Annotated in this window: 105 protein-coding genes and 2 riboswitches (1 of these 107 running past the window's edge); of the genes, 47 read left to right on the top strand and 58 right to left on the bottom strand. The window is 72.0% G+C overall.

Annotated features, from left to right (window positions below):
- Positions 1–850, bottom strand: an 850-nt coding sequence (locus NDW01_RS18775; protein WP_252822284.1) for a helix-turn-helix domain-containing protein, incomplete at its 3' end; no start/stop codon positions are given.
- An 87-nt stretch (positions 851–937) separates the two neighbouring features.
- Between NDW01_RS18775 and NDW01_RS18780 the strand changes: the two genes are divergently transcribed.
- Positions 938–1,474, top strand: coding sequence for a methylated-DNA--[protein]-cysteine S-methyltransferase (locus NDW01_RS18780; RefSeq protein WP_252822286.1), 537 nt, complete (start codon positions 938–940; stop codon positions 1,472–1,474).
- A gap of 12 nt (positions 1,475–1,486) precedes the next feature.
- On the opposite strand, the gene NDW01_RS18785 is transcribed toward NDW01_RS18780, so the two are convergent.
- Positions 1,487–2,416: an oxidoreductase gene (locus NDW01_RS18785; RefSeq protein ID WP_252822288.1), complete on the bottom strand. Its 930-nt coding sequence runs from the start codon at positions 2,414–2,416 to the stop codon at positions 1,487–1,489.
- A gap of 126 nt (positions 2,417–2,542) precedes the next feature.
- On the opposite strand from NDW01_RS18785, the gene NDW01_RS18790 reads away from it, so the two are divergent.
- A complete protein-coding gene (locus tag NDW01_RS18790) occupies positions 2,543–3,130 on the top strand; it encodes a hypothetical protein (RefSeq protein ID WP_252822290.1) in 588 nt (195 codons plus the stop codon).
- A gap of 55 nt (positions 3,131–3,185) precedes the next feature.
- Here the strand turns inward: NDW01_RS18790 and NDW01_RS18795 are convergent, their stop codons facing one another.
- Positions 3,186–3,635, bottom strand: a complete 450-nt coding sequence (locus NDW01_RS18795) for a TIGR00725 family protein (protein WP_252822293.1) — start codon at positions 3,633–3,635, stop codon at positions 3,186–3,188.
- Between the two features lie 11 nt (positions 3,636–3,646).
- Positions 3,647–4,132 carry a glutathione peroxidase gene (locus NDW01_RS18800; RefSeq protein ID WP_252822295.1) on the bottom strand — a complete coding sequence of 162 codons (486 nt, stop codon included), beginning with the start codon at positions 4,130–4,132 and terminating at the stop codon, positions 3,647–3,649.
- Positions 4,133–4,156: 24 nt separating this feature from the next.
- On the opposite strand from NDW01_RS18800, the gene NDW01_RS18805 reads away from it, so the two are divergent.
- Positions 4,157–5,047, top strand: coding sequence for a DUF72 domain-containing protein (locus NDW01_RS18805; RefSeq protein ID WP_252822297.1), 891 nt, complete (start codon positions 4,157–4,159; stop codon positions 5,045–5,047).
- On the opposite strand, the gene NDW01_RS18810 is transcribed toward NDW01_RS18805, so the two are convergent.
- The 4 genes from NDW01_RS18810 to NDW01_RS18825 form a co-directional block, all read right to left on the bottom strand.
- Positions 5,044–5,202, bottom strand: a complete 159-nt coding sequence (locus NDW01_RS18810; RefSeq protein WP_252778318.1) for a hypothetical protein — start codon at positions 5,200–5,202, stop codon at positions 5,044–5,046. The genes NDW01_RS18805 and NDW01_RS18810 overlap by 4 nt on opposite strands.
- A gap of 236 nt (positions 5,203–5,438) precedes the next feature.
- Positions 5,439–7,397 (bottom strand): WD40 repeat domain-containing serine/threonine protein kinase, encoded by a 1,959-nt coding sequence (locus NDW01_RS18815; RefSeq protein WP_252822300.1) that lies wholly within the window; start codon positions 7,395–7,397, stop codon positions 5,439–5,441.
- A 45-nt stretch (positions 7,398–7,442) separates the two neighbouring features.
- Positions 7,443–9,365, bottom strand: coding sequence for a WD40 repeat domain-containing serine/threonine protein kinase (locus NDW01_RS18820; protein WP_252822302.1), 1,923 nt, complete (start codon positions 9,363–9,365; stop codon positions 7,443–7,445).
- Positions 9,366–9,641: 276 nt separating this feature from the next.
- A complete protein-coding gene (locus tag NDW01_RS18825; protein ID WP_252822304.1) occupies positions 9,642–10,682 on the bottom strand; it encodes an LCP family protein in 1,041 nt (346 codons plus the stop codon).
- Positions 10,683–10,841: 159 nt separating this feature from the next.
- On the opposite strand from NDW01_RS18825, the gene NDW01_RS18830 reads away from it, so the two are divergent.
- The 5 genes from NDW01_RS18830 to NDW01_RS18850 all read left to right on the top strand — a co-directional run bounded on the left by NDW01_RS18830 (position 10,842) and on the right by NDW01_RS18850 (position 17,560).
- The gene (locus NDW01_RS18830; protein ID WP_252822306.1) at positions 10,842–11,111 is read left to right on the top strand and encodes a hypothetical protein; all 270 of its coding nucleotides are present in this window, start codon (positions 10,842–10,844) and stop codon (positions 11,109–11,111) included.
- Positions 11,112–11,310: 199 nt separating this feature from the next.
- Positions 11,311–14,451, top strand: a complete 3,141-nt coding sequence (locus NDW01_RS18835) for an amidohydrolase family protein (RefSeq protein WP_252822308.1) — start codon at positions 11,311–11,313, stop codon at positions 14,449–14,451.
- Positions 14,452–14,695: 244 nt separating this feature from the next.
- On the top strand, positions 14,696–16,291 hold the full coding sequence (locus NDW01_RS18840) for a tryptophan halogenase family protein (RefSeq protein WP_252822311.1): 1,596 nt from the start codon (positions 14,696–14,698) through the stop codon (positions 16,289–16,291).
- Positions 16,292–16,360: 69 nt separating this feature from the next.
- Positions 16,361–16,873: a flavin reductase family protein gene (locus NDW01_RS18845; protein WP_252822313.1), complete on the top strand. Its 513-nt coding sequence runs from the start codon at positions 16,361–16,363 to the stop codon at positions 16,871–16,873.
- Between the two features lie 48 nt (positions 16,874–16,921).
- Positions 16,922–17,560 carry a LysE family translocator gene (locus NDW01_RS18850; protein WP_252822315.1) on the top strand — a complete coding sequence of 213 codons (639 nt, stop codon included), beginning with the start codon at positions 16,922–16,924 and terminating at the stop codon, positions 17,558–17,560.
- 78 nt (positions 17,561–17,638) lie between these two features.
- Here the strand turns inward: NDW01_RS18850 and NDW01_RS43870 are convergent, their stop codons facing one another.
- Both NDW01_RS43870 and NDW01_RS18860 read right to left on the bottom strand, forming a co-directional pair.
- Entirely contained in the window at positions 17,639–21,166 is a 3,528-nt protein-coding gene (locus tag NDW01_RS43870) for an AAA family ATPase (RefSeq protein ID WP_252822317.1), read from the bottom strand.
- A gap of 186 nt (positions 21,167–21,352) precedes the next feature.
- A complete protein-coding gene (locus tag NDW01_RS18860) occupies positions 21,353–21,652 on the bottom strand; it encodes a type II toxin-antitoxin system Phd/YefM family antitoxin (RefSeq protein WP_252822319.1) in 300 nt (99 codons plus the stop codon).
- A 122-nt stretch (positions 21,653–21,774) separates the two neighbouring features.
- Between NDW01_RS18860 and NDW01_RS18865 the strand changes: the two genes are divergently transcribed.
- Entirely contained in the window at positions 21,775–22,392 is a 618-nt protein-coding gene (locus NDW01_RS18865; protein ID WP_252822321.1) for a ClpP family protease, read from the top strand.
- Positions 22,389–23,000 (top strand): ATP-dependent Clp protease proteolytic subunit, encoded by a 612-nt coding sequence (locus tag NDW01_RS18870; protein WP_308211733.1) that lies wholly within the window; start codon positions 22,389–22,391, stop codon positions 22,998–23,000. The genes NDW01_RS18865 and NDW01_RS18870 overlap by 4 nt, the downstream gene beginning before the upstream one ends.
- A gap of 124 nt (positions 23,001–23,124) precedes the next feature.
- Here the strand turns inward: NDW01_RS18870 and NDW01_RS18875 are convergent, their stop codons facing one another.
- Positions 23,125–23,754 carry a class I SAM-dependent methyltransferase gene (locus tag NDW01_RS18875; protein WP_252822323.1) on the bottom strand — a complete coding sequence of 210 codons (630 nt, stop codon included), beginning with the start codon at positions 23,752–23,754 and terminating at the stop codon, positions 23,125–23,127.
- 20 nt (positions 23,755–23,774) lie between these two features.
- Positions 23,775–24,806, bottom strand: coding sequence for an NAD(P)/FAD-dependent oxidoreductase (locus tag NDW01_RS18880; RefSeq protein ID WP_406567735.1), 1,032 nt, complete (start codon positions 24,804–24,806; stop codon positions 23,775–23,777).
- Between the two features lie 64 nt (positions 24,807–24,870).
- Between NDW01_RS18880 and NDW01_RS18885 the strand changes: the two genes are divergently transcribed.
- Positions 24,871–25,464, top strand: coding sequence for a helix-turn-helix domain-containing protein (locus NDW01_RS18885; protein ID WP_252822327.1), 594 nt, complete (start codon positions 24,871–24,873; stop codon positions 25,462–25,464).
- On the opposite strand, the gene NDW01_RS18890 is transcribed toward NDW01_RS18885, so the two are convergent.
- Positions 25,461–26,339 (bottom strand): NmrA family NAD(P)-binding protein, encoded by an 879-nt coding sequence (locus NDW01_RS18890; protein WP_252822329.1) that lies wholly within the window; start codon positions 26,337–26,339, stop codon positions 25,461–25,463. The two genes, NDW01_RS18885 and NDW01_RS18890, sit on opposite strands and share 4 nt — an antisense overlap.
- Before the next feature lie 194 nt (positions 26,340–26,533).
- Between NDW01_RS18890 and NDW01_RS18895 the strand changes: the two genes are divergently transcribed.
- The 4 genes from NDW01_RS18895 (at position 26,534) to NDW01_RS18910 (ending at position 35,083) form a co-directional block, all read left to right on the top strand.
- Positions 26,534–27,457: a LysR family transcriptional regulator gene (locus NDW01_RS18895; RefSeq protein ID WP_252822331.1), complete on the top strand. Its 924-nt coding sequence runs from the start codon at positions 26,534–26,536 to the stop codon at positions 27,455–27,457.
- Between the two features lie 294 nt (positions 27,458–27,751).
- The gene (locus tag NDW01_RS18900) at positions 27,752–28,306 is read left to right on the top strand and encodes a GNAT family N-acetyltransferase (protein ID WP_252822333.1); all 555 of its coding nucleotides are present in this window, start codon (positions 27,752–27,754) and stop codon (positions 28,304–28,306) included.
- A 127-nt stretch (positions 28,307–28,433) separates the two neighbouring features.
- Positions 28,434–31,643, top strand: coding sequence for a TIM-barrel domain-containing protein (locus NDW01_RS18905; protein WP_252822335.1), 3,210 nt, complete (start codon positions 28,434–28,436; stop codon positions 31,641–31,643).
- A gap of 269 nt (positions 31,644–31,912) precedes the next feature.
- Entirely contained in the window at positions 31,913–35,083 is a 3,171-nt protein-coding gene (locus NDW01_RS18910) for a TIM-barrel domain-containing protein (protein WP_252822337.1), read from the top strand.
- A 93-nt stretch (positions 35,084–35,176) separates the two neighbouring features.
- Here the strand turns inward: NDW01_RS18910 and NDW01_RS18915 are convergent, their stop codons facing one another.
- The 9 genes from NDW01_RS18915 to NDW01_RS18955 all read right to left on the bottom strand — a co-directional run bounded on the left by NDW01_RS18915 (position 35,177) and on the right by NDW01_RS18955 (position 44,296).
- Positions 35,177–36,139: an ABC transporter substrate-binding protein gene (locus tag NDW01_RS18915; RefSeq protein ID WP_252822339.1), complete on the bottom strand. Its 963-nt coding sequence runs from the start codon at positions 36,137–36,139 to the stop codon at positions 35,177–35,179.
- Between the two features lie 13 nt (positions 36,140–36,152).
- Positions 36,153–37,175, bottom strand: a complete 1,023-nt coding sequence (locus NDW01_RS18920) for an ABC transporter permease (RefSeq protein ID WP_252822341.1) — start codon at positions 37,173–37,175, stop codon at positions 36,153–36,155.
- Positions 37,172–37,927, bottom strand: a complete 756-nt coding sequence (locus NDW01_RS18925) for an ATP-binding cassette domain-containing protein (RefSeq protein WP_252778340.1) — start codon at positions 37,925–37,927, stop codon at positions 37,172–37,174. Before NDW01_RS18925 ends, NDW01_RS18920 begins: the two co-directional genes overlap by 4 nt.
- 19 nt (positions 37,928–37,946) lie before the next feature.
- A complete protein-coding gene (locus NDW01_RS18930; RefSeq protein ID WP_252822343.1) occupies positions 37,947–38,948 on the bottom strand; it encodes a LacI family DNA-binding transcriptional regulator in 1,002 nt (333 codons plus the stop codon).
- A 172-nt stretch (positions 38,949–39,120) separates the two neighbouring features.
- Complete coding sequence (locus tag NDW01_RS18935; RefSeq protein ID WP_406567736.1) at positions 39,121–39,897, bottom strand: SGNH/GDSL hydrolase family protein; 777 nt, start codon at positions 39,895–39,897, stop codon at positions 39,121–39,123.
- A gap of 34 nt (positions 39,898–39,931) precedes the next feature.
- Positions 39,932–40,492 carry a GTP-binding protein gene (locus tag NDW01_RS18940; protein ID WP_252778343.1) on the bottom strand — a complete coding sequence of 187 codons (561 nt, stop codon included), beginning with the start codon at positions 40,490–40,492 and terminating at the stop codon, positions 39,932–39,934.
- Between the two features lie 19 nt (positions 40,493–40,511).
- Entirely contained in the window at positions 40,512–40,964 is a 453-nt protein-coding gene (locus tag NDW01_RS18945; protein WP_252822347.1) for a DUF742 domain-containing protein, read from the bottom strand.
- Between the two features lie 3 nt (positions 40,965–40,967).
- Positions 40,968–41,369, bottom strand: a complete 402-nt coding sequence (locus NDW01_RS18950) for a roadblock/LC7 domain-containing protein (protein ID WP_141959232.1) — start codon at positions 41,367–41,369, stop codon at positions 40,968–40,970.
- Positions 41,366–44,296 carry a sensor histidine kinase gene (locus NDW01_RS18955; RefSeq protein ID WP_252822349.1) on the bottom strand — a complete coding sequence of 977 codons (2,931 nt, stop codon included), beginning with the start codon at positions 44,294–44,296 and terminating at the stop codon, positions 41,366–41,368. Before NDW01_RS18955 ends, NDW01_RS18950 begins: the two co-directional genes overlap by 4 nt.
- Positions 44,297–45,094: 798 nt before the next feature.
- Between NDW01_RS18955 and NDW01_RS18960 the strand changes: the two genes are divergently transcribed.
- The 7 genes from NDW01_RS18960 (at position 45,095) to NDW01_RS18990 (ending at position 53,250) form a co-directional block, all read left to right on the top strand.
- Positions 45,095–46,087 carry an ABC transporter substrate-binding protein gene (locus NDW01_RS18960; protein ID WP_252822351.1) on the top strand — a complete coding sequence of 331 codons (993 nt, stop codon included), beginning with the start codon at positions 45,095–45,097 and terminating at the stop codon, positions 46,085–46,087.
- A gap of 10 nt (positions 46,088–46,097) precedes the next feature.
- Positions 46,098–46,907 (top strand): ABC transporter permease, encoded by an 810-nt coding sequence (locus tag NDW01_RS18965; protein ID WP_252822353.1) that lies wholly within the window; start codon positions 46,098–46,100, stop codon positions 46,905–46,907.
- On the top strand, positions 46,904–47,746 hold the full coding sequence (locus NDW01_RS18970) for an ABC transporter permease (protein WP_252822355.1): 843 nt from the start codon (positions 46,904–46,906) through the stop codon (positions 47,744–47,746). The genes NDW01_RS18965 and NDW01_RS18970 overlap by 4 nt, the downstream gene beginning before the upstream one ends.
- Before the next feature lie 8 nt (positions 47,747–47,754).
- Positions 47,755–49,371, top strand: a complete 1,617-nt coding sequence (gene mdlC / locus NDW01_RS18975; protein WP_252822358.1) for a benzoylformate decarboxylase — start codon at positions 47,755–47,757, stop codon at positions 49,369–49,371.
- 6 nt (positions 49,372–49,377) lie between these two features.
- On the top strand, positions 49,378–50,142 hold the full coding sequence (locus tag NDW01_RS18980; RefSeq protein ID WP_252778349.1) for an ABC transporter ATP-binding protein: 765 nt from the start codon (positions 49,378–49,380) through the stop codon (positions 50,140–50,142).
- Positions 50,143–50,202: 60 nt separating this feature from the next.
- Positions 50,203–51,891 carry a thiamine pyrophosphate-requiring protein gene (locus NDW01_RS18985; RefSeq protein ID WP_252822360.1) on the top strand — a complete coding sequence of 563 codons (1,689 nt, stop codon included), beginning with the start codon at positions 50,203–50,205 and terminating at the stop codon, positions 51,889–51,891.
- Between the two features lie 84 nt (positions 51,892–51,975).
- Positions 51,976–53,250, top strand: a complete 1,275-nt coding sequence (locus NDW01_RS18990; RefSeq protein ID WP_252822362.1) for a flavin-dependent oxidoreductase — start codon at positions 51,976–51,978, stop codon at positions 53,248–53,250.
- Between the two features lie 183 nt (positions 53,251–53,433).
- Here the strand turns inward: NDW01_RS18990 and NDW01_RS18995 are convergent, their stop codons facing one another.
- The 8 genes from NDW01_RS18995 to NDW01_RS19030 all read right to left on the bottom strand — a co-directional run bounded on the left by NDW01_RS18995 (position 53,434) and on the right by NDW01_RS19030 (position 62,293).
- Positions 53,434–55,188 (bottom strand): bifunctional 3'-5' exonuclease/DNA polymerase, encoded by a 1,755-nt coding sequence (locus NDW01_RS18995; protein WP_252822364.1) that lies wholly within the window; start codon positions 55,186–55,188, stop codon positions 53,434–53,436.
- Positions 55,189–55,328: 140 nt separating this feature from the next.
- Positions 55,329–55,862, bottom strand: a complete 534-nt coding sequence (locus NDW01_RS19000) for a DUF4234 domain-containing protein (protein WP_252822366.1) — start codon at positions 55,860–55,862, stop codon at positions 55,329–55,331.
- Positions 55,863–55,963: 101 nt separating this feature from the next.
- Complete coding sequence (locus NDW01_RS19005; protein WP_252822369.1) at positions 55,964–57,388, bottom strand: metallophosphoesterase family protein; 1,425 nt, start codon at positions 57,386–57,388, stop codon at positions 55,964–55,966.
- Positions 57,389–57,608: 220 nt separating this feature from the next.
- Positions 57,609–58,145 (bottom strand): hypothetical protein, encoded by a 537-nt coding sequence (locus tag NDW01_RS19010; protein WP_252822379.1) that lies wholly within the window; start codon positions 58,143–58,145, stop codon positions 57,609–57,611.
- A gap of 128 nt (positions 58,146–58,273) precedes the next feature.
- The gene (locus tag NDW01_RS19015) at positions 58,274–58,666 is read right to left on the bottom strand and encodes a YccF domain-containing protein (protein ID WP_252778356.1); all 393 of its coding nucleotides are present in this window, start codon (positions 58,664–58,666) and stop codon (positions 58,274–58,276) included.
- Between the two features lie 91 nt (positions 58,667–58,757).
- Positions 58,758–59,660, bottom strand: coding sequence for a hypothetical protein (locus NDW01_RS19020; RefSeq protein ID WP_252822382.1), 903 nt, complete (start codon positions 59,658–59,660; stop codon positions 58,758–58,760).
- A gap of 80 nt (positions 59,661–59,740) precedes the next feature.
- Positions 59,741–60,628, bottom strand: a complete 888-nt coding sequence (locus tag NDW01_RS19025; RefSeq protein ID WP_252822384.1) for a diacylglycerol/lipid kinase family protein — start codon at positions 60,626–60,628, stop codon at positions 59,741–59,743.
- A gap of 96 nt (positions 60,629–60,724) precedes the next feature.
- Entirely contained in the window at positions 60,725–62,293 is a 1,569-nt protein-coding gene (locus NDW01_RS19030; RefSeq protein ID WP_252822891.1) for an FAD-binding oxidoreductase, read from the bottom strand.
- A gap of 55 nt (positions 62,294–62,348) precedes the next feature.
- On the opposite strand from NDW01_RS19030, the gene NDW01_RS19035 reads away from it, so the two are divergent.
- From NDW01_RS19035 to NDW01_RS19045, 3 genes are all read left to right on the top strand, one after another.
- On the top strand, positions 62,349–62,933 hold the full coding sequence (locus NDW01_RS19035; RefSeq protein WP_252822386.1) for a TetR/AcrR family transcriptional regulator: 585 nt from the start codon (positions 62,349–62,351) through the stop codon (positions 62,931–62,933).
- On the top strand, positions 62,930–64,477 hold the full coding sequence (locus tag NDW01_RS19040) for a glycerol-3-phosphate dehydrogenase/oxidase (protein WP_252822388.1): 1,548 nt from the start codon (positions 62,930–62,932) through the stop codon (positions 64,475–64,477). The genes NDW01_RS19035 and NDW01_RS19040 overlap by 4 nt, the downstream gene beginning before the upstream one ends.
- A 91-nt stretch (positions 64,478–64,568) precedes the next feature.
- Positions 64,569–65,411: a TauD/TfdA dioxygenase family protein gene (locus tag NDW01_RS19045; RefSeq protein WP_252822390.1), complete on the top strand. Its 843-nt coding sequence runs from the start codon at positions 64,569–64,571 to the stop codon at positions 65,409–65,411.
- Positions 65,412–65,421: 10 nt separating this feature from the next.
- Here NDW01_RS19045 and NDW01_RS19050 read toward each other — a convergent pair whose 3' ends face one another.
- Together NDW01_RS19050 and NDW01_RS19055 are read right to left on the bottom strand one after the other, a co-directional pair.
- A complete protein-coding gene (locus NDW01_RS19050) occupies positions 65,422–65,883 on the bottom strand; it encodes a hypothetical protein (RefSeq protein ID WP_252822392.1) in 462 nt (153 codons plus the stop codon).
- Positions 65,884–65,998: 115 nt separating this feature from the next.
- On the bottom strand, positions 65,999–66,472 hold the full coding sequence (locus NDW01_RS19055; RefSeq protein ID WP_252822394.1) for a hypothetical protein: 474 nt from the start codon (positions 66,470–66,472) through the stop codon (positions 65,999–66,001).
- Between the two features lie 179 nt (positions 66,473–66,651).
- On the opposite strand from NDW01_RS19055, the gene NDW01_RS19060 reads away from it, so the two are divergent.
- Positions 66,652–67,299 (top strand): phosphoribosyltransferase, encoded by a 648-nt coding sequence (locus NDW01_RS19060; protein WP_252822396.1) that lies wholly within the window; start codon positions 66,652–66,654, stop codon positions 67,297–67,299.
- Positions 67,300–67,435: 136 nt separating this feature from the next.
- Positions 67,436–67,612, top strand: coding sequence for a hypothetical protein (locus NDW01_RS19065; protein ID WP_252822398.1), 177 nt, complete (start codon positions 67,436–67,438; stop codon positions 67,610–67,612).
- 84 nt (positions 67,613–67,696) lie between these two features.
- Here the strand turns inward: NDW01_RS19065 and NDW01_RS19070 are convergent, their stop codons facing one another.
- Both NDW01_RS19070 and NDW01_RS19075 read right to left on the bottom strand, forming a co-directional pair.
- Positions 67,697–67,993, bottom strand: coding sequence for a WhiB family transcriptional regulator (locus NDW01_RS19070; RefSeq protein ID WP_252778365.1), 297 nt, complete (start codon positions 67,991–67,993; stop codon positions 67,697–67,699).
- A gap of 156 nt (positions 67,994–68,149) precedes the next feature.
- Entirely contained in the window at positions 68,150–69,061 is a 912-nt protein-coding gene (locus NDW01_RS19075; RefSeq protein ID WP_252822400.1) for a sucrase ferredoxin, read from the bottom strand.
- A 375-nt stretch (positions 69,062–69,436) separates the two neighbouring features.
- Between NDW01_RS19075 and NDW01_RS19080 the strand changes: the two genes are divergently transcribed.
- The 3 genes from NDW01_RS19080 (at position 69,437) to NDW01_RS19090 (ending at position 73,672) form a co-directional block, all read left to right on the top strand.
- The gene (locus NDW01_RS19080) at positions 69,437–70,585 is read left to right on the top strand and encodes an EfeM/EfeO family lipoprotein (RefSeq protein ID WP_252822402.1); all 1,149 of its coding nucleotides are present in this window, start codon (positions 69,437–69,439) and stop codon (positions 70,583–70,585) included.
- A complete protein-coding gene (efeB, locus tag NDW01_RS19085) occupies positions 70,585–71,829 on the top strand; it encodes an iron uptake transporter deferrochelatase/peroxidase subunit (RefSeq protein ID WP_252822404.1) in 1,245 nt (414 codons plus the stop codon). Before NDW01_RS19080 ends, efeB begins: the two co-directional genes overlap by 1 nt.
- 217 nt (positions 71,830–72,046) lie before the next feature.
- Positions 72,047–73,672, top strand: a complete 1,626-nt coding sequence (locus NDW01_RS19090) for a phospholipase C (protein ID WP_252822406.1) — start codon at positions 72,047–72,049, stop codon at positions 73,670–73,672.
- A gap of 182 nt (positions 73,673–73,854) precedes the next feature.
- Here the strand turns inward: NDW01_RS19090 and NDW01_RS19095 are convergent, their stop codons facing one another.
- Together NDW01_RS19095 and NDW01_RS19100 are read right to left on the bottom strand one after the other, a co-directional pair.
- Positions 73,855–74,802, bottom strand: a complete 948-nt coding sequence (locus NDW01_RS19095) for a YihY/virulence factor BrkB family protein (RefSeq protein ID WP_252822409.1) — start codon at positions 74,800–74,802, stop codon at positions 73,855–73,857.
- Positions 74,803–74,996: 194 nt separating this feature from the next.
- Positions 74,997–75,779 carry a TIGR03084 family metal-binding protein gene (locus tag NDW01_RS19100; RefSeq protein ID WP_252822410.1) on the bottom strand — a complete coding sequence of 261 codons (783 nt, stop codon included), beginning with the start codon at positions 75,777–75,779 and terminating at the stop codon, positions 74,997–74,999.
- Between the two features lie 83 nt (positions 75,780–75,862).
- Between NDW01_RS19100 and NDW01_RS19105 the strand changes: the two genes are divergently transcribed.
- From NDW01_RS19105 to NDW01_RS19150, 10 genes are all read left to right on the top strand, one after another.
- Positions 75,863–76,021 carry a hypothetical protein gene (locus NDW01_RS19105; protein ID WP_252822412.1) on the top strand — a complete coding sequence of 53 codons (159 nt, stop codon included), beginning with the start codon at positions 75,863–75,865 and terminating at the stop codon, positions 76,019–76,021.
- A gap of 379 nt (positions 76,022–76,400) precedes the next feature.
- Positions 76,401–78,056 (top strand): nitrite/sulfite reductase, encoded by a 1,656-nt coding sequence (locus NDW01_RS19110; RefSeq protein WP_252822414.1) that lies wholly within the window; start codon positions 76,401–76,403, stop codon positions 78,054–78,056.
- Positions 78,053–78,229, top strand: coding sequence for a PDDEXK family nuclease (locus NDW01_RS19115; RefSeq protein ID WP_252800386.1), 177 nt, complete (start codon positions 78,053–78,055; stop codon positions 78,227–78,229). The genes NDW01_RS19110 and NDW01_RS19115 overlap by 4 nt, the downstream gene beginning before the upstream one ends.
- On the top strand, positions 78,226–78,939 hold the full coding sequence (locus NDW01_RS19120; RefSeq protein WP_252778375.1) for a phosphoadenylyl-sulfate reductase: 714 nt from the start codon (positions 78,226–78,228) through the stop codon (positions 78,937–78,939). The genes NDW01_RS19115 and NDW01_RS19120 overlap by 4 nt, the downstream gene beginning before the upstream one ends.
- Positions 78,921–79,700: a sirohydrochlorin chelatase gene (locus NDW01_RS19125; protein ID WP_252822416.1), complete on the top strand. Its 780-nt coding sequence runs from the start codon at positions 78,921–78,923 to the stop codon at positions 79,698–79,700. Before NDW01_RS19120 ends, NDW01_RS19125 begins: the two co-directional genes overlap by 19 nt.
- Before the next feature lie 398 nt (positions 79,701–80,098).
- Positions 80,099–80,242, top strand: a riboswitch (cyclic di-AMP (ydaO/yuaA leader).
- A 111-nt stretch (positions 80,243–80,353) separates the two neighbouring features.
- A riboswitch (cyclic di-AMP (ydaO/yuaA leader) is annotated at positions 80,354–80,491 on the top strand.
- A 12-nt stretch (positions 80,492–80,503) separates the two neighbouring features.
- Positions 80,504–81,262: a CHAP domain-containing protein gene (locus NDW01_RS19130; protein WP_252822418.1), complete on the top strand. Its 759-nt coding sequence runs from the start codon at positions 80,504–80,506 to the stop codon at positions 81,260–81,262.
- Positions 81,263–81,404: 142 nt separating this feature from the next.
- Positions 81,405–82,034 carry a septal ring lytic transglycosylase RlpA family protein gene (locus NDW01_RS19135; protein ID WP_252822420.1) on the top strand — a complete coding sequence of 210 codons (630 nt, stop codon included), beginning with the start codon at positions 81,405–81,407 and terminating at the stop codon, positions 82,032–82,034.
- Positions 82,035–82,185: 151 nt separating this feature from the next.
- The gene (locus NDW01_RS19140; RefSeq protein ID WP_252822422.1) at positions 82,186–82,887 is read left to right on the top strand and encodes a TetR/AcrR family transcriptional regulator; all 702 of its coding nucleotides are present in this window, start codon (positions 82,186–82,188) and stop codon (positions 82,885–82,887) included.
- Positions 82,874–84,481, top strand: coding sequence for an acyl-CoA dehydrogenase family protein (locus NDW01_RS19145; RefSeq protein WP_252822424.1), 1,608 nt, complete (start codon positions 82,874–82,876; stop codon positions 84,479–84,481). Before NDW01_RS19140 ends, NDW01_RS19145 begins: the two co-directional genes overlap by 14 nt.
- A 137-nt stretch (positions 84,482–84,618) precedes the next feature.
- Complete coding sequence (locus tag NDW01_RS19150) at positions 84,619–85,104, top strand: DUF6194 family protein (RefSeq protein ID WP_252822426.1); 486 nt, start codon at positions 84,619–84,621, stop codon at positions 85,102–85,104.
- Between the two features lie 114 nt (positions 85,105–85,218).
- Here NDW01_RS19150 and NDW01_RS19155 read toward each other — a convergent pair whose 3' ends face one another.
- The 5 genes from NDW01_RS19155 to NDW01_RS44355 form a co-directional block, all read right to left on the bottom strand.
- Complete coding sequence (locus NDW01_RS19155; RefSeq protein WP_252822427.1) at positions 85,219–86,118, bottom strand: TauD/TfdA dioxygenase family protein; 900 nt, start codon at positions 86,116–86,118, stop codon at positions 85,219–85,221.
- Between the two features lie 26 nt (positions 86,119–86,144).
- Positions 86,145–87,032, bottom strand: coding sequence for an ABC transporter permease (locus NDW01_RS19160; RefSeq protein WP_252822429.1), 888 nt, complete (start codon positions 87,030–87,032; stop codon positions 86,145–86,147).
- The gene (locus NDW01_RS19165; protein ID WP_252822431.1) at positions 87,029–87,871 is read right to left on the bottom strand and encodes an ABC transporter ATP-binding protein; all 843 of its coding nucleotides are present in this window, start codon (positions 87,869–87,871) and stop codon (positions 87,029–87,031) included. Before NDW01_RS19165 ends, NDW01_RS19160 begins: the two co-directional genes overlap by 4 nt.
- Positions 87,868–88,887, bottom strand: a complete 1,020-nt coding sequence (locus tag NDW01_RS19170) for an ABC transporter substrate-binding protein (RefSeq protein ID WP_252822433.1) — start codon at positions 88,885–88,887, stop codon at positions 87,868–87,870. The genes NDW01_RS19165 and NDW01_RS19170 overlap by 4 nt, the downstream gene beginning before the upstream one ends.
- 154 nt (positions 88,888–89,041) lie before the next feature.
- The gene (locus tag NDW01_RS44355) at positions 89,042–89,119 is read right to left on the bottom strand and encodes a putative leader peptide (protein ID WP_360890854.1); all 78 of its coding nucleotides are present in this window, start codon (positions 89,117–89,119) and stop codon (positions 89,042–89,044) included.
- A 123-nt stretch (positions 89,120–89,242) separates the two neighbouring features.
- Here NDW01_RS44355 and NDW01_RS19175 point away from each other — a divergent pair, with 123 nt between their 5' ends.
- Positions 89,243–90,583, top strand: coding sequence for an MFS transporter (locus NDW01_RS19175; protein WP_252822435.1), 1,341 nt, complete (start codon positions 89,243–89,245; stop codon positions 90,581–90,583).
- Between the two features lie 178 nt (positions 90,584–90,761).
- Positions 90,762–92,870, top strand: a complete 2,109-nt coding sequence (glgX, locus tag NDW01_RS19180) for a glycogen debranching protein GlgX (protein WP_252822437.1) — start codon at positions 90,762–90,764, stop codon at positions 92,868–92,870.
- Between the two features lie 77 nt (positions 92,871–92,947).
- Here the strand turns inward: glgX and NDW01_RS19185 are convergent, their stop codons facing one another.
- A complete protein-coding gene (locus NDW01_RS19185; protein ID WP_252822439.1) occupies positions 92,948–93,364 on the bottom strand; it encodes a hypothetical protein in 417 nt (138 codons plus the stop codon).
- A 107-nt stretch (positions 93,365–93,471) separates the two neighbouring features.
- On the opposite strand from NDW01_RS19185, the gene NDW01_RS19190 reads away from it, so the two are divergent.
- The 3 genes from NDW01_RS19190 (at position 93,472) to NDW01_RS19200 (ending at position 96,818) form a co-directional block, all read left to right on the top strand.
- A complete protein-coding gene (locus tag NDW01_RS19190; protein ID WP_252822441.1) occupies positions 93,472–94,200 on the top strand; it encodes a pyrimidine reductase family protein in 729 nt (242 codons plus the stop codon).
- A gap of 20 nt (positions 94,201–94,220) precedes the next feature.
- Positions 94,221–95,282, top strand: coding sequence for an ATP-dependent DNA ligase (locus NDW01_RS19195; protein ID WP_252822442.1), 1,062 nt, complete (start codon positions 94,221–94,223; stop codon positions 95,280–95,282).
- 99 nt (positions 95,283–95,381) lie between these two features.
- Complete coding sequence (locus tag NDW01_RS19200) at positions 95,382–96,818, top strand: aldehyde dehydrogenase family protein (RefSeq protein WP_252822443.1); 1,437 nt, start codon at positions 95,382–95,384, stop codon at positions 96,816–96,818.
- Positions 96,819–96,861: 43 nt separating this feature from the next.
- On the opposite strand, the gene NDW01_RS19205 is transcribed toward NDW01_RS19200, so the two are convergent.
- Positions 96,862–97,902: an epoxide hydrolase family protein gene (locus tag NDW01_RS19205; RefSeq protein WP_252822444.1), complete on the bottom strand. Its 1,041-nt coding sequence runs from the start codon at positions 97,900–97,902 to the stop codon at positions 96,862–96,864.
- Between the two features lie 37 nt (positions 97,903–97,939).
- On the opposite strand from NDW01_RS19205, the gene NDW01_RS19210 reads away from it, so the two are divergent.
- On the top strand, positions 97,940–98,500 hold the full coding sequence (locus NDW01_RS19210) for a TetR/AcrR family transcriptional regulator (protein ID WP_252822446.1): 561 nt from the start codon (positions 97,940–97,942) through the stop codon (positions 98,498–98,500).
- Between the two features lie 25 nt (positions 98,501–98,525).
- On the opposite strand, the gene ligD is transcribed toward NDW01_RS19210, so the two are convergent.
- On the bottom strand, positions 98,526–99,575 hold the full coding sequence (gene ligD / locus NDW01_RS19215; protein ID WP_252822448.1) for a non-homologous end-joining DNA ligase: 1,050 nt from the start codon (positions 99,573–99,575) through the stop codon (positions 98,526–98,528).
- A 70-nt stretch (positions 99,576–99,645) separates the two neighbouring features.
- Between ligD and msrB the strand changes: the two genes are divergently transcribed.
- Entirely contained in the window at positions 99,646–100,047 is a 402-nt protein-coding gene (gene msrB, locus NDW01_RS19220; RefSeq protein WP_252778395.1) for a peptide-methionine (R)-S-oxide reductase MsrB, read from the top strand.
- Positions 100,048–100,108: 61 nt separating this feature from the next.
- Here msrB and NDW01_RS19225 read toward each other — a convergent pair whose 3' ends face one another.
- The 14 genes from NDW01_RS19225 to NDW01_RS19290 form a co-directional block, all read right to left on the bottom strand.
- Positions 100,109–100,462: a hypothetical protein gene (locus NDW01_RS19225; RefSeq protein WP_252822449.1), complete on the bottom strand. Its 354-nt coding sequence runs from the start codon at positions 100,460–100,462 to the stop codon at positions 100,109–100,111.
- 180 nt (positions 100,463–100,642) lie between these two features.
- Positions 100,643–101,800 (bottom strand): hypothetical protein, encoded by a 1,158-nt coding sequence (locus NDW01_RS19230; RefSeq protein WP_252822450.1) that lies wholly within the window; start codon positions 101,798–101,800, stop codon positions 100,643–100,645.
- Positions 101,800–102,195 carry a RidA family protein gene (locus tag NDW01_RS19235; RefSeq protein ID WP_252822452.1) on the bottom strand — a complete coding sequence of 132 codons (396 nt, stop codon included), beginning with the start codon at positions 102,193–102,195 and terminating at the stop codon, positions 101,800–101,802. Before NDW01_RS19235 ends, NDW01_RS19230 begins: the two co-directional genes overlap by 1 nt.
- A 7-nt stretch (positions 102,196–102,202) precedes the next feature.
- The gene (locus tag NDW01_RS19240) at positions 102,203–103,297 is read right to left on the bottom strand and encodes a sugar kinase (RefSeq protein ID WP_252822454.1); all 1,095 of its coding nucleotides are present in this window, start codon (positions 103,295–103,297) and stop codon (positions 102,203–102,205) included.
- Complete coding sequence (locus tag NDW01_RS19245; protein ID WP_252822456.1) at positions 103,294–103,938, bottom strand: bifunctional 4-hydroxy-2-oxoglutarate aldolase/2-dehydro-3-deoxy-phosphogluconate aldolase; 645 nt, start codon at positions 103,936–103,938, stop codon at positions 103,294–103,296. Before NDW01_RS19245 ends, NDW01_RS19240 begins: the two co-directional genes overlap by 4 nt.
- A 33-nt stretch (positions 103,939–103,971) precedes the next feature.
- Entirely contained in the window at positions 103,972–105,183 is a 1,212-nt protein-coding gene (locus NDW01_RS19250; protein ID WP_252822892.1) for an alanine racemase, read from the bottom strand.
- Between the two features lie 98 nt (positions 105,184–105,281).
- Positions 105,282–106,091 (bottom strand): IclR family transcriptional regulator, encoded by an 810-nt coding sequence (locus tag NDW01_RS19255; RefSeq protein ID WP_252822458.1) that lies wholly within the window; start codon positions 106,089–106,091, stop codon positions 105,282–105,284.
- Entirely contained in the window at positions 106,088–106,804 is a 717-nt protein-coding gene (locus NDW01_RS19260; RefSeq protein WP_252822460.1) for an MBL fold metallo-hydrolase, read from the bottom strand. Before NDW01_RS19260 ends, NDW01_RS19255 begins: the two co-directional genes overlap by 4 nt.
- A 22-nt stretch (positions 106,805–106,826) precedes the next feature.
- Entirely contained in the window at positions 106,827–107,960 is a 1,134-nt protein-coding gene (locus NDW01_RS19265) for a M20/M25/M40 family metallo-hydrolase (protein ID WP_252822461.1), read from the bottom strand.
- The gene (locus NDW01_RS19270) at positions 107,960–108,919 is read right to left on the bottom strand and encodes an ABC transporter permease (RefSeq protein ID WP_252822464.1); all 960 of its coding nucleotides are present in this window, start codon (positions 108,917–108,919) and stop codon (positions 107,960–107,962) included. Before NDW01_RS19270 ends, NDW01_RS19265 begins: the two co-directional genes overlap by 1 nt.
- Positions 108,916–109,851 (bottom strand): ABC transporter permease, encoded by a 936-nt coding sequence (locus NDW01_RS19275; protein WP_252822466.1) that lies wholly within the window; start codon positions 109,849–109,851, stop codon positions 108,916–108,918. Before NDW01_RS19275 ends, NDW01_RS19270 begins: the two co-directional genes overlap by 4 nt.
- Positions 109,844–111,340 carry a sugar ABC transporter ATP-binding protein gene (locus NDW01_RS19280; RefSeq protein ID WP_252822468.1) on the bottom strand — a complete coding sequence of 499 codons (1,497 nt, stop codon included), beginning with the start codon at positions 111,338–111,340 and terminating at the stop codon, positions 109,844–109,846. Before NDW01_RS19280 ends, NDW01_RS19275 begins: the two co-directional genes overlap by 8 nt.
- A complete protein-coding gene (locus NDW01_RS19285) occupies positions 111,340–112,395 on the bottom strand; it encodes an ABC transporter substrate-binding protein (protein ID WP_252822470.1) in 1,056 nt (351 codons plus the stop codon). The genes NDW01_RS19280 and NDW01_RS19285 overlap by 1 nt, the downstream gene beginning before the upstream one ends.
- 63 nt (positions 112,396–112,458) lie before the next feature.
- On the bottom strand, positions 112,459–113,168 hold the end of the coding sequence (locus tag NDW01_RS19290) for an N-acyl-D-amino-acid deacylase family protein (protein ID WP_252822472.1). It continues 808 nt past the right edge of the window; the window shows 710 of its 1,518 coding nt (coding positions 809–1,518); its start codon lies beyond the right edge, outside the window; its stop codon occupies positions 112,459–112,461.

Below are 113,168 nucleotides of genomic sequence, written 5' to 3' on the forward strand. Positions count from 1 at the left end.
CTCCCGATGACCGGCCCGACCCGAGGGCCACCGCCTCTCCCGATGACCGGCCCGACCCGAGGGCCACCGCCTCTCCCGATGACCGGCCCGACCCGAGGGTCGCGGCTTCTCCCGGTGGCGGCCCTGCCGCGAGGGCCGCCCGCTCGCCCGCGAGGCCGCCGCCGACCGGCGGCAGGGAGTCGACCATGCCGGCGATGAGCTGCCGGCCGACGGCGATGACGGCAGGCGGGTCGAGGACGAGGCGCAGCGGATCGGCCGCCGCGAGGGCGGCCGTGATCACCTGGAGCCGGTCCAGCGGCAGTGTCTCCTCCGAGAGCCCGGACTGCGCCGCCCGCGCGACCGCCACCGCCTCCGGCCGCGACCGCCACCGTGGGCCCCTGGGTCCGGAGCGTGCCCAGGACGACCCGGAACCTTCGCCGTACCGCCCCGGCTCAGGGCCGGCGGACGACCCGGAGCCTTCGCCGTACCGCTCGGGCCGCGCGCCGGACGGCACGGAGTCCTCGTGCGGCCCCGGGTCCGTGCCGGTCCACAGCCACTCCGCGACGGCCTCGAAGTCGCGGGAGGCGGCCAGGCCGAGGGCGTCGCGCCCCCGGTAGTACGGGCGGTCGTCACTGAGCGCGGTGACGCGCGACTCGATCACCAACTCGCTCGCGCCGGGCGGCCGTCGCGGCCGTCCCCGGCGGGCCAGCTCCTCGACCTCGGCCGGGTCGAACAGGCTGCGCCGGCCGTCCGGCGAACGCCGCCGCCGCAGCACGCCCCGGCTGACGTACGCGTACAGCGTCGCCGGCTTCACGCCCAGGCGCGCGGCCGCCTGGGCCGCGTCCATCCACTCGGCCGCCGTCTCCGTCACGACCGCCACCGTACGCGGGGTTCCGCGGGAAAGGCGATGTCGGATTCCCGCGAGCGTCCGGTGCCCGCGAATTGATAGGAAGAGAGGGTGGACGTCGCGATCGGATCACTGGAGACGCCGCTGGGGCGGCTGGCCTTCGCCTGCACTGCGGAGGGCCTGTGCGGGCTGTCCTTCCGGGACACGCCCCGCGCCCGCGCGCTCCTGCGCGCGGGGCTGCCGCTGGTCGACGCCCCGGCGCGGACGGAGTCCGTGCGGGAGCAGCTGAGCGGCTATTTCACGGGAGACCTGCGGGCGTTCGACCTGCCGATCGACTGGCGCCACACCTCCGGCGCCCAGCGGGAGGTGCTGGAGAAGCTGTACGCCGGCGTGTCCTACGGCGAGACGGTCACCTACGGGCGGCTGGCCGACCTCAGCGGCACGGGTGTGCCCGCGCGGGCCATCGGCTCGATCATGGGCTCCAACCCGATCCCGATCGTCGTGCCGTGTCACCGGGTCGTGGCCTCCGACGGCCTCGGCGGTTACAGCGGCGGCTCCGGCGTCGAGGTGAAGCGCTGGCTGCTCACCATGGAAGGCGCGATCCCCGCCACCCTCGACTGGGACCCGTCCGCCGGGCCGCTCTCCTGAGCCCCGTACACGTCAGTCCGTCCTCGCCCCGAGTGCTTCATAGGTGACGCCGGTCCGTTCCGCCGAGACCTCCCACAGCCGCCGGCCGAGCCCGGGATCGTCCGCGGCGCGCAGGGTCGGTACCCGGTGCGGGGCGCCGCGGCTCTGTCCCGGCCCGCGCGGTCCGTAGCACTGCCCGCCGCGCACGTCGGCGGCGGTCGCCGCGTACAGCGTGGGCTGGGCGCCGGCGGCGTCGGACTGCGCGAGGATCGCGGTGCCCAGCCCCTGGACGAGCCCGCCGATCCTGCTGCCGGCCATCCGCGGCCCGGCCTGCTGCAGGTTGGTCGCGGCGTACCCCGGATGGGCCGCGACGCTGACGAGCCGGCCGCCGGCGCGGCGGTCGAGCTCCTTGGCGAAGACGAGGTTGGCCAGCTTGGACCGGCAGTACGCGGTCCACTTGCCGTAGCGGCGCTCGCCGTCGAGGTCGTCGAAGTCGAGGCGCCCGAGCCGGTGCATCATGCTCGTGACGGTGACGACGCGCGCACCGGGCCGGTCGAGCAGGGCGGGCAGCAGCAGGCCGGTCAGCGCGAAGTGGCCCAGGTGGTTCGTGCCGAACTGCAGCTCGAACCCGTCGGCGGTGGTCCGGTGCGGCAGCGCCATCACGCCCGCGTTGTTGATCAGCAGGTCGAGCCCCTGCTCCCCCTGCTCCTCCGCGAAGGCCCGGACGGAGCCGAGGTCGGCCAGGTCCAGGGAGCCGAGCGTGATGTCGCAGTCCGGCACGGCCGCGCGGACGCGGTCGAGCGCCGCCCGGCCGCGTTCGGCGCTCCGGCAGGCGAGGACCACGGTCGCGCCGTGGCGGGCCAGTTCGAGCACGGTCCGCAGGCCGATCCCGCTGTTGGCGCCCGTGACGATGACGCGTGTCCCGGTGAGGTCCGGGATGTCATCGGTGGTCCACTTGGCCATGACGCCACCTCCACTGGCCGCCCATACTAGAACGTGCTTCGGTTTCCCGGCCGGAACCCCGGCCGATCCCGGACGCCACGGTCGTACGTCCGTTTGACGGCGGGCGGGCCGGTCGATAATTGGATCATGTCGTCGCAGGTCATCGTCCCGCACCGGCCCGGTCCGCTCATCGACCCGCCGGTCCTGGCGGACGGCGGCGGACCGGCCGAAGACCAGGAGAGGGGAATGGGGATCCCCGAGGTGGTGCTCGCGGCCGGCGGCGCCGTCCTGTTCGCCGCGGTCATCGCGGCCGGCCTCCCCGCCTGGCTGAGCGTGGTGGCGGTCGCCTGCCTGGCGCTGGGCCTCGCGCTGCCCGCGCAGGCGGCGGCGCTGCGCGCGGTGCGCCGCCGCCGGCTCCGGCGGCACTCCAGGGCCCTCGACCGCGGCATCCCCCTGGACGTGTCCCATTCCTCGGTGCGCCGTCTCGTCACCGCGTACGAACGGCTCCGGCGCACCGCCGGGCCCGGAATGGCGGTGGACGCGGGCCATCTCGCACTCGTCGAGGCCGCCGTCCTGCTGGGCGGCCGCGCACCGGGCGAGGAGCAGGTCGGCTACGTCCTCCGCCGGGCCGAGGCGGTGTCCGCGCTGGCCGACCGGCTCGCCGACGGACCGGTCCCGCCCGTCGAGCTCGCCGGCCCGGACTCGGTCGCGCGGATCGAGGCGCTGCTGTCCTGAGGCCCCTCGTCCCGGCCCCTGCCGCCGGACCAGGGCTCCCCGGGCCCGCCGCCGCTCAGGGGACGGCGAGGCGTACGGCCTCCTCCGCGTCCGCGGCCCGCGTGACGCCCGGCAGCGGCTCGCCCCGCTCGTCGAGGACCTGCCAGCCGCCCAGCTGCACGACCGGGACGTCGCCCCGGCGCATGGCCAGGGCCAGCTCGGACAGGGTCCCCCACGAACCGCCCACGACGATGACCGCGTCGGCGGAGGCCACGAGCACGGCGTTGCGCGCCTCGCCCATCCCGGTGGCGATCGCCGCGCTCAGCCCCGGCGCGGCGCCCTCCCGGTCGGGCCGGGACAGCACGCCGACGACCAGGCCGCCGGCGGAGCGGACGCCCTCCGTCACCGCCGCCATGACGCCGGTGTACCCGCCGCACAGCACCACGACGCCGCGCTCGGCCAGCAGCCTGCCGACCTCGTGCGCGGCGTCGCGCTCGGCGTCGGTGCAGTCGCGGGGACCGCACACGGCGACCTGGATCAGGACAGGGATCCCTCGATCGCCCCGATCACCTCGTCGGTGTCCGGCTCCATGCGCGGGTCGAACCGCGCCACGACCGTGCCGTCCGGGCCGATGAGGAACTTCTCGAAGTTCCACCGGATGTCGCCGGTGTAGCCGGACGCGTCCGGAACGGTGACGAGCTCGGTGTACAGCGGGTGCCGGTGCTCGCCGTTCACGTCGACCTTCTCGGTGAGCGGGAAGTCGACGCCGTACGTCGTCGAGCAGAACTCGGCGATCTCCTCCGGGCTTCCGGGCTCCTGACCGGCGAACTGGTTGCAGGGCACGCCCAGCACGGTGAACCCGCGGTCGGCGTAGGTCTCCTGCAGCCGCTGAAGTCCCTCGTACTGCGGGGTGAGCCCGCACTTGGAGGCGACGTTCACGATGAGCACGCTCTTTCCGCGGTACTGACCGAGGTCCGCGGGGCCGCCCTCGAGGCGGTCGATGTCCACGTCATAGATCGACACAGTCCGAAATCCTAGTCTTGATTCATGGGCGAGATCCTGGTCGGCACGGCGTCGTGGACGGACAAGACCCTCCTGGAGAGCGGCTGGTACCCGCCGGACGTGAAGACGGCCGAGGATCGCCTGAAGTACTACTCCTCGCGGTTCCCGCTGGTCGAGGTCGACTCCACGTACTACTCGCCTCCGGCCGAGCGGACGGTCGGCTACTGGCGGGACCGCACGCCGGCGGGCTTCACCTTCAACGTCAAGGCCTTCTCGCTGCTGACGCAGCACCCGACCCGGCGGGACGCGCTGTACAAGGAGCTGCGGGAGCGGGTGCCCGACAAGAGGACGGTCTACCTGCGCGACGTCCCCGGCGAGGTGGTGGAGGAGGTGTGGCAGCGGTTCCTCGACGCGCTGTGGCCGCTGCACGAGGCGGGCCGGCTCGGCGCGCTGCTGTTCCAGTTCCCGCAGTGGTTCCCGATCGGCCGGGCGAACAAGGAGTACATCCTCCAGGTGAGGCGCAGGTGCGAGCCGATGCGCGTCTGCGTGGAGTTCCGCAACCGGACCTGGATGAGCGAGGACAACCGGGAGGAGACCCTGGACTTCCTGCGCCGGTACGACGTGCCGTACGTCAGCGTGGACATGCCGCAGGGCCATCCGAGCTCGATCCCGCCGGTGCTCGCCGCGACATCCGGCCTGGCCGTCGTGCGCTTCCACGGTCACTCGGAGAAGTGGACCAGCAAGAACATCTACGAGCGCTTCGGCTACCTGTACTCGGAGCGGGAGCTGAGGGAATGGGCGCCGAAGCTGGAGCGCCTGGCCGAGGACGCCGACACGACGCACGTGCTCCTCAACAACTGCTACCGCGACCACGCCCAGCGCAACGCGGCCCAGTTGGCCGCGCTGCTCGAATCATCTTCGGAACAGCGGCCCTAGCGGTTCGGCAGGTCGCTGACGAAGGTGGACAGTGAGTTGGCCGCGCCGCTGATGCCGCCCAGCGCGCCGTGCACGACGTTCGCCGCGCTGTGCGGCCGGCTGATCAGATAGAACGCCAGGAACGCCAGGCCCCCCCACTTGAAGAACTTCTTCATCGCGAGTCACTCCTCGTATCGAGCGAGATACAAGGAGTAACTTCCCAGCTATCGCGGCGGGCAGCAGCCGGTGCCCGCAAAGCGGTGTCCTCAAACGGCAAAAGTTTCCGCCGGAGCGCCCGCCCCGACGGGCCACCGGGGCGGGACCGTCCGCCCCTCACACCCGACCCGCGACCTGCAAACTTCACGACGGCCAGTATTCATTGAAGTACGGGCCGGGCGCGGCGGGTTGAGCCTCATCCGGCTGGCAGATCCCACAGTTGGACGCCCCGGCTGCCGCTGGCGAGGGTCTTGCCGTCGGGATCGAAGGCGATCGAGTTCACGTCTCCCGGTGCTCTGAAAGCGGAAGTACCGCGCCGGGAGGCGATGTTCCAGAACATGATGTTCCCGCCGCTCCCGCCGTTGCCGCCGGCTCCGGCGACGACGGCTCCCTCGGGGCTGAACGCGACGGTATCCAGGGAGATGAGGTTGGTGGCGACCTGGAACTCGACGGTCCTGGTCCGCGTCGCGACGTTCCAGAGCCCGAGGCTCGACCTGCCCAGCCCCTGGCTGGTCATCGGCCGGCCGGAGGTGCAGGCGAGAGTCTTGCCGTCGGGGCTGAATGCGACCTGGACGATGGAGTTCGAGGTGCCGGCGGTGAAGACGGCCTTGAGGGCATGCGATGCGGCGTCCCACAGCGCTACCTGTCCCCAGAAGGATCCGCTGGCGATGGTGGTTCCGTCGGGGCTGAAGGCCACCGAGAACTGCAGGAGCCGATGCTTTTGATCGTCCAGCCGGTCCAGGAACTTTCCGGTGGCACTGTCCCAGAGGGTGACGACGCCCAGATAACCCGTCGCTGCGAGGATCTTGCCGTCCGGGCTGAAGCAGAGTTGGTCGGTCTTGGCGCCGGGGGCGATGGTCGCGAAGGCCGTGCGGTCGACCGTGTTCCACAGTCGGATCGTGCTGTCCTCGCTGCCGCTGGCGATGGTCTTTCCGTCGTGGCTTATCGCCACCGGGCCCACCGACCTGGTGTGGCCCACCAGCGAGGCGAAGTCGGTCTTGGTGGCGACGTTCCACAGCCTGACCTTCCCGTCGTCGCAGCCGCCGACGAGGATCTTGCCGTCGGCGCTGAACGCCACCGAACCGACCTTGCCGTAGTAGCCGGGGAGGGTGTTGGCGGACGGGGCGGCACTGCCCTGTCCTGTCTTGCCGGCCGGCTTTACTCGCGCGGGACCATCCTGGCTCTGGGACAGCAGTGCGAAGGTCGAGGCCCCGGCGACCACCGCGGCCCCGAGCCCGCCGAGGACCAGAGCGCGCCGGGGCACACCGGATCGCGGCGGTTCCGGCTGGGCAGGTGGGGCTTCCTTGAGGGTCGGGGTGAGTACCGTCTGTGCGGATTGGCGTTGGATTTCACGGAGTCGGCGGGCCACGGTCGGGGCGTCGGGGCGTTGCCGCTGGTCCTTCCTCAGCAGGGAGTTGATCAGGTCGGCCAGTGGCCCAGCGTCGTGCAAGGCAGGTGTCGGGCGGGTGAGGATCCCGGTGATGATGGCGGCAAGGGTCGGGCCTTCAAAGGGAGGGTGGCCTTCGAGTGCGGCGAACAGCGTGGCGCCCAGGGACCACAGGTCGGTTGCGGCGGTGAGCTCCTGTCCTTGCAGTTGTTCGGGCGACATGTACTGCGGAGTGCCCACCACGGTGTGAGTGCCCGTCAGGCGGGTGGTGTCGTCCAGGATGCGGGCGATGCCGAAGTCGGTGATCACCGGGCCTTCCGCGGCCAGCAAGATGTTGCCGGGTTTCAGGTCGCGGTGGATGACACCGGCGGCGTGGGTGTGGGCGAGTGCCTCGGCGACGCCGGCGCCGATCGTGGCCGCTCTCGCCCTGGTCAGGGTCCCCTCGCCGGTAAGGACGGCATCGAGTGAGCGCCCTGGGACGAATTCCATGATGATCCAGGGCGCGCCGTCCTGCTCTACCGCGTCGTAGACGGTGACGATCCCCGGGAAATCAAGCCGGGCGGCGGCCCTGGCCTCGCCGATGGCCCGCCGGGCCAGCTGCTCGCGGTCCGGCTCGGCGAGATCCGCGGACAGCAGTACTTCCTTGACCGCCACCTCGCGACCAAGGAGCTCGTCGTATCCCCGCCACACCCGCCCCATGCCGCCCCGGCCGACCAGCTCCGTCAATCGGTACCGGCCACCCACCAGCCCGCCCGATGCATCACCCACGACCCTGGCCTTCCTCACGAGACGTCACACGAGGCCTGAGGATCATCACTGAAGTACCCACAGACGCACGGCCGTTCCTCCGCTGGCGATGAGGCGTCCGTCCGGACTGAACGTTATCTGTCCCTGTGCCCCGGCGGGGCCGGCGAGCGGAGTGGCCGGCGCCCGGCTCGCGACGTCCCAGAGGCGAATCTGCCTGGTTTCGGGGGTCGTTGCGGCGAGGAGCTTTCCGTCCGGAGAGAACGCCACCGAGTTGATGTCGACGACTTCGCAGGGCAGAGTCGCTACCGCTGCATGGGTGGTGGCGTCCCAGAGACTGACGGCAGCGCTCTTGTCCGGCGCGGAGCAGCAGCTTGCGACGAGCTTGCCGTCGGGACTGAACACGACCGTGTTCACCAGGTGATTGCGGCCGGGCGAGAAGCTGGCGGCGACGGTGCGTCTGGAAACATCGCAGATTTCGATGGTCGGTCCAAAACCGCCGACGGCCAGGTCCTTTCCGTCCGGACTGAACGCGAGCGACAGCACCCCGAGAGGATCAATTTTCGCCGAGACGACGGTATCGATGGATTGGTCGTTCTGGTTTTCGGGATCTTCGACATCCCAGAGGGCGACGGAGACCTGGCCGGTGGACGCCAGGCTCTTGCCGTCCGGGCTGAACGCCACGGCGTAGACCTCGGTATTGGGAGTGAAGGACGCGGTAGCCGTTCGAGTGGCGAGATCCCACACCCGGACGGTGGTGTCGCCGCTGCCGCTGGCGAGGGTCTTCCCGTCCGGGCTGAATGCCACCGAGTTCACGCCCTTGGTATGGCCGATCAGGGGCGCCTGGGCCTGACGGGTCGCCAGGTCCCACATTCGGACCGTGGCGTCGTCGCAGCCGGCGGCGAGGGTTCTTCCGTCGTGGCTGATCGCCACCGAGTTGACGCCGCCCGTGTAGCCGGGGAGGGTGAAAACCTGACCTTTCCTCAGCCCGGCCGTGTCGAAGCCGGCTCCCCTGCCGGTGCCGGACGAGGACGCCAGGAATGCGGCCGTCGTGCCGCCGGCCACCACCGCGGCACCGACTCCGCCGAGGATGAGGGAACGCCGGCTGAGCTGGGGCCGACTTCTGCCGAAGGTGTTTTCCGTGCCGGCCGGGGCGGACACGGTTTGTTCCGCCTGGCGTTGGATTTCGCGGAGTCGGCGGGCCACGGTCTGGGCGTCGGGACGTCGCTGCGGGTCCTTGTCCAGGAGGGTGACGATCAGATCGGCCAATGGTCCGGCGCCGCGCGGGGTGGGGGCCGGGCTGGTGAGGACCGCGGTGATGATGGAGACCAGGGTCGGACCGTCGAAGGGCGGGCGGCCCTCGATCGCGGCGAACAGGGTGGCGCCCAGGGACCACAGGTCGCTTGCGGCGGTGACCTCTTGTCCCTGCAGTTGTTCGGGCGACATGTACTGCGGAGTGCCCACCACGGTATGAGTGCTCGTCAACCGGGTGGTCTCGTCCAGGATGCGGGCGATGCCGAAGTCCGTGATCACCGGGCGGTCTCCGGCCAGCAGTACGTTGTCCGGCTTCAGGTCGCGGTGAACGACACCGGCGGCGTGTGCATGGGCCAGCGCCTCCGCCACGCCCGCGCCGATTGCGGCTGTCCTCGCCCAGGTCAGAACCCCGTCGCGGGTGAGCAGTGCGCCGAGTGAAGGTCCTGGGACGAACTGCATGATGATCCAGGGAACGCTGTCCTGTTCCACCACGTCGTAGACGGTGACGATCCCGAGGAAGTGCAGCCGGGCGGCGGCCCTGGCCTCGCCGATGGCCCGCCGGGCCAGCTGCTCGCGGTCCGGCTCGGCGAGATCCGCGGACAGCAGTACTTCCTTGACCGCCACCTCGCGACGAAGGAACTCGTCGTATCCCCGCCACACCCGCCCCATGCCGCCCCGGCCGACCAGCTCCGTCAATCGGTACCGGCCACCCACCAGCCCGCCCGATGCATCACCCACGATCGCCACCCTAGCCAGGCACCCCCGGCCCGAGAAGGAGAAGAGCGATCAAGCGTCGCGGAAGGCGTCCGCCTTCTCCACCTAGGCGAGGAGTCGGGGTCGATCCGTCGCTGCCGGTCCGCGCAGCAGACTCGAACAACCACCACAGCGGTGCCGCACCGATCCGGCGCCGGGCTTGCGCCGGTCCGCCGGCGCCGGGAGCGGCGACTGGCAGGAGATCACGCAGCCGGGAGTGCACCGTGCCGGTAGCACTCAACTGCACGGCCTTGCGGCCGGCTAGCGGGTCCCGAAGCTCCGGGGTATCTGCCTGTCCTCGCGCAGGTCGCGGAACAGGGTGCCGGCCCGCGCCGTGTCCCAGGTGATGTACTCCCCGACGCCGGCCGCCGAGCCGGTGCCGCCGATGGGGACCGTGGTGGTCAGGCCGTCGCCGCTCGTGATGCCGCGCATGGCCCAGGCGAAGCTCACCAGGTTGTAGAGATGGTCGTCCTGGTCGACCGCGAAGGTGTCCGTGGAGCGCAGCGCGAACGGGACGATCCGGAAGGGGTTGAGGAGCACGCCCGGGCTGGTCGCCTTGTGCACGAGCGCGGCGAGGAACTTGCGCTGGTTCTCGACCCGCTGCAGGTCGGCGCGGGCGAAGGCGCGGCTGCGGACGAAGCCGAGGGCCTCGCCGCCCTTGAGCGTCTGGCAGCCCGGTTTGAGGTCGATGCCGGCCTTGCGGTCCTTCATCTCCTCGGGGATGCACATCCGCACGCCGCCGACCGCGTCGGTCATGCCGACGAACCCGGCGAAGCCGATCTCGGCGTAGTGGTCGATGTGGATCCTGGTGGCCTGCTCCACCGTGCGGACGAGGAGCTTCGGCCCGCCGAAGGCGAAGGCGGCGTTGAGCTTGTTCGAGCCGTGGCCGGGGATCGGCACGTACGAGTCGCGGGGCAGGCTCACCAGCGTCGTGCCGTGGTCGCCGATGTGCAGCAGCATCATCGTGTCGGTGCGGCGTCCCGCGGCCTGGCCCGTCTTGAACTCACTGCGCTGCGCCTTCGACAGTCCCTCGCGGCTGTCGGAACCGACGATGAGCCAGTTGGTGCCCGGCGTGTCCCCCGGACGGCCGGCGTAGTCCTCGAACACGTCGATGCGGTGCAGCCGTGAGTCGAGGTAGAAGTAGCAGCCGACGAGCAGCAACAGGAGAACGAGGAAGGCGATCAGCAGGCGGCGCCCCCAGTGGGCGCGCCGCCGCGGCGTCACGCCGCCTCGGTCGTGCGTTCCCGGCGTGCCGGCGTACGAGGACGCGCCGACCCCTCCGTACTCGGGCCGATTACTCATGGTGGCCACGTTAAGGGGCGCAATCGGGTGCTCGCGTCACCTTCCCGGATGATTCACCCGCCAAGAATCATCATCCTTGCGAGTGCGGTCCGGCCGCCCGTCCTCCTCCGTACGGAGACCGGCGGCCGGGGAGACACGGGGGCGTGGTCGAATAAGGACATGGCGGAAGAGCTGGAGACGCTGTCGTCCAAGGAACTGCACGACCGGGCCATCGAACGCGCGGTGCGGCATCTCGACGTCGGGTTCCTATGGCGGCTGCTGAAGGCGATCCCCGCGGCCGAGGCGGCCGCGGGTCACCAGGACCAGGCCGAGGCGGACGTCTCCCACCTGTCCTCGATCCTCAACGAGTTCGCGCACGCGGGCGACGGCGACGTCGCCGATGCCCTGCGTCCCCTCTACATCGAGTACCTCCGCCGGGCGAAGTCCTGACCCGGACCCTGACCCGATCGATGACCCGTCACTGACCGAATGCGGACACACGGGCTGCATGTGGTCCAGAACGCATCTAGCGTCCCTTCCGGAACCTGAGTGACACGGCGACGGAAGAGCGACCACAGCGGCCGGTGCGCGGAGGTCTCGCGCCCGAGGCCGGCGTTCGGGCAGGAGATCTGCCCGGGATGGGAGCCCCATGACGGGCATCGGGCGACGGGATCTCCTGACGGGCGCGGCCGGTGCCGCGGCGATCGCGGGCATGGGAGTCGGAGCGGCTCCCCCCGCGGAGGGCGCGGCCCCGTCAGGGCCGCCGAAGGAGGAGCCGTCCGGCCGGCCGACGGGCCGCACCGTACGGCTGCGTGAGGGAACGGACCTGGCCGCCCAGGTCTCGCCCGACGGACGGCTCATCGCGATCGACCTCGTCGGCGTGCTGTGGGTCCTGCCGGCCTCCGGCGGCCCCGCGCGCCGGCTGACCGACGACCTGTTCGACATCGCGCAGCCCGAGTGGTCGCCCGACGGGCGGCGGCTCACCTTCCAGGCGTACCGCGACGGCGTGTTCGACGTGTGGGTGATGGACGCCGATGGATCGAACCCGCGCCGCCTGACCGAGGGACCGTACGACCACCGCGAGCCGCGGTTCTCCCCCGACGGCACCCGGATCGCCTTCTCCTCGGACCTGTCCGGGAGTTACGGCATCCACACGCTGCGGCTGGACACGGGGGCCATCAGCCCGGTGACCGACTCGGCGGCGGAGGAGTACGAGCCGGCGTGGTCGCCGGACGGCGCCCGCATCGCCTTCGTGGTCGCGAACACCCGCATCGACGTCGTCGAGGTGGCGACCGGCGCGCGCCGTACGGCCGTGACGGTGCCGTCCGGCCAGGTGATCCACAGCCCGGCCTGGACGCCCGACGGCCGGGACATCGTCTACACCCTCGTCGTGGACGACCGCAGCGAGCTGTGGCGCTCGGGCCGGGCGCTGGTGACCGGCGAGGAGGTCTTCCCGTTCCGGGTGTCCTGGCCGTCGGCGAAGGAGTTCGTCTACACGGCGAACGGCCGGATCCGCCGCCGGTCGCTCGCGGGCGGCCGGCCGCGTGACATCGGCTTCACGGCGCCGGTCACCGTCGTCGCCCCCTCCTACCGCAGGCGGAGGCGCGACTTCGACTCGACGGCGCCGAAGCCCGTCGTGGGCATCGGCAGCCCGGTCCTGTCCCCCGACGGCGGGCAGGTGGCGTTCCGGGCCCTCAACGACATCTACACCATGAAGATCGGCCAGGCGCCGCGGCCGCTCACCCGCGACCACTGGTGGAAGTGCGATCCGGCCTGGTCCCCGGACGGCCGTTACCTGTCCTACTCCACGGACCGTGGTGGCAAGCTCGACATCTGGATCCGGGACCTGCGCACCGGGCGGGACCGCCGGCTGACGAACCTGCCGGGCGGCGCGGCGCTCTCGGGGACCTGGTCCCATGACGGGTCGCACCTGGCGTTCCTCGACCAGACCGGGGCGCTGTACACCGTCGCGGTGGCGTCCGGGGACGTCCAGCGCGTCTACCCGGCGACCTTCGAGCCCGGCCGCCCGACCTGGTCCCCCGACGGGAACGTCATCGCCCTGGCGGCGATCAAGCCGTACTCGGCGCGGTATCGCGAGGGCCTGAGCAAGATCCTCCTCGTCGATCGCCGTACGGGGGCCGGCACCTACGTCGACCCGCTGCCCGACCGCTCGCTCCAGACGCGCGGGGACGACGGGCCGGTGTGGTCGCCCGACGGCACGAAGATGGCGTTCGTCGTCGCCAGCGTGCTCTGGGTGGTCGACGTCCACGCCGACGGCACCCCGGCGGGCGGACCCCGGCAGGTGACCGACGAGGTCACCGACGCCGTGAGCTGGAGCGGCGACTCCTCCGAGCTGCTGTACCTGAACAACGGCCGCCTCCGCGTCGTCTCCGTGGACGGCCGCCGCACCCGTACCGTTCCGGCCCCGCTGACCTGGACCAACACGCGGCCACGCGGCCGCACCGTCGTACGTGCGCGGCGAATGTGGGACGGCAGCGCACGGGGGCTGCGGCACGACGTGGACATCGTCGTCGAGGGGCACCGCATCATCGCCGTCGAGGCGCGGGGGCACGGCCGGGGTGACCGGATCCTCGACGCCGGGGACTCGGTCGTCATCCCCGGCCTGGTCGACATGCACAACCACCGGGAGATGCAGGGGTACGCGTACGGCGACCGCCAAGGGCGGCTCTGGCTCTCTCTGGGCGTCACGACGACCCGCTCGCCGGGCAGCCCGGCGTACCACATGGTCGAGGCCCGCGAGTCGTTCCAGTCCGGCGCCCGCGTCGCACCGCGCTACTTCGCCACCGGAGAGGCCGTCGACGGGCCGCGCATCTTCTACAACTTCATGCGCCCCACCTTCGACGCCCGCCAACTCGCCCTCGAACTCGAACGCGCGGGCGCGCTCGACTACGACCTGATGAAGGCGTACGTGCGGTTGCCGGCGGGATGGCAGCGGGAGGTGATCGAGTGGGCGCACCGGCACGGTGTTCCCGCCACCTCCCACTACCACTATCCGGCGTTCGCCTTCGGCGGGGACGGCATGGAGCACATCGGCGCCACGAACCGGCTGGGCTACTCCCGTACGGTCACCGCGCTCGGCACCGGATACGAAGACGTCATCGAGATCTTCAACGCCTCGGGAGCGGCACGGACGCCGACGCTGTTCGGAGCGGTGACGCTCCTCCGGGAGGACACCTCCCTCGTCACCGACCGACGGGTCAGGACCCTCTACCCGTCATGGGAGTACGCCTCGCTGCAGGCGGCGGTGACGACGGCCAAGACCACCGACCAGACCGTCACCCGGCAGAACCTCGCCCGTCAGGTCGCCCAGGTCGCGGCCATGATCCGGGGCGGCGGACGGGTCATCACCGGCACGGACTCCCCCATCGCCAACACCGCCGTCAGCACCCACCTGAACCTCCGGGCCATGGTGAAGTACGGCCTGACCCCGTACGAGGCGCTGACCACCGCGACGCGGACGCCCGGCGAGGTCCTCGGCGAGCCCCTCGGCCAGATCAAGCCCGGCATGTACGCCGACCTGGTCCTCCTGGGCGGGGACCCCCTCGAGGACATCACGCGGGTCGCCGACGTCCGGCAGGTGATGGTCAACGGGGAGACGCACACGGTCGACGCGTTGCTCGCGCCGTTCGCCGCCACGGAGCAGGCGGCGGCCTCCCCGGCGGGGCGGATGCTTCCGCCCGTCCCGGAGCACCCGTCCAACCGGCGCTACTGGTGGCACGACCCGCACTATCTGGAGGAGAGCAAGCGGTCCTGCTGCATCGACTCCTGACTTTTCGGTCGGCTTTTACGGCCGTTCAAGAATGACCGCACAGCGCGGACGAACACACCTGGCGAACACCCGGTGCACCACGGCCTAACGGTCCTCTTCGGCTCGGACGGGTTCTTCCCAGATACGACCCATCGGTCTAGGATCACTACCGTTTGTCAAATGTTCTGACAAGTCTGGAAACTCCGGTCCAATGGAGCACCGGGAGATCCAGGCTTCACCGAGCAGTCTGACAGGGGAGTCCTTCATGACCGGTGACGACCAGATCAAGAACATCGTTGTCCTGGGAGGCGGCACGGCGGGCTGGATGTCGGCCGCCTACCTGGGAAGGGCCCTCGGGCGATCGGTCAGGATAACGGTGCTCGAAGCACCGGCCATTCCGAGGATCGGGGTGGGCGAGGCCACGATCCCCAATCTGCAGAAGGTGTTCTTCGACTTTCTCGGCCTGTCCGAGGAAGACTGGATGCCGGAATGCAACGCGAGCTACAAGATGGGCATCAGATTCATCAACTGGCGGACGCCCGGCGAGGGTGAGGCCCGGTCTCGGCCGCACGGAAACGGGCGGGACGAGTTCGATCACTCATTCGGACTGCTGCCGGAGCACGACAACCTGCCGCTGTCGCACTACTGGACCTACAAGAAGCTGCGCGGCGCCACCGACGAGCCGTTCGACCGCGCATGCTATGTCCAGCCGGCGATCTTCGACCGGAAACTGTCCCCCCGCCACAGGGACGGCACGAAATGGGCGAGCTACGCGTGGCACTTCGACGCCCAGCTGGTCGCCGACTTCCTGCGCCGGTTCGCCACCAAGGAGCAGGGGGCGGTGCACATCGAGGACAGGTTCACCGACGCTGAGATCGACCAGAACGGGCACATCACCGCGATCAACACTGAGGCCGGCCGCAGGCTCGAAGGCGACCTGTTCATCGACTGCTCAGGGTTCCGGAGCCTTCTCATCAACCAGGTCATGAAGGAACCGTTCCTGGACATGAGCGACCACCTGCTGAACGACCGGGCGGTCGCCACCCAGGTGCCGAACGACGACGAGAACGACGGCATCGAGCCGTACACCTCGGCGATCGCGATGTCCTCGGGCTGGACCTGGAAGATCCCGCTGCTCGGCCGGTTCGGCACCGGCTACGTGTACTCGAGCCGCTTCGCCACGCAGGACGAGGCGACCGAGGAGTTCTGCCGGATGTGGAACCTCGATCCGGAGAAGCATTCGCTCAACCACATCAGGTTCCGGGTCGGCCGGAACCGGCGGGCCTGGGTGAAGAACTGCGTCGGCATCGGCCTGTCCTCCTGCTTCCTTGAGCCGCTGGAGTCCACCGGCATCTACTTCGTGTACGCCGCGCTGTACCAGCTGGTCAGGAACTTCCCGGACAAGCGCTTCGACCCGGTCGTGACGAACCGGTTCAACCGCGAGATCGAGAAGATGTTCGACGACACGCGGGACTTCATCCAGGCCCATTTCAGCTTCGCCCCGCGGAACGACACGCCGTTCTGGCGCGCCTGCAAGGAGCTGGAGCTCGCCGACGACTTCAAGGAGAAGGTCGCGCGGTACAAGGCCGGCCTGGGGGTCGACCTGCCGGTCACCGACGAGAGCAACTACTACGGCAACTTCGAGGCCGAGTTCCGCAACTTCTGGAGCAACGCGAACTACTACTGCGTCTTCACCGGCCTCGACGTCCTGCCGGAGCACTCGACACCCCTCCTGAGCCACCGCCCGGACTCGGTTCAGTCCGCCGAAGCGGTGTTCGCCGAGGTCGCACGCCGGCGGGACGAGCTCCTGGGCACCCTGCCCTCGACCTACGCCTACCTCCGCCACCTCCACGGAAACTGACGGCACGCCGCCCCCGGGCGCGCCTGCCCGGGGCCGGGGCGATGAACGAGGCGCGGAGGGTGATGCGCAGTGACTGAATCATCCGTCTCGATGCCGGATGTCTGCTCACCGCACGAGTTCCGGTCGCTGATGTCGGAATTCCCCAGCGGGGTCGCCATCGTGACCACCCTGGATGACGACGGGCGGCCGTGGGGTATGACGTGCTCGGCGCTGTGCAGTCTCACGACGGCCCCGCCCACACTGCTGGTGTGTCTCCGCGCCGAGAGCCCCACCCTGGACGCCATCCTGCGGCGGGGAACCTTCGCGGTGAACCTCCTGCACGGCGGCTCGCAGTCCGTCGCCGAGCTGTTCAGCTCGAGGATGAGCGTCCCTGAGCGGTTCACGTCCGTGGACTGGTCGACCGGGCCGTCGGGACCGCATCTGACCGGGCACGCGCACGCGATAGCCGACTGCCGGGTCGCTCGCACGGCGGACGGGGGGAGCCATGTGATCCTCTTCGGGAGGGTCGGCTGCGTCACCCAGCACCGGGGACCCGGCCCGTTGCTCTACGGCCGGCGGCGGTATCGCAACTGGCCGGAGTAGGGGCCGCCGCTAGAGATCGAATACATACATGGCTGGAGAATGGCGGACATGTGGCAGACGCTGGGACCGTACCTCGGACTGTGCTTACTGATCACCATCACGCCGGGCCTGGACACCGCCGTGGTCATCCGCAACGTTCTCAAGGGCGGTACGTGGACCGGGCTGGCGACGGCTCTGGGGTGCGCCCTCGGGTTGTTCGTCCACGCGGTCGCGGTGGCTCTCGGCCTGGCGGGGCTGCTGCTGCGCAGCGAGACGACCTTCGAGGCGGTCAAGCTGACCGGAGCCGTGTTCCTCCTGCTTCTCGGCCTTCGCTCCCTGTGGTCGGCGTGGCGAGGAGCCCCGCCGGAGCCGGAGGACGTCGTCGCGGAACGCGCGCCGCGCCGGCTGTCTCCGCGCTCTCCCCTGGCACAGGGGCTGCTGACGAACCTGACGAACCCGAAGGCGTCACTGTTCTTCCTGGCCACCCTCCCCCAGTTCATCCCGGCCGACCGCGCCGGGGCCGCCATGCCGCTGGCCCTGGGGCTGGCGACGATCGCGGTGGCGTTCAGCCTCACCGGGCTGAGCCTGATCGCCCTGGGTCTCGGGAGGGTACGTCGCTGGCTCAACGCGCCGCGGTTCCACCGCGCGCAGGAGGGGATGCTCGGCATGACGCTGGTGGCCCTGGGACTCCGGGTCGCCCTCGAGTAGACGACGAGGACCGAGCGGAGGCGCCCCTGTGACCAGGGGCCCGCCCTGAGGCACGGACCCCTGGTCACAGGTCCTCGGTCAGAGGTACTGGCCGAGGCGCTCGTCCCGGTCGGCGGGGGCGTCGGTCTCCGGGAGGTCCTCCTGCCGGAGCAGCCGGATCTCCTCGTGGTCCGGCGCCTCCTGCCCGGTGATGCGCTGCGCCTGCAGGGCGACGGCGCGGTCCAGGATGTTCCGCATGAGCCGGGCGTTCCCGAACGACTCGCCGCGGGCCGCCGCGCGCAGCCGGGAGCGCACGGCGTCGAGCACGCCCTCGGCGACCTGGAAGCCGGCGTCGGCCGCCATCACCTCGAAGATCGCGACGAGCTCGTCATCGGTGTAGTCCGGGAACCGCAGGACGGTGGGGAAGCGCGAGGCGAGGCCCGGATTGAACTCCAGGAACCGCAGCATCGGCCCTTCGTAGCCCGCCACGATGACGACGAGGTCGGCGCGGTGCTCCTCCATGAGCTTGAGCAGCTCGGCGATCGCCTCGTGCCCGTAGTCGCGTCCGGAGTCGGCGGGCGTCAGGGCGTACGCCTCGTCGATGAACAGCACGCCGCCCAGCGCCCGCTCCACCGCCGCGCGCACCTTCGGCGCGGTCTGCCCGACGTACTCGCCGACGAGGTCGGCGCGGGAGACCTCGACCAGGTGCCCCGACGACAGCAGCCCCAGCTTGACATAGACCGCGGCCAGCAGCCGGGCCATGGTCGTCTTGGCCGTTCCGGGGTTGCCGGTGAACACCATGTGCCGCGTCGGTGAGGCGATCGGGATGCCGGCGTCACGGCGGAGCTGCTCGGCCTTGGCCTCGGCGACGAGCAGGCGCACCTCCTGCTTGACCGCGTCCAGGCCGATCAGCCGCTCGATCTCGGCGAGCGGGTCGCCGGGCAGGTCGATGTGGCCGCCGGCGGCCAGCGTGCCGGGGATGTCCTCGGCGAAGATCTCGTCGAGGGACTCGTCGTCGGTGAGCACGCCGTCGTCGAGGACGCGCCGCGACTGCATGGCCACGGCGCGGTCGAGCAGGTTGATCATCAGGCGGGCGTTCCCGGCGGCCCGGTCACGCGCCCCCGCGTGCACGAGGTCGCGGACCTTGTCGAGCACGCCCTCCCGCAGCGCGAAGCCCGCGTCGGCGGCCTTCGCCTGGAAGATCTCGATCAGCTCGTCCTCGGTGAGGTCCGGGAACCGCAGTTGCTTGGGGAAGAACGCCGCCAGCTCCGAGTCGCTCTTGAGCAGGCCGTTCATCGCGCCCTCGGGCCCGCACAGCACGACGATGAGGTCCTCCGGGTGGGACTGCACGGCGGCCAGCAGGACGTCGATCGCCTCCCGGTTGCGCGGGGAGTCGCCCGGCATGAGGTTGTGCGCGTCGTTGACGGCCAGCACGCCGCCGTGCGCGCGCTCCACCGCCCGGCGCACCCGCGGGCCGCTCTCGCTGACGTACTCGCCGACCAGGTCCGAGCGGTCCACCTCGACGAGGTGGCCGGAGGACAGCACGCCGAGGTCGGCGTAGATGCGGCCGAGGATCCGCGCGACCTTGGACTTGCCCGTACCGGAGTTGCCGGTGAAGACCAGGTGCCTCGGCCTGGCGGCGACCGGCATGCCCGCCTCGCGGCGCATCCGGGCGGCCTCGGCCTCGGCGACGAGCAGGCGCACCTCGTTCTTCACCGACTTCAGGCCCACGCACGCGTCGAGCTCGGCCATCGGGTCGGCGTCGGCGGCGCCGCCGGGGATGACCCGCTGCGGCAGGTCCGCGACCGCGACCTCCGTCTCCCCGCGGGCGGCCGCCGCCGCCACGCACTGCTCGGCGAGGTACTCCACGAGGCGCGCGCCCCGCAGGTTCAGCAGCGGCGGGGTACGGGACAGCAGCACCCCGGCGGTCACCGCGGCCTCCCGCGCGGCGGTCAGGCCGCGCCGTGCGACGGCCCGCCGGAACAGCTCCGCGTAGTCGTCCTCGGCGAACTCCCGGGTGCGGGCCACCCGGAAGTGCTGGTGCAGGGCCGGGTTCGCGTCGAAGATCCGCTCGTCGCCGCCCGTACGGCACGCCGCGACGACGTGCAGTTTCTGGTGGCGTTCGAGGACGCGGCGCAGCTCCTCGGCGAACGCGCCGCCGCACTGCTCGAGGGCGAGGATGCGGTCGAGACCCTCGATGACGAGGACCCGCCCTTCGAGGCACTCGCGCACCCGCGCCAGGAGGTACAGGATCGTGTCGCTGACGTGGAGGTTCGCGAACACCTGATCGGAGACCCAGACGGCCTCGCGCACGTCCCCGCGTTCGGTCAGGGTCTGCTCGATCACCCGGATCGCCGTGCCCTTGCCCGTCGCGTCGGGCCCGCTGAGCAGGAGGCGCACCGGCTGCGCGGACGCGCCGATCCGCAGGACGTCGGCGAGCGTCGTCACGACCTCCGGCTGGCCCACGAGGTCGGCGCCGGTGTCCTCGGCCGCCGTCGCGTTCCGCGCCTCCTCGGCGGGCGGCACGCCGGCGAACCGCGCGGTGAGCGGGTTGACGACCGTACGGGTGCGGAACAGGCGGCGCAGGTCCGTCTGGAAGCCGCGGACCGGCAGCCGGCTCTTCGGGCTGACGGCGCTGTCGGGCAGGCCCTGCGCGCACCCGGTGATCCGCAGGCCCATGTCCAGCCAGGCCCGGCAGGCGTCGGCCTCGCCCGCGACGAGGCCCCGCGCGAGCCAGGACCGCACCTCCGCCTGCCACGGGTCGGCGCGGAAGCCCTCCCGCAGGTGCTGGAAGCGCTCCTGAACGCTCTCGTACCGCTCGACGCCGACGGCGAACGCGAAATCCGCGGGCACCGCCTGCGCGTCGGCCTGCAGGAGCAGCCGGGCCAGCGCGGTCACCAGCGGGTCTCCGCCCGGGACGGCCGCGAGCAGACGCTCGTGCGCGGCGATCCAGCCGGCGCACGCCCAGGTGAGATAGCCGGTCGGCCCGGCCAGCTCCGGCAGCGCGGAGACGGTCTCGTCCGGCAGGTCCGACGCCCATGCCCGCTCCAGCTCGCCGTGCGGCGTGGTCAGGTCGCGGGCCCGTAGCTCCGGGTCCTCCGCGTGCCGGTCGAACAGCGCGATGAGTGCCCGGCGGCGCTCCTCGAGCGGCGTGACGCCCGCGAACACGTCGAGGGACTCGCGGCCGAGGGCGAACATCGTCTCCCGGAGCTCGACGTCGTCACCGGCGTTCTCCACCAGCCACAGGCCGGGCGGCCGCAGCCGGCCGCCCTGGCTGAACCAGGCGACCGGGTCGCGGACCGGCGGCTCGGGCTTGGCCAGGAACTGCGTGAGCAGCTCGTAGTCGATGTCACCGCGCGAGCCGGCCCGGATCGCCGCGGCGCCGAGCAGGAACGTGAGCAGGGACCACAGCTCCGCGCCCGCCGCGGAGGTGCCCGTGGCGTAGAAGTCGCTGAGCCCGCCGGTCAGCGCGCGGGCGCGCTCGTCGGCGTCGAACGCGCGGGCGCGCTCGCGGATCTCGTCGTACAACCCGTCGGGGACACGCCAGGGTCCGTACGAGTACACGTCCAGAACGGGTTCTTCGGTCAGCAGCAGTTCGAGGTGTTCCGGTAGGCGTGGGGGGCTCACGAGGTAGACCTTACGACCGACCGGAGGAAGGCCGCAGCCCTCCGGAGATCCGCCCGGCCGGGACCGCCCGAACGACCCGCCAGCGCCCGCGGCGAAACGCGGCCCGCGTCGAGCCATGAGCCGCGGCGAGCCGTACTCCGTAGCGCACCCTGCTCCGCGGCGCGCCGTCAACCGTTGTGGCTCGTGTCAGCGCTTCCAGCGGGGACGGCCGGACGGGCCGGCCTCCCGGTGCTCCGCCGCGATGCGCAGCGGGCCGGACGGGCGCGGCGGCTGTTCGGGCTCGGGCTCCGCCTCGGCGGGCAGCGACAGGGTGAAGCCGATCTCCGCGGGCCGCCGTTCGAGTGCCTCGAGGTCCTCCACCGGCACCAGGGCCGCGAGCGGCTTGCCGTGCCGGGTCAGGAGGACCCTCTCGCCGGTGTAGCCGACACGGTTGACGAGCTCCGCCAGGTCGGCGCGGGCCTGCGTCACTGGGACCTCTCGTGTCATGCAGCGATTCTATCATTCTGTACGTTCTTGCTATTCTGTACAGAACTCGCCGGCGCAGGAGCGCGCCGGCTCGCGGACACCCGCCACGCGCGCAGGGGGCGTGTGGCAGCGAAGGAGCGCCGATGGACTTCCCGACTCTCGAACCACGCGCACGGGTCACCGAGATTCCGCAGGACATCCACTCCCAGCAGCTCTTCCAGCGGCTGCTCGACCAGCGGATCGTCTTCATCGGCTCGGAGATCGACGACGACCTGGCCAACCGGGTGTGCTCCCAGTTGCTGCTCCTCGCCGCCCAGGACGGGGAGCGCGACATCAAGATCTTCATCAACTCGCCGGGCGGGTCGATGGACGCGATGTTCGCCATGTTCGACGTGATGAGGTACCTGCCGAACGACGTCTCGACGGTCGCGCTGGGCATGGCCGCCTCGGCCGGGCAGTTCCTGCTGACGGCGGGCACGCGCGGCAAGCGCTACGCGCTGCGCAACACGCGGATCATGATGCACCAGCCGTCCGGCGGCATCCGGGGCACCGCCTCCGACATCCGCATCCAGGCCGAGCAGAGCGTGCACATGAAGCACCGCTTCCTGCAGCTCATCGCCGAGCACACCGGCCGGCCGTACGAGCAGATCGAGCACGACGCCGACCGCGACCGCTACTTCACCGCCGAGGAGGCCCGCGAGTACGGCCTCATCGACCACGTCGTCACCAGCGCCGTCGAGGCCGGAGGTGTGGCCCCGTGAGGAACGCAACGGCCCGGTACATCCTGCCGTCCTACGTCGAGCGCACGTCGTACGGGATGAAGGAGAGCAACCCGTACAACAAGCTGTTCGAGGAGCGCATCGTCTTCGTCGGCGCGCCCATCGACGACACCCTCGCCAACGACGTCATCGCGCAGCTCATCGCGCTGGAGGGGATGGACCCGGACCGGGTCATCAGCCTCTACATCAACTCCCCCGGCGGCTCGCTCACCGCGATGACGGCGATCTACGACACGATGCAGTTCGTCAAGCCGCAGATCGAGACGACGTGCATCGGCCAGGCCGCCTCGGCCGCCGCCGTGCTGCTCGCCGCGGGCGCCACCGGCAAGCGCGCCGCGCTCCCGCACTCGCGGATCGTGATCCACCAGCCGAGCACCGAGGGCGGCTACGGCCAGACCAGCGACATGGAGATCCAGGCCAACGAGATCATCCGGCTGCGCGAGCAGCTGGAGACCATCCTGGCCCGGCACACCGGCCGCCCGGCCGAGCAGGTCCGCGCCGACATCGAGCGGGACCGGTACCTCACGGCCGAGGAGGCACGGGAGTACGGCCTGATCGACGAGATCATCACGAGCCGCAAGCCGGGTTAGGTACGTCCGCGTCGAGGATCTCCGTCGTCGGGGCACGGAGATCCTCTACGCGGGCGCGCCGCGCAGGAGGATCGGGGCCGAGGATCCTCGTCGTCGGAGCGGCGAGGATCCTCGGCGCAGAGTCTCAACGGCGCCGGACGGCGCGCAGAACCGTGTCGTGGACGGTGACCTCGTTGCCGTCGGGGTCCGTGGCCGGGCGGGGGCGGGCCTCGGCGGCGACGACGTCCCACCGGCCGGAGTCGAGGCAGGCCACGACGTCCTCGGCGGTGAAGAACAGCTCCGGGAGCGGCGGGCGCCCGACCGTGGTCTCCAGGTCCGACGGGTGATGGCCGACGACGAGCAGCGAGCCGCCCGGCGCGACGGCCGCCGCCATCCGGCGGAAGAACGCCGCGCGCTCCTCCGCCAGGTGGACGTAGTGGGTGGAGACCAGGTCGAATCTCCGCTCGGGCGGTGCCCAGGCGGTCAGGTCGGCCTGCAGCCAGTCGATCCGGCCCGCGGCGCCGGCGTCGAAGGCCTCGGCGTGCTCCCGCGCGCGGCGCAGCGCGGTGGCGGCGAAGTCCACCGCCGTGACCCGCCAGCCGCGGGAGGCGAGCCAGACGGCGTCGGCGCCCTCACCGCACCCCGCGTCCAGGGCCGTGCCGGGCGTGAGGTCCCCGGCCTCCGCGACGAGCTGCGGGTTGGGCCGCCCGCTCCAGACGTGGGTATGGCCGGCGTAACGCTCTTCCCAGAAGTCCTGGCCGAACTGCTCGGACATGGTGGATTCCCCTTCGTTCTTCACAGGCCGTGACGACGGTCGCCCATCGCCTGTTCGCAGAGGCGTGCCTCGGACTCGGCCGAGAAGGGGTCCCGGCGGGCGGCGACCGCCCGACGGGTCTCCTCGGCGATGAGGTCCGCGTTGATCTGGGCTCCGGCCATGGTGCCCGCCGCGGCGGCGGCGCCGACCTGGGCGGCCGGGTCGGCGACGTTCCCGGCGGCCCACACTCCGGGCACGTCGGTACGGCCGGTGGCGTCGGCGGGGAGGTACTGGCCGATCCCCGCCGGATGGTCCGATGGCCGCAGCCCGAGCCCGGCGAGGAAGTCCGCGCGCACCGCGATCCGGGACGCGACCGCGAGCGCCTCGCGCCCGACGACCGTGCCGTCGCTCAGCCGTACTCCCACCAGGCGATCGTCGGCGATCTCCAGCGCGGCGACCTCGCCGGGGACGATCTCGATGCCCCGGGCGGTCAGCTCCTCCGTCTGCTCGCCGGTCGGCGCCACGGTGTGGGAGAAGAACACGACGTCGGCGCTCAGCTGCCGGAACAGCATCGCCTGGTGGACCGACATCGGACCGGTGGCCAGCACGCCGATGGCCTGGTCACGGACCTCCCAGCCGTGGCAGTACGGGCAGTGGACCACGTCCCGGCCCCAACGTTCGCGCAGTCCCGGGACGTCCGGCAGCTCGTCGACCGCGCCCGTGGCGACCAGCAGCCGGCGCGCCCGGACCGCCCGGCCGTCCGTCAGGGTCACCGCGAACCCGTCCTCCTCGCGGGCGACCGCGCCGACCTCGCCGGGCACCACCTGGCCGCCGTACCCGCGGACCTCCGCCCGGCCGCGCTCCAGCAGCTCGGCCGGCGGGATCCCCTCACGGGCCAGCAGCGCGTGCACGCCCGAGGCCGGGGCGTTGCGCGGCGAACCCGCGTCGATCACCAGCACCGACCGCCGCGACCGGGCCAGCGTCACCGCCCCGCTCAGCCCCGCCGCGCCACCGCCGATCACCACCGCGTCATAGTCGTCTCTCAACAGATCGGTCACGTCGACCACCTCCACCGCGAGGATGCGAGATCCTTGGCCGGAATCGCAAACGTTGTTGCGGTTCTGGCAAACTGGTGGCATGGACGACGACCTCGATCAGGCACTCGGGGCGGTCGGGCCCCGGCTACGCGCCCTGCGGCGCCAGCGGGAGACCACGCTCGCGGAGCTGTCGGCGGCGACCGGCATCTCGGTGAGCACCCTGTCCCGGCTGGAGTCCGGGGCCCGCCGGCCGACCCTGGAGCTGCTGCTCCCGCTCGCCAGGGCCCACGGCGTCACGCTCGACGAGCTCGTCGACGCCCCGCCCACCGGCGACCCGCGCATCCACCTGCGGCCGATCGAGCGCAACGGCATGACGCTGCTGCCGCTGACCCGCCGGGCCGGCGGCATCCAGGCGTACAAGACCATCATCCCGGCGGGCAGCCCCCGCCGGGAGCCCGAGCTGCGGACCCACGAGGGCTACGACTGGGTGTACGTCCTCAACGGACGGCTGCGGATCGTCCTCGGCGACCAGGACCTGGTGCTCTCCCCCGGGGAGGCGGCCGAGTTCGACACGCGGGTGCCGCACTGGTTCGGCGCCGCCGACGCCGAGGCGGTCGAGTTCCTCAGCCTCTTCGGCCGGCAGGGCGAACGCGCCCACCTCCGCGCCCGTTCGAAGGGAGGCGGCTCCGCCTAGCCGGCGACGGCGGGCCTGAGCACCTCCTCGCACCACTGGCGGAAGCCGGTCGGAGTCGTGGATCGCGGCGTACGCGGCTGCGCGCGGTACAGACCCCGGTCGACCGCGGCGGCCATGTCGACGAGGCCCTGCGCCCAGGCCTCGCTCACCCCGTTCCGTACGAGAGTGGCCTTGTACGCCTCACCGGAGATCCGCTGGAAGCGGATCGGCCGCCCCAGCACCTCCGACATGATCCGCGCCATGTCGTTCGGCGACAGGTCCTCGGGCCCGAGGACCGGGACGCCGTCCTGCCCGCTCCAGGAGTGGTCGAGCAGGAGCTCGGCCGCGACGGCGGCGATGTCGCGGGTGGCGCACGTCGGGTTCTTCCGGTCCGGGGACAGCGTGAGGAAGAGGGCGCCCTGGTTCTTGAGCGCGCCGACCTGCTGCAGCGTGTTCTCCATGAAGCCGGGCATCTGCAGGGCCCGGTAGTTCGCGCCGGTGCTCTCGATCAGCTCGTCCATGGTGAGTGACGCGGAGATCTGCCCGGCGTTCTGGGCGACGCCGCGGCCCAGGGTCGAGACGCCGACGACCCGCTGCACCCCCCGGCTCTCAATGGCCTCGCAGAACGGCCGGGTGAAGCCGAGGATGTGCCCTTCGACGCTGTCGGCCCGGGGGTCGGGGGGCACGAGCCAGAAGACGGAGTCGGCGCCGTCCAGGGCCGCGGCGAGGACGTCGAGGCGGTTGTGCGAACCCGCCACGACCTCGACCTGCTCGCGCACTCGGGGAGAGAGGCGGGAGGGGTCGCGCGCGATGACACGGACCGGCTCTCCGCCCTCCAGGACGTTGTCGAGGACCTGCCGGCCGATCTGTCCGGTGGGCGTGGTGATGACGATCATTGGCTCTCCAGGAAAGGGGGATCACACGGACGTCCGCGTCCGCGTCCGCGTCGGCGTCGGCGTCGGCGTCGGCGTCGGCGTCGGCGTCGGCGTCGGCGTCGGGTGGAGCGGATCGCGGGACGGCACTGAGCAGTCAATCCGGCCGCGGCGGGAACCTGAAGGATCGATCCGGTCCCCATTGATACTCTGGCGATATGAATGACCTGGAGTCGCGCGAGCTCCGGTACTTCGTCGCGGTCGCCGAAGAGCTGCACTTCGGGCGCGCCGCCCAGCGGCTGGGCATGGCGCAGCCCCCTCTCTCCCGGGCGATCCGCGAGCTGGAGCGCAGGCTGGGCGTACGGCTGCTCGAGCGCACCACCCGTCAGGTGCGCCTCACGGCGGCCGGCGAGGTCCTCCTGCGGGACGCCCGGACCGCCCTCGACGCGATCAGCGCCGCCGGCCGGCGGGCCCGGAACGCCGGGCGGCCCGCACCGCTGCTGCGGCTCGCGCTCAAGGCCGACAACGACGCCGACCTGCTGCCACGGATCCTCTCCGCGTACGAGCGCGAGAGCGCGGCGATCGACGTCGAGCTGGTGCTCGGCGGCCGGGGCGAGCAGGCGCCGGCGCTACGCGACGGGCGGGCCGACGTCGCGCTGCTCGTCAGCCCCTTCGACGACCGCGGCCTGGACGTCGAGCCGCTACTGACCGAACCCCGCCTGGCCGCCCTGGCGGCGAGCGACCCCCTCGCCGTCCGCCCGTCCCTGCGGCTGGCGGACCTCGCCGGGCGGAGCCTCCCGGACGGGACCCTCGTCGGGGAGGGCGGGTCGCCGCGCTCGCGGGTTCACACCGATGAGAGCGCTTCTGCGCGGCCACGGACGGCACCGCGCGAGCTCACGGCCGGAACCCGGCAGCCGCTCTCGGACATCACCCAGATCTTCCGGCTGGTAGAGCTGGGGCGCATGGTCTGCTTCCTTCCGGCCTGGGTGACGCGGCGTTACCCGCTGCCCGGAATCGCCTACCGGCCGGTCGCGGACCTGGAACCGGCCACACTCGCCGTCGCCTGGCCCCGGGACGCACACTCGCCGGCGGTCGCCGCCTTCATCCGCGCCGCCACCTCGGTGATACATCCCGTGGGGTGATCCCCGGCCTGCGCTGCGCCCTGGAGGCGGCATACGCCAGGGATCACCCCACGGACGGCATTGGCCGCCTACGTGGCATCCGTACGCACACCTAAGGTTGATCTCGACAACCTGCAAGCAGCGGCGTTGACTCCGGGCGAATCCACGAAGCTCATCGCCGCCGTCGCCGAGGAGTAGCCCGCCCATGGCCGTCCACGAGGATGAATCGAAGCCGCTCTCATGGCGTAAGAGCCTCCGCAGCGGCGACGCGAGCGATTGTGTCGAGGTCACCGTCGTCGAGTCGGCCGGCCGGTGATGCGCACGCTGACGACCGAGCGGCTCGTTCTGCCGCCCTGGGATGACCGGTTCGAGGAGGACCTGTGCCGGTTGAGCGCTGATCCGCGGATCGCCCGGTACCTCGGGGACGGGCGGCCGTGGGATCGTGCACGCGCCCTGACGCGGCACCGGGAGGTTCTGGCGCACTGGGTCGAGCACGGCTTCGGCTGGCGCGGCATCCTTCTCCGTGACGGGGGTGACGAGCGGACCCTCGGGGTGGCGGCGCTGAACCGTCTCCGCCGGAGCGTGCCGGGAATCGAGGAGCCCGTCATCGAGATCGGATGGTGGGTCGATCCGCGCTACTGGGGAATGGGGCTCGCCACCGAGGCCGCGGCCGCGCTCCGCGACGAGGCGTTCACCGACCACGGCGCCGAGCGGCTCGTCGCGCTGTACCAGCCCGCGAACCACGCCTCCGGCAACGTCATGCGCAAGATCGGCATGTCACGCCACGGTGACACCACCGGCCCGTACGGCGAGGCCGTTCGCGTCTACGTCCTCGACCGCTCCGACTGGGCCGCCGCGCGCTGTTCCTGACCGCGCCGCTGACGGCACGACTGACGAAGCATGACCGTTTTATACCGTCTCTTGACCTTTATGATCGTTCGGCACCATAGTCCCTGAGGTGAGCCTCCTCCCACATCGACTTAACGTCGAGTTTCGCGTGCCTCGTACGCATTGGCGTGCGGGGCCGCGATCGAAGCTGATCAGAGCCGGCCTCGCGCTGGCCGGCGTCGCCGGCCTCGTGGTCGCCGCTTCCTCCCCCGCGACCGCATCCGCGCCCGGGCAGCAGGCCGGCCAACACGCGGTCGAGTCGGGCGACGCCCGGTTCGAGGTCCTCTCCCCCACGCTGATCCGGATGGAGTACGCCGGCGACGGCGCCTTCACCGACGCGGCCACCTTCAACGCCGTGGGACGGGACGCCTTCGGACGGACCCCGTTCACCAAGAAGGTCGAAGACGGCTGGCTGACCATCGACACCGGGCCGGTGAAGCTGCGGTACAAGGTCGGCTCCGGCCCGTTCACCGCGGACAACGTCTCCGTGCGGCTGCGGTCCGGCGACCAGAAGGTGATCGCGCACCCGACCTTCCCCGGAGCGGCCACCTGCGTCGCCGGAACCCTGTGTGAGGGCGAGGGGGCCCTGCTTCAGGGCGGCGTGTCCGTCGCCCGGGACCACACTGGATTCACCGGCACCGGGTTCGCCGCCGGGTTCGAGAGCGTGGGCGGGTCGCTCGCCTACACGCTCGACGTGCCGAAGGACGGCGACTATGACCTGCGCGTGCGCTACGCCAACAACCAGGGCGGCGACGGGAAGATAACGACCCGTACGCTGAGCGCCGCCATCGACGGCGGAACGCCGGCGACGCTGACGATGCCGTCCACCGCGAACTGGGACACCTGGGCGTTCACCTCCGTCCCGGGGCTGCACCTGACCGCCGGCCGGCACACGCTCGTGATCTCCCGGACCGCGAACGACTCGGGCCAGGTGAACATCGACAGCCTGGCGCTGACGGCCCCCGGCGCGCCGTACCCGACGGCGGCGCCACCGGTCGCCTGCGACTACGGCACCGTGTGCGAGGCCGAGGCCGGCACGCTCGCCGGCGGCGCGACACAGGCCGCCGACCACAACGGCCACTCCGGTGACGGGTTCGTCGCGGGGCTGGAGCGGGCGGGTCCGTCCGACACCGTCACCGTGCGGAACGTTCCCGCCGACGGCACCTACTCCCTGCAGGTCCGGTACGCGAACGGCGGCGGAACGCAGCGGACGATCTCGACGGCCGTCAACGGCGGGACCGCCACGACGGCGAATCTCGCCCCGACGGCCGACTGGGACAGCTGGTCGACGGCCGTCATCCCGGTGACCCTGACCAAGGGCACCGACACGATCGCGCTCGGCTGCCCGACGGCGGACAGCTGCCACGTCAACCTCGACACCGTCGCCGTCGCCCCGGCCTCCTCGGCGATCCTGCCGGCGCACAGCCCCCTCGGCGGATACCGGCGCGGCCTCGACGGCGTCAACGGCAGCGCGCTGACCACGCCCGGCCTGCTCTACCGCGACGGGTGGTACCTGCTCGATGACACGCCCTCGGCCATCTTCGACCCGGACACCCGGACCGTGCACGCGCGGCCGGGCCATGACGGCAAGTCCTACCAGGACGGCTACCTGTTCGGGTACGGCCAGGACTACAAGCAGGGCCTGTCGGATTTGAAGACGCTGACCGGACCGTCGATGCTCCTGCCCCGGTGGGCGTACGGCATCTGGTTCTCCGAGTACTACGACTTCACCGCCGCCGAGTACGAGAACGACCTCCTGCCGAAGTTCCGGTCGGAGGGCGTCCCGCTGGACGTCCTGGTCACCGACACGGACTTCAAGGCGCCGACCGCCTGGAACGGCTGGGAGATCAACGACCAGAAGTTCCCCGACCCGGCGGCGTTCTTCGCCTGGGAGCACGCGCAGGGCCTGCACAGCGCGCTGAACATCCACCCGAGCATCCAGAGCGGCGACCCGGCCTACGCGCAGGCGCAGGCCACGGCCAAGAACAAGCTGACGCCCTCGAACTGCCAGGCGCCCTCCGGGCAGACCTGCTACACGTTCGACTGGGGCGACCCGGACCAGCTCGCCGCCTACTTCGGCCTGCACAAGAGCGCCGAGAAGCAGGGCAACGACCTGTGGTGGCTGGACTGGTGCTGTGAGAACTCCCAGTCCTCGCTGGCCGGCGTGACGCCCGACGCGTGGATCAACCAGCAGTACGCCGACGACACCGCCAAGCGCGTCGGGCGGGGCTTCGCCTTCTCCCGGGCGTACGGCTCCCTGCAGGCGGCGGGCTACAGCGGTCAGGCGCCGGTGCCGACGGGCCCGTGGGCGGACAAGCGCACCACGCTCCACTTCACGGGGGACACCACCTCGAGCTGGGACACCCTGAAATTTGAGGTCGGCTACACGCCGGGCGAGTCCGCCGCCACGGGACTGTCGCCGGTCAGCCACGACATCGGCGGGCACAACGGTGGAGCCAAGCTCGCCGACGACCTGTACGTCCGGTGGATGCAGATGGCGGCGTTCCAGCCGATCCTGCGACTGCACAGCAACCACGGCGCCCGGCTGCCGTGGCAGTACGGCGACCAGGCCCGCGTCGCGGCCGACAAGTTCCTCAACCTCCGCGAGAACCTCGTCCCCTACACCTACACGCTGGCCAAGGAGGCCACCGACACCGGCGTCCCCGTCGTCCGGGCCACCTACCTGGAGTACCCGGACCAGCAGGGCGCCTACGACGCAGCGGGACGGGAGTACTTCTACGGCTCGAACGTGCTCGTGGCCCCGGCCACCTCGTCCGGCACGACGGCCACCACGTCGGTGTGGTTCCCGCCGGGACAGTGGACCGACTACTTCACCGGCAAGACCTACACCGGCCCCTCGACCCAGAACGTCACGACGGACTGGAACGCGATGCCGGTGTTCATCAAGGCCGGCGGAATCCTGCCCACACGGACGGACAACGTCACCAACGACGAACAGAACCCGCTGACCAAGGTCACGGTGAACGTCGCCGGCGGCACCGACAGCGTCTTCCGCCTCTACGAGGACGACGGCCACTCCACCGACCCGAACGCCTCGGCCACCACCACGATCCGGTACACCGAACACGGCGGTGACCACAGCCTCCGGATGGCACCGCCCCAGGGCAAGTTCACGGGCCAGGTGACCAAGCGGCAGTGGACGGTCGTCTTCTACGCCGCGACCAAGCCGACGACCGTCCAGGTCGACGGTAAGGCGGCACCCCAGGGCAGCTGGACGTACGACGACGGCAAGGGAACCCTGACGGTCACCCTCCCCGCCCGGACGACCCGCGCCGGAACGACGGTCGACTACCGCTGACCCGGCTGAGTCGATCATTGGCGCCCGCCGCCTTCCCAGGGCGGCGGGCGCCGGTGTTCCGCGCCGTGATCGATCCCCGGGGGAGGGACCCCGTTCTCTTAGGGAAATGGGCGCCATCGGAAGAGGGGAATGGACGGGTGACCGATTTAGACCAGCTATTGACGAATCTGATCATTTGACCCCATAGTCCACAGGTGAGCCTCCTCCCCCATCTGCCTCGTGGCAGAGTGCGCCATCGGCGCATGCATCGGCGCGCCGGAGCCGGGTCCATGGCGATCCGAGCCGGTCTCGCGCTGGCCGGCGTGGCCGGCCTGGTAGTCGCCGCCTCCTCACCCGCGACCGCATCCCCACCAGGACAGCGAGCCGACAAGCACGCGGTCCAGTCGGGCGACGCCCGGTTCGAGGTCCTGTCCCCCACGCTGATCCGGATGGAGTACGCCGGCGACGGCGCCTTCACCGACGCCGCGACGTTCAACGCCGTCGGGCGGGACGGCTTCGGGCACACCCGGTTCACCAAGAAGGTCGAAGACGGCTGGCTGACCATCGACACCGGGCCGGTGAAGCTGCGGTACAAGGTCGGCTCCGGCCCGTTCACCGCGGACAACGTCTCCGTGCAGGTGCGCGCCGCCGACCAGAAGGTGACCGCGCATCCGACCTTCCCCGGAGCGGCCACCTGTGCCACCGACACCCTCTGTGAGGCGGAGCGGGGCCTGCTCCAAGGGGTGAGCGTCGCCTCGGACCACGCGGGGTTCACCGGCACCGGGTTCGCCGCCGGATTCGAGAGCACCGGCGGATCGCTCGCCTACACCCTCGACGTGCCCAAGGACGGCACGTATGACCTGCGCCTGCGCTACGCCAACAGTCAAGGCGGCGACGGGAAGACCACGACCCGTACGCTGAGCGCCGCCATCGACGGCGGAACGCCGGCGACGCTGACGATGCCGACGACCGCGAACTGGGACACCTGGGCGTTCACCTCCGCGCCGGGGCTGCACCTGACCGCCGGCCGGCACACGCTCGTGATCTCCCGGACCGCGAACGACTCGGGCGACGTGAACATCGACAGCCTGGCGGTGACGGCGCCCGGCGCGCCGTACCCGACGGCGGCGCCATCGACCGTCTGCGACTACGGCACCGTGTGCGAGGCCGAGGCCGGCGCGCTCGCCGGCGGCGCGAGGCTCGCCGCGGACCACAACGGCCACTCCGGTGACGGGTTCGTCGCCGGGCTGGAGCGGGCGGGCGCGTCCGACACCGTCACGCTGCAGAACGTCCCCGCCAACGGCTCGTACGGGCTGCAGGTCCGCTACTCGAACGGCGGCGGAACCTCCCGGACCATCTCCACGGCGGTGAACGGCGGAACGGCGACGACGGCGAATCTCGCGCCGACCGCCGACTGGGACAGCTGGTCGACGGCCGTCATTCCGGTGACCCTGACCAAGGGCACCGACACGATCGCGCTCGGCTGCCCGACGGCGGACAGCTGCCACGTCAACCTCGACACCGTCGCCGTCGCCCCGGCCGGAGCGCCGGTGCTGCCGGCGCACAGCCCCCTCGGCGGGTACCGGCGCGGCCTCGACGGCGTCAACGGCAGCGCCGTCACCACGCCCGGCCTGCTCTACCGCGACGGGTGGTACCTGCTCGATGACACGCCCTCGGCCATCTTCGACCCGGAGACCCGCACGGTCCACGCGCGGCCCGGGCACGACGGCAAGCCCTACCAGGACGGCTACCTGTTCGGGTACGGCCAGGACTACAAGCAGGGCCTGTCGGACCTGAAAACGCTGACCGGACCGTCGGAGCTGCTGCCCCGGTGGGCGTACGGCATCTGGTTCTCCGAGTACTACGACTTCACCGCCGCCGAGTACGAGAACGACCTCCTGCCGAAGTTCCGCTCGGAGCGCGTCCCGCTGGACGTCCTGGTCACCGACACGGATTACAAGGCGCCCGCCACCTGGGACGGCTGGCAGATCGACACCAACAAGTTCCCGGACCCGGCGGCGTTCTTCGCCTGGGAGCACGCGCAGGGCCTGCACAGCGCGCTGAACATCCACCCGAGCATCGCAAGCGGCGACCCGCAATACGCGCAGGCGCAGGCCACGGCCAAGGGCAAGCTGGACGTCTCCGGCTGCGGAGCGCCTTCCGGGCAGACCTGCCACGTGTTCGACTGGGGAGACCCGGACCAGCTCTCGGCCTACTTCGACCTGCACAAGAAGATGGAGCAGCAGGGCAACGACCTGTGGTGGCTGGACTGGTGCTGTGACAGCTCCCAGTCGTCGCTGGCGGGCGTCACGCCCGACGCGTGGATCAACCAGCAGTACGCCGACGACACCGCCAAGCGCGTCGGGCGCGGGTTCGCCTTCTCCCGGGCGTACAGCTCCCTGCAGGCCTCGGGTTACAGCGGTCAGGCGCCGGTGCCGACCGGTCCGTGGGCGGACAAGCGCACGACGGTGCACTTCACCGGGGACACCGCCTCCAGCTGGGACACCCTGAAGTTCGAGGTCGGCTACACGCCGGGCGAGTCCGCCGCCACCGGCCTGTCGGCGGTCAGCCACGACATCGGCGGGTTCAACGGCCCGTCCCATCTCGCCGACGACCTGTACGTGCGCTGGGTGCAGATGGCGGCGTTCCAGCCGATCCTGCGGCTGCACAGCAACCACAGTGACCGGCTGCCGTGGCAGTACGGCGACCAGGCCCGCACGGCGGCGGAGAAGTTCCTGAACCTCCGTGAAGACCTCGTCCCGTACACCTACACGCTGGCCAAGGAGGCCACCGACACCGGCGTGCCGGTCGTCCGGGCCACGTACCTGGAGTACCCGGACGAGCAGGGCGCCTACGACGCTTCTGCCCGGGAGTACTTCTACGGCTCGAACGTGCTCGTGGCCCCGGCCACCTCGTCCGGCACGACGGCCACCACGTCGGTGTGGTTCCCGCCGGGACAGTGGACCGACTACTTCACCGGCAAGACCTACACCGGCCCCTCGACCCAGAACGTCACGACGGACTGGAACGCGATGCCGGTGTTCATCAAGGCCGGCGGAATCCTGCCGACGCGGACCGACAACGTCACCAACGACGAACAGAACCCGCTGACCAAGGTCACGGTGAACGTCGCCGGCGGCACCGACAGCGTCTTCCGCCTCTACGAGGACGACGGCCACTCCACCGACCCGAACGCCTCGGCCACCACCACCATCCGCTACACCGAACACGGTGGCGACCACAGCCTCCGGATGGCACCGCCCCAGGGCAGGTTCTCCGGCCAGGTGACCAAGCGGCAGTGGACGGTCGTCTTCTACGCCGCGACCAAGCCGACGGCCGTCCAGGTCGACGGTAAGGCGGCGCCCCAGGGCAGCTGGACGTACGACGACGGCAAGGGGACCCTGACGGTCGCCCTCCCCGCCCGGACGACCCGCGCCGGAACGACGGTCGACTACCGCTGATCCGAGGCGAGCACCGCTCAGATCGATCACTGGCGCCCGCTGCCTGTCGAAAGGCGGCGGGCGCCAGTGCCATCTGCGGTGAGACCTGCCCGGTCAGCAGTTCTGCTTGTAGAGGTACTTGGCGATGTCGGGCTGGTCCACGTTGTCCTTGGTGACCGCCACGAGCTGCGTCTTGATCTGCTTGGTCACCGGCTTCCCGTTCAGGGCGGCGACGGCCTGGTCGATGCCCTGACGGCCGATGTCCAGCGGCTCCTGGCTGATCAGCGCCTGGATCGTGCCGGCGCGCAGGTCCTCGACCTGCTTCGGGCTGGCGTCGAACTCGATCAGCTTCACCGTGCCGGTCTTCTTGGCCTGCTTGAGCGCGGCCCCGGCACCCTCACCGGTGACGAGGTTGGAGGCGAAGATCCCGGCCAGATCCGGGTCCTTCGACAGCTCGCCGTTCATGATCTCGGTGGCCTTGCCCGCGTCGTCGCCGGGGTACTGCTCCGAGACGAGCTTGATGTTCGGATGCTTGGCGATCTCCTCCTTGAAGCCGGTGACCCGGTCGTCGGTCGTCGCGATGCCCTTCTTGGGGGCCAGCACGACGACCTTGCCCTTGTCTCCGATCTGCCCGGCCAGCGTCCGGGCGGCGAGTTGCCCGCCGAGCCGGTTGTCCGAGGAGATCCGCGACAGGCCGAGCGACGGGTCGGACAGGTCGGTGTCCACGAAGATCACCTTGCTGCCGTTGCCGGCGAGCTGGCGGACCGGACCGGCCATCGCGTCCTTGTCGACGGGCGCGATCAGCACGGCCTTGGGCCGGGAGGCGGCGACGGAGGTGACGACCTGCGTCTGCTGGGCGACATCCCACTGCGCGGGCGCCTGAACGCTGAGCTGGACACCCTGCTTGGCCGCCTCGGCCTTCGCTCCGCAGTACATGGAGATGTAGAACGGCTCGTTCGCGATGCCCTGGATCAGGGTGATCTTCTTGGGTCCGCTCGAGCCGCCGGACGAGGAGTCCGAGCAGGCCCCGGTCACGGCGAGCGCGAGCACCGATGCCACGACGATGTACCTGTTCACCACGTGCCTCCCTCTATTCGCGTTCTCGCGCCCGACGGCGCAACTGGTCGAAGTAGACGGCGACGACCAGGACGGCTCCGACCGCCACGTCGAGCCAGAACCGCTGTGCCCCGAGGATGATGAGACCGTTGCGCAGGACGCCGGGGATCAGCACGCCGATCACCGTCCCGCCGATGCCGCCGACGCCGCCGAACAGGCTGGCCCCGCCGATGACGACCGCGGCGATCGCGCCGAGGTTGTCGGAGGTGTGGCTCGCGATCGTCGTGGTGCTGTAGTGCGCCAGGGACAGCACCCCGGCGACCCCGGACAGCAGGCCCGACAGCGCGTACACCTTGATCAGGTGCCGGTCGACCTTGATGCCGACCCGCCGCGACGCCTCGGCGTTGGAGCCGATGGCGTAGGTGTGCCGGCCGAACCGCGACAGCGCGAGCAGCAGCCCGAACAGCACCGCGATCAGGCCCGCGATGACGACCAGCCACGGCACTCCCGCGACGAGCCCGAACCCGATGACGTTGGACAGCTTCGCCGGGATCCGGTTGACGTCGCTTCCGTTCGTGATGACCTGCGCGAGGCCGAGCGACACGCCCAGCGTGCCGAGCGTCGCGATCAGCGGGGGGACCTTCGCCTTGGCGACCAGGAGGCCGTTGACGATCCCCCACCCGAGGCCGCAGCCGACGCCCGCGAGCGCGCCGAGGAGGATCCCGCCCCAGCCCGCCGTCGTGCCGCCCAGGGCCACCATCGTCTTGGCCGCCACGACGCCCGAGAACACCAGGATCGAGCCGACCGACAGGTCGATCCCGGCGGTCACGATGACGTACGTCATGCCGACCGCGAGCACGAGCAGGATCGCCGACTCGGTCAGGACGCCCCGGATGTTGAACGTCGTGGCGAACTCCGCCGGCTTGAGCACCGCGAAGAACAGGAACAGCACCACCAGGACGGCCAGCGTCCACAGCGTGTTGTTGCGCAGCAGCGCCGCGCCCCGTCCCCTGCCCCCGTCCGCCGTGTCGTCGTACGACTCCGTCATGGAGTTCATGCGGCGTCCTCCTGGTCCAGGCCGCCGGTCATGGCGGAGACGAGTTCCTCGACGGTGGTGTCGGCGGCGGTGAGACGGGCGACGCGGCGGCCGAGTCGCAGGACCTCGATCCGGTCGGCGACGGCCAGGACCTCCGGCATGTTGTGGCTGATCAGGATGACGGTGACGCCCCGGTCGCGGACCCGGCGGATCAGGTCGAGGACCTGTTCGCGCTGGACGACGCCGAGGGCCGCCGTCGGCTCGTCCATGAACACCACCTTCGACGCCCAGGCGACGGCCCGCGCGACCGCGACGCACTGACGCTGGCCGCCGGACAACTGCCGGACGGGCGCGGACATGTCCGGCAGCCGGATGCCGAGCTCGTCGAACGCCTCGGCGGCCCTCCGGCGCATCGCACCGCGGTCGAGCAGGCGCAGCGGCGGAAAGCGGGTGATCTCGCGGCCGAGGAAGAGGTTCGCGGCCGCGTCAAGGTCGTGGGCGAGCGCGAGATCCTGGTACACCGTCTCGATGCCGCGCCGCTGCGCGTCCACGGGACCGGCGAACTCCACGGGCCGGCCGTCGAGGAGGATCTCGCCGGCGTCCGGTCGCAGCGCGCCGGACAGCGTCTTGACCAGGGTGCTCTTTCCGGCACCGTTGTCGCCGATCAGGGCGACGACCTCGCCGGGGTGGGCGGTGAAGGCGGCCCCGCGCAGGGCCTGGACGTGGCCGAAGCGCTTGGTGACGCCCCGTGCCTCCAGTAGCGGATCTGTCAACGGTGCACCTTCCCTTGGGTCAGATCGGCGGCGACTCCCCCGAGCCACGGACGATGAGGCGGGTCGGCAGCAGCACGCGCTGCGGCGGCAGGTCCTCGCCGTCCATTCGACGGCACAGCAGTTCGGCGGCGCGGCGGCCCATCTCGGCCGGGTAGTGCGCCACGACGGTGACGGGCGTGGCCAGCATGTCGGCCAGTTCGAAGTCGTCGAAGCCGACGAGGGCGGTGGTCCTGCCGGCCGCCTGGATGGCGCGCAGCGCGCCGATGGTCAGGCGGTTGTTGCCGGCGAACACGGCCGTGGGCGGGTCGCCGAGGGCCAGCAGCTCGGCCGTCGCGGCCTCCGCCCCCGCGACGTCGTGCGGGCCGAGGCGGACGAGTGACTCGTCGACCGGGATGCCGTGGGCCTGGAGCGCCTCGTCGTAGCCGCGGCGGCGCTCGCGTGCGGTGAAGATGCCGGGCAGGTCGGCGAGGCAGGCGATGCGGCGGTGCCCGTGCGCGATGAGGTGCTCGACGGCGGACCGGGCTCCGCCGACGTTGTCGATCAGGACGACGTCGGCCCGGATGGCCTCCTCGGGCGGGCGGTCCATGAAGACCGCCGCGGTGCCCATGTTCAGCTCGGGGATCAGGTAGCGGTGGTCGGCGGCGGAGGGCACGACGAGGAGCCCGTCGACGCGGCGCTCGCACAGGGACCGGATGAGGTGCCGCTCGCGGGCCGGGTCCTCATCGGAACAACCGGAGATGACGAACAGGTCGTGGAGGCGCGCGACCTCCTCCACGCCGCGCGCGATCTGCGAGTAGAAGGGGTTGGCGACGTCCTTGATCACCAGGCCGAGACTGCGGGTGCGCTTCCCGCCGCGCAGGGCGCGCGCGATGTCGTTGCGCCGGAACCCCAGCGCCGAGATGGCCTCGTTGACCTTCTCCGCCGTGTCCGGGCGGACGCCCACCTCGCCGTTGACGACGCGGGAGACGGTCTTGAGACTCACCCCGGCGTGCCGCGCGACGTCCCGCATGGTCGGACGCATGCGCCCCCTTCGATCCAGGCTCGGTCCACTGAGACGACAACGTTGTCATCTCATCCCCCGTAACGCGCGTCAAGAGTAACGCCCGTCAAAGGCCACGGCTGGCCGGGACGAGGCCTGCGGCCGAAGGCACGGACGACCCGACGAGATCATCCGCCGACGGTCGCCGGACGGCTCAGAAGGGCAGCAGGTCCGGCCGCTTGGCGGCGATCCGGTCGCCCGACGACTCGCCCCGCAGCCGCCGCTGGATCCAGGGCAGGAAGTACGTGCGCGCCCACCGCAGGTCGGCCTTCCGTGAGGTCAGCCAGTCGACGGACGGCACGGGCGGCCACGGATCGCGCCAGTCGCCCGTCACGGGCACGCCCAGCGCCTCGCAGGCGGCGAGCCCGACCCGGCGGTGCCCCTCCGGGGACAGGTGCAGCCGGTCCTCGGCCCACGCCCGGGGGTCGAGGAGCTGCCGCATCGACCACAGGTCGACGAGATGGCAGTCGTGCCGGTCCGCGATGGCCCGCAGGTGCAGGTTGAACATCGCGGCCCTGCCGCGGATCCGGCGCAGGACCGGTACGTCACGCGTGTCGAACCCGGTGAAGATCAGCACGTCGGCGCCGGTGGCGCGCAGGCTCCGTACGGCGTCGTTGAACACCACGGCGAGCGCGTCAGGGTCGGCCCCGGGGCGGAGCAGGTCGTTGCCTCCGCCCGCGAACGTGATCAGGTCGGGACGCAGTTCGACCGCGCGGGGCACCTGCTCGTCGACGATCTGCCGGAGCAGCCTGCCGCGCACGGCGAGGTTGGCATAGCGAAGGCCCGGCCCGGCGGCGGCGAGGTGCTCGGCGAGCCGGTCGGCCCAGCCGCGGTATCCCGCGGCCGGGGCCGGGTCTTCCAGACCCTCCGTGAAACTGTCGCCGATGGCGACATAGGAGGTGTACGTCGAGGATTCAGTCACTCCGACCATGATGCAACACGCGGTCATCGGGCCGTCAACCGGCCTAGTGGTTGATGGGCACGCCTCTCGCGCGCATGCTCAGCGCGTGCTCGACGAGCGTGATCAGCGTCATCTTGGTCGACTCGCGGTTCCGGGCGTCGCAGGTGACGATCGGGACGTGCTGCCCGATCGTCAGCGCCTCGCGCACGTCCTCGATCCCGTGGCTGTACACCCCGTCGAAGCCGTTGATGCCGACGACGAACGGCAGCCCGGACTCCTCGAAGTAGTCCACCGCCGGGAAGGCGTCGGCCAGCCGGCGGGTGTCGACCAGCACGACCGCGCCGATCGCGCCCTTCACCAGGTCGTCCCACATGAACCAGAACCGGTGCTGACCGGGCGTGCCGAACAGGTACAGGATGAGTTCCTGGTCGAGGCTGACCCGGCCGAAGTCCATGGCCACGGTCGTGGTCGTCTTGTCCGGCGTGGCGGAAAGGTCGTCGACCCCGGTGCTGGCCGATGTCATCACGGCCTCGGTCGTCAGCGGCATGATCTCTGAGACCGAGCCGACGAAGGTCGTCTTCCCGACGCCGAAGCCACCTCCGACGATGATCTTTACGGAGGTCATGCCGGGCGAAGCGCCCGGACTAGAGCTTGCGAAGTCCAACGAGAACCCTTTCCAGCAGCTGGAGGTCGGGCTGCCCCTCGGTGAAGGGGGACTGGTGCACGCGTACCAGGCCTTCGTGTGTCATGTCAGCGATGAGCACACGTGCGACGCCGAGCGGCAGCCTCAGCAGCGCCGACACCTCCGCCACCGAACGCCAGTTCCGGCACAGATCGAGGATGGCTTTGAATTCAGGAGTGAGGGTGGTGATGTCCCGGCGGGGATAAGGGGCCGCCGAGATCAACGCCTCGATGGGCAGGTCGTACCTGGGTTTCGTACGCCCGCCGGTGACGGCGTACGGCCGCACCAGCGAGCTGCTCTGTCCCGTGTCCGAGGGCTGCTGCGGGGGCGGCCCCGGCGGCGGGTTGTGGTTGGGTCCGGACCCCGGCCCGTGGTACCCGCCGAAGTCCCGGTCTCCGTACCGACCCCCGTCCACCGCTTAACCGATCCCTGGTTCCGCGCGCAACGCCGGAGTGAGCACCCGGCCGACGCGCTCGACGAGCAGTGCCATCTCGTAGGCCACCAATCCCATGTCGCAGTCGGGCGCGGCCAGGACGCCGAGCACCGAGCCGTCACTGATAGCCATCACGAACAGCAGGCCGCGCTCCATCTCCACCAGGGTCTGGGTGACCGCCCCGCCCTCGAAGATTCGCGCCGCCCCCTGCGTGAGGCTGGTCAACCCGGAGGCGATCGCGGCGAGCTGGTCGACGCGGTCGGCCGGGAAGCCTTCGGAATACGCCATCGGCAGGCCGTCGGAGGACACCACGACCGCGTGCGCGACGCGAGGGACGCGCTCGACGAATGTGGTCACCAGCCAACTGAGATCCTGGCGGCTGTTCACTGGTTCTCCCGTTCATCATCTTCGGGCCGGATCGCGGCGCGACCCCTGCGTACGCCCTGCTGGAAGCTGGAGAAACGGTTCCGTACCGTTTCGGCCTCCGGCGGCTGGAAGGCCGGCCGGACCGGTGGCTGCACCGGTTGCTGCATCGACTGCTGAGGCGGTGGCGCCGGCCTCGCCGAGGCGATCGATCCGGGGATCCGGTTGTTGCCCGGCACCCGTTTCGGCAGCCCGGCCGCGGTCTTCCCACCCACCGACGGGGCGCGCACCGTCTCCGCCGCCCGGAAGCCCTCGTCCGCGGGCGAGCTCCACTCCGACGGAGAAGTCGTCGACTCAGATCTGGCCATTGATCCTGTCTTGCGGCGTTGGAACCATTCCGACTGCATTGCCTCGAAGATAGGGGAACGTCCTCCGTTCTGGTCTCCCAAACGACCTTCCTCGCGCATCGAACCGGTCGCCGACGGCCGAGTCGGCTGCCTCGCCGGCGGGAACGGGGGGTTCTGCGGCCTCGACGGACGCGCCGGAGGCGGTCCACCGCCCGGAGTTCCCGACCGGCCGGGAGCCGACGGCGCGGCCCCTCGGCCCGGAGGCGAGGTGTTCGCCGGCTTCCGCTTGGGAAGGGGCGAACCCTGCGGGCCCCGAGGCTGCTCGGACTGACCGTACACCGGCTCGGCGGGCTCGGCGGGCTCGGCCGGACGCCGTTCGGGCTCCCGCCGGCCCCAGGCCGGTTCCGCCGGTTCCGGCTCGTCCCAGACAGGCTGCGCCGACCTGCGCAGCGGCTCGGCCGGGCTCTGCGGCGGGTCGAGGGGGCCGCGCGGCGGCTCGGTGTCCAGCGGCGCGGGTTCGAAGGCGGTACGCCCCGTCTCGGTGCGAGCGCGGGCGGGTTCCCACGGCGTGTCGGGAACCGGGGCCGGGGCGATCGGCTCGGCGCTGCGCGGCAGTTGCCCGCGTACGGCGGGCGCCTCCACCGCGGACGACCTGCGGGGAGCCGTCTCCACCGGCGAGTCGAGACGGCGGGGCGCCGGCGGGTTGCCGTCCTGGATGGCGTTGGCGGGCAGGATGACGAAGGCGGTCAGGCCGCCCGACAGGGCGGCGCGCAGCTCGACCCGGATGCCGTGGCGCTGGGCCAGCCGGCCGACGACGAACAGGCCCATGCGGCGGGAGATCGACACGTCGATCGTCGGCGGGTTGGCCAGCTTCCAGTTGGCCTCTTCCAGCTCCTCCGGCGACATGCCGACGCCGTTGTCGGAGATCTGGAGCATGGCGCCGCCGCCGCTGAGCAGGTGACCCGACACCGCGACCTTGGTGTGCTCGGGCGAGAACGTGGTGGAGTTCTCCACGAGCTCGGCGACGAGGTGCACGAGGTCGTTGACGACCCGGCCGATCACCGAGACGTCGTCCTGGATCCGCAGGGTGACCCGCTCGTACTGCTCGACCTCCGACAGCGACGCGCGGACGATGTCGACCAGCGGCACGGGCTTGTTCCACCGGCGGGTCTGTTCCTGGCCGCCGAGGACGAGGAGGTTCTCTCCGTTGCGCCGCATACGGGTCGCCAGGTGGTCGAGCTTGAACAGCGACTCCAGCCGCGCGGCGTCCTGCTCGCTCTGTTCGAGATCCTCGATCAGCCGCAGCTGGCGCTCGATCAGCGACTGGCTGCGGCGGGACAGGTTGACGAACATCGCGTTGACGTTGCCGCGCAGCAGCGCCTCGTTGGACGCCAGGCGCACGGCCTCGCGGTGGACCTCGTCGAAGGACCGCGCCACCTCACCGATCTCATCGGTGGTGAAGACGTCGATCGGCTCCACGGCGATCGGCTCGTTGCCGGCCTCCGCGTCGCGCAGGCGGCGGACCAGGTCCGGCAGGCGGTGGCCGGCGACCTCGAGGGCGCCCTCGCGGAGCTTGCGGAGCGGCCGGACGAGGGACTGGGCCATGACCAGCGTGACGATGAGGACCAGGATCAGGACGATGGCGATCGCGGCCGAGTTCAGGATCGCCGACCGGAGCGCGTCGGACTGACGATGCTTGCTGCCCGCGATGACCTCGTCGGCCAGCTTCCGCTCCACCTGGCGCATCAGGTCGATCTTGGCCGTCGACGTCTTCAGCCAGTCTCCGGCGTCGTCGGTGGTGTCGGGGTCGAGGTCGAGGTGCTTGGTGCCCTTGCCGCCGAGCCCGAGCGCGATCGCGCGCTGGAGGAGCACCGCCGACTCGTCGACGTCCGGGCCGATGACCGTGTCGTCGTACATCTGGCTCTGCTGGAACGTCGCGGCCTCGCGGAAGGAGGCCAGCTCGCTCTGTTCCCGGGCCTCGGCGGCGGCGAGGGACGAGACGTCGTTGACGGTCAGGGCGCCGTTCAGCGCGGCCGAGTACAACAGCGCCCGCTGCTCGGAGGCCTGCTCCTTCGCGCGGGACACGGCGACGAGCGCACGGACGTCCGCCGTGAGCGTCTCGTCGGCGGCGCCCTGCGCGATGACGTCGTTGAAGGCCAGCAGGTCGTTGATCGACTCGGAGTACACGATGATCACCGAGGCCGCCGGCATCTTGGTCCTGGCCGCGTTGTCGCGCAGGTTGGGGATGGCGTCCAGCCGGTTGCGCATCCGCGTCGCGTTGGCGAGGACCTGAGAGCCGTAGGACCCGTTGAGCTTCGCCGCCAGCCTGCGCACCTGGACGACCGCGGCGTCCGCCTTCGGGTACTGCTCCTGGACCTGAGCGAGCAATGTCGGATTGCGATTGTCCGCGATGTACGCGGCCGTCAGGTCGCGCTCGCTGCTGAGCGCGTGCACGAGGGCGGTGATCTGACTGCCGAGCTCGGCCAGGTTCTCCACCCGGTTGTACGTCTGGGCACGGGAGACGGAGGTGGCGATCCGGAGTCCACCGAAGGCCACGGCGACCACCGTGGGGATCAGGATCAGGGCGATCAGCCGTCGCCGCACACGCCAGTTGCGCAGCCGGAACCTACTGCCGGGCCCACGCGCACCAGCAGACGGGGCGCCGTCCTCCTCCGCCGCCGGAGGCGGCGGAGTGCGGTCACCAGGCTCGTCGTTCGGTTGCATCCGCACTTGGCGTTTACACCCTCTCACGGTAAGGATCCGCGCTGGTAAGAAGCTGGGGGAAAAGGGAGGCGCCGACAAGGGGTACATCGCGTCTGCCATCCAGCGTCCGACATTGCAGCACACTGCGGGGACCGCTCGCAAAGAGATCGAAATACTGCGCCTAGTGTTACTACCGGAGTAACCTCACCGCAGCTCACAGTGACGAACAACTCAGCGATGTGCCATAACGCTTAGTGAGTTGCTATTCATCCTCTGTGATATGCGACTCTCCCCCACCCACTGCGATCGCACTCGACAATGGCGGACGGAAATTCGCCCCGGCCGCGAGACGGCGAAGTCGGCCAGGCCGCGAGACGGCGAAGTCGGCCGGGCCGCGACCTCGTCCGGAGGGCACGGCCGGACCCCACGACCCCCCCGGCCCGCCGCCCCGAGTCGCGCACGGAGCGCCTACGGTGCGTCAACCTCACAAACAGCCCAGAACATGACAATCATGCGTCAATCTCCCTTGACGGATGGTCAAAGGGACCTCTTCTGCCGCCTGCGCACCACTGGGCGTGTGCTGTAACCTCCCCCGTGATCGGGACCAATCGGGCGTCGTCGCCTGACATCGGCTCGTCCTCGGTCCCCGCCCCCCATGCCCCCGCAATCTTCCGCTTCTTCCCCTCCTAAAGGAGCACCATGAGACGGTTCGGGTCTCGCCCCGCCTTCCTCACGAGTCTTCTTCTCACCGCATCCCTCGCCGTGGGCTGCGGTGGCTCAAAGTCGAGCAACGACGACGCCGGCAGCGGCCTTGAGAAGAAGACCATCACCGTCGCCTCGCTTCCCCTCGTCGACGCGGCCGGTCTGCATATCGCCGTCGAGCACAAGTTTTTCGAGGCCGAGGGCCTCAAGGTCAACATCAAGCCTGTCGCGCAAAGCATCCTCGCCCTGCCCGCGCTCAAGACCGGACAGGTCGACGTCATCGCCGGCGGCAACTACGTGACGTTCCTCCAGGCGAATGACACGGGCCAGTTGAAGCTGCGCATCCTCGCCGACGGCGCCGCCCAGGCGCCTCGCTTCATGCAGTTGCTCGTCGCGAAGGACTCGCCCATCAAGCAGCCGAAGGACCTTGAGGGCAAGACCGTCGCGGTCAATATTCCGAACAACATTCAGTCCCTGACCTTCAACGAGGTCCTCAAGGCGAACAACGTCGATCCGACCAAGATCAAGTATGTCAAGGTCGCCTTCCCGGAGATGGGAGCCGCGCTCCAGAAGCACCAGGTCGACGCGGTCCACACCGGCGAGCCCTTCGGCACCGACATCCAGCGCAAGCAGGGCGCGCGGATGGTCCTCGACGGCGGCGGCGCCCCGGTCACCGACCTCCCCGTGAGCGGCTACCTCAGCACGCAGGACTTCGTCAGCAAGTACCCGAAGACCGCCGCCGCCTTCCAGCGGGCCATCGAGAAGGCGCAGCAGCTGGCGTCCAGCGACCGCAAGCAGGTCGAGCAGGTCCTGCCCGGCTACACCAAGGGCATCGACGCCCAGGCCGCCTCGGTCCTCAGCCTGCCCGGGTACCCGACCTCGATGAACCCGACCCGGCTGCAGCGGCTGATCGACCTGATGATCGCGAACAACATGCTCAAGGCCAAGCCGGACCCGAAGACGCTGATCTACAGCCCCTCGAGCAAGTGACCAAGGCAGTATGACAACGCACAACCCGCGATCCCGGCATCTCTCGCGCACCGGCAGGTGGCTGCGGGGGATCGCCGGGCTCGCGATTCTCGTCGCGGCGAGCGAGGTGCTCGGGCGGGCGGGCATCGTCGACAAGACCTACCTCCCCCCGGCCTCGACCATCCTCTCCCGGGCGATCGGCCTCGCGGCCGACCCCGACTTCATGGCGAACGTTCTCGCCACGATCAAGGCATGGGCCCTCGGGCTCGCGATCGCGGTCGGCGCGGGCGTTCTCCTCGGCCTGCTCCTCGGCGGTCTCCCCGTGGTCGGCACCGCCGTCCGCGGGGTCCTGGAGTTCCTCCGGCCGATCCCGTCCGTGGCCCTGATCCCCCTCGTCAGCCTCCTGCTGGGGACGGGCCTCGCCACGGAGACCACCCTCATCGTCTACGCCGCCATCTGGCCGGTGCTCTTCAACACCATCTACGGCCTCCAGGACGTCGACCCGGTCGCCAAGGAGACTCTGCGCACGTTCGGCTTCGGCAAGGTCGCCATCATGTGGCGGGTCTCCCTGCCGGCGGCGGCGCCGTTCATCGCCACCGGAGTGCGGCTGGCGGCCGCGGTCGCGCTGATCCTCGCGGTGGGCACCGAGATCCTGTCGGGCTTCGGGTCGGGCCTCGGCATCTTCATCGGCCAGGCCGAACAGGGCCTCGACGGTGCCAGGGACGTCCTGGCGGGCACCGTCTGGGCCGGAGCGCTCGGCCTCGTCATCAACACCGTGCTGGTGCAGTGCGAACGCCGCCTGTTCCGCTGGCACGCCGCGCAGTCGGGAGGACGCTCATGAGCGCCGCCGTGGCCGGCCGCCGCCCGGGCCGTTACGGCGTGGGCCTGCTGACCGGCATCCTGCACCGCTGGATCGTCCTCGCCGTCGCGGTCGCCTGCTGGGAGGTCGGCACCCGGATCGCGCGAAGCCCGTCCTTCCCTCCGCCGTCGACGATCGTGTCGAAGATGTACCACCTGTGGTTCGCGGGTCCGGCGTCCCACCTGTTCCTGACCTCGGAGGCCACCGGCAACCTCCTGCCCAGCCTGGGCCGGATGGCCGTGGGGCTGGCCGCCTCGATCGTCGCGGGCGTGGGTCTCGGCCTGCTGCTCGGCCGCTCGGAGCGGATGTTCGCCTATCTCGACCCGCTGTTCCAGTTCGCCCGGGTGATCCCGCCACCGACCCTGGCACCGGTCTTCATCGTGCTGTTCAAGCTGGGTTCCCAGATGCAGATCGCGTCGATCATCTTCAGCGCGATCTGGCCGATCCTCCTCAACACGGCGGACGGCGCGCGGTCGGTGGACCAGCTGCAGATGGCCACCGCGCGGGTGTTCCGGCTGTCGTCCACCGATCGCCTGTTCAAGATCATCCTTCCGTCCACGATGCCCAAGATCTTCGCCGGTCTGCGGCTGAGCCTGTCCCTGGCCCTCATCCTGATGGTCTTCTCGGAACTGCTTCCCGGTGCCACGGACGGGATCGGGTTCCTGATGAGCGACGCTCAGAGCCGGTCCGACCTGCCGACCCTGTGGGCGGGCATCGTGCTGCTGGGAATCCTCGGATACCTCCTCAACACCCTGCTGCTGATGGCGGAGCGCCGCGCCCTGGCCGGGCACCGCGCCGCCCGCCGGGTCGACACGACATGAGAGGCATGATGACCGACGGGCTCACCGTACGGGACGCCGTCTTCGGCTTCCTCCGCGACGTCGGGCTGACCACCTTCTTCGGCAACCCCGGCTCGACCGAGCTGCGGATGTTCTCGGGATGGCCGGCCGACTTCCGCTACGTGCTCGGCCTGCAGGAGTCGGTGGCGGTCGCGGTCGCGGCCGGCCACACGCTCGGCACCGGGCGCGCCTCTCTGGTCAGCCTGCACTCCGCCGGCGGAGTGGGGCACTCCCTCGGCGCGGTGTTCAACGCCTACCGTGACCGCGTGCCGGTCCTCATCGTCGCGGGCCAGCAGTCACGCGCCATGCTGCCGACGCGACCCTTCCTGTCGGCGGACGAACCGGCGCTCTTCCCCCGGCCGTACGTGAAGTGGAGCCGGCAGCCCGAGCGCGCCGAGGACGTCCCCGCGGCGTTCGCCGAGGCGTACCACGTCGCGATGACCCCGCCGCGCGGGCCGGTGTTCCTGTCGGTGCCCGAGGACGACTGGGACCGCCCGGCCCGGCCGGTCGAGCCGCGCGAGGTCCGCGCCGGGTTCGTCGGCGAGCCGGCGGCGCTGCGTGAGGTGGCCGAAGCCCTGAACGCCGCCCGCGAGCCGACGATCATCGTCGGCGCCGGCGTCGACGACGACGGCGCGTCGCCGCTCGTCACCGAACTGGCCGAGCGCACCGGCGCGGCCGTCTGGATGGCCCCCTTGTCCGGCCGGTCCGGTTTCCCGGAGGACCACCGGCTCTTCCGCGGCTTCCTGCCGCCGGTCCGCGACCAGCTCGCCCGGGCCCTCGAACCGTACGACGTGATCGTGTCGGTCGGCGCGCCGATCTTCACGTACCACGTGCACACCGAAGGCCCGTACCTCCCGGCCGGCGCGCGGCTGTTCCACCTCGACTGCGACCCCGCGCAGACGGCCTGGGCCCCGGTGGGCACCAGTGTGCTCACCACGATCCGGGCCGGGGTCGCCGCACTGCTGGAACTCGTCGAGAAGGCCGACCGGCCGGCGCCCCCGCCCCTCGTCCGGCCGCCCGTGCCGCCGGTCACGGACCCGATCCAGCCCGCGCTGGCGATCGAGACGCTGCGCGCGCTGCTCCCCGACGACGCGGTCGTCGTCGAGGAGGTCCCCAGCCACCGGGACGACCTGCACGCCCGCCTGCCGATCACCCGGCCGGGCGGGTTCCTCACCACGGGCAGCGGCGCGCTCGGCTGGGGGCTTCCCCTCGCCGTCGGCCGTGCGCTGGCGGGTACGGGACAGCGCGTCGTCTGCGTCGTGGGCGACGGGTCCAGCATGTACTCGATCCAGGCGCTGTGGACGGCCGCGCGTCACCGGGCGCCGGTCACGTTCGTGGTGCTGAACAACCAGGCGTACGAGGCCGTCAAGGCGCTCGGCCGCCGGATCGACATACCGGACGTGCCCGGCACCGACCTGGGCGGCATCGACTTCGTCTCGGTCGCCGCCGGGCTCGGGTGCCCCGGCCGTCGCGTCGAGCGTGCCGACGAGCTGACCGACGCGCTGACGCAGGCCCTCGGCCACGACGGCCCGTTCCTCGTGGACGTGCGGGTGGCCGCCGGCACCTCCTCCGCCTACTCCTCCCCCAACGACTTTCGGACCAGGTGAAAGCCCGTGCTCCAGATCGAGAAGCTCGGTCACTACTACGCCGATCACACGGCCCTGGAAGATGTGAACCTCGAGGTCGCCGAGGGCGAGCTGGTGAGCATCGTCGGGCCGTCCGGCTGCGGAAAGTCGACGCTGCTGCGCTGCATCGCCGGGCTGATCCGGCCCTCGCAGGGCCGGATCACGCTGAACGGCAGAGAGATCACCGACGTGCCCGACAACCTGGCCGTCGTGTTCCAGGACTACAGCCGTTCGCTGCTGCCGTGGCTGACCGTGCGCGACAACGTCGCGCTCCCCCTGCGCCGGCGCGGCAGGTCCAAGTCCGAGCGCCAGGCGGCCGCGCTGGGCGCCCTCCAGGCCGTCGGCCTGGCGGACGCCGCGCACAAGTACCCCTGGCAGCTGTCGGGCGGCATGCAGCAGCGCGTGTCGATCGCCCGCGCCCTCGCCTACCAGCCGGCCCTCCTCCTGATGGACGAGCCGTTCGGCTCGGTCGACGCGCAGACCCGCGAGGACCTGGAGGACCTCGTCCTGCGCGTGCGCAAGGACGGCATGACGATCCTGCTCGTCACGCACGACATCGACGAGAGCGTCTACGTCGGCGACCGGGTCATCGTCCTGGACCGCGCGCCGGGACGGGTCGCCGCCGATCTCGCCGTCGGACTGCCGTCGGCGCGCGACCAGATCAGCACGCGGGAACTCCCGGAGTTCGTGCACATGCGGGCCGAGGTCGGCCGTCTCGTCCGCGGTCAGGCGCCGCCCGGAGCCGTCCTTTGACGCGGACCCCCGCAGGACTCCGATCCGGCCCTCGCCCGCCATCCCGATGGAGAGACACACGTGACCGAAGACTTCCGACCTCGTACGACGGCCGAGCACCTGCTGTGGCTGCTCCACCGGCACGGCGTCGACCACCTCTTCCTCAACCCCGGCACCGACTCGGCCCCGCTGCAGGAGGCGGCGGTCACGCTCGCCGAGGCGGGCGTCGGCATGCCGCAGATCATCCCCTGCACGTTCGAGTCGGTCGCCCTCGCCGCGGCGCACGGATACTGGCAGGTGACCGGGCGCCCGCAGGCGGTGTTCGTCCACGTGGACGTCGGCACGCAGAACCTCGGCGCGATGGTGCACAACGCGATGCGGGACCGGGCCGGGGTCGTCGTCATCGCCGGGAAGACCCCGTACGGGGAGGACCCGGGCTCTCCCGGAGGCCGTTCGCACACGATCCACTGGCAGCAGGACGTGCCCGACCAGGCGGGCGTCGTCCGGGCGTACGCGAAGTGGTCGCTGGAGGTGACCCGCCCGGACGTCCTGCCCCGCGCCATCGGCCGCGCCGTGCAGGTCGCCCGCAGCGGGCGGCCCGGTCCCGCGTACCTCATGGTGTCCCGCGACGTGCTGATGGACCCGCCCGCCACCGAACCCGGACGGACCGGCCGCTACGCCGTGCCGGGCCCGCCCGCCGCGGACGCCGGGACCGTACGGCGGATCGCGGACCTGCTCACCACGGCCGAGCGGCCCCTGCTGATCACCTCGCGGACCGGCCGCCGCCCCGGCGGCTTCGAGGCGGTGACCCGGCTGGCCGAACGCGCCGGAGTCCGCGTCATCGACACGCCGGAGAGCGGATGCCTCAACATCGCCACCTCCCACCCGATGCACGTCCGCTCCGCCGGGGCCGCCCGCCGCGCCGTCGGCGAGGCGGACCTGATCATCGTCGCCGACTGTGACGTCCCGTGGATTCCCAAGTTCGTCCGGCCCGCCGCGGACGCCACGGTCGTCCTGATCGACATGGACCCGGTGAAGGACGACATGCCGCTGTGGACCTTCCCGGTCGACCTGGCCGTCGCCGCGCCCGGGGCGGTGGTCCTCGACCAGGTGACGGCCGCGCTGGGCGACCTCGACCCGGCGGCGAAGTGGCGCGGCGCCGGCCCGGCCGAGGAGCCCGCCGCCTCCGCCGGCGGGGATGACGCGATCGCCGCCCGGGAGGTCTTCGAGGCCCTGAACGCCGTGCTCCGCGCGGACGACATCGTCGTCGAGGAGGCGGTCACCAACGCGGGAACGCTCCACGAGACCCTGGAGCGCAGCCTGCCCGGCACCATGGCCGGAACGGGCAGCCCCGGGCTGGGCTGGGGTCTCGGCGGAGCCGTCGGCGTCAAACTGGCCGCTCCCGGACAGCGCGTGATCACGGTCGTCGGGGACGGCAGCTTCATGTTCGGCGTGCCCACCGCGGCCCTGTGCCTCGCCGCGGAGGCCGGCGCCCCGATCCTCGCCGTCGTGCTCAACAACGACGGCTACAAGGCCAGCAGGATGCCGGTCTTCGAGCTCTTCCCCGAGGGACGCTCCGCCGCGCGGGGCGACGCGGTCGGCACGCGGTTCCAGAGCCCGCCCGACTTCGCCGCGGTGGCCCGCGCGTGCCACGCCCACGGGGAGAGCGTCACGGACCGCGCGGATCTGGTGCCGGCCCTGCAGCGCGCCCTCAAGGCGCTGGAGGCCGGGCGCTCGGCGGTCGTGGACGTGCGCCTGGCGCCGAACTGACCCGGTGTGGTGAGCCGGGGCCGGCCCGGCCGGTCCCGGCCCGCGCTTTCCGGTGACACCTCGCGGCGTAGAAGGAGGATCCTCGTGGACGTGCTCGTCGTAGGCGCGGGCATCGCCGGCCTGACCACGGCGCTGGCGCTGGAGAAGGCCGGCGTGAACGCCCGCGTCGTCGAGGCGGCACCGGCGCTGCGGCCGCTCGGTGTGGGCATCAACCTGCAGCCGCACGCGGTACGGGAGCTGATCGAACTCGGGCTGGGCGGGGAACTGGCGGCCACCGGGATCGAGACCCGCGAGGTGATCACGATGGACCGGTTCGGCAACCGGATCGTCGTCCATCCGCGCGGCCGGCGCGCCGGGTACGACTGGCCGCAGTACTCCATTCACCGCGGGGACCTGCAGATGCTGCTGGCCGACGCGGTGCGGGAGCGCCTCGGCGACGACGCCGTACGGACCGGGCTGGCGTTCGAGGAGTTCGAGGAGGACGCCGACGGCGTCGTGGCGCGGCTGCGCGACCGGGCGAGCGGGGAGGTCGTGACGCTGCGCGCCGACCTGCTCGTGGGCGCGGACGGCATCCACTCCGAGGTCCGGCGGCTGCTGCACCCGGGCGAGGGCGCGCCGCTGTGGAACGGCGTCCGCATGTGGCGCGGTGTCACCGAGGTCGACGAGTTCCTGACCGGCGACACCATGCTGGTGATGGGCTCGCACAACGTCGGCCGCATGGTCCTCTATCCGATCTCTCGGAAGGCGGCCGAGCGCGGTCGCTGCCTGGTGAACTGGGTCGCGGAGGTCCGCGTCTCCGCCGACCCGCACGGCGAGGGCGTCTCGGCGAACTGGACCCGCGAGGGCCGGCTGGAGGACGTGCTCCCCCACTACGCCGACTGGCGCCACGACGGCTTCGACGTTCCCACGCTGCTGGCGGAATCGCGGTTCATCCTCGACTACCCGATGGTCGACCGTGACCCGCTGTCCTCCTGGGGCCGGGGACGGGTGACACTGGCCGGGGACGCCGCCCACCCGATGTACCCGGTGGGCGCCAACGGCGGCTCACAGGCGATCCTGGACGCGCGGGTCCTCGCCCGGGAGCTCGCCTCCTCGGCGACGGACCCGATCGCCGCTCTGCGGTCGTACGAGGAGGCCCGCCTCCCAGAGGCGAACGCGGTCGCGATGGCCTGCCGGAACATGCCGCTGGACAAGATGCTCGACCTGGTCGCCGAGCGTGCGCCCGAGGGGTTCGCCCGGATCGAGGACATCCTCGACGCCGACGAGGTCGCCAGTGTGCGGGGGATCTGGAGGCAGACGACCGACCTGGACGCCGAGGCCCTGAACAAGCGGGAGTCCTGGGACCCGGTCGCCGACTGAGCGACCCGGCCGCCGGAGGATCCGGCCCGGCCGCCGGCAGAAGCGACCCGGCAGAAGCGACCCGGCCGACGCGGCCCGGCCGCCGGAGGATCCGACCGGCCGCCGACCGGCGCGATCCGGACGCCAGAGCAACCGGCCCCGTCCGCCGACCGACACGATCCGGCCGCCGGCCGGGGCGGGGCGTTATTTGGCGTCCGCGTAGCACTCGACCGCGACCGCCTCCATCGGGAAGCGCACCGGGGTGTCGCCGAACACCAGCCGGCGCGCCTCCGCCGCGGAGTCCCGGATCGCGGTGATCACCGCCTCGGCGAGCTCCCGCGGCGCGTGCACGATCACCTCGTCGTGCTGGAAGAAGACCAGCCGGGGAGCGGTGCCGCCGGAGCCCAGCGCGGTCAGCCTGCGGCGCAGCGCCGCCAAGAGGACGAGCGCCCAGTCGGCGGCGCTGGCCTGGACGACGAAGTTGCGCGTGAACCGGCCGCGGCTGCGCACCGCCGACCCGCCACCGTCCTGGACGGCGAGATCGCGCCACTCCGGCGACGGCGGCGGGCAGGTACGGCCCAGCCGCGACCGCACCACGCGCCCCGCCTCCCCGGCGCGGGCAGCCGCCTCCACGTAGTCGTACGCGGCGGGGAACCGGCGGCGCATCACCGCCAGCAGTTGCGGCGCCTCGCCGCTCGTCCCGCCGTACATGGCGGACAGCAGGGCGATCTTGGCCTTGTCGCGGGCGCCGCCGAAGACGCCCGCGAGCGCGGAGTAGAGGTCGTTCTCACCCGCCGCGGCGGCGAACGCCTGGTCCCCGGCGAGCGCGGCCAGCACCCGTGGCTCCAGCTGGGCGGCGTCGGCGACCACGAGGCGCCATCCGGGATCGGCGACGACCGCGCGCCGCAGCACCTTCGGGATCTGCAGTGCTCCCCCGCCGTTCGTCGCCCAGCGCCCGGAGACCACGCCGCCGACGACGTACTCCGGGCGGAACCGGCCGTCGCGCACCCAGGTGTCGGCCCACGACCAGCCGTGCGCGACGTACAGCCGGGCGAGCTCCTTGTACTCCAGCAGCAGCCGGGCGGCCGGATGCTCGACCTGCCGCAGCACGTGCGACCGGGTCGACGAGATCTGCACGCCCGCCTGCGCGAACGCCTTGACGATCTGCGACGGCGAGTCCGGGTTGATCCGGCGGCCCAGCGCCTCGCCGATCAGGTCGGCCAGCCGCTGCAACTCGCGCGGCCGCAGGCCCGGCGCCGGGCGCGGGCCCATGAGGCCGGTGAGCAGCGCGTCGTGGACGTCGGCGCGCCAGGGGAGGCCGTCGTGGCCCATCTCCGCGGCGGCCAGCGCGCCCGCCGACTCGGCGGCGGCGAGCATCCGCAACCCGGTCTCGGCGACCCGTCGCTGCTGCTCGGCGTGGACGGCGACGACGGCGTCGATGTCGTCCGACGGGCCCTCGTCGAACAGCGTCGGCAGGTCACCGGCCGCGACGGGGTCCTCCGGGACGGGGTCTCCCCGCAGGCGGGCCAGGGCCGCCGCGACGGACCGCGGCTCGCCGAAGCGGCCCGCGTGCCCGAGCAGGAGCGTCTCGGTCAGCTCGAGGTCGTGGCAGCGCGCGACGCGGACCCCCGCCCTGAGCAGGCGGGGATAGAGACCGGCGGTCGAGGGCCACACCCAGCGGATGCCGGCGGGCGGGGACGCGGCGTCGCCTCGCGTCGGACCGGGTCGCTCCGGGGCGTCGCCGCCGGGCCGCGCCGGGACGTCGCCTCCGCGCCGGGACGCGACGTCGTCCCCGGCGGCGTCGCCTCGCGCTCCACCGGGGCGGGACGCCATGGCCTCGCGCCGGGCGATGGCGGCGACGAGGTCGGCGACCGGCTCGGCGGGTCCGGCAGGAGTGCCGTCGTCCGCGACCGGCCGCAGCACCCCGCCCTCCCCCACCGCGCCGACTGCGATCCGCATGGGTCGATTCTGCCCGGGCCCACCGACGTTCCGGGCAGGCGGGACCGGGCGGACGGCCGCCGACGAAAACGAGGAAGGCCCTGTGACCAGGGCCTTCCTCTCCGGGACTTCTCTACCTACGGGACTCGTGCGGTGACCCGTCAGGCCGCGAGCGGGACCTGGGCGCCGGCGGGCGCGCCCTCGTAGCGGTCGGCGACCTTGTTCAGCTCGATCTGGTAGTACAGCGTGCCGAAGCCGAAGATGCCGAGCAGGAAGCCCAGACCGCCGCTGCAGGAGGGCTGGAGACCGGCCGCCTGCTGGGCGTTGCGGATGTGCCCGGCCAGCTGGATGTAGGTGATGAGCGGCCAGATGCCGAGCGTGATCCACCCGAACAGCAGCGAGCACAGCGCCGCGCCGGCGCTGACCGAACGGCGACGGTCGAAGTTCGACAGCTCGTTGTGCACCTTGTAGTACCAGACCAGGTTGTAGATGCCGAGGGTGATCAGCGGGAGGCCCAGCCACACGCCGACCGGGTTCCGGCGCTTCATCTGGATGCCCATGAGGGCCGGCTGCCCGTGCTGGGCGGGCACCATCTGCCCGGGTCCCTGCGCCATGCCCTGGTAGCCGGGCTGCCCCTGGTACTGCGGCGTCGCCCCCGCGTACTGCTGGTGCTGCTGAGGGTAGGGGTTGCTCATTGAGGCCTCTCCTGAGGTCGGGGGGTCGCGGCAGAGCGGGAGCCGCCGTTCGTGCATGAGTCAGACGCCGGACACGGCCCACCGGTTCACACGAATAATCGTTATCGCCCGAGATCGATGATCAGTTCGTCCTCGAGCGGCGGATCCAGCTCGTGTTCCCGGCATCCGGTCGCGGCGAAGCAGCGGATCCGCAGGCGTTCCGGCGTGACGTCGAGGCGCAGGAAGCTCTTGAACAGGGGCGGCCGGTTCCAGTCGGACACCGGGGACAGGAACCGCTGGTAGATGCGCCGGACCGGGAGCCGCAGGCGGGACCGCCGATGCGGCCGCGACGGCACCCCGAGCAGCGACGCGACGACCCTGGAACGCCACGTCACCGCCGCCCTGGAGATGTCGCGGTGCGGCGGTATCCCGAGCCGCCGTTCGATCACCGCGGCCGCCTCGTCCTCGGTGAGCTCGAACAACCGCCGCAGCCGGAACCTCCCGCCGTACAGCATGCTGTAGAACGAGAGGCAGTCACCGCGCAGGGGGTAACAGCGGAACTCGTCCTCGGTGACGCCGCCCACGCTCACGCGCGGGATCGTGTGGGTCGCGTGCATGAAGGCGCCGCCGCCACCCGACACGATGTACTGAATCACGCGATCGCCCACCCGCACCGGATACCGCTGGTAGTTGTGGATGTCCCCGCCGATCGCCGCGACGTAGTTGCAGGCCGGGTCGCGGACGATCTCGTCCACGGTCCCGCCGCCCGCGATCGGGCCGGGATGGTGCGCGTCGTCCACGTACAGCGGCTTGCCCGTGATGAGGATCTTCGGCTTCGGCCCCTGGGACACCCGGCGCAGCCAGGCGCCCTGGTCTGCGTCGATGCCGCCGAGGATGCCCGTGTCGATGCCGATGAGACGCAGCGGACCGGCGTCCATCACCCAGTACGGTCCCGGCTGCACCGCGCGCTGCTCCGGCGCGGCCCGCAGGGCCTCCGCCGCGGCGAGACGCTCCTCGTCGGCGACCTCGGGTTCCTTCCAGAACAGCCGCCGCCACCACGCGGCCGAGAACGTCTTGGGCCGGCCGTCCGGGGACAGCGGGGGCGCGCCGCAGAAGACGCGCATGAACCCACCAAGACCGTCGTACCAGTCGTGGTTGCCGGGCACGGCGTAGATCGGGGCGTCGTAGCCCTGGTAAGGGCGGAAGAAGTTGTCCGGGTAGTCGTTGATGCTCCCGGTCGGGTAGATCACGTCGCTCGCGATGATCGCGAACCGGGTGCCCTCGGCGATCCGCTCGAAGCCCGGCACCACGGCGTACTGCGAGGCGTCGCCCTCCCCCGTGTCCCCCAGGACCATGAAGGAGAAGGAGCCCGGATCGTCACGCTCGATCGCGAAGTCCGGCGGTGCTCCCCGCGCCGACTGCTCGCGGACCCAGCGCGCCCGTTCGTCGTCGGTCGGGTCGCCGAACCACCGCGCGAGGACGTCGTTGCGGGCCCGCCAGAGCGTCGCGGGATTGATCCACGACAGGCTCCGCGCCTGGCTGGGCATCAGCGAGGTGTACGTTCCCGGCTCCCGGCACGTCCAGCCGGCACCGGCCGCGGAATCGCGGGAAGAGGGGGGCACCATGGGCACGTTAGCAGCGAAGATCACTCATCGCCGCCGGTTCGGCACATTCCGGCCAGGTCACCGGCGCGAGCCGTCCGTGGCGACACGGCGAGGCGCCACTTGGGCACCGCGCAGGAGGACGGCGGGGTTTTGGGACGGGCCCTCAAGCCCCGGTGCGGCCCGGCGGCTGCGGCTCGACCCGCTCGCGCGGCGGTGGCTCGTCGCCCGCCGGACACGGCTCGGGCCGTCCGTACGGCGCGGCGGGCCGGGCCTCGCAGTGCCCCGGAGTCCCTGGTTCGTACGGCGCGGGAGGCCGTGGCTCGCCTTCCGCCGGAGCGGAGTCGTACCGGCCGGCGGGCCGCGGTTCGTACCGCTCGGCGGGCGGAGGCTCGTACTGCCCGGCGGGCGAGGATTCGTACCGCTCGGCCGGGGGCTCGTCCCGCTCGGCGGGCGGGGGCTCGTACTGGCCGGTCTGCGGCAGCGGCGGCCGGGTCTCCGGGGCCGCGCTCAGCAGTGCCTCGGCCAGCACGGCGATCTGGTCCGACGGGAGCCGGAACGTCCCCTGGCACACGCCGCCGTTCCAGATGCTCAGCACGACGACGCCGGCGTCGGGGTGGCGGCTGAGCCGCAGCGCACGGTCCGCTCCCCGGGAGTCGAAGAACACGTCGCCCTGCCTGGGCAACGGCGTGGCCGCTGACATGGGGCAAGTGTGTCCCGGCGGCCGTCGGCTGTCCAGCCCGCGAACAAAGAGGATGATCTTTCTCACCCGAGACTTGGCCCGCCGAACCCGGCGGCGGGGCCGTGATCGACCCCGCCGCCACGGCCAGCTCAGGCGAACGCGCGCGCGTCGCCGGTGGAGACGATCTCGCGTCCCAGCGGCAGCAGCGACACCGGAATGAGCTTGAAGTTCGCGATGCCGAGAGGAATCCCGATGATGGTGACGCACAGCGCGATCCCGGTGAACAGATGGCCGATGGCCAGCCACAGCCCCGCGACGAAGAACCAGATGACGTTGCCGATCGCCGACATCACCCCCGCGTCGCCCCGCCGGACCACCGTCTTGCCGAACGGCCACAGCGCGTACGCCGCGATCCGGAACGAGGCGATGCCGAAGGGGATCGTGATGATGAGGACGCAGCAGATGATCCCGGCGATGCAGTAGCCGATCGCGAGCCACAGCCCGGCGAGGATCAACCAGATGATGTTGAGGATGGTCCGCATGTCCCCTGTTTCTTCCCGACGGTGACGTCCTGTCCTGACAGTCAGACGTGCTGTCAGACGCGACGGTTCCAGGGCGCTCGGGAGTCGCGGGTCACCGGGGGCGGATCAGGGTGGAGACCTGGGCCGTGTCGTCGTCGGGGACCGGGTCGGGCACGCCGCCGACCGCCGCGATCCGGCTCCGGGCGACGAGCTCACCACGGGCGTCCGGCGGCACCCGGACATCGAACCGCGCGGCCAGCGACCGGCCGGGTTCGAGCCGGCGCACCACCAGCGCGGTCTCACGGGCGCCGGTGTACCCGTCGACGCCCGTGGGCAGCCACGCCCCGGTCCGTACGGTGCCGGGCGGCAGCACGCTGCGCACCGTGATCGGGCCGGGAGTGCCGGGCCCGTGGTTGGTCAGCCGCACCGAGTACGAGAGACGGCCGCCGGGCCGGACGGTGGGCGGCGCGACGATGGACAACTCCAGGTCGGCCGGGCGCGCCGGCCCCTCACCGGAGGGCCGGTCGGCCGGGCGCGGCGAGGACCGGTCGGACGGATGCGGTGAGGACCGGTCGGCCGGGTGGTCCGGCGGAGTCTCCGCCGGACCACCCGTTGGGAGCTCGGCCGGGGACGGAGACGGCTCGCCGGCCGGATCCGGCGCCGGCGCGGGCGGGTGCTCGGCGGGGCGGTCCTCGCCGAGCGGCGCGCGCCGGCCTGGACCCTCGCGCACCGGCCGGCGGTACGGGGCCGTGAGCGGGCCGTGGATCATCGTCTGGGCCTGCGGGGCCGGTCGCGGTGTCCGGCCGGGAGAGGACGCGGCGGTCCTGCGGACGGCCCGGTGGTCCGGCTCGGGCCCGTCCGTGAACGTCCCCGGAAAGCGGTGCCCGACGCGTGCCCAGGGCACGTACCGGGCCGGCAGTCCCCCGGCGGGCCGCCCGTCGTGCCGGGACGCCAGGGCGGCCAGCACCGGCAGGCCCACCGCGATGCCCGCCATCGCGGTCAGCGCGTGTTTCACAGTGATCGCCCCCGAAATCACGGCACACCCGGGACCGTATCGCCGTCGCCTTCTGAGGCCGGTAAACCTCGCGCCAAGTGTCAGGCCGGATCGGCGATCACGTTGAGCGCGCCGGGCAGCACGCGCGCCGTCGCCGGCAGGTCGCCCAGCAGTTCGCCGTCGGCGCCGTACGGGATGTCCCGGTCGGCCTCGACGCGCACCTCCCGGCCCCGCAGCACCTCGACCACCGGCCGGTGGACGTGCGTGCCCTTGGGGAGCTCCCGCATGACGGCGAAGAACAGCCGCTTCGGCGCGTGCCGGATGATGACGACGTCGAGGAGCCCGTCGTCGACCGCCGCGTCGGGCGCGATGTGCAGGCCGTAGCCGTAGAACCCGGAGTTCGCGACGACGACGGTGTAGCCGCGCTCCTCGTGGAGCTCGCCGTCGACGGTGACGCGGTAGGAGACCGGCCGCCAGGTCGCGATGGCGCGCAGCGGGCCGAGGTAGTACGCGAGCGATCCGGGCAGGCGGGTGAGGCGGTTGATGTGGACGTTCGCCACGGAGTCGACCCCGGCGTACACGCTGCCCGCGACGACGCGCGACCCGCCGTCCGGGGTGGTCACCTCGATGGCGTCGATCCGTCTCGGCTCGGCCTCCAGGAGCAGGGCGGCGAGCCGGTCCGGCTCCTCCGGCAGGCCGAGCTGGCGGGCGAAGTCGTTGCCCCGGCCCGCCGGCAGGATGCCGAGCACGCCGTCCGTGCCGGCGAGGGCCCCGGCCAGCCCGCCGACCATGCCGTCACCGCCCGCGGCGACGACCGTGTGGCCCTTGTCCGCCGCGGTCCGCGCGAGCTCGGCCGCGTGCTCGAGGCTGCGGCTGTACTCCACGGTCATCTCCGCGCCGGCCTCGCGCAGCAGCCGCGCGAGCGGGATGAGCCGGGCGGCCGCGTCGCCGCCCGCGGCGGGGTTCACCACGGCGGTGAACGAACGCATCCTGAGCACCCTTCTTCCAGTACCGCGAGTCCGGCCCCGCTTGTGCCGGCCGCGCCCTCGGCCGGATCGTACGGGTCCTCCGCCGGATCGTACGGGTCATCGGCCCGCGGGCGGGACGAGCACGCCGGGGTTGAGGATGCCGGCGGGGTCGAGCCGGTCCTTGACCGCGCGCAGGACGTCGACGCCGAGCGGGCCGATCTCACGGGCGAGCCAGGCGCGGTGGTCGGTGCCGACGCCGTGGTGATGGGTGATGGTTCCGCCGGCCTCGACGATCGCGTCGTTCACGGCGGCCTTCGCGCGCCGCCACCGCCCGACGGGATCGTCGCCCTGGGCGGTGACCACGGTGAAGTACAGCGAGGCCCCGTCCCGGTAGACGTGCGAGATGTGGCACATGACCAGGGACGACGGCAGCTCGCGCGACAGCGTCTGCCGGACGGCGTCGGCGAGACGCGGCAGCGCCGACCAGAAGCCGGCGGTCTCCAGCGTCTCGGCGAAGGCGCCGACGTCGAGGAGGGCGTCGCGGAGGTACGGCGCGGAGAACCGCCCCGCGGCCCAGCTCTCCCCGGGCGCGTCGCCGAGCGGATCCCCGCCGTGCGCGGTCAGGACGGCGTGCGCGCCCGCACGGCGCGCCGCCACGTCGTCCGGGCCGCCCTCGTACCCGCAGACCGCCAGGCAGCCGCCACCGTGCGTTCCGCCGAGCTCGCCGGGCCGGGCCAGGCCGATCACCGTCTCGGTCTCGTCGGACAGCCGGAGCACGGTCGGCATCGGCCCGTCCTGGGCCAGGGCCCGCACCGCGGCGGCGCCCTCCGCGAACGTCGGGAACCGCCAGCCCTCGTACCGGCGCGCCTCCGGCAGGGGACGGATCCGTACGGTCACGTCCGTGATCACGCCGAAGGCGCCCTCGGAGCCGAGCACCAGCTCCCGCAGGTCGGGGCCTGCCGCGGACTTCGGGGCCCGGCCGAGCGTCAGGGTGCCGCGAGGCGTGGCGACGGTCAGCCCGGCCACCATCTCGTCGAACCGGCCGTAGCCCGCCGACGCCTGGCCGGAGGACCGCGTGGCGGCGAACCCGCCGATCGTCGCCCATTCGTACGACTGGGGGTAGTGGCCGAGCGTGAAGCCGCGCTCGGCCAGCAGGCCCTCGGCGCGCGGGGCGCGCAGGCCGGCCTGGAGGGTCGCGGTCCGCGCGACGGTGTCGAGCGCGGTGACCCGGTCCAGGCGCCGCAGGTCGAGGGCCACCACGCCGGCGAACCCCTCCCCCGCCGCGGCGAGACCGCCGACGACCGACGTCCCGCCGCCGAAGGGGACGACCGCGACGCGCTCGCGCGAACACCGGTCCAGGACGGCCAGGACCTGCTCGTGGCCGGCGGGGAGCACGACGGCGTCCGGGGCCGCGCCCGCGTCGCCCGCGCGGATGCGCAGCAGGTCCGGCGTGGACTTGCCGCGGGTGTGCCGGATCCGCGTCTCGTCGTCGGTCAGCACCGCGTCGGGGCCCACGATCTCCGCCAGCGCCCGCACGGCGGGGGCCGGCGCGGGCGGCGCCACCTCCGCGAGCGGCACCGGCGGGACGGGGTCCGGCCGGACGCCGAGCAGCTCCCGCAGCAGCCCCACGACGGAGTCGGGCAGCGGGGCGGCCCGGTCCGGATCGCCCCAGCCGTTCCAGCGCATCGTCGGCACGGCCCCTCCCTTCCTGCGAACTCTGAGGGGATTTACACTGTTACACATGACGTCCATTCGTCACAAGAAGGACGCGATGCTCGACGCCGCCCGTGACTGCGTCCTCGCCGTCGGAGTACGGCGCACGACGCTCACCGACGTCGCGCGGCGCGCCGGCGTTTCCCGCATGACGATCTACCGGCGCTGGCCGGACGTGCGCACCCTCGTCGCCGACCTGATGACCCGTGAGTGGGCGAGCGTCGTCGCCCGCGTCACCCCGCCCGCCGACGGCGCGCCGGTCCGGCCGCAGGCGGTCGAGGCGCTCGTCGCGGGCGTGGCCGCGCTCCGCGGGCACCCGCTGTTCCACAAGATCCTGGAGGTCGACCCCGAGGTCCTCCTGCCGTACCTCCTGCAGCGGCGCGGCACCACCCAGGACGCCATGCTGCGCGCCTTCGAGAAGACCCTGCGCGCCGGGCACCGCGATGGCACCATCCGCGCCGGCGACCCCGCACGGCAGGCCCGCGCCGTCCTGCTCATCGTGCAGTCCTTCGCCATGTCCGGGCACATCGTCGCCGACGGCGCCCCGGCCCTGTCGCCGCAGGCCTTCGACGACGAGCTGCGGCAGATCCTCGACCGGTACCTCGCGCCATGACGGCCTCGACCTCCTCGCTGAACGCCGCCCGGCGGACCCGCGACCTGGCCGCGCTCAGCGCCGGCGAGGTCGTCGACGTCCTGGTCGTCGGGCTCGGGGCGACCGGAGCCGGCGTCGCCCTCGACGCGGCCTCCCGCGGCCTGTCGGTCGCCGCCGTCGACGCGCACGACCTCGCCTTCGGCACCTCCCGGTGGAGCTCGAAGCTCGTGCACGGCGGCCTTCGGTACCTGGCCTCCGGGCAGCTCGGCATCGCCCACGAGAGCGCGGTCGAGCGCGGCGTGCTCATGGCGCGCACCGCCCCGCACCTCGTGCACGCCCTGCCGTTCGTGCTGCCGCTCACGCCGCTGGTCTCCGGTTCGGCGGCGACCCTGTCCATGGCCGGGGTGCGGGCCGGCGACCTGCTCCGGCTCAGCGCGCGCACGCGCCGCGCGGTCCTCCCCCGCCCGCGCCGGCTGTCCGCCGTGGAGACGCTGCGGCTGGTGCCCGCGCTGCGCTCGTACGGGCTGCGCGGCGGCATCCTGTCCTGGGACGGCCAGCTCGCCGACGACGCCCGCCTGGTGACGGCGATCGCGCGGACGGCGGCCGCGCACGGCGCCCGGATCATCACCCGCTGCCGGGCCCTCGCCCTGCGCGGCGACGGCGCGGACGTACGGGACGAGGCGACCGGGGCGGAGCACGTCATCCGGGCCCGCGCCGTGATCAACGCGACCGGGGTGTGGGCCGGGGAGCTCGCCGACGGCGTACGGCTGCGCCCCTCCCGCGGCACCCACCTCGTGCTGCGGGCCGAGACGCTCGGCGCGCCGCTCGCCGGGCTGCACCTGCCCGTTCCGGGGACGACCGGGCGGTTCGCCCTCGTCCTGCCCCAGGACGACGGCCGGGTCTACGTCGGGCTGACGGACGAGCCCGCGGACGCCCCGATCCCGGACGTGCCGCGGCCGACGGAGGCCGAGATCGGATTCCTGCTCGACATCGTCGACTCGGCGCTCGAGGTCCCCGTGCGCCGCGCCGACGTCGTGGGCGCGTTCGCCGGGCTGCGCCCGCTGCTCGCCGGTCCCGGCGGCCGCACCGCCGACCTGTCCCGGCGGCACGCCGTCCTGACCGGCCGGAACGGCGTGGTCACGGTCGTCGGCGGCAAGCTCACCACCTACCGGCGGATGGCCCAGGACGCCGTGGACGCGGCGATCGAGGGACGCGGGCTCACCGCCGGGCCGTGCCGGACGACCCGGCTGCCGCTGGTCGGCGCCGCTCCGGACCTCGGCCGGCTGACCGCGCCGATGCGCCTCGTCCGCCGGTACGGCACCGAGGCCACCGCCGTGGCGGCTCTCGCGGCGGCGGACCCCTCCCTCGCCGAGCCGGTCGCGCCCGGCTCGGCCACCATCGGCGCCGAGCTGGTCTGGGCCGTCCTGCACGAGGGCGCTCTCGACGAGTCCGACCTCCTCGACCGCCGCACCCGCGTCGGCCTCGTCCCCGCCGACCGGCAGGCCGCCCTCCCCACCGCCCGCCGCGCGCTGAGTCACACCCCGAGCGGGACCGGCACGCGCTGACCGTTGCCCCGGGGTGGTCAGGCGCGGGGAAAAGTGGCAACCTAGCGATTGCTTGTTTTTCTTCGCGCGGTGCACCGACGGAGGGCCCGACATGATCGAATTCCACCCCGTGACACGGCACATCGGCGCCGAGGTGACAGGACTCGACCTGCGGAAATCGCCGTCGGACGAAGAGGTCGCGCAGATCCGCCGGGGCCTGCTCGACCACCTGGTCCTGTTCTTCCGCGACCAGGAGATCACCGACGAGCAGCACCTGGCCTTCGCGCGGCGGTTCGGCACGCTGAACGAGCCGCCGATGAAGACGTCGGCCAGCGCCATCCACATCCTGGATCAGAAGGACCCCAAGGGCGAGGGCGGAGACTCCTGGCACAGCGACAACACCTTCATGCCGGTGCCTCCGATGGGGTCGCTGCTGCGCGCGGTGATCCTGCCCGACGTCGGCGGCGACACCCTCTGGGCGAACATGTACCTGGCCTACGAGTCGCTGCCCCGGTCGATCCAGCGGCTGTGCGACGAGCTGGAGGCCGAGCACGACCTGACCATGTCGGTGACGAAGGCCATCGCCAAGGGGCACCGGCTCGACCTGGCGGAGATGCAGCGCCGGTGGCCGCCCGTACGGCATCCGGTGGTGCGCGTCCATCCGGAGACCGGCCGCAAGGCGCTGTTCGTCAACCGCAGCTCGACCACCCGCCTCGTCGGCCTGGACGACCGGGAGAACGAGGCGCTCCTGCCGCTGCTGCAGGACGTCGTCCGGTCACCGGAGTTCCAGGTGCGACTGAAGTGGCGGGTCGGCACGCTGGCCTTCTGGGACAACCGTCCCACTCAGCACTACGCGGTCGCCGACTACACCCAGCGCCGCAAGATGCACCGGGTCACGATCAACGCCCCCGCCGAGATCGACGACGGCGTCCCGAAGGGCCCGCAGCAGGCCTGAGACCCCCGGCTCAGGGTTCCACCGCGGTCGCGTGCGCCGCTCCCGGCGCGAACGGCCGGGACGGTGCGAGCCGGGGCCCCAGGACGGGGGACGGCTCGCCGTCGCCGGCCGGCGCCCGCCGGGCGAGTTCGACCAGGGCGCCGGCCTGGGCCACCGGCGCCCACGCCGCGAGCAGGTTCATGGCGTCGGGGAGGGTCTCGGCGAAGACATGCTCGACGACGTTCCCGGCGTTGCCCTCCAGCTGCAGCAGGAACTGCAGGGGCGGCTTCTCGCGGGAGTAGACCGTCAGCGTCAGCGGGGTGGCGGCGAACCCCTCGTCGCCGATCCGGCACCAGGCCTCGAACCCGAGCCCGGCCATCGCGGCGTACACGTCGCCGCCCTGCGGGTCGCAGGCCGCCATCACCGGGTCCTCGCACTCGATCCACTCGCCGTTGACCAGGCACCATGCGGGGACGGGCTCCATCGCGATCACAGCGTCACGGTAGGACGCCGCCGGGTCACTGGCGAGGACGCCACGCCATGGGCGTTCAGCCGACGCGGGCTCGGGCCGGCCCGCGTTCCCGGCGAACGGCGCACCTCCGGACGGGTCACCGCGTCGGAGGGCCGGCCGCAGGCCCCTCCTCGGGACACCAGGAGGGAGGAACCGCCTCGGGGCGGTCCGTCTCGCCGTTCACGGCGATGGCGGGACGGGGAGCGCCCGGCCCGTCGGCGCGTTCGACCGGCCGGGTGACGCCGGAGCGCCCGGCGTCCGGCGCGCCCCGCTCGGGCGGCCAGAGGTCGATGACGACGCCGCGGCATTCCTTGATCGCTTCGTCCAGAGCGGAGATCGCCTCGTAGATCTTTCGCGCGCCCACCTCGACCTCGACGCGCTCGCGGATGTGCCCCAGCGCGGCGTGCAGGTCCAGGCCGACCTCGAAGAGACGGTGGATGAGCATGTCCACCCGCTCGTACGGCAGGGCGGCCTCGTCGCCGGCCGGCCGGGGCGTCGCGCGGGAAGGGGGCTCCTCGCCGCGCGTGGCCGCCGGGCTCCCGGGGTCCCACCGCCTCTCAGCGCCGTTCACACGCCTCGCCCCCTTCGTACGGTCCGCCGGGGGCGGTACCGCAGATTTGCCCGTTTGCTGGGGGATTGACGGTATTCACATCTCGTACCCACCGAACGACCGGATGCACCTCATCTTTGTGGGTAGGGCTGCCATGAAAGGCCGCTCAAAGGCCCCCTCATCCCTGCGAGGTGGTCGTCGTGGGTTGGAGCCGACAGGGCGTACGGCTGCCCTTCACCGATCGCGCCGAGGCCGGACGCCTGCTCGCGGAGGAACTCGTGCCGCTGGGGCTCGCCGATCCGCTGATCCTCGCCCTGCCCCGCGGGGGCGTACCGGTCGCCCGGGAGATCGCCCGGCGCCTGGACGCGCCGCTCGGCGTCCTGGTGACCCGGAAGATCGGCTGCCCGGGCCAGCCCGAGCTGGGCGTGGGCGCGATCGCCGAGGGCGGGGAACCCGTCTTCGACGCCGACCTGATGCGCCGGGTGGGGCTGACCCGGGCGGATGTGGAGGAGACCGTACGACGCGAGCGCGCCGAACTCGCGCGCCGCGTGGCGGCCTACCGGGGGGACCGGGCGCTGCCATCCGTCAAGGACCGGAACGTCGTGGTCGTCGACGACGGCCTGGCCACGGGCGGTACGGCACGGGCCGCGCTCGCGGCGGTCCGGGCGGGAGAACCCCGGCGGCTCGTGCTCGCCGTACCGGTCGGAGCGGCGCAGACGGTGAAGGCCCTCGCCCGCGACGCCGACGAGGTCGTGGTGCTGGCGGCCCCCTGGACGTTCCGCGCGGTGGGGCAGTGGTACGTGCGCTTCGACCAGTTGTCCGACGACGACGTGCAGAGGCTGCTCTGACGCCCTCCCCGCCGTGACGTGGGAGTTCGCGCAGCCGGAGTGGCCGCCGGCGCGCCGCCGCGGTGGTGTCCCGCGGCGGCCGCCCGGCCTCGTCGGCCAGTCCTCAGCGGTCGTACGTGCGCCTACACTGTTGATCGTGGGCGGACGCGACCTGGACGTGCGGTCGCCGAGCGGGCGGGCGGCCGCACGGATGACGACCGAGACGGCGACCGTGATGGCGCCTGGCACGGGTCATCCGTGCAGCGAGCCGGGCGCACTCGAAGAGGTCGCCCGGCTCTCGGGGGAATGGTCCGCCCGCCGCATGAAGGGGTGAAGCATCTGAGATTTTCGGCGCTCTCGCCGTTCGGCCCGCAGTCGTCGGGCCCTGGTCGCGCGGCCGCGGGTAGCGGGGGAAACGCTACGCGGCGTTGGCGCGACGCATGCGACGGCGACGCTCGGACGCGCGCTCGTCTTCGTTCAGGCCGCCCCATGTGCCGTACTTCTCGGGCCGGGAGACGGCGTAGTCAAGGCATTCGGTGCGCACGGGGCAGCGCATGCACACGGCCTTGGCCTTACGCTCGCGGATCTCACGCTCCGGCTGACGCTCGCCGTCGGGGCCGAAGAACAGGATGAGGTCCTCCCCCCGGCACTCGGCAGCGTCCTGCCAGCCCCAGCTGGGACGGGGGAGGTTTGCCTGCCGACGTACCTGAGCCATAGAACTACCACCTCGTAGCTTGCTGGTGAGCAAATTTCGGTCACGGGCGCTACAGCAGTAAGAAGCGCGCAAAATCTTGCAACGTCTTGAAGCGCCGTGATGTTCCCCGAGAGCCGCCGTGTCCCCTCGGGAACGGCGAATAGGGCCTCGGAGAGGCTACACGAGGGCCGCCCCGTTGAGAAGGGCCAGGTCCCTTTTAACATACGTGGCGAGGTTCTCCGAACACTCCGCGCCGCAGCCGCCGAGGTCCGCCCGCGCGACCCGGACGCGGTATCGCGCCTGGCCGGCGCGTACGACGGCGGTGTCTCCGACCATCGACTCCACCGCGACGCCGCCCACGGCGAGGATCCCGGTGTGCGCCCGCACGAAGTGCTCGGCGGCCTGCACCGGCTCGGGCAGGCCCGCACGTCCACGGTAGCGGTCGAGCACCACTTCTCCGTACCGGTAGGCCGCCGCGGCCGCCACCGCGCGCCGTTCGTCCAGGTCGCCGTAGTACAGACCGTGCGGGAGGCAGACGAGGTTGGCGGCGTAGCGGTCACCGCCGACATGTGTCGTTTCCCACACTTGTGATCCGAAGCGCTCGCGCAGGGCGCGGGCCAGCGGGGCGCCGGTCCGCGCGCAGCAGGCGTTCCGGCGGCCGTGCGCGCAGACGAGCAGAAGCGGATCCGCGACCGGCCCGCCGAACCCGGGAGGCCGCCCGGCCGCCACCGCCGCCAGGTCCAGGCCGGCCAGTTCCTCCGGGCGGGTCAGCTCCCGCCCTTCCAGCCAGGGCGTCACGGGCCGGCCGTCGGGGGCGCCGTCGCCGGAGAAACCGGTGTACACCCACAGCGGAGGCGTCGGGCGTCTCCCACGCGGGGCCCGGATGAACTGGACGCGCACGCCGTGCCGTCCGGCCCGGCGGAGGACGTCGGCGACCGGCCCCGGCACCGCGGTGGCCTCGACGCGTTCGGCCCACGGCCCCGGATGCTCGATCAGCAGCCACGAGCGCGCTCCGGTCGTGGCACTGGCCAGGCACGGGCGCTCCCCCGTGTGACTTCCCGGACAGTGTGCACAGCGGTGGTCCGCCAAGGGGCCCCCTGTCGATCGATCGGCTGCGTCGGAGTCGGCGCCGGTCATGATCAGTGCCGTCGGAATCGGCGCTGGACCGCGGCCGGCGCTGGGTCGTGATCGCTCACGTCCACGTTATTAGGTGAGACTAACCTAACCTCCCTCCGCCCGCTTCGGGGGTAAGGCGGGGAGAAGGCCCTGGTGAAGCCCTGGTTACGCGGACGTGAACTGCCGCACGAAGCCCGAGCCCGTGCCGGATCCGGGGCGTGACCGCCGGTCGCGGCGTTCTAGAGTGTCGGGGTCCGCCCGCCCGGCGATCAACGCGCCGGCGCGGCCGGTGACCACCGACCGGGGACGGCCGCGCGCCGGTCCCCTCGAAGACCCGATGGAGTCGTCATGCGCTTGCCGGCGCTCGCAGCGGGCGCGGCCCTGCTGCTCGCCATGGCCGGCGACGGTACGCGCCCGGCGCCGAAGGCGCCGTCGGCGGCGCCCGCGATCGAGGCCGGCGCCTCGGGCTGCGGCACCGGCCGGGTGCCGCTGCGGCCGGGCCCGCAGGTGCTGCCGCTGCGCAACGACGGCGACACGTCGACGAACGTCACCCTGCTCGACCCTCGGACGGGCGCGGTCTACGCCGAGCTGGAGGGAATGGGCCCCGGGACCGTCCGCTCGCTGCGGATCGCGCTCGGCCCCGGCTCGTACGCCTTCCGCTGCGCGCAGGACGGACCCGCCGACCCGGTCACCGGCCCCGTGACGCGGATCACCGGCGCCGGAGGCGGGACACCGGGGATCGTCCCGGTCTCCGAGAACGACCTGTACGCGCCGACGCGGGCCTACCAGGCGTACGTCTCCACCGGCCTCGACCGCCTGGTCGACAGGACCGACGCCCTGCGGTCCGCCGTCGACGACGGCGACCTCGGCGCGGCACGGGCCGCCTGGACGCCGGCGCACCTGGCGTACGAGCGTCTCGGGGCCGCGTACGGCACGTTCGGCGACTTCGACGGCCGGATCGACGGCCTCCCGGCAGGGCTCCCCGGAGGCGTCCACGACGCGGGTTTCACCGGGTTCCACCGCGTGGAGTACGGCCTGTGGCACGGCGAGTCCGCCGCCTCGCTGGCCGGCGTGACCGACCGGCTCGCCCGCGACGTCCGCGCCCTGCGGTCCTCGTGGGCCGATGAGCGCATGGAGCCCGGCGATCTCCCGCTGCGCGCGCACGAGATCCTGGAGAACACCCTGCAGTTCCAGCTGACCGGTGAGGCCGACCAGGGCAGCGGCACGACGCTGCGGACCGCCGCCGCCAACCTCGAGGGCACCCGGGAGCTCGTCGGCCTGCTCCGCCCGCTGCTGCGCCCCCGCTACACGGGCCTGGCCGCCGTCGACGCGTCGATGGACCGGATGGACGCCCTGCTGAAGGGCCGCTCGTCGGTCGGCGCGCTCTCGCGCATCGACCGCGAGCGCCTGAACGGCGCCGCGGGAGACCTGCTCGAACGCCTCGCCCCGATCGCCACGATCTGCGCCCCCCGTCGTCGCCCCCAGGGAGCGGGATGATGCCCTCCGACCGCCGATCCTTCCTGCGCGGCGCCCTGGCCGCCGGCGTGGCCGGCGCCGTCGCCGGTCCCTCCGCCGCCCGTGCGGCCGGCGCCGTGACCGACTCCGCCGCCGACCGGACCGCGGCGCGTTCGTTCCACGGCGCGCACCAGGCCGGCATCCTCGAGCGGCCGAGGCGGCGGACCGTCGTCGTGTCGTTCGACGTCGTCGCGACGGGTCGCGGCGAGCTCACCGAGCTGTTCCGCACGCTCACCGACCGCGCCCGCGCGCTGACCGCCGGAGGCACGCCCGTGGACGCCGGGATCAGCGCGCCGCCCGCCGACTCGGGGGTGCTCGGGCCCGAGGTGCCCGGCGGCGGGCTGATGATGACGGTCGGGGTCGGCGCGTCCCTGTTCGACGACCGGTACGGACTGGCGGCGCGGAAGCCGCCCGGCCTGACGCCGATGCGGACCTTCCCCAACGACTCGCTCGACCCGGCCTGGTGCCACGGCGACCTGAGCCTGCAGCTGTCGGCCGACGAGGAGGACACGGTCGTGCACGCGCTGCGCGACGTCGCCCGGCACACGCGCGGCGGCATGCAGGTGCGGTGGCGGATCAACGGCTTCGCCAGCCCGCCGCGGCCCAGCGGCACGCCGCGCAACCTCATGGGCTTCAAGGACGGCATCGCCAACCCCGACGCGGCGGACGCACGGGAGATGAGCCGTCTGGTCTGGGCCGCCCCCGGCACGACCGGCCAGGGCCGGCACGCGCCGGAGCCGGCCTGGACGGCCGGCGGCTCGTACGTCGTGATCCGGCTCATCCGGATGCTCGTGGAGTTCTGGGACCGGGTGGGGCTCGCCGAGCAGGAGCAGATGTTCGGCCGGGCGCGGGACACCGGCGCCCCCCTCGACGGGAACCACGAGCTCGACGAGCCCCGGTACACCGCGGACCCGATCGGCAAGGTCATCCCGCTGACGAGCCACATCCGGCTGGCCAACCCGCGCACGCCGCAGACCGCCGACAGCCGGATCCTGCGCCGCAGCTTCAACTACGACCGCGGCGTGGACGCGGTCGGCGACCTCGACATGGGGCTGGTCTTCAGCTGTTACCAGCAGGACATCGCGCGGCAGTTCGAGGCGGTGCAGACCCGGCTGGCGGACGAGCCGCTCACCGACTACATCCGGCCGTTCGGCGGCGGCTACTTCTTCGCCCTGCCCGGCGTCCGTGACGCCTCGGACTTCTTCGCCCGCGCCCTCCTGAGCTGACCGTCGCAGGCCCTAAACGGGTCGAATCGGTCATTCACGGGACAGATGACCCCGAGTTAGATAAAGATCGTCTAAAGAGATTTGAAGTAGCCATGGTGTCCTGTTCACGCACGCGTCACCTTCTGTCAGCGTGATCGTCGTCGCGGCTCGATGAGATCCCGGCTGAGCCGGGGCTCCGTCGGAGGACCGGTGTTTCACAACTTCAGGAGGCAACAGGATGGGTCCCGGAAAGTGGAAGGGCCGACGGTCCGCGGTGATCGCCGGATCGGTGGCCGCGGCCGGAGCGCTCGCGCTGGCCGCGGTGCCGAGCTGGGCGAGCGGCGGGCGGCAGGAAGGCGCCTCGCTGACCGCGGCCGTGACGCAGGTCCGCACCGCCACGCCGATCAAGCACGTCGTCGTGCTCTTCGGTGAGAACATCTCCTTCGACCACTACTTCGGCACGTACCCGAAGGCGGCCAACACCGACGGCACCAAGTTCGTCGCCAAGCGGCACACGCCCCGCGTCGACGGGCTGACGAAGAAGCTGCTCAAGGACAACCCGAACCAGTACAACCCCAAGCGCCTCACTCCCGCCCAGGCGATGACCTGCGACCAGGACCACGGCTACGGGTCCGAGCAGAAGGCCGTCAACGGCGGCAAGATGGACGGCTTCGTCGAGCACACCGAGAAGGACAAGTGCACCGGCCAGCCCGTGCTGTTCGGCGAGCCCGGCCTGGTGATGGACTACTACGACGGCAACACCGTCACCGCGATGTGGAACTACGCCCAGAACTACGCGATGAGCGACAACTCCTGGGACTCGGTCTTCGGGCCGTCCACGCCGGGTGCGCTCAACCTGATCTCGGGCCAGACGCACGGCGGCTACGCCGTCGACCCGGTGACCCACAAGAAGGTCAGCGACGCGTACGTCGTCCAGTCGCCGGACGCGAACGGCGTCGGCACGGTCATCAACGACCCGGACCCGGCGTTCGACGACTGCTCCGGCACCAACCACACGTCCAAGAACAACCTGGCCGTGATGACCGGGCAGAACATCGGTGACCTGCTCAACAAGAACAAGGTCACCTGGGGCTGGTTCCAGGGCGGCTTCCGGCCCACCGGCACCGCGAACGGCTACGCCGTCTGCGGAGCGACGCACCAGAACGTCGGCGGCATCAACGTCACCGACTACAGCCCGCACCACGAGCCGTTCCAGTACTACAAGTCGACGGCCAACGAGAAGCACCTGCCGCCGTCCTCGGTCGCCGCGATCGGCCGCACCGACCAGGCCAACCACCAGTACGACCTGAGCGACTTCGACGCGGCGCTCTCGGCGCACAACCTGCCCGCGGTGAGCTTCCTCAAGGCCGCCGCGTACCAGGACGGCCACGCCGGCTACTCCGACCCGCTCGACGAGCAGCAGTTCATCGTCAACACGATCAACAAGCTGCAGAAGTCGCCCGAGTGGAGCTCCACCGCGGTCGTCCTCGCCTACGACGACTCCGACGGCTGGTACGACCACAAGGCCCCGCGGATCCTCAGTGGCTCCACGGACGCCTCGCAGGACACGACGCTGTGCGGCAAGGCCAAGGTGGCCGGCGGCTACCAGGACCGCTGCGGTCCGAGTCAGCGCCTCCCGCTCCTCGTCGTCTCGCCGTACGCGAAGGTCAACCACGTCGACCACCACTACACCGAGCAGACCTCGGTGCTGAAGTTCATCGAGGACAACTGGGGCGTCGGCCGGATCGGCGACGCGTCGTTCGACCAGCGGGCCGGAAGCCTGAGCGGCATGTTCGACTTCCGCCACCCGCGCGCGGGCCGTCTGTTCCTCGACCCGAAGTCCGGCGCCCCGGCCTTCCACTGAGCGGACGTCTCGCCCTCGGGGCTCCACGACTCCGGTCCCGGAGCCCCGAGTCAACCACCCTGGAAGCCCCCGCCTCGGCGGGGGCTTCCGCCATGTCCGGAGGGCGTCAGGGCTCGCGGCCCTTCGGGCCAGGAGCGAAGGGCGCAAGGGCTCACGGCCCGCCCGGGACCGGGCGGAGGGCGTCAGGGCTCGCGGCCGGGAGCCGGGGCGTCGTCCTCCAGGCGGGCGCGCGAGGTGAACTCGCCGGGCCAGAGCTTGTCGACCTCGGCGTTCAGGGCCGCCCCGATCAGGACGGCCAGCGCGGTGACGTACAGCCAGGCGAGCACGGCGATGGCCGCGCCCAGTGACCCGTACACCGACACCGCAGTCGTGGAGCCGTCCAGGTAGAGCCGCAGCACGAGGCTGCCGAGCCCCCAGATGGCCATGGCCGTGACCCCGCCGGGGATCTCCCGCCACCAGGCCGTCCGTACGGGGACGCTCAGGTGGTAGAGGAGCGCCAGGAAGATGACCGCGACGATGACGAGGATCGGCCAGTAGAGGACACGTACGACCACGGCCCCGGCCGGGACCCAGTGCAGGACCAGGGTCGGCCCCGCGACGAGGACGGGGATGACGACCAGCCCGACGCCGAGTCCCGCGAGGTAGAGGAAGAACGCGCGCAGGCGGGTACGGATCACGCCGCGCACGCCGGACAGGCCGTGCGCGATCGTGATCGTGTCGACGTAGACGTTCAGCGCGCGCGAGCCGGCCCACAGGGAGATGAGGAAGCTGATCGAGACGATCCCGACCTGGCCGCCGCGCAGCACCTCGTCGAGGAGGGGCTCGACGACGGATTTGACGGTCTGTTCGGTGAGCACCGTCTGGGCGCGGTCCAGCACCCATTCGCGGGTCTCCGCGATGGTCGTGGCGCCGAGCAGGTTCCGGAAGTGCCCGAGCAGGCCGATCAGGCCGAGCGCCAGGGGCGGCAGCGACAGGAGGGTGAAGAAGGCCGCCTCGGCGGCCAGCCCGGTCACCCGGTAGCGGAACGCCGAGAGGGTGGTGCCGCGGACGACCTGCCAGACGGCGGAGCGCATCCGTGCGACGGCGGACGACCCGGAAACGCCCGTCGAGGCATCGGAGGCGGTGGTCATGAGGCTCTACCGTAGGGGCTGATACGCCCGGTGTGCGGCATGACGCTCATCTCGCCGATCGCCTCCGGCCGGTCGCCCCGGACCCCGGGCCGGGGCCGGAGATCCCCGTCCGGAGCGGGGATACGAAGGCTCCTCCCTGAGATGACCCCGTCGGAGCGGCGGACGCATCTCCCGGCTGTGACGATCATCACATCTCAGGCGAATCGGCCGGGTGGGCGGCCGTTGCCGGGTGGCCCGGCGAACGCCTGCGCGATGTCCATCCACTCCTTCGCGACCGGTCCGGCGACCGTGAGGCCGACGTCGGCGCGGTTCCGTCGCTGCGTCACGAGCAGGCAGAAGTCCAGCGCCGGGCCGCGTACGACGTCCGCGGCGTCCTCCGGGCCCGCGGTCCAGACGTCGCCGCCGGGAAGGGTGAGCTCGACGCGCACCGGCGCCTGCGGGACCGGCCTGTCGTGGACGACGAAGCTCCACGACAGGGTCCGCACCCCGATCTGGGCGACGTGGCGGAGCCGGTCGGTGGGCTCGCGCCGGACGCCAACGGCGTCCGCGACGTCCTGGCCGTGCGCCCACGTCTCCATCAGGCGCGCCGTCGCGAAGGAGGCCGCGCCCATGTCAGGGCCGTACCAGGGGATCCGGGCCTTCGGATCGAGGACCGTCAGCGCCTCGATCATGCGGCCCCGGGCCGTACGGAACCACTCCAGGACCTCGTCGCCGGGCATGGAGCGCCGCTCCTCGACGATCCGGTCGGTGTCGAAGCCCTCCTCCACCAGCCGGCGGACCTCCTCGCGGAAGGCGCCGGGGTCCGTCACGGCGCGGACGGCGGCCTCGTCGAACCAGGCCAGGTGGGTCACCTGGTCGCGTACCGTCCAGCCCTCGGCGGGCGTGGGCAGGTCCCAGGCGTCCGGTCCAAGGAGACGCTCGAGGTCGCCCGTCTCCTCGCGCAGGTCGGTGAGCAGTCGATCCATCGCCACGGCCACGCGCACAGCGTACAGAACGGAGTTCGGTCGCGCCTGCGCCCGGCGCCGGCGATGAGACGGCGCCGAGTGGGCACAATGAACACGTGATCTGCGAAGCGTGTCGTGAGCGGCGGCACGGCGAGTGCCGGGGCGGCACGTGGTGCGACTGCCAGCACCTGCCGCCCGAAGCCGAGACCCCGGAGGAGACCCTTGCGCCCGCCGAGGGCACCGAGCCGGACATCAACTGGCTCCGGCAGGGCTGAGGTGCGGTCGCCCGTCCGCGAGCCGTACGGCCACCGGCCGGCCCGGCCTTACGTCCACGGATCACGTGGCCGCCCGCCGATGGCTTGGTCGCCTGTCCACGGACCAATGCGACGGACGTCCGCATTCCGGACATGGTTGGACAGTCATCGAACCACATGTCATCATCGAGACATGGCTGCTGCGGATCCGTTGCTGGTTATGCGCCGGCACGTCGACTATCTCCGCGTGGGCAGCGCGATCTGTCGCTGACACCTGACCACCGCCACTGCCTCACGGGCGCGCGGTATGCCGGTGTCATTCCCCACAGCTCAGCGTTGAGCCAGCAGTGCGATCTGCCGGCGTGCTTCGCGTCCCCCACGACCACGGAGGACGCGCACGATGCCATCCCGTACGCAGCGGAAACGAGGCGAGGGCCAATGGGCCCTGGGCTACCGTGAACCGCTCAACAAGAACGAAGAGAGCAAGAAGAACGACGACGGCCTGAACGTCCGCCGTCGCATCATCGACATCTACGCCAAGGGCGGCTTCGACTCCATCGACCCCGCGGACCTGCGGGGCCGGTTCCGCTGGTACGGCCTGTACACGCAGCGCCGGCCCGGCATCGACGGCGGCAAGACGGCCGTGCTGGAACCCGAGGAGCTCGACGACCGGTACTTCATGCTGCGCGTCCGCATCGACGGCGGCCGGCTGAACCTCGACCAGCTGCGGACGATCGCCGACGTGTCGTCGAAGTACGCCCGGGGCACCGCGGACATCACCGACCGGCAGAACATCCAGCTGCACTGGGTCGAGATCGAGAACGTCCCGGCCATCTGGGAGGCCCTGGAGGCGGTCGGGCTGCACACCACCGAGGCCTGCGGCGACACGCCGCGCGTCATCCTCGGCTGTCCGCTCGCCGGGATCGACGCCGACGAGGTCATCGACGCGACGCCGCAGCTTCGCGAGATCCACGACCGGTACATCGGCAGCCCGGACTTCTCGAACCTGCCGCGCAAGTTCAAGACGGCGCTGTCCGGCTGCACCGCCCAGTGCACGATCCACGAGATCAACGACATCGCGTTCGTCGGCGTGGTCAACGACGAGGGCGAGGCCGGCTACGACGTCTGGGCGGGCGGCGGCCTGTCCACGAACCCGATGTTCGCCAAGCGGCTGGGCGCGTTCGTCCGCCCGGAACAGGTCCACGAGGTCTGGGCGGGCATCACCGGGATCTTCCGCGACTACGGTTACCGCCGCCTCCGGCACCGCGCGCGGCTCAAGTTCCTGATGAACGACTGGGGCCCGGAGCGGTTCCGCGAGGTCCTGGAGAAGGAGTACCTCGGGTACGCCCTGGCGGACGGGCCGGCACCCGGCGAGCCCCGGGACCGGCGCCGGGATCACGTCGGCATCCACCGGCAGCGCGACGGCCGGTACTACGTCGGCTTCGCGCCGAAGGTCGGCCGGGTCAACGGCGACCTGCTGCACGTCATCGCGGACCTGGCCGAGGAGTACGGCTCCGGCCGGGTGCACACGACGACCGAGCAGAAGATGGTCATCCTGGACGTTCCGGAGGACCGGACCGAGGAGCTGGCCGCCGAGCTGGAGTCGCACGACCTGCGGGTCCGCCCGTCGACGTTCCGGCGCCAGACGATGGCCTGCACCGGCATCGAGTACTGCAAGCTCGCCATCGTCGAGACCAAGCAGCGCGGCATGGACCTGATCGAGGAGCTGGAGCAGCGCCTGCCGGACTTCGACGAGCCGCTGACGATCAACATCAACGGCTGCCCGAACTCCTGCGCCCGCATCCAGACCGCCGACATCGGGCTGAAGGGCCAGTTGGTCACCGACGCGAACGGTGAGCAGGTCGAGGGCTACCAGGTCCACCTGGGCGGCTCGATCGGCGGCGAGTTCGGCAAGAAGATCCGCGGCCTGAAGACCACCGCCGAGGAGCTGCCGGACTACGTGGAGAGGGTGCTGCGCAACTTCCGGAAGGGCAGGAACGACGGCGAGTCCTTCGCCGCCTGGGTGCAGCGTGCCGAGGAAGGTGAGCTGAAGTGACCGAGAGGGCCGTTCCCTTCTACTGCCCCTACTGCGGAGACGAGGACCTGGAGCCGTACGAGAGCGACGGCGGCTGGCACTGCCGCGCCTGCACGCGGGCGTTCCGGCTCCGCTTCGTCGGGCTCGGCGCGCTGAGCTCGGCCGGCGCTCCCCGGCGGGAGGGCTCGGCATGACGCTCCTGTTCGAACGCCCCACCGCCGCGCTCGACCTCACCGACATCGTCGAATCGGCCGCCGACGCGCTCGAGGAGGCGTCCGCCGAGGAGATCGTCCGCTGGTCGATCGCGACCTTCGGCGACCGGATCTGCGTGACGTCGTCCATGAAGGACGCCGTGCTGGTCGACATCGCATCGAAGGTCCGGCCCGGCATCGACGTACTGTTCGTCGACACGGGCTACCACTTCGCCGAGACGATCGGCACCCGCGACGCGGTGGAGGCCGTCTACCCGGTGAACGTGGTGAACGTCACCTCCTCCCGTACGGTCGCCGAGCAGGAGCGCGACCTGGGTCCCCGGTTGTACGGCCGGAACCCGGATCTGTGCTGCCACCTGCGCAAGGTCGAGCCGCTGAACCGCGCGCTGGAGCCGTACCTCGCCTGGATCACCGGGATCCGGCGCGAGGAGACCTCGCACCGGCGCGGCGCGCGCGTCGTCGAGTGGAACGCCGCGCGCGGCAAGGTCAAGGTCAACCCCCTCGCCCGCTGGACCCAGGACGACCTGCACGGCTACATCGAGGAGCACGGCATCCTGGTGAACCCGCTGCAGTACGACGGGTATCCCTCGATCGGCTGCGAGCCCTGCACCAAGCGGGTCGCGCCGGGTGAGGACCCGCGCAGCGGACGCTGGGCCGGCACCGGAAAGACCGAATGCGGCATCAACCTGTGAGAGCCGGGCGACCCGGGGGCGGCGGGGCGGTCCCCCTGGTCGCCGTGGCCCACGGGAGCCGGGACTCGCGGGCGGCGGCGACGGTCGAGGAACTTCTCGATCTTGTGCGCCGTTCCTCGGGGGTGCGGGTCGTGACCTCGTATCTCGACCACGCTCCCCCGGCACCGGGGCAGGTGCTCGGTGGTCTCGTCGGAGAGGGGGCCGACGAGGCCGTCGTGCTCCCTCTCCTCCTCACCGCCGCGTACCACAGCAAGACCGACATTCCCGGGGTGCTGCGCGCGGCCAGGGCGTCTTATCCGCGGCTGAGGCTGCATTACGGCGCCACGCTCGGCCCCCATCCCCTGATGACCGGCGCGCTGGAGCGGCGGCTCGCCGAGGTCGGCGTCCGGCCGGACCCGGAGACGGCCGTCGTGCTCGCCGCGGCCGGCTCCAGCGACCCGGCGGCGAACGCGACGATCGGCCGGATGGCGCGCGGCTGGCGGGGCTGGCGCGCCGTCGTCCCGGCGTACGCCTCCGCGGCCCGTCCCACGCCCGCGGAGGCCGTGCGCGCGCTCTACGCGGCGGGAGCGCGGCGTGTGGTCGTGGCGTCCTATTTCCTGGCCCCGGGCTTCTTCGCGGACAAGGTGCGGGACGAGGCCCTGGCCGCGGGCGCCGTGGCCGTCTCACCGGCTCTGGGCGCCGTCCCGGAGCTGGCGGAGATCACCGCGCAGCGTTACCGGGAGGCCCTCCTCAGCGCCGGTCCCGTCGCGGTCGCGGGCTGAGCGACCCGCGCGCGGGGCCGTCGATCTCTGCGGACGCCGGAAAGCCTTGTGCCGTCAGGCTTCGCGATTGATCGCCATTTCGACGATCTTTATCGAGCCGCGAATTCGATCATTCGAAATCGATCATTAGACGATCTTTTAGCGATCATTTATTCCGGGCCGCCATGTGAGCTATGTCGCAAACATAGGTATTTGGTCGACCGATATTTGTCTGCTATGTTCCCACTAAGTCCAGAGGGACGCCCCCCATGCGCCCCCGGACATCCGCCGGCGGCGGCCGGCCCACCAGCGCAGACGGCGCAGCGCGAAGACGCGTGAGGGCCTCCGTACAGAGCCGAGACGGTTCATATCCAAATCACGCCACTCCCGCGGAGTATCCACTTGTTCCTTATGGAGCGGGAGCGGCAACGTCGAGTCCGTGAGAGTCACGGAGCCGGGGACCCATGAGCAGTCCCGGGGTGAATCGGCACATCCGTCGTGTCGTAGGGCGACTTCCACGCCCGAACCCGTCAGCTAACCCGGTAGGCGTACTGGAAGTAAGGAGTCAGAACTTGTCCGCGAGTCTTCCCTGATCTGAATATCCGGTCGTCGTCCCTCCCCTGGGACCGCACGGCCAGCAGACCCTTGTCTCTTTGTTCGTGCCGTCCGCGCAAGCGGGCGACCCGCTGAATCCGCACCTCGCGGAACCGGGGACCCACCGCACCACTGGGGTGAATCGGCACCTTCGTGCCGTAGGGCAGCTTCCACGCCCGAACCCGTCAGCTAACCCGGTAAGCGGCATGGAAGCCGAAGGAGTACCCCCCGTGTCCCCTCGACACGCCAAACCCCGCTTTACCTCGAAGAAGAAGTGTCTCACCGGCCTCATCGCCGGCGCCGTGACCGCCGGCGCGGCGGCGACGACCGTCGTGACCGCAGGGCCCGCGCTGTCCGCGCAGGCGTCCACCGTGTCCCGTCCGGCCGTCCACCAGGTGGCACAGAAACCCGCACCGGGTACGGGTAAGGCGAAGCACGCCCGCCCCGCGGGCGACGACGCGCACCTCAACGTGCACACCGTCGCCGAGCAGAAGCAGAAGAAACTGCCCACGGCCGCGGACGTCCTGAAGCTCGCCGAGTCCCAGGTGGGTACGACCGAGAACGCCACGGGCGGCAGCAAGTTCAACCAGTGGTTCATGACCACCCCGTACGCCAAGGCCGGCGCCGCCCGCGACGGCGGCTCCGTCAGCGACTACGCCAACGCGTCCTGGTGCGACATGTTCGTCACCTGGGTCGGCGACACGCTGGGCGTCAAGGGCATGGGCGGCGACGCGTTCACCCCCTCCCACGCCAAGTGGTTCATCTCGCAGGGCCGCTGGGGCAGCGTTCCCAAGCCCGGCGCGGTCGTCTTCTTCTCCTGGAGCGGCGGCGGGGTCGACAACATCGATCACGTGGGCCTGGTCGTCAAGGACAACCATGACGGCACCATCCAGACGGTCGAGGGCAACACGGACGACGCCGTGAAGGTCCGGACGCGTAACACCTCCACCGTCGTGGGCTACGGCTACCCGGACTACCCGCAGCAGTAGCCGCCCGTCGGCGCGTGCCGTGCCGCCGCCGGTGACGCGGCACGCGCGACCTCTCCCCTTACCGGACTTCTCTCCGGATCTCTCCAACCCCTTCCCCGGTACCTCCATGCCCTCATCCCCGCATGCCCCCGAAAGGAAAGCGATGATCAGGCTTTCGACCAAGGCCATCGCCAGCGTCGCCGCCGGAGTCACCCTGGCCGGCGCCGGCGTCACGACCGCCCTCGCCTACGGGGGCACCTCGGAGGCGGCGGCGTCGCCCCAGGCGCAGAGCGCCCCCGCGAAGGTCGCACAGCAGGCGCCCGCCCAGGCCGAGAAGCGCGTCCAGAGCGGCGCCCAGGACCGGATGCTCCTGTCGGTCAAGAAGGGCAACGACCCCAAGAAGCAGGCCAAGGCCCCGGCCCTGCCCGCCGGCGTCTCCACCGCGACCTCCTTCTGGGACCCGTCGACGGCGTCGGGCAAGCCGATGGCGTACGAGACGATCGCCAGCCCGTACTGGCCGCTCGGCACCAAGGTGAAGGTCACCTACAACGGCAAGAGCGAGATCGGGATCGTCGAGGACTTCGGCCCGGCGGAGTGGGCGGTCGCCCAGCACAACCCGCCGGCGCTCATCGACCTGTCGGAGAAGATGATGAAGCACCTCACCGGCACCGCGTCCAACTCGATCACGGTCAAGTTCCAGGTGCTTGAGCTGGGCAAGGGCCCGGTCTACCGCCACTCGGGCACCGGCTACGCCACGGCGACCGGCGCCGCTCAGGCCACCGGCAAGGCGTAACCCGCTCCCCCTCGCCTGCCGGCCGGACGGCGCGGGATCCTCTCTCGGGGATCCCGCGCCGTTTCTTCGTGCCCGCTCTTCGTGCCCGCTCTTCGTGCCCGCTCTTCGTGCCCGCTTGCCGGGAAGGAGTGAACTGAGGTTCAATCCTTGTGTGCCGTACCGCCGTACGCCCCGGATCGAGGCCCGGCTCGGCGCCTCACGGGACCGCATCCGCGCCGCCGCGCTCGCGGTCGTGGCCGAGCAGGGTTACGCCGGATGCTCGATCGCCGCCGTCGCCCGGCGCGCGGGCGTGGCGACCGGCAGCGTGTACCGCCATTTCCCGTCGAAGTCCGACCTGGTCGCCGAGGTCTTCCGCGTCGCCTCCCAGCGCGAGGTCGACGCGTTCACCCGCGCCGCGTCACCGGACCGGGCGGCGGCCGAGAGCGTCGCGGCGGTGATCGAGACCTTCGCGGGCCGGGCCCTGCGCGCGCCGCGCATGGCCTACGCGCTCCTCGCCGAGCCGGTGGACCCCTCCGTCGACGCCGAACGCCTGGTGTTCCGCCGGGCATACGCCGCCGTCCTCGCCGAGATCATCAGTCGCGGGATCGCCGCCGGCGAGCTGCCCGACCAGGACGTCGACGTCGGCGCCGCCGCGCTCGTCGGCGCCATCGGCGAGGCCCTCGTCGGACCGCTCGCGGTCGGCGCGGGCCGGCCCGCCGACCCGGATCCGCCCGGCGCCCCGCCCCAGCCCGTCGGCCCGGCCCTGCCCGCCCGTACGGACGCGGCGGCGGACGGACGGGCCCGGGCCCACCTGATCTCCCATCTCATCGCCTTCGCCCAGCGCAGCATTGGAGCGGTCAGTGACAACGCATGAGGTCTTCAACCAGGTCCCCCCGCTGTCCGGCCACGACGTGGCCGACGATCCGGCACTCCTCGACGGGCTCTTCCGCGAGGGCGGCGGCTGGGCGGCCGAGGCCGTCCACGAGCTGGGCCGGCTGGCGGGCACCGAACAGGCACGGGAGTGGGGCCGCCTCGCCAACGAGCACCCGCCGGTGCTGCGCACCCACGACCGGTACGGCCACCGCATCGACGAGGTGGAGTTCCACCCCGCCTGGCACGAGCTGATGCGCGTCGCGGTGAGCCACGGGCTGCACGCGCGCGCCTGGACCGAACGGTCCGGGGCGCACGTCGCCCGCGCCGCCAAGTTCTACGTCTGGCGGGTCGACGCCGGGCACGGCTGCCCGATCTCGATGACCTACGCCGCCGTGCCCGCGCTCCGGCACGCGCCGGAGCTGGCCCGGCGGTACGAGCCGCTGCTGACCTCCGACACGTACGATTTCGGGCTGCGCGACCCGGCCGGCAAGCGCGGCATCCTCGCCGGCATGTCGATGACGGAGAAGCAGGGCGGGTCCGACGTCCGGGCCAACACGACGCGGGCGGTGCCGCAGCCCGACGGCACGTACCTGCTGACCGGCCACAAGTGGTTCACGAGCGCGCCGATGTGCGACGTCTTCCTCGTCCTCGCCCAGGCCCCGGAGGGCCTCACCTGCTTCCTGCTGCCCCGGGTGCTGCCCGACGGCACCCGCAACGCCATCCGCCTGCAGCGCCTCAAGGACAAGCTGGGCAACCGGTCGAACGCGTCCGCCGAGGTCGAGTACGAGGAGGCCGTCGCCTGGCGCGTCGGCGACGAGGGGCGCGGCGTCCGCACGATCATCGAGATGGTCAACATGACCCGGCTCGACTGCGTCATCGGCGCGGCCGCCGGGATGCGCGAGGGCCTCGTCCAGGCGGCCCACCACGCCGCGCACCGGCAGGCGTTCGGCCGGTACCTCATCGACCAGCCGCTGATGCGCAACGTCCTGGCCGACCTGGCCGTCGAGTCCGAGGCGGCGACCGTCCTCATGCTCCGCCTGGCCGGGGCGACCGACCGGGGCGAGACCGCGTTCAAGCGGTTCGGACTCGCCGTGAGCAAGTACTGGGTGTGCAAGCGCTGGCCCGCCCACGCGGCGGAGGCCCTCGAATGCCTCGGCGGCAACGGTTACGTCGAGGACTCCGGCATGCCGCGGCTGTTCCGCGAGTCGCCCCTCAACGGAATCTGGGAGGGCTCGGGCAACGTCTCGGCGCTCGACGTGCTCCGGGCCATGGTCAAGGAGCCGGAGACCGTCGAGGCGTTCTTCGACGAGGTCGGCCTGGCCTCGGGCGCGGACGCCCGGCTGGACGCCGCGGTCGCCGAGGTCAGGGACGCGCTCACCGACGTGGCGACGATCGAGGCCCGTGCCCGGCGGATCGTGGAGCGCCTCGCCCTGGTGCTCCAGGGCTCGCTGCTGGTCCGGCACGGTCATCCGGCCGTCGCCGACGCCTTCTGCGCCTCCCGCCTGGGCGGCGACTGGGGCCGGGCGTTCGGCACCCTGCCGGCCGGCGTCGACTTCGGCGCGATCATCGAACGGGCCCGCCCGAAGACCGGCTGAGCCCCGCGAGTTCACCCACGCTTTGAAGGTCGCCCGGCGGCGACCAGCTCGTTCATCGGCGTCTCCGGTGAAAAGTCTCACAGGGAAGTTCAATGAAACCCTGGAAGGGAGAACGCGACCGAGATCGGAAGGGCGTCATGACGCAGGACGAGATCATTCAGTTCGCAGCCGGCCTGCCGGGGACCGTGGTGGTCACGGCGAGCGAGGAGACGGGGGCTCCGGAGCCGGCCTGGGGTGACACGTTCATCTCCTACGATCCGCGCGGTGACGCGCCCGCCGACCGGTTCCTTCCCTTCGCGACCATCGTGACCAAGGACTACGACGGGTTCGACACCGCCTCGGACCTCGACCGCCCCGGCGTGTTCCGGTTGAACCTCGCCGTCGGCCGCAGGAGGTTCGAGGAGCTGATCGGTCACTCACCGGCGGCGCACGCGGACCACCGCGCCGGCATCGACTTCACGGTGACCGATCGGGTCCTCCCCCACCCCGTGTACGCGGCGCAGGGCTGGGTCTGCGTGCTCAACCCGGGCGAGGCCACCTCCTCACTCGCGCGCACCCTCCTGGAGGAGGCCCGTGCCCGGGCCGCGAGACGACTCGACCGGGCCCGGCCGGGCCCCGCCTGACGGCCGGCCGCTCGCGGTCCCCGGCCGGCGCCGGGGCGGCGCGCACCCGCCGCCCGAGGTCTCATCCGCCGCCGGACGGGGCCCGGAGCCCCGCGCCTCCGGGCCCCGCGTCCATCAGGCGGCGACGACGGCCGGGGTGTAGTGCTGCGCCTCGTCGCCCTCGATGACGTGGCTCTGCGTGCCGTCGACGCCCACGGGGACGTCACCCGCCACGGTCACCCGGTGCAGCCTGCGGGGCTGGTCCCCGTAGTCGTCCGGGGCGTAGTGCTGGGTGATCCGGTTGTCGAACACCACGAGGTCGCCGGGGTTCCACTGGACGCGCAGGATGTTCTCCGGCCGGATGACGTACTCCTGGAGGATGCGCAGGATGTCACGCGACTCCGTGCTGTTCAGCCCGATGATCCGCTGGGCGAACCCGCCGATGAACAGTCCGCGTTCGCCCGTCTCCGGGTGCACCCGCACGACCGGGTGCCCCGTCCGGTACCGCCGGGAGACGAAGGTCTCCCGGTACTCCACGGCCTTCCTGGTGTTCGTACGGGGCAGGACGTAGTCGTAGTCGTTGGTGTGCACGGCCCAGAGGCGGTCGGCGAACTCCCGCAGCTGCTCCGGCAGGTCTCGGTAGGCGGCCGCGGCGTTCGCGATCAGCGTGTTGCCCCCGTACGGCGGCACGACCAGCGCACGGAGCGTGGTGACCTTGGGCGGCGTGCGCACGAACGTCACGTCCGTGTGCCAGTGGTTCGACCGGATGCCCTCCTCCCCGTCGACCGGCAGGATGTTGGGGCTCCCGTCCACGGACGGCACGGTGGGATGGGCGGCGGTCAGCTCGCCGAACCTCGCGGCGAAGCGGATCTGGCCCTCGTCGTCGAGGCCGGTGTTGCGGAACACCAGCGCCTTGTGCTCGAGCAGGGCCGCGTTGAGCTCACGGAAGTCCTCGCCGCCGAGGCGGTCGAGGCCGGCGCCGGTGACCTCCGCGCCGATGCGTCCGCCGACCTTGCGAATGTCGAGGGTGGACATGGGGCACTCCTTCTCTTTCGGGGTTCTCACGAGTTGCGGATGGTGGGGTCGGCGGCGCGCAGCAGCAGGCGCAGCAGGCCGTCGAACGCGAAGCCGAGGACGGCGATGACGATGATCCCGCTGAAGATCAGCGGAGTCTGGAGGTAGTTGCCGGCCTGCAGGATCAGGAAGCCGACCCCTCCGGTGGCGGCGATCATCTCGGCCGCGATGATGCTCGTCCAGGCGCCGCCCATGGCGATCCGCATCCCGGTGATCACGCCGGGGACGGCGGCGCGGAGCCGTACGTGCACCATCGTGTGGAACTGCGAGGCGCCCAGGCTCCGGCTGGCGTTCACCAGCTCGGCCGGGACGGCGTCGAGGGCGCCCAGGGTCGCGATCGTGATGACCGGGACCACGCCGAAGAACAGCAGCGCCACCTTCGACGTCTCGCCGATGCCGAACCAGACGACGAGCAGGGGGATGAACGCGATCGGCGGCAGGGGCCGCACGACCGCGATGATGGGGTCGGCGAGTTCGCGGATCACGCGGACGCCCGACATCGCGGCGCCCAGGACGAGGCCCACGACCGTGCCGAGCCCGAACCCGGCGAGGATCCGGCCGGTACTGATCAGGGCGTCCTCCAGGAGGGTCTTGCCCTGGACCTCCGGATACCGATGGGTGACGTAGTGCCCGAACTCACGGACGGTCTCGGTGACCGACGGCAGGGTCACCGGGTCGCCGATGACCAGCGCCGCGACCTGCCAGACGCCGAGCGCCAGCAGCAGGCCCGTGCCGCCGAACGCCACGCGCCGCCACGAACGCCGTCTCCGCCGTCCCGGCGCGCCGGTCGTCCCGGGCGTCGCCGGCGGCGGGTCCTCCCCGTCGGGCTCCTGCGCGGCGGTCAGGGGCGCCGCGCTCGTGATCTGCTCGCTCATCGCTCCAGCACCTCCCTGATGCGCCGTTTGGCGGTGACGAACTCGAGCGTCTCGGTGTCCTCGTAGACCCGGGGCCGTGGGAGGGGGATGTCGACGACCGCCTTCGTCCGGCCGGGCCTGCCGGACAGCACCGCCACGCGGTCGCCGAGGAGGGTCGCCTCCTCGACGTCATGGGTGACGAACACGATCGTCATCCGGTGCCGCTGCCAGAGCTCCAGCAGGAACCGCTGCATCCCGGCGCGGGTGATGGCGTCGAGCGCCCCGAACGGCTCGTCCATGAGGAGCACGCTCGGGTGGTTGATCAGCACGCGGGCGAACGCCGCCCGGTGGCGCATCCCGCCGGACAGCTCGTGCGGGTGGGCGTCACGGAAGTCCGCCAGCCCGACCGTCTCCAGCAGGGCGTCGGCCTCCTCCCGCACCTCCCGGGTGAGCGCGCCCCTGGCCTTGGGGCCGTACAGGACGTTCTGGCGGGTGGTGAGCCACGGGAAGAGCGTCGGCGTCTGGAACAGCACGCCCCGGTCGGGGCCCGGCCCCCGCACCGGCCGCCCGTCCACGAGCACCTCGCCGGAGTCGGCGGGGACGAAGCCGGCGAGGACGCCCAGCAGCGTGGACTTGCCGCATCCGGAGGGCCCGAGCAGGCAGAGGAACTCCCCCGCCTCGATGTCCAGGCTCACGCCCTCCAGCGCGGCGGTCCGCCTGCGCCGTCCGCGGAAGGTCTTGCCGACGTCACGGAGCCGTATCGCGGACGGCCGTTCGGTGATCCGGGGTTCCGCGACGACCGCGTCCGCCGGCCGGCGTTCCGCGGCCGCCGGCGCGTGCGATGTGCCGGGCCGGCTCACGAGCAGCCTCCGGCCTGTGCCTTGGCCCAGAAGCCCGGGTCGATGTGCGCGGCGATCCGGGCGAGGGACGGAACGGTCTTCGCCCGGCCCTGCGTCACCAGGAACTCTCCGGTGCGCTGGAAGTTGGCGGCCAGCCGGCCGGAGGCCGCCGTGCCGTCCGTTCCCTGGAGCCAGCCGGTCTCCTCGGCCGCCGGGATGTAGGGATAGCTCTTCGTCGCCTCGACGGCGTCGTCGGGCCGCACGCCGAGGAACCGGGCCGCCGGGCGGACGTACTTGGCGGCCTGGTCGCCGTGGACCAGCGTCTGGGCCTGGGAGACCTGGCAGACCAGCTGCTGGACCAGGTCGCGGTTCTTCGCGGCGTACGGCCGGCTGACGGCGAGCAGGTTGACCGCGGCGTATCCGAGCCTGGCGATGTCCGCCGCCGTCGTGAGCACCCGGCCGCCGTGCTTCTTCAAATCGATGAGGAAGGACTGGCTGATGTAGACCGCGTCGATCTTGTGGGCCTTCCAGGCGGCGGCCTCGGCGGCCTCGCCGGCGAAGCTGGCGATCTGCACCCTGCCGGTGAGTCCCTGGCTCTTCAGCCAGCCGCGGAGCTGGAAGTCGAGGGTGGAGCCGACGAGCACGCCGACCTTCCGCAGGTCGGCGTTCGACCTGATCGCGTCGCTGACGACCAGCCCGGACTCGTCGATGCTCTCGGCGAAGACCACCTCCACGTCCGTGCCGGAGGAGAACGCGCCGACGAACGGCGGGTTGCCGACGCCGGAGACCACCGGGAAGGCGCCGGCGCGCAGCTGGGCCATGCCGGCCACGCCGCTGTCGATCGGGCGCAGCTCGATCTTCGCCTTGACGTGCGACGACAGGCCGGGGTCGGCGGCCACGACGGCCTCGGGGCCGGCGACGGCCCCCTGGAAGTATCCGATCTTCAGGGTCGGCGAGTCGGCCGAGCGCGCCTGCGCGGCGCAGCCGGTGCCGGCGAGGGTCAGGGCCAGGACGGCCGAGAGAGATCTTCTGGGCATGAGGGAATGCGCTCCTGTACGGGGGCGGCGCCGTCTTCATGGCGTGCGGCACTCGCCGGACGAGTGCCGTGGGGCACCGTGACGGAGAACGAGCTGCGGGAATGGGGGAACGCGACCGCGGAGCAGGCCGCGTGAGACGGGAACGGCGAGATCGTCAGCCGCGACAGCGGGCTGCGGCGACACGGACCAGGTCGACGTGCCGCCGGCGGGTGAGGGCGGGCCGGACGCGCATGAACTGATCGAAACACGGCGCACCGCACACAGTCAACCTTTCCTACCGGCTTACCATGGAATTGACCGTCTCAACTCTGGGTAAAGATCGGCTGGGAGCGACGGATCGACCTAAGGACCCCCCATGGGCGTACCCCTGCTCGGCGACATCCGTGACCAGGCCGGCGGCCTGGATCGTGATCAGCGCAACGCCTTCCTCGCCGCGTTCCTCGGCTGGATGATGGACGCGTTCGACTACTTCCTCCTCGTCTTCGTGATCACCGAGGTCGCCAAGGACTTCGGCACGTCGGCCGAGAAGGTCACGGTCGCGACCACGCTGACGCTGATCGCCCGGCCGCTCGGCGCGTACCTCTTCGGCCTGTGGGCGGACAAGGCCGGCCGGCGGATCCCGCTGATGGCGGACGTGCTGTTCTACTCCGTCGTCGAGATGATCTCCGGCTTCTCGACCTCGCTGACCATGCTGCTCGCCCTGCGGTTCCTGTACGGCATCGGCATGGGCGGCGAGTGGGGCCTGGGCGTCTCCCTGGCGATGGAGAAGATCCCGCCGGCCAAGCGCGGGTTCTACTCCGGGATGCTCCAGGTCGGATACCCGGCGGGCTACCTGGTGGCCGCGCTCGCGTACTTCGTGATCACGCCGATCTTCGGCTGGCGCGGCCTGTTCGTCTTCGGCGCGGTGCCCGCGCTCATCGCGCTGTACGTGCGGTACCGCGTGGGCGAGTCGGAGGTCTGGGAGCGCACGAACGCGCGGCTGCAGATGACGCGCACGCCCCTGCGCAAGGTCTTCTTCGACCGCAAGGTCCTGGTCCGGTTCTTCTACCTCGTGCTGCTCATGACGGCCTTCAACTTCATGAGCCACGGGACGCAGGACATCTACCCGACCTTCCTGAAGAAGGGCCTGCACCACTCCCCGCACTACGCGGTCGGCATCGCGGTGATCTACAACGTCGGCGCCATCGTCGGAGGCGTCGTGGTCGGCACCCTGTCGCAGCGCTTCGGGCGGCGCCGGGCCATCGTCGGCGCGGCCCTGCTGGCGCTGCTCGTCGTACCGCTGTTCGCCTACTCCAAGAGCGCGGCGCTGCTGGCGGTCAGCGCGTTCCTCATGCAGCTGTTCGTCCAGGGGGCCTGGGGCGTCATCCCGGCGCACCTGACCGAGATGTCGCCGGACGCGATCCGGGGCTTCTACCCCGGCGTCACCTACCAGCTCGGCAACCTCCTCGCCGCGATCAACCTGCCCCTGCAGGAGCGCCTGGCGAGCGGGCACGGCTACCCGTTCTCGTTCGCCGTCGTGATCGCGCCGACGCTGCTCGCCGTGGTCCTGCTGACCGCGTTCGGCCGGGAGGCGCACGGCGTGGAGTTCGGCAACGCTCCGGCGGTCCCCCCGGATCGGGAGCAGGTGGAGGCGGAGCCGGTGGAGGCGGAGCGGACCACCCGCCCGGAGGGCCGGCCTGGCACTGACCTTTCCTGACCTCACATAGAGTGCATCCCTGGCGGATCCGGATGAACATCCTGGTCAGCCACGTACTCGGCATGCGTCGCGCGGCTCGGGGCACCGGATCCCGGTCCTCCCCGGCCGCGCCATTCGCGTCTGGGCCGAGGTACGGCGACAATTCGATGAGGCATGTCCGTGGACACCGAGGAGAGCGATGCAGGAGGTCTGGCCCGGCACCCCGTACCCCCTGGGCGCCACCTGGGACGGGACCGGCACGAACTTCGCGCTGTTCTCTGAGGTGGCGCGGCGGGTCGAGCTGTGCCTGTTCGACGAGGACGGCACCGAGACCCGTTATGCCCTGCCCGAGACCGACGGCTTCGTCTGGCACGGCTACCTTCCCGGCATCGGCCCCGGGCAGCGGTACGGCTACCGCGTGCACGGGCCGTACGAGCCGGCGCTGGGACACCGGTGCAACCCCGCCAAGCTCCTCCTGGACCCGTACGGCAAGGCCGTCGAAGGCGACGTGCGATGGCACGAGTCGGTGTTCTCGTACCGGTTCGCGGCGCCGGCCGAGCTCAACACCGAGGACAGCGCGCCGTACATGCCGAAGAACGTCGTGATCAACCCGTTCTTCGACTGGGGCGAGGACCGGTCACCACGGACGCCGTACCACGAGACGGTCATCTACGAGGCCCACGTCAAGGGCCTGACGCGGCTGCACCCGGACATCCCGGAGGAGCAGCGCGGCACCTACGCCGCGCTCGCCCACCCGGCGATGATCGAGCACCTTCGCCGGCTCGGCGTCACGGCGATCGAGCTGATGCCGGTGCACCAGTTCGTCTCCGAGCACGCCCTGGTGGCGCGCGGGCTGACCAACTACTGGGGCTACAACACGATCGGGTTCCTCGCGCCGCACAACGCCTACTCCTCCTCCGGTGAGCTCGGCGAGCAGGTCCTGGAGTTCAAGGCCATGGTGCGGGCGATGCACGAGGCGGGCATCGAGGTGATCCTCGACGTCGTCTACAACCACACCGCCGAGGGCGACCACCTTGGCCCGACGCTCAGCTTCCGCGGCATCGACAACGCCGCCTACTACCGGCTCCGCGACACCGACAAGCGGTACAACCTCGACTACACCGGCTGCGGCAACAGCCTCAACGCCCGGCACCCGCACGCGCTCCAGCTGATCATGGACTCGCTGCGGTACTGGGTGACCGAGATGCACGTGGACGGTTTCCGGTTCGACCTCGCGTCCGCGCTGGCCCGGGAGTTCCACGACGTCGACCGGCTCTCGGCGTTCTTCGACCTGGTCCAGCAGGACCCCATCGTCTCGCAGGTGAAGCTGATCGCCGAGCCCTGGGACGTCGGTGAGGGCGGCTACCAGGTCGGCAACTTCCCGCCGCTGTGGACGGAGTGGAACGGCAAGTACCGCGACTCGGTCCGGGACTTCTGGCGCGGTCAGCCCGCTCTGCAGGAGTTCGCCTCCCGCCTGACCGGCTCCAGCGACCTGTACGCCGACGACGGCCGCCGCCCGCTGGCCTCGATCAACTTCGTCACCTGCCACGACGGGTTCACCCTGCACGACCTGGTCACCTACGACCGCAAGCACAACGAGGCCAACGGCGAGGACAACCGCGACGGGACCGACGACAACCGCTCCTGGAACCACGGCGTGGAGGGCGAGACGGACGACCCGGCGATCCGGTCGCTGCGCGCCCGCCAGCAGCGCAACCTCATCGCCACGCTGTTCCTGTCGCAGGGCGTGCCGATGCTGTCGCACGGCGACGAGCTGAACCGCACGCAGCACGGCAACAACAACGCCTACTGTCAGGACGACGAGCTGGCCTGGGTGTCCTGGAACGACGACCGGGACCTCGCCGACTTCATCCGTACGGTGTCGGAGCTGCGGAGGGACCACCCGGTCTTCCGGCGGCGGCGGTTCTTCCAGGGGCACACGCACGGCGGCGAGCTGGACGGCCAGCGCGACATCTGCTGGCTCACCCCGTCCGGCACGGAGATGACCGAGGCGGACTGGAACATCGGCTACGCCAAGGCCGTCGCGGTGTACCTCAACGGCGACGCGATCACCGAGCCGGACCCGCGGGGGCGGCGGGTCCGCGACGACTCGTTCCTGCTCCTGTTCAACGCGCACTCCGACGGCATCGTCTTCCACGTCCCGGACGAGCGCTTCGGCGAACGGTGGGAGGTCGTCCTCGACACCGCGGCGCCGGCACCGGCCGACCGCGAGGCGGTCAAGGCCAACGACGACCTGGCGGTCGCCGACCGGGCCCTGGTCCTGCTGCGCCGCGTCCTGCCCGCCTGAGCACGGCCGGGCGCCGCTCGTCATCGCGGGCCGGGGCCACGGCCGGACCACGGGCCGCCGACGCCGGCCCGCGGCCGTCAGGGCTGGCCGCGGGCGGCCCTGATCGCGGTGAGCAGCACCAGCACGAACGTCAGGAGTGCGACCGTGCCGTGCGCGAGCACGCCGATCAGGGGGAAGTGCTGCTCCGCGCCGCGCGCGTGCTTGCCGCCGCGCCCGGTGAGCCAGCGCGTCAGGAGGGTGAAGCCCAGCAACGCCACGACGGCCAGCACGCCGAACGAACTCCACGCGTACGCGACCCGCGCCGTCTGCAGGAACTTCACCCAGGCGCCCAGGGACACCACGGCCAGGGCGGGGTGGCCGAGGACGACCGTCAGCGGGAAGCGGGTGACCTTCGTGCCCTGGCGCCGCAGGCCGCCGTTGGCCAGCCAGACGATCAGCAGGTAGGCGCCCGCGACGGCGGCCAGCAACCACATCACCAATGCGGCGATACCCAAGCCCTTTCCCCCCTCTTGACCCGGCTCTTACCCAAGTGTCACCTCGGCCACACTGCGACAAGAGCGCGGTAACGTCACGAACCGAACGCTGTGCCACCCTGGGTGTCATGCGACGACTCGAACCCGCCGGCCTCGCGGACCTCGCGGAGGCGTACGCCTATCCGGACACCACTCCCTGGCTCCGGGGCAACATGGTCGCCAGCGCCGACGGCGCCGCGACGTTCGAGGGCAAGGCCGGAGGGCTCGGCAACGAGGCCGACCGGCGCCTGCTGTCCCTGCTGCGCGGGCTGGCCGACGTCGTCATCGCCGGCGCGGCGACGGTCCGCGTCGAGGGGTACGGCCCGGTCCACCCCCGCGAGTGGTGGGGCGACATCCGTAAGGGACGGCCGGCGGCGCCGCCACTGGCCATCGTGTCGCGCTCGCTGGAGCTCGACTTCGACGCCCCCGTCTTCACCGAGGCGACCGCCCGCACGATCGTCATCACGTGCGCGTCGGCCCCGGAGGACCGGCGCAGCGGCCTGGAGAAGCACGCCGACGTGATCGTCGCCGGCGAGGAGGAGGTCGACGTGGCGGCCGCGCTCGACGCGCTGGCCGAGCGCGGCCTCACCCGTCAGCTCACCGAGGGCGGCCCACGGCTGCTCGCCCGGTTCGTCGCCGCGGAGCGGCTCGACGAGCTGTGCCTCACCGTCAGTCCGCAGATCACCGCGGGCGACGCGGCCCGGATCGTCAACGGACCGGGACCGGCGTCGACTCCGTACCGTCTCGGGCACGTCCTGGAGGACGAGGACTTCCTGTTCCTCCGCTACACGCGCCGTGACGACCGGGGATCGTCGTAGGCGTGTTCTAGTGTGAGGTCATGGACCTGCCCGTGAGCCCGCCCGTGGCGCCGATGCTGGCCAAGGCCGTCAAGGAGCTGCCCCGCGGGGACGTGCTCTACGAGCCGAAGTGGGACGGGTTCCGGGCGATCGTGTTCCGGGACCGCGACGAGGTGGCGATCTACGGGCGCAACGGCAAGCCGCTGGACCGCTACTTCCCCGAGCTGGTGGAGGGCTTCCGCCGCGAGCTGCCCGAGCGATCCGTCCTCGACGGGGAGATCGTCGTGCGCCGGGGCCACGTCCTCGACTTCGAGGCGCTGCAGCAGCGCATCCACCCCGCCGCCTCGCGGATCAAGCTGCTCTCCGAGGAGACGCCGGCGGGCTTCGTCGCCTTCGACATGCTCGCGCTCGGCGCCGAGTCGCTGCTGGAGACCCCGTTCGGCGACCGGCGCGCCCGGCTCGCCGATGCGCTCGCCGGCGCGAAGCCGCCCGTCCACGTCACCCCCGCCACCGACGCGTACGACGTTGCCCTGCGCTGGTTCGACGAGTTCGAGGGCGCCGGGCTGGACGGCGTGGTCGTCAAGCCGCTGGACGGCGCGTACGAGCCGGACCGGCGGGCGATGTTCAAGGTCAAGCACGAGCGCACCGCCGACTGCGTCGTCGGTGGATTCCGCTGGCACAAGTCCGGGCCGGTCGTCGGCTCGCTTCTCCTCGGCCTGTACGACGGCGACCGGCTCCAGCACGTCGGGGTCTCGGCGTCCTTCCCGATGAAGCGCCGCGAGGAGCTGGTCGCGGAGCTGGAGCCCTACCGGGTCACGGACCTCACCGGGCACCCGTGGGCCGGATGGGCCGAGCAGACCGACGCCCGGGTCGACCGCATGCCGGGGGCGGTCAGCCGCTGGACCGGCAAGAAGGACCTGTCGTGGGTTCCGCTGCGGCCCGCGCTGGTGTGCGAGGTCGCCTACGACCATATGGAGGGCCGCCGGTTCCGGCACACCGCGCGGTTCCGCCGCTGGCGGCCGGATCGCACGCCGGAGTCGTGCGGATACGACCAGCTCGAGGTGCCCGTCGCGTACGACCTGGACGACATCCTCGGCGACTGAGCTCCGGTCTTCTCCCCCGACACCAACCAAGCGTACGCTTGGCGCAGTGCACGGCAGGCGCGGGCGGGCTCCGTCGCGCGCGGGGAGAAGGGGATCGCGATGCGGGAGTTCTCCAACCTGATCGGCGGCGAGCTGCGCCCCGCCGACCGCACGCTCGACTCGGTCGATCCCTCGACCGGGAAGGTCTGGGCGAGGATCCCGCGCAGCACGGCCGGCGACGCGGACGCGGCCGTCGCGGCGGCCCGTGCGGCGTTCCCCGCCTGGTCCGCGCTGCCGGCGGCCGGCCGGGCGCACCTGCTCCGCAAGGTGGCCGGGGTCTTCGCCGCCAACGCGCGGGAGCTGGCCGAGCTGGAGACCCGCGACAACGGCCGCATCATCACCGAGACCGCCAGGCGCGACCTGCCCGGGATGACCTACCTGTGGCAGCTGGCCGCCGCCGAGTGCGGCGTCGCCGTCGAGGGCAAGACCGTCATCCTCGGACCGGGCAGCCTGGGATTCACCCGGCGTGTCCCGTACGGGGTGGTGGTCGGGATCATCCCGTGGAACTCCCCGATCTCGACGTTCTCGGCGAAGGCGGCGTTCGCGCTGGCCGCCGGCAACACCGTCGTCATCAAGCCCGCCGAACAGGCGACCGCGTCCACGCTGCGGCTCGGCGAGCTGCTGCGCGAGGTCCTGCCGCCCGGCGTGCTCAACATCGTGTCCGGGCTCGGCGAGGAGGTCGGCGATGCCCTCGTCCGCCACCCGGGCGTGAACCGGATCAGCCTCACCGGCTCCACGGAGACGGCGCGGATCATCACCCGGGCCAGCACGGACGCCCTCAAGCCCCTCGCCTTCGAGCTCGGCGGCAAGTCCCCCAACATCGTCTTCGCGGACGCCGACCTGGATCGCGCGGCCCTCGGCGTGTCGACGCAGAGCGTCTTCACCGCCAACGCGGGCCAGGTGTGCGTGGCCGGCTCGCGGATCCTCATCGAGCGGCCGGTCTTCGCCGAGATGATCGACCGGATCACCGCGATCGCCCGGGGAATCCGGCTCGGCGACCCGCTGGCGGAGGAGACGACGATGGGGCCGATCGTCTCCTCCGAACAGTTCCAGCGCGTCACGGGCTACCTGGAGATCGCCGCGAAGGAGGGCGCGGAACTGGTCTTCGGCGGGCGCTCCGGTGGCGAGATCGTGGACGAGGCGTACGCGGGCGGCTACTGGGTCGAGCCGACGCTGTTCACGACCGAGGACAACGCGCTGCGCGTCTGCCAGGAGGAGATCTTCGGCCCGGTCGCCGTGGCGCTGCCCTTCGACACCGAGGAGGAGGCGGTCGCGCTCGCCAACGACTCGGCGTACGGCCTGGCGGCGGGCGTGTGGACACGGGACCTCGGCCGCGCGCACCGCATGTGCCGGGACGTCGAGGCCGGCACGGTCTGGGTGAACACCTACCGGAAGATGCCGCCGGGCCTGCCGTTCGAGGGCCTGAAGGACAGCGGCTACGGCCACGACTCGGTGCTCGCGAACACCCGCGAGAAGTCCTGCCTGATCGAGTCGTGAGCCGATCGAGGCTCCGGCCCCGTGCCGTCCGCGGACAGGGCCGTCAGCCGCCCAGCCGGACCGCACGGCGTACGTCGGCGGCGTAGGCCTCGGGCTGTTCCCAGGCCGCGAAGTGTCCGCCGGCGCGGTGTTCCACATACTCGCGGACGTTGAGGAACGCCTCGGCGTAGCTTCGCGGCTCCGGCTTGGTGTCGCGCGGGAACATCGAGAGCACGGTCGGCGTGTCGACCCGGTCGGGAAGGACCACCGGTTCCGCGTAGGTGGCGAAGGAGGTGCCGATCGTGCCGGTGACCCAGTAGGCGGTGACCCAGGTGAGGAGCTCGTCCGTGGTGAAGGCCGACTCGTCGGACCAGGACTCCAGCTTCTCGACGATCCATGCCGCGAGGCCGGCGGGTGAGTCGCCGAGGGCGACGGCGAGCGTGTTCGGCCGCGTCGACTGCTCCGCGATGTACCCGCCCTCGCCGCGGAACCACTGGGCCGCCCGGCCGAGGTAGGCCGCCGCGTCGGGCGCGAGCTTGGCCGGGTCCGCCGTGAGCGCACGCTGCGGGGCGACGTTCGTGAGGTGCAGGGCGGCCACTCTGTCCGGGTGCTCCCCCGCGAGGATCTCCGCGAGGGTGCCGCCCACGTCGCCGCCGGACACCGTGTACCTCGGGTGACCGAGCTCGTCGAGAGCGTCCGCGACGATCCCGGCGATCCGGTTGACCGACATGCCGGGCGTGGTGAGCGGGGCCGCGAACGGGAAGCCCGGCAGCGCGGGAACCACCACGTGCAGGTCCGCGAGCAGAGGGAGGACGCGCTCGAAGCGCAGCACCGAGTCCGGCCAGCCGTGCAGCAGCACGACGACCGGCGCGCCCGGATCCGCGGACCGCTGGTGGATCACGCGCAGGTCGGTGCCGCCCGCCCGCACCGTCACCCAGGGGAACCCGCCGATGCGGCGCTCGTGCACGCCCCAGTCGTACTCGGTCGCCCAGCGTTCGAGCAGGTCGTCAAGGCGGGCGCCGCTGACGCCGCGCGTCCCGTCGTCACTCCACGGGGTCGTGACACGGCGCGTCCGCTGGAGTCGTTCCCGCAAGTCGTCGATCATGTGTACGAGCATACACAAGATGTGTATGCTCGTACACATGACTTCGCGCAACGCGGCGGCCACCAGACAGCGGATCCTGGAACACGCGCGCAGCCAGTTCGCCCGACACGGGTACACGGCGGTCACCGTCAAGGGCGTGGCCGACGCGGCAGGCGTGTCGCCCAACCTCATCACGCGCTACTTCGGCGGCAAGGACGGTCTCTTCCTGGCGGCGACCCGGGTGGAGATCCCGGTCTCGGACTCCTTCGACGGCGAGCGTTCCGCGCTGGGTTCACGCCTCGCGGCGAGCATCGTCCAGCGCTGGTTCGGCGCACCCGGCGACGATCCGCTGCTCGTCCTGCAGCGCGCGTCCGGCGAACGCCCGGAGGCGGCGGAGGCGCTGGCCGCCTTCCTCGACACCAACTCGCTGGAGCCGCTGTACCGCTACCTCCGCGACAGCGGCCTGGACGACGCGAGCGCCCGCAGCCGCGCCGCGGCGATCGACGCCTTCGTGCTCGGCGTCTCGACCCGCCGCCGGGTCCTGCGCTCCGAGCTCGGCGACCCCGCCGAGCTCCAGGCCTGGCTGAGCGCCACCATCCAGCGCCTCGCCGACGGGTGAGGCACGACGGCCGTCGACGGTCGGTTCAGTCGTGGCGGGCCTTGCTCGGCTGGACGCGCTTGGGCTCGCCCGCCATCTTCGGATAGTTCGGCGGATAGGGCATGTCGCCCAGCCCGTGCTCCCGCTCGTCCCGGTCGGCCCACTCCAGCAGCGCCTCCAGGGAGAACGCCCGCTCGTCGATCGCGGCGTGCAGGTCGCCGATCTTCGCGAACCGCTCCGGCATGGTGGCGATCGTGAAGTCCTCCGGATCGACGTCGGGCAGCTCCTCCCAGGTCAGCGGCGCGGATACCGGAGCGTACGGCTTCGGGCGGACGCTGTAGGCGGACGCGATGGTGCGATCACGGGCGTTCTGGTTGAAGTCGACGAAGACCTTCTCGCCGCGCTCCTCCTTCCACCAGTTGGTGGTGACCAGGTCGGGCATCCGGCGCTCGATCTCCCGCCCGAAGGCCAGCGCGCAGCGGCGGACCTCGGTGAAGGTCCAGCGGGGCTCGATCCGTACGTAGACGTGCACGCCGCGCCCGCCGGAGGTCTTCGGGAAGCCGACGAAGCCGAGCTCGCCGAGGATCTCGCGGACGGCCTCCAGGGCGACCTTCTTGGCCTCGGCGAAGCCGGTGCCGGGCTGAGGGTCGAGGTCGATGCGCAGCTCGTCGGGATGGTCGACGTCCCCGCAGCGCACCGGCCACGGGTGGAAGGTGACGGTGCCGAGGTTGGCGCACCAGGCCACGGCCGCGAGCTCGGTGGGGCAGATCTCGTCGGCGTGCCGCCCGCTGGGGAACGCGATCCGGGCCGTCTCGAGCCACTCCGGAGCGTTCTTCGGCACGCGCTTCTGGTAGAAGGCGTCGCCCCGGTTGTCGGCGCGCGTCGCCATCTTCGCGCCCTCGAACACCCCGCCCGGCCAGCGCTCCAGCGTCGTCGGCCGGCGGCGCAGCGCCCGCAGGATGCCGTCGCCGACGGCCAGGTAGTAGTTCACCAGGTCCAGCTTGGTCTCCCCGCGCGCCGGGAAGTAGACCTTGTCCGGATTGGTGATCTTGACGACGCGATCTCCGACCTGGATCTCCACGAAAGGCGATGCCATAACGGCACGGTACATCCGCCCGGTGACAGATCACCGGAATGGCCCGTCCCCGCCGCGGGTTATGCGGGACATGACAGTCATTCGCAAGAGCGAGGAAGAGTGGAAGGTCCAGCTCTCGCCGGAGGAGTTCCACGTCCTGCGCGAGGCGGGCACCGAGCCGCCGTGGTCCGGGGAGTACGTCTCCACCAAGACCGAAGGGGTGTACCGCTGCCGGGCCTGCGGCGCGGAGCTGTTCCGCTCGGACACCAAGTTCGACTCGCACTGCGGCTGGCCGAGCTTCTACCAGCCGACCGAGTCGGACGCGGTCACGCTGCTGCGGGACACCTCGCACGGCATGATCCGCATCGAGGTCCGCTGCGCCCGGTGCGACTCGCACCTGGGCCACGTCTTCGAGGGTGAGGGCTACCCCACCCCGACCGACCAGCGCTACTGCATCAACAGCGTCTCACTGAGCCTGGAGCCGGCCGAGTAGGCCCGTTCGGCGAAAAGCGGAACGCGCCGGCGCGTCACCGCCCCGGCGCATTCCGGCATTCTCAGCGGCGCTTCACGTCGATCCGCTGAAGGTTCTTCCCCGGTACCCATCCGGTCCTGCCGCCGCCCAGCCTCACCTCGAGGTACCCGTGGGAGGACCTGCCCGTTCCGGTGGTCGTCGCGCCGGCGCCGAGGTGGCCGACGATCCGCGACTTCGGGTCGGCCGCCGCCTGAACGGCGAGCTCACGCCCCTTCCGCACGCCGACGACCCGGTAGGTCTGCGACGCCTTGGCGCTCGGAGCGTGTGCGGAGACGGGCCGTACGGCGGCCTCCGCCGTCGCCCCCATGGCCAGGACTCCGCCGGCTCCGATGGTCACGGCGGCGACGACGGTGACGGCCCGGTTGCGCAGATTCATGTCCACTCCCTGGTGTTCGACAGCCCTTTCGGATATCGGCCAAATTAATCGGCCCGTCTGGAAGGACGATGAAGCACGACAAGGAATTGAATGAGATCGATTTCAGAGTGGAATGAGGCAGATTAACGCGGTATGAGAACCGCTGCGCGGCGCGCCGCCCGGTGGGACGGCGCGCCGTGCTCAGCGCAGGACCGACAGCCGGTCGAGGACGCCGAACGGCTGCAGCCCGTAGGCGTAGAAATCGACCGCGTCGGCCGTCGCGGCGACCGACCCGGCCTTGGCCGCCAGGTCGGCCGCCGAGGCGGTGTCCGGCGGGCCCGGGCGCAGCAGGGCGCGCAGCTCGCGGCCCGGCCCGAGGGCGGCGCGGTACGCCTCCAGGTCGGTCGCGACCCGACCGGCGTCCCGCGCGTACGCGGTGACGGCGTAGCCGCCGGCGACCCGCGCGACCGCGGCCGGGTCGATCCCGATCCGCCACGCGTCGGACGCCGAGGGCCCGCCCGACGGGCGGCCGTCCGCGTACCCCTTCACCGCGCCGGTGAGGTCGAGGAAGATCAGCCGAGATCCCTCCGCGGCGACCGCCTCGGCCACCTCGGCGACGAGCGAGGTGATCGTCGCCCGGCGGGCCGTCGCGAACTCCGTGATCGCCGCCGGCAGGCCGGCCTCCGCCTGCCGCGCGCCCCCGCCTTCGAACGCCTCCTCGACCAGGCGCACGGCCTCCTTCCGCGCCGCCTCCGCGCCCTCGACGCGCCGGCAGTCCGGGCAGAAGCACAGGCCGAGGGCGTACTCGGCGACCGGGCCGAGCTCGACGAAGGAGCGTTCGTGGTGATAGCCGTGCCCGAAGAACCCGAAGTGCAGCGACTCGGCGACGACGCCGTCGACGCCGTACCGCGCCATGGAACGGGCCAGGGCGACGGCGTACGCGCGGACGTCGGGGTTGGACGGGCACAGGTCCGCCGGGGCCGCGCGGTCGCCGAAGCAGTTCTCCTGCGTCACGCCGGGGTGCTCCAGGCCGATCGTGGTGTTGTGCAGGAAGACCCCCCACGCGTACAGCGACGCGCCGCGCGAGCGGGTCAGGGCCCGCAGCGAGCGGAGCGGGTCGTCCTCCGCGCCCGCCTGCACGGGCGGCACCAGCCTCCCGAACAGGTCGCCGGGCGGGAAGTGCACGCCGTCGTGGCGGAACGTCACCCGCGACGCGCCGTGCGGGGTGACGTCACGGGCCCGGTGGTAGGCCGCCGCGACGGTCAGCCCGGTACAGCCGTAGCCGACGACCCGGTCGAGGACCGGCGCGGCGCCCTCGCCGCGCACGTCCTCGACGAAGGTGTAGACGGTGGAGTCCATCAGCCCTTGTACGCCACGAAGTCGATCTCGACCAGGATGTTCATCAGGTCCGAGCCGACGGTCGTGCGCACCGGATACGGCTCCGTGAAGTGCTCGCGGTAGACCTCGTCGTAGGCGGCGAAGTCGCGGTGCAGCTCCTGCAGGTGCACGGTCGACTTGACGACGTCGTCGAAGGTCAGGCCCTCCGCGGCGAGGACGGCGGCCAGGTTCTTCAGCACCTGCCGGGTCTGGGTGGCCACGTCGTCGCCGACGACCTGGCCGGTCTCCGGGTCGATCGGGCCCATCCCGGCGGTGAAGAGGAGGTCGCCGGCGACGATCCCGTGCGAGTAGGTCCCGCCCGGCGCGGGGACGTTCTCCGGCTGGACGCGCTTCTTGGAAGGAATGGTCTTCTCCAATCGCTGGTCAGCGCACCACGTCGTCGGTGGCGCGCATGAGGATGAGATCTTCCCGGGAGGGCAGACCCTCCCAGTCTCCCTGGACGGTGACGGCGTACGCGCCCGCGCACGCGCCGGCCGCCAGGCGCTCGGGGATGCGGCGGCCGAGCACTCGCTCGGCGAGGTACGCCGCGGCGAACGCGTCCCCGGCCCCGACCGGGTCGATCGTCTCGACCGGCAGGGCGGGCTCGTCGTACAGGTCGCCGTCGCAGCAGGCGACGGCGCCCAGCGCGCCGCGCTTGACGATCGCCTCGCGCGGGCCGAGGGCGGCCAGGCCGGCCGCGAGCGCGGACGCGTCCGCGCCGCCGGTGACGAGCCGGGCCTCCACCTCGGTCGCGAAGACGACGTCCGACCGCATGACGAGGGGCTTCAGCCGCGCACCGGCCTCCGCCGGCGTCCACAGGGCCCGGCGGAAGTTCAGGTCGAGCGAGACCGGGACGCCCGCGGCGCGCGCGGTGTCGATGGCGGCGTGCACCGCCGCGTGCGCGCCATAGCTGAGGGCGGCGGTGATCCCGGTGACGTGCAGGACGCGGGCCCGGCGGATCAGGTCCTCCGGGACGTCCTGCGGGGAGAGCCGCGATCCGGCGCTGCCGGAACGGTAGTACTGGACCCGCGTGAGCCGGCCGGTCCGGCGCTCCTTGATGAGCAGCGCCGTCGGGGCGGCGGGGTCGACGATGACGTGGCCGACGTCGATGCCCTGGCCGGCCAGTGTCATCTGGATGAGCCGGCCGAACTCGTCCTCACCGACCCGCCCGACCCAGGCGGCGCTGCCGCCGAGGCGGCGGAAGCCGATGGCGACGTTCGACTCGGCGCCGGCGACGCCCAGGTCCAGGCTGCGGGCGTGGCGCAGCGGCCCGACCACCGGACCCTCCAGCCGGGCCAGCGACTCGCCGATGGTGACGAGCTGCGGCCCCTCCACCGATGGCCGCGGCCCGTCCCCCGCCGGCTGCACCGCAGGATGCGGCCCGCTTCCCGCCTGCCGCGGCCCGTCCCCCGCCGGCTGCACCGCAGGATGCGGCCCGCTTCCCGCCTGCGGCGGCCCGTCCCCCGACGTGGCGCTCATCCGCGTGCTCCGGCGACGGCCGCGACGAGGCGGCGGGCCCGGTCGGCCAGGGCGTCCAGCGGCCCTCCGTCGAGCGCGTCGCCGAGGAGGGGCCCGCCGACGCCGACCGCGATGGCGCCGGCCCGGATGTAGTCGCCGGCCACGTCGACGCCGATACCGCCGGTCGGCAGGAGCGGGATGTCGCGGAACGGCCCGCGCAGGTCGCGCAGGTACCCGGGGCCGAACGTACCGGCCGGGAAGACCTTCACGGCGGACGCGCCGAGCTCCCAGGCCGCACCGATCTCGGTGGGCGTGAGCGCGCCCGGATAGTAGGCGATGCCGCGCGCGGCGGCGCGCTCGGCGACCTGCGGCCGCGTGTCGGGCGCGACGACGAAGGACGCGCCCGCGTCGGCGGCGGCGTCGACCTGCTCGGCGGTCAGCACGGTGCCCGCGCCGAGTTCGACGTCGCCGGGCAGCCGGCGACGCGCCGCCCGGAGGGAGTCGATCGCTCCGGGGGTGTTGAGGGTCACCTCCAGGCAGCGCACGCCGGCGGTGGTGAGCGTGTCGAGCACCGCGTCCGTCCGGTCCCCGCTGGTGCCCCGCACGACGGCGACGACGCCGCCGGCGAGCAGCACCGGGCCGGGGCTGACTCGGGTGGTCATGAGGTGTTTCTCTCCTTCGGAGGATGCGGGGTCTCAGAAGTAGGTGCGGATCAGGTCGACGACCGTGCGATCCTCGTCGATCACGGGGATGACCTGCCACTTGTCGAAGGCCGTGCAGGGGTGGGAGATGCCGAAGCACACCAGGTCGCCCGGGGTGAGCCGGACGTCGCCGGTCAGGTAGGCGTGGTGGTCGTTCATCCGCTCGACGACGAGGCCGTCGGCGGGCTCCTCGCTCCCGTCGCGGCGGCGGATCAGGCGCGGCACCGGCAGGCCCTCGTCGTACGGCGCCTCGCGCTTGCCCATGCCGACGAGGGCGAGTCCCTCCTCCGGGGTGGAGGTGACCTGGGCCCAGACCTCCAGCGCCGCGTCGAGCGAGCCGCCGATCCGGGTGTAGGGCGTCTTGACGCGGTAGACGCCGTCGTCGTGACTGACGTACGCGCCGCTGCGCAGGATCGTGCGCAGCCGGTGACCGGGCAGCCACTCGCCGCCGAGCCGGTCGGCGACGACGTCGAAGTAGGCGCTGCCGCCGGCGGTGACGATCACGGTCTCGGGCAGCAGCCCGGCGCGGGACAGCTCCAGCGTCGCGGCGCGCACGTCGTTCAGGTACGCGGTGACGGCGGGCACGCTCGTCAGGCCGCCCTCGTAGGCCGCCACGCCCGCGAGCTCGATGTTCGGGGCGGCGGCGACGGCGCGGGCGACCTCGGTCAGCTCGGCGGCGGTGCGGCAGCCCGTACGCCCGCCGGCGTGCCCGAGCTCGACCAGGACCCGGAAGGACCCGGGCACCGACGCGATCGTCTCGACCCCGGCGACCGAGTCGACGTAGCACAGGAACTCCAGGCCGCGGTCGATCTCCTCGCCGATCCAGCGCAGCGCCACCGGGTCGAGCAGCTCGTTGGCCAGCAGCACCCGGGGCACGCCGAACGTACGGTAGGCCAGCACCTGGTTCGCGGTGGCGGCGGTGATCCCCCAGGCCCCGGCGTCGAACTGCGCCTGGAACAGCGAGGGCGCCATCGTCGTCTTGCCGTGCGGGGCGAACTCCAGCCCGCGCTCCGCGCAGAACGCCGCGAGCCGGTCGATGTTGTGATCGAGGGCCGAGCGCCGGGCCACCATGACCGGCCAGGTGAACGCCCCGCCGAACAGGTGGTGCCGGGCGGCGGCGAAGTCCTCGATCGACTCGGCCGGTCCCGGGTGCCACAGGCCCTTGGTCAGCGCGTCGACCCGCGCGGGCGGGACGGTGAGGCGCACCCCGGCGCCGTCGGCCCGGCCACCGGTCTGCTGGCCGGTCGTCGTCTCGCCGGTTCCGTCCGTCCGGCCGGTGGTCGCCTCGTCGATGCCGTGTTCGCTCACTGGACGTTCCCCTCCGCGGCAGCGCCGTGTCGTGTTGATCCGAGGATCCGTGATATCTCCGCCGCCGTGCGGACCACCAGGGGGCCCACCTCACGGACCCGTACCGGTGTCATCCGGGAGGTCAGGCCCGAGACGCTCAGTGCGGCGACGGCTTGGTCGGTGTGGTCGAAGACGGCCGCGGCGACGCAGCGGACCTCGGGCTCGTTCTCCCGGTCGTCGATGGAGTAGCCGCGCCGGCGGATCCATTCGAGCTCGGCCCGCAGCGCCTTCGGGTCGGTCACGGTCTTCTCGGTGATCGGCGGCATCCCCGCCTCGACGATCAGACGGAACGCGTCCTCGTCGAGCCAGGCGAGGACGGCCTTGCCGACGGCGGTGCAGTAGGCCGGGGCCCGGCTGCCGACCCGGGAGGCCATCCGGACGTTGTGCTCGTTCTCCACCTTGTCGATGTACACGACGTCCGGCGCGTCGTACAGGACCAGGTGACAGGTCTCACGCACGGCGCGCTGGAGCCGGCGCAGCGGTTCGGCGGCGACGGCCCGCACGTCGATGGAGGACAGGTACGCCTGGCCGAGCCGCAGCGAGCCGTGCCCCAGCCGGAACCAGCCGGTCTCGTGGTCGCGGGCGAGCAGGTCCTCCTCCAGCAGCGGCGCGGACAGCCGCAGCACCGTGCTCTTGCTCATGCCGAGGTCCTCCGCGATCCGGGTCAGCGGGACGGGCCGCCCCGCGTTGTCCCGCAGGTACCCCAGCACGGCGAGGGCCCGCCGCAGCGAGGAGGACTGGTTGCGCCCGGCCGGTGTCACGGTCATGTCGTGCTCCCGGGCAGCAGGCCGCGCGCCAGGACGTCGCGCGCCGCGGTCAGGTGCCGGCCACCGCGGGTCAGGGAGATCTCGTGGTGGCCGGGGAAGAGCGCGTCGACCTCCAGCCGGGCAAGCGCCTCCAGGCTGGCGGCGTACTCGGGGACCCGGCAGTCGTGCAGGTTCTGCAGCGAGATCCGGCCGCCGTGGAACACGCAGTCGCCGGAGAACAGCGCCCGATGGTGCGGCGTCCGCAGCAGGTAGCAGGTGTGGCCGTCGGCGTGGCCGGGCGTGGCGATCGCCCGCAGCGTCACGCCGCCGCCGAGGTCGAACTCGTCACCGTCGCGCACGGCCCGGACGCCGGGACAGGGCGGAAAGTCGTATCCGGGCGGGTAGACGCCCGCCGCGCGCCCCTTGTCGACGCTCAGCCCGGCCTCGTCCCCGGCCGCCATCCAGTCGCCGACCGGCGCGCCCGCGTGGATCGGGACGCCGTGGCGGGCCAGCTCGGCGGCGCCGCCGGAATGGTCGGCGTGGCCGTGGGTGAGCAGGACGCGGTCGGGGCGGCCGTGGCGCAGGATCTCCGGCACCGACCGGCCCGCGCCCGCGTCGATCAGCGCGCTGCCGGTCGCGCCGGTGACGAGGTAGACGTGGCAGTCGAGCGGGTCGGTCAGGTCGAAACCCGCCGCTCCGCTGGCCACCAGAGTGACGTGTTCGGTCAGGCGCATGGCGTCCTCCGTACGAGCTCGGTCATGCGCATGGCATCCCCCGTACGACCTCGGTGACGATCTCGGCGGCCAGCGCCACGTCGGCCAGGGCGACCGACTCGGCGGCCGAGTGGGCGTCGCCGACCGAGCCGGGGCCGAACACCACGGACGGGATGCCGGCGTGGGCGATCTTGCTGGCGTCGGTGCCGAACGGCATGCCGCGCACCTCGGCGTCCCGCCCGCGCGCGGTCAGCGCGGCGCGCAGCGTCGCGACGACCGGGCTGTCCGCCGGGGTGTCGAGCGCCAGGTCCACGGTGAAGGGCTCGTCGACCTCGATCGGGCCGAGCGCGGCCAGTTCCGCTCCCTCGCGCCGCCACACGGCGTGCGGGTCCTCGCCCGGCAGGGTGCGCCGGTCGACGTCGATCTCGCAGGTGCCCGGGATCGTGTTCGGGCCCGTGCCGCCCCGTACGCGGGTGACGGCGCGCGTCGCCGCGCCCAGGAGCGGGTGGTCCGGCACGTCCGGGACGGTGTCGTCGAGGTGGGCCAGGACCGGGCCCATCAGCGACACGGCGTTGACGGCCTCGTGCGGGCGCGAGCTGTGGCCGGCCCGGCCCAGGGTGCGGACGGTGTAGCGGACGCAGCCCTTGTGCGCGGTGACCGGCGCCAGGTCCGTGGGCTCGCCCACGATCGCACCGGCGAAGCCGCGGCCGGCCTCGTCCGACAGCAGGGCGAGCACGCCCCGGTAGTGGTGCTCCTCGTCGGCCACCCCGGCCAGGACGACCGTGCACGGCGGCGGCTCGCCGGCGGCGAGCTCGGCGGCGGCCAGCATGAACGCGGCGAGCGGCCCCTTGGCGTCGCAGGCGCCGCGCCCGTACAGCCGGCCGTCGCGGACCTCGCCGGCGTACGGGTCGACCGTCATGCCGTCGGTCTCCACCGTGTCCAGGTGGGACTCCAGCAGGACGGCGCGCGGCGAGCGGCCCGGCACGACCGCGACGACGTTCGGCCGGCCGGGCAGGACCTCGCGGACCGCGGCGGTGATGCCGCGCTCGGCCAGCCAGTCCCGCGCGTACGCGGCGACGGCGGCCTCGGCGGGCCCGTCCCCGTCACGCGGGTTGACGCTCGGCACGGCCACCAGGCCGCGCAGCAGTGACTCTGCGTTCTCCCCCGAGATCGTCATCAGTTCCGCCGTTCTCGCGCGTAGGCCAGGAGCAGGAGGATGATCAGCAGACCCTGGAAGACCTGGCGGATGCCCTCCGACAGGTTCCAGGCGGCCAGCAGGGCCGTGATCAGGGTGAGCAGGAGCGCGCCCGCGATCGTGCCGAGCAGGTGGCCGCGCCCGCCCAGGATGGACGTGCCGCCGAGCACCACCGAGGCGATCGACAGCAGCTGGTACGGGTTGCCCATGGTCAGCGAGCTGGTCCCGGTGAAGCCCAGGAGGACCAGCCCCGCCACGCCCGCCAGCAGGGAGCACACCGCGTACACGGTGAAGGAGGTCGCGGTCAGCGGCACGCCGGAGGCGCGCGAGGCCGGCTCGCTGGTGCCGACGGCGAAGACGTACCGCCCGGTCCGGGACAGGTGCAGCAGCCAGTACGCCGCGGCCGCGATCACGAGCCACAGCACGAACGCCAGCGGGATCCCGGCCACCTTGCCGTTGGCGAGCGAGTCGAGCAGCCCGACGCGGGCCGACTTGGGCGCGCCGTTGGTGTAGACGAGCAGCGCGCCGGAGATGATCGTGCCGGTGGCCAGTGTCATCACCATCGGCGGGACCCGCAGCCAGGTGATCCCGGCGGCGTTGACCACGCCGACGAGGGTGCTGAGGACGAGTGCGACGAGGATCCCGGCGACGGGGCCGTGGCTCGCCGCCGTCTGCGCGCAGACCACCGCGGACAGGGCGACCACTCCGGACACCGACAGGTCGATGCCGCTCATCATCACGACGAGGGTCTGGCCGATCGCGACGATGCCGAGGAACGAGGCCGTCTGGACGAGGTACCGGAAGCTGGAGACGCTGTCGAATCCCTGCGCGAACAGGATCGCCGCGATCCAGACCACGGCGAGCACGCCGAACGCCCAGGCGGCGCGGTTGTCGCGCAGGGCCGCGAGCGGTCGCGCGGTGGTGGATGATGCCGTCGTCACGCCGTCCTCCTCCGGTCGGTCGCGAGGGTCTTCAGGGCGATCGCCGCGATGAGGATCACGCCCTGCAGGATGAGCTGGTAGAAGGGCGACATCCCGGTGAACAGCAGCAGGTTCGTCAGCAGGCCGATGATCAGCGCGCCGAGGATCGTGCCCCGCATCGCGCCGACCCCGCCGAAGAAGCTGACTCCGCCGAGCACCGACGCCGCGATGGAGTTGAGGGTGTAGGGGGTGCCGATGGTCGCGTCGCCCGAGCCCGTCTGGATCGCCAGGCCGATCCCGGCGAGGCCGACGAAGACCCCGGCCAGGGCGTATCCGCCGATCTTGATGGCGCGGGTGTTCAGGCCCCCGGCGTACGCGCCGTGCTCGTTGCCGCCCACGGCGTACAGCGCGGTTCCGAAGCGGGTCAGCTTCCCGAGCTTCCAGAGCACGACGACCACGATGATCGCCACCGCCGGGACGGCGACGCCGTTCCAGCCGTTGTTGTACGCCTTGACCAGGCCGCCCGGCACGTGCCCGCCCGGCTGCGGCAGCACCGCGAGGGTGACGCCGCCCCACAGGAAGGACGCCGCGAGCGTCACGATGATCGGCGGCAGGCCGGCGTAGGCGACCATCGCGCCGTTCACCGCGCCGGCGGCCGCGGCGACGAGCAGCGCGAGCACCGCCGCGAGCACGACGCCGTGGTCGGCGCGCAGCGCGAACACCGCCATCGCCAGCGCCAGCACCGGCCCGAGCGACAGGTCGATGCCGCCGGTCAGCATGACCGTCGTCTGGCCCATCGCCGCCAGGATCAGCGACAGGAACTGCGCCGAGAGGATCGTGATCGACGCGGGCGTCAGCAGCGACGGGTCGTACGCCTGGTAGGCGATGAGCAGGACGACGAGCAGGACGCCCAGCCCCACCGTCTCCAGGTGCTCGGAGATCCGCTCATGCATGGGCCACGCTCCCCGTCACCGAGGCGCGGACCAGCCGCTCCTCCGTCAGGTCGGGGCCGCTCAGCCGGTCGACGACCGTTCCCTCGTACATCACCGCGACCTCGTCGCACAGGCCGACCAGCTCCATCGTGTCCCCGGAGGTGACGAGCACCGCCATGCCCCCGTCGGCCAGTTCCCGGAGCAGGTGGTAGATCTCGCGTTTGGTGCCCACGTCGATGCCGCGCGTGGGCTCGGCCAGCAGCAGGACGCCCGGCCGGGTCGGCAGCCACTTGGCCAGCGCGACCTTCTGCTGGTTGCCGCCGGACAGCCGGCGTACCTGCTGGGCCGGTGAGGACGTCTTGACCCGCAGCCGCCGGATCAGCTCGTCGACGAGGCGGTTCTCCGCGCCGCGCGCGACCGTGGCCAGGCGGGACGCCGGGGCCAGGGTCCGCAGGTTCGGCAGTGCGAGGTTGGCCCGGACGCTCTGCGCCACGTGCACGCCCTCGATCTTGCGGTCCTCCGGGACGTACGCGATGCCGCGCCGGATCGCGTCGCGGGGCGACCGGGACCGGCAGGGCCGGCCGTCCAGTTCGACCGTCCCCGCGTGCCGGGCGAGCCCGCCCAGCGCGCGCAGCACTTCGCGCTGCCCCTGCCCCTGCAGGCCGCCCAGGCCGATGATCCGGCCCGGGGCCAGCTCCAGGTCGACGCCGTGGCAGGCGCCGGGCACCGTCAGGCCGCGGGCGACGAGTCGGGGCCCGGCCTCCGTCGCGGCGGGCCGGTCCGGGAACAGGTTCGACAGCTCCCGGCCGATCATCAGCCGCACGATGTCGTCGTGGTCGGTCTCGGCGCGCTCGCGGGTCGCCGTCACCTGGCCGTCCCGCAGCACCGTGAGCCGGTCGGACATCGCGAACAGCTCGGCCATGCGGTGACTCACCATGATCACCGAGCTGTTCGCCTCCCGCAGTTCCCGCACGACGCGGAACACCGCCTGGACCTGGTCGTCGTCGAGCGCCGAGGTGGCCTCGTCCAGGATCAGCAACCGCGGCCTGCTCACCAGCGCCTTGGCCAGCTCGACGAGCTGCTGCTGACCGAGCGGCAGGCGGCCCGCCTTGGTCCGCGGGTCGACGTCCAGGCCGACCCGCTCCAGCAGGGGGCGGGCGTGCTCGGCCAGGTTCCGGCCCAGGACCAGGCCGCCGCGGGTCGGCCAGGCGCCGAGGAAGATGTTCTCGGCGACGGTCTGGTGCGGGTTGAGGCTGAGCTCCTGGTGGACCGACCCGATCCCGGCGGACCGGGCGCGCTGCGGTGACCAGGCCCGTACGGGCTCGCCGTCCAGGACGATCCGCCCGGAGTCGGGCGTCTGCAGGCCGGTGATCAAGGAGAGCACCGTGCTCTTGCCCGCGCCGTTCTCCCCGACGAGCGCCAGCACCTCGCCGGCGCGGACGTCGAAGGTCACCTCGTGCAGGACCCGGTTGCCCGCGAAGGACTTGCAGACCCCCTCGACGCTCAGCATCACTTTCCGATCAGCTTGTCGATGTCGGACTGCGCGATCGGCTGGATCGGGTAGTAGTCGTCCGACTGGTCGGTCTTGACGTACTGCGCCAGGTTGGCGTCGGTGATCCGGGGCAGCGGGACGGTGACGTTGGTCGGGACGTTCACCCCGTCGCGCTTGGCGACGGCCGCCTCGATCGCGATGACGCCGAGGTAGTTCGGCTGGGCGGTCGACATCGAGGAGAAGCCCTGCTTCTGCTTGCTCTGCCACAGCTTCAGGAAGCCGTTGTAGTTCTCACCGGTGATCGGCACGAGCTTCTTGTTCTGCTTGACGAGCGTCTGCAGCGCGGCGGCCGACAGCGCGCCGCCCTGGGAGAAGACCCCGTTGATCGACGGGTGCGCGGAGTACGCCGACGCGAACGCCTGGGCGGCGGGCGCGAGGTTGTACTCGCTGTGGACGTTCGCCACGATCTTGATGTTCGGGTACTTCTTCAGCGCCTCCTGGGCGCCCTTCCAGCGGTCTTCGCTCACCGCGACGCCGGCCGGGCCGTTGAACGCGATGATCTGGCCCTTGCCGCCGAGCTTGTCGGCCAGCCACTGGGCGGTCATCCGGCCCCATTCGACCTGGTCCGTGCCGACCTTGATGACCTTGTCGCTGGTGACGAGGCTGTCGAAGTTCACGACGGTGATGCCGGCGTTCGCGGCCTGTTCCAGCGCCGGGTTCAGCGCCGTCGAGGAGCCGGCGTCCACGATGATCACGTCGTACTTCTGCTGGATCATCGCGCGGATCTGCGCGATCTGCTGGGACGTGTCGCCGTTGGCGTTGAAGGTCTGGTACGACGCGATCTTCCCGGACTGCTTCAGCTTGTTGACGTCGTCCTGCATCATCTTGGCCGTCTCCTGCATCCAGGAGGGCGTCAGGTAGATGGTCGACCAGCCGACCTTGAGCGCCTTGGTCGCGCCCGCCCTGCCGCCGCCGGCCGTACTCGCGCCGTTGTTGACGCCGCAGGCCGACACCGCGGTGACCGCGCCGAGGGCGGCCACGGTCAGGACGGCTCCTTTGAGTTTGCCGAACATGGGGGGACTCCTTCATGAGGTCCGGGAGGGGGATCGGGAGCGCGCCGCGCAGGCGCGGTGCGGTCAGTTCGGGGTGAGGGCGCGGCCGGGCAGCGCGCCGGTCAGGGCTCCCCCGGCCAGGACGGGCACCCCGCCGACGAGGACGTGGTCGACGCCTTCGGCGGGGGTGCGCGGGGATTCGTAGGTCGAGCGGTCGGTGACCGTACGGGGGTCGAGGACGACGAGGTCGGCCGCGAAGCCGCGGCGGACGAGGCCACGGTCGAGCAGGCGGAACCGGCGCGCGGCGTGCGCGGACATGTGCACCGCCGCCTGTTCCCAGGTCCAGTCGCCGAGCTCGCGCACGTGCCGGGCCAGGAGCCGGGCGAACGCACCCCAGCCGCGCGGGTGTGGGTGGCCGCCCTGGTAGATGGCGTCCGAGCCGGTGGTCTGCGCGGGGTGGCGCAGCAGGGCTCGTACCGACTCCTCGGTGTTGGTCGGCGGCTGCCCGAACACGCACCCGGCCTCCAGGCGGGTCGCCACGAGCAGCTCGCAGCAGAACTCGCCCGGGGAGCGGCCCGCCCGCTCGGCGGCCTCGGGCAGCGTCAGGCCCTCGGCCCAGCGCAGGTCGTCGGCCGGCACGTGCGACAGCGTGATGCGCGGCCACAGGTCGGCCGTCCACTCCCCTTCCAGCCGCCGGCGTACGGCGGGGTCGGCCAGCGCCTCCAGGGTCGCGTCCAGGTCGGCGACGGGAAGCCAGCCGGGCAGGGTGACCAGCGTCAGGGTGCTGGATCCGC

The sequence above is a fragment of the Actinoallomurus soli genome (assembly GCF_024055715.1).
Lineage (GTDB): Bacteria > Actinomycetota > Actinomycetes > Streptosporangiales > Streptosporangiaceae > Actinoallomurus > Actinoallomurus soli.

What these genes read in the sequence shown, in the direction of transcription:
- NDW01_RS18785 (WP_252822288.1), bottom strand. Translation starts at nt 2,416, where the DNA reads ATGGCCAAGTGGACCACCGATGACATCCCGGACCTCACCGGGACACGC.
- NDW01_RS18790 (WP_252822290.1), top strand. Translation starts at nt 2,543, where the DNA reads ATGTCGTCGCAGGTCATCGTCCCGCACCGGCCCGGTCCGCTCATCGAC.
- NDW01_RS18805 (WP_252822297.1), top strand. Translation starts at nt 4,157, where the DNA reads ATGGGCGAGATCCTGGTCGGCACGGCGTCGTGGACGGACAAGACCCTC.
- NDW01_RS18810 (WP_252778318.1), bottom strand. Translation starts at nt 5,202, where the DNA reads ATGAAGAAGTTCTTCAAGTGGGGGGGCCTGGCGTTCCTGGCGTTCTAT.
- NDW01_RS18825 (WP_252822304.1), bottom strand. Translation starts at nt 10,682, where the DNA reads ATGAGTAATCGGCCCGAGTACGGAGGGGTCGGCGCGTCCTCGTACGCC.
- NDW01_RS18830 (WP_252822306.1), top strand. Translation starts at nt 10,842, where the DNA reads ATGGCGGAAGAGCTGGAGACGCTGTCGTCCAAGGAACTGCACGACCGG.
- NDW01_RS18835 (WP_252822308.1), top strand. Translation starts at nt 11,311, where the DNA reads ATGACGGGCATCGGGCGACGGGATCTCCTGACGGGCGCGGCCGGTGCC.
- NDW01_RS18840 (WP_252822311.1), top strand. Translation starts at nt 14,696, where the DNA reads ATGACCGGTGACGACCAGATCAAGAACATCGTTGTCCTGGGAGGCGGC.
- NDW01_RS18850 (WP_252822315.1), top strand. Translation starts at nt 16,922, where the DNA reads ATGTGGCAGACGCTGGGACCGTACCTCGGACTGTGCTTACTGATCACC.
- NDW01_RS18860 (WP_252822319.1), bottom strand. Translation starts at nt 21,652, where the DNA reads ATGACACGAGAGGTCCCAGTGACGCAGGCCCGCGCCGACCTGGCGGAG.
- NDW01_RS18865 (WP_252822321.1), top strand. Translation starts at nt 21,775, where the DNA reads ATGGACTTCCCGACTCTCGAACCACGCGCACGGGTCACCGAGATTCCG.
- NDW01_RS18875 (WP_252822323.1), bottom strand. Translation starts at nt 23,754, where the DNA reads ATGTCCGAGCAGTTCGGCCAGGACTTCTGGGAAGAGCGTTACGCCGGC.
- NDW01_RS18885 (WP_252822327.1), top strand. Translation starts at nt 24,871, where the DNA reads ATGGACGACGACCTCGATCAGGCACTCGGGGCGGTCGGGCCCCGGCTA.
- NDW01_RS18890 (WP_252822329.1), bottom strand. Translation starts at nt 26,339, where the DNA reads ATGATCGTCATCACCACGCCCACCGGACAGATCGGCCGGCAGGTCCTC.
- NDW01_RS18895 (WP_252822331.1), top strand. Translation starts at nt 26,534, where the DNA reads ATGAATGACCTGGAGTCGCGCGAGCTCCGGTACTTCGTCGCGGTCGCC.
- NDW01_RS18900 (WP_252822333.1), top strand. Translation starts at nt 27,752, where the DNA reads ATGCGCACGCTGACGACCGAGCGGCTCGTTCTGCCGCCCTGGGATGAC.
- NDW01_RS18910 (WP_252822337.1), top strand. Translation starts at nt 31,913, where the DNA reads ATGGCGATCCGAGCCGGTCTCGCGCTGGCCGGCGTGGCCGGCCTGGTA.
- NDW01_RS18920 (WP_252822341.1), bottom strand. Translation starts at nt 37,175, where the DNA reads ATGAACTCCATGACGGAGTCGTACGACGACACGGCGGACGGGGGCAGG.
- NDW01_RS18930 (WP_252822343.1), bottom strand. Translation starts at nt 38,948, where the DNA reads ATGCGTCCGACCATGCGGGACGTCGCGCGGCACGCCGGGGTGAGTCTC.
- NDW01_RS18935 (WP_406567736.1), bottom strand. Translation starts at nt 39,897, where the DNA reads ATGGTCGGAGTGACTGAATCCTCGACGTACACCTCCTATGTCGCCATC.
- NDW01_RS18940 (WP_252778343.1), bottom strand. Translation starts at nt 40,492, where the DNA reads ATGACCTCCGTAAAGATCATCGTCGGAGGTGGCTTCGGCGTCGGGAAG.
- NDW01_RS18960 (WP_252822351.1), top strand. Translation starts at nt 45,095, where the DNA reads ATGAGACGGTTCGGGTCTCGCCCCGCCTTCCTCACGAGTCTTCTTCTC.
- NDW01_RS18965 (WP_252822353.1), top strand. Translation starts at nt 46,098, where the DNA reads ATGACAACGCACAACCCGCGATCCCGGCATCTCTCGCGCACCGGCAGG.
- NDW01_RS18970 (WP_252822355.1), top strand. Translation starts at nt 46,904, where the DNA reads ATGAGCGCCGCCGTGGCCGGCCGCCGCCCGGGCCGTTACGGCGTGGGC.
- mdlC (WP_252822358.1), top strand. Translation starts at nt 47,755, where the DNA reads ATGACCGACGGGCTCACCGTACGGGACGCCGTCTTCGGCTTCCTCCGC.
- NDW01_RS18995 (WP_252822364.1), bottom strand. Translation starts at nt 55,188, where the DNA reads ATGCGGATCGCAGTCGGCGCGGTGGGGGAGGGCGGGGTGCTGCGGCCG.
- NDW01_RS19000 (WP_252822366.1), bottom strand. Translation starts at nt 55,862, where the DNA reads ATGAGCAACCCCTACCCTCAGCAGCACCAGCAGTACGCGGGGGCGACG.
- NDW01_RS19005 (WP_252822369.1), bottom strand. Translation starts at nt 57,388, where the DNA reads ATGCCCAGCCAGGCGCGGAGCCTGTCGTGGATCAATCCCGCGACGCTC.
- NDW01_RS19010 (WP_252822379.1), bottom strand. Translation starts at nt 58,145, where the DNA reads ATGTCAGCGGCCACGCCGTTGCCCAGGCAGGGCGACGTGTTCTTCGAC.
- NDW01_RS19015 (WP_252778356.1), bottom strand. Translation starts at nt 58,666, where the DNA reads ATGCGGACCATCCTCAACATCATCTGGTTGATCCTCGCCGGGCTGTGG.
- NDW01_RS19025 (WP_252822384.1), bottom strand. Translation starts at nt 60,628, where the DNA reads ATGCGTTCGTTCACCGCCGTGGTGAACCCCGCCGCGGGCGGCGACGCG.
- NDW01_RS19030 (WP_252822891.1), bottom strand. Translation starts at nt 62,293, where the DNA reads ATGCGCTGGAACGGCTGGGGCGATCCGGACCGGGCCGCCCCGCTGCCC.
- NDW01_RS19035 (WP_252822386.1), top strand. Translation starts at nt 62,349, where the DNA reads ATGACGTCCATTCGTCACAAGAAGGACGCGATGCTCGACGCCGCCCGT.
- NDW01_RS19040 (WP_252822388.1), top strand. Translation starts at nt 62,930, where the DNA reads ATGACGGCCTCGACCTCCTCGCTGAACGCCGCCCGGCGGACCCGCGAC.
- NDW01_RS19045 (WP_252822390.1), top strand. Translation starts at nt 64,569, where the DNA reads ATGATCGAATTCCACCCCGTGACACGGCACATCGGCGCCGAGGTGACA.
- NDW01_RS19070 (WP_252778365.1), bottom strand. Translation starts at nt 67,993, where the DNA reads ATGGCTCAGGTACGTCGGCAGGCAAACCTCCCCCGTCCCAGCTGGGGC.
- NDW01_RS19080 (WP_252822402.1), top strand. Translation starts at nt 69,437, where the DNA reads ATGCGCTTGCCGGCGCTCGCAGCGGGCGCGGCCCTGCTGCTCGCCATG.
- efeB (WP_252822404.1), top strand. Translation starts at nt 70,585, where the DNA reads ATGCCCTCCGACCGCCGATCCTTCCTGCGCGGCGCCCTGGCCGCCGGC.
- NDW01_RS19090 (WP_252822406.1), top strand. Translation starts at nt 72,047, where the DNA reads ATGGGTCCCGGAAAGTGGAAGGGCCGACGGTCCGCGGTGATCGCCGGA.
- NDW01_RS19095 (WP_252822409.1), bottom strand. Translation starts at nt 74,802, where the DNA reads ATGACCACCGCCTCCGATGCCTCGACGGGCGTTTCCGGGTCGTCCGCC.
- NDW01_RS19110 (WP_252822414.1), top strand. Translation starts at nt 76,401, where the DNA reads ATGCCATCCCGTACGCAGCGGAAACGAGGCGAGGGCCAATGGGCCCTG.
- NDW01_RS19120 (WP_252778375.1), top strand. Translation starts at nt 78,226, where the DNA reads ATGACGCTCCTGTTCGAACGCCCCACCGCCGCGCTCGACCTCACCGAC.
- NDW01_RS19125 (WP_252822416.1), top strand. Translation starts at nt 78,921, where the DNA reads ATGCGGCATCAACCTGTGAGAGCCGGGCGACCCGGGGGCGGCGGGGCG.
- NDW01_RS19135 (WP_252822420.1), top strand. Translation starts at nt 81,405, where the DNA reads ATGATCAGGCTTTCGACCAAGGCCATCGCCAGCGTCGCCGCCGGAGTC.
- NDW01_RS19150 (WP_252822426.1), top strand. Translation starts at nt 84,619, where the DNA reads ATGACGCAGGACGAGATCATTCAGTTCGCAGCCGGCCTGCCGGGGACC.
- NDW01_RS19155 (WP_252822427.1), bottom strand. Translation starts at nt 86,118, where the DNA reads ATGTCCACCCTCGACATTCGCAAGGTCGGCGGACGCATCGGCGCGGAG.
- NDW01_RS19160 (WP_252822429.1), bottom strand. Translation starts at nt 87,032, where the DNA reads ATGAGCGAGCAGATCACGAGCGCGGCGCCCCTGACCGCCGCGCAGGAG.
- NDW01_RS19170 (WP_252822433.1), bottom strand. Translation starts at nt 88,887, where the DNA reads ATGCCCAGAAGATCTCTCTCGGCCGTCCTGGCCCTGACCCTCGCCGGC.
- NDW01_RS44355 (WP_360890854.1), bottom strand. Translation starts at nt 89,119, where the DNA reads ATGCGCGTCCGGCCCGCCCTCACCCGCCGGCGGCACGTCGACCTGGTC.
- NDW01_RS19175 (WP_252822435.1), top strand. Translation starts at nt 89,243, where the DNA reads ATGGGCGTACCCCTGCTCGGCGACATCCGTGACCAGGCCGGCGGCCTG.
- glgX (WP_252822437.1), top strand. Translation starts at nt 90,762, where the DNA reads ATGCAGGAGGTCTGGCCCGGCACCCCGTACCCCCTGGGCGCCACCTGG.
- NDW01_RS19190 (WP_252822441.1), top strand. Translation starts at nt 93,472, where the DNA reads ATGCGACGACTCGAACCCGCCGGCCTCGCGGACCTCGCGGAGGCGTAC.
- NDW01_RS19195 (WP_252822442.1), top strand. Translation starts at nt 94,221, where the DNA reads ATGGACCTGCCCGTGAGCCCGCCCGTGGCGCCGATGCTGGCCAAGGCC.
- NDW01_RS19200 (WP_252822443.1), top strand. Translation starts at nt 95,382, where the DNA reads ATGCGGGAGTTCTCCAACCTGATCGGCGGCGAGCTGCGCCCCGCCGAC.
- NDW01_RS19205 (WP_252822444.1), bottom strand. Translation starts at nt 97,902, where the DNA reads ATGATCGACGACTTGCGGGAACGACTCCAGCGGACGCGCCGTGTCACG.
- NDW01_RS19210 (WP_252822446.1), top strand. Translation starts at nt 97,940, where the DNA reads ATGACTTCGCGCAACGCGGCGGCCACCAGACAGCGGATCCTGGAACAC.
- ligD (WP_252822448.1), bottom strand. Translation starts at nt 99,575, where the DNA reads ATGGCATCGCCTTTCGTGGAGATCCAGGTCGGAGATCGCGTCGTCAAG.
- msrB (WP_252778395.1), top strand. Translation starts at nt 99,646, where the DNA reads ATGACAGTCATTCGCAAGAGCGAGGAAGAGTGGAAGGTCCAGCTCTCG.
- NDW01_RS19225 (WP_252822449.1), bottom strand. Translation starts at nt 100,462, where the DNA reads ATGAATCTGCGCAACCGGGCCGTCACCGTCGTCGCCGCCGTGACCATC.
- NDW01_RS19230 (WP_252822450.1), bottom strand. Translation starts at nt 101,800, where the DNA reads ATGGACTCCACCGTCTACACCTTCGTCGAGGACGTGCGCGGCGAGGGC.
- NDW01_RS19240 (WP_252822454.1), bottom strand. Translation starts at nt 103,297, where the DNA reads ATGAGCGCCACGTCGGGGGACGGGCCGCCGCAGGCGGGAAGCGGGCCG.
- NDW01_RS19245 (WP_252822456.1), bottom strand. Translation starts at nt 103,938, where the DNA reads ATGACCACCCGAGTCAGCCCCGGCCCGGTGCTGCTCGCCGGCGGCGTC.
- NDW01_RS19255 (WP_252822458.1), bottom strand. Translation starts at nt 106,091, where the DNA reads ATGACCGTGACACCGGCCGGGCGCAACCAGTCCTCCTCGCTGCGGCGG.
- NDW01_RS19260 (WP_252822460.1), bottom strand. Translation starts at nt 106,804, where the DNA reads ATGCGCCTGACCGAACACGTCACTCTGGTGGCCAGCGGAGCGGCGGGT.
- NDW01_RS19265 (WP_252822461.1), bottom strand. Translation starts at nt 107,960, where the DNA reads ATGACGATCTCGGGGGAGAACGCAGAGTCACTGCTGCGCGGCCTGGTG.
- NDW01_RS19275 (WP_252822466.1), bottom strand. Translation starts at nt 109,851, where the DNA reads ATGCATGAGCGGATCTCCGAGCACCTGGAGACGGTGGGGCTGGGCGTC.
- NDW01_RS19280 (WP_252822468.1), bottom strand. Translation starts at nt 111,340, where the DNA reads ATGCTGAGCGTCGAGGGGGTCTGCAAGTCCTTCGCGGGCAACCGGGTC.
- NDW01_RS19285 (WP_252822470.1), bottom strand. Translation starts at nt 112,395, where the DNA reads ATGTTCGGCAAACTCAAAGGAGCCGTCCTGACCGTGGCCGCCCTCGGC.